This window comes from Paraburkholderia phenazinium, assembly GCF_900141745.1.
Classification (GTDB): domain Bacteria; phylum Pseudomonadota; class Gammaproteobacteria; order Burkholderiales; family Burkholderiaceae; genus Paraburkholderia; species Paraburkholderia phenazinium_B.
Window position 1 is genome coordinate 1,945,852 of record NZ_FSRM01000001.1, and the last position, 115,343, is coordinate 2,061,194.

Annotated in this window: 103 protein-coding genes, 2 tRNA genes and 1 pseudogene (1 of these 106 running past the window's edge); 65 read left to right on the top strand and 41 right to left on the bottom strand. The window is 61.9% G+C overall.

Annotated features, from left to right (window positions below; genetic code table 11):
• The 13 genes from BUS06_RS09055 to BUS06_RS09120 form a co-directional block, all read left to right on the top strand.
• Positions 1-1,072, top strand: partial view of a RelA/SpoT family protein gene (locus BUS06_RS09055; RefSeq protein WP_074263966.1) — the 3' portion only. 1,172 nt of this gene lie to the left of the window's left edge; the window shows 1,072 of its 2,244 coding nt (coding positions 1,173-2,244); the start codon falls outside the window, past its left edge; the stop codon is at positions 1,070-1,072.
• 131 nt (positions 1,073-1,203) lie between these two features.
• Positions 1,204-1,280: transfer RNA gene (locus tag BUS06_RS09060), tRNA-Val, on the top strand.
• A gap of 249 nt (positions 1,281-1,529) precedes the next feature.
• Entirely contained in the window at positions 1,530-3,437 is a 1,908-nt protein-coding gene (gene thrS / locus BUS06_RS09070; protein ID WP_074265986.1) for a threonine--tRNA ligase, read from the top strand.
• 49 nt (positions 3,438-3,486) lie between these two features.
• Positions 3,487-4,011, top strand: a complete 525-nt coding sequence (gene infC / locus BUS06_RS09075) for a translation initiation factor IF-3 (protein ID WP_074263967.1) — start codon at positions 3,487-3,489, stop codon at positions 4,009-4,011.
• A 266-nt stretch (positions 4,012-4,277) separates the two neighbouring features.
• Positions 4,278-4,475, top strand: a complete 198-nt coding sequence (gene rpmI, locus BUS06_RS09080) for a 50S ribosomal protein L35 (RefSeq protein WP_074263968.1) — start codon at positions 4,278-4,280, stop codon at positions 4,473-4,475.
• A gap of 29 nt (positions 4,476-4,504) precedes the next feature.
• Entirely contained in the window at positions 4,505-4,864 is a 360-nt protein-coding gene (gene rplT / locus BUS06_RS09085) for a 50S ribosomal protein L20 (protein WP_006052502.1), read from the top strand.
• 157 nt (positions 4,865-5,021) lie between these two features.
• The gene (gene pheS / locus BUS06_RS09090; protein WP_074263969.1) at positions 5,022-6,035 is read left to right on the top strand and encodes a phenylalanine--tRNA ligase subunit alpha; all 1,014 of its coding nucleotides are present in this window, start codon (positions 5,022-5,024) and stop codon (positions 6,033-6,035) included.
• A gap of 154 nt (positions 6,036-6,189) precedes the next feature.
• The gene (gene pheT / locus BUS06_RS09095; protein WP_074263970.1) at positions 6,190-8,625 is read left to right on the top strand and encodes a phenylalanine--tRNA ligase subunit beta; all 2,436 of its coding nucleotides are present in this window, start codon (positions 6,190-6,192) and stop codon (positions 8,623-8,625) included.
• Between the two features lie 69 nt (positions 8,626-8,694).
• Positions 8,695-9,105 carry an integration host factor subunit alpha gene (locus BUS06_RS09100; RefSeq protein ID WP_074263971.1) on the top strand — a complete coding sequence of 137 codons (411 nt, stop codon included), beginning with the start codon at positions 8,695-8,697 and terminating at the stop codon, positions 9,103-9,105.
• Positions 9,106-9,151: 46 nt separating this feature from the next.
• Positions 9,152-9,559, top strand: coding sequence for a MerR family transcriptional regulator (locus tag BUS06_RS09105; protein ID WP_074263972.1), 408 nt, complete (start codon positions 9,152-9,154; stop codon positions 9,557-9,559).
• A 94-nt stretch (positions 9,560-9,653) separates the two neighbouring features.
• Positions 9,654-9,730: transfer RNA gene (locus tag BUS06_RS09110), tRNA-Pro, on the top strand.
• Positions 9,731-10,226: 496 nt separating this feature from the next.
• Complete coding sequence (locus BUS06_RS09115; protein WP_074263973.1) at positions 10,227-10,610, top strand: nuclear transport factor 2 family protein; 384 nt, start codon at positions 10,227-10,229, stop codon at positions 10,608-10,610.
• A gap of 71 nt (positions 10,611-10,681) precedes the next feature.
• The gene (locus BUS06_RS09120; protein WP_074263974.1) at positions 10,682-11,782 is read left to right on the top strand and encodes an NAD(P)H-dependent flavin oxidoreductase; all 1,101 of its coding nucleotides are present in this window, start codon (positions 10,682-10,684) and stop codon (positions 11,780-11,782) included.
• A gap of 79 nt (positions 11,783-11,861) precedes the next feature.
• On the opposite strand, the gene BUS06_RS09125 is transcribed toward BUS06_RS09120, so the two are convergent.
• Both BUS06_RS09125 and BUS06_RS09130 read right to left on the bottom strand, forming a co-directional pair.
• Complete coding sequence (locus BUS06_RS09125) at positions 11,862-12,683, bottom strand: VOC family protein (RefSeq protein WP_074263975.1); 822 nt, start codon at positions 12,681-12,683, stop codon at positions 11,862-11,864.
• Positions 12,684-12,836: 153 nt separating this feature from the next.
• Positions 12,837-13,676: an SDR family oxidoreductase gene (locus tag BUS06_RS09130; RefSeq protein WP_074263976.1), complete on the bottom strand. Its 840-nt coding sequence runs from the start codon at positions 13,674-13,676 to the stop codon at positions 12,837-12,839.
• 138 nt (positions 13,677-13,814) lie between these two features.
• On the opposite strand from BUS06_RS09130, the gene BUS06_RS09135 reads away from it, so the two are divergent.
• Positions 13,815-14,753 (top strand): AraC family transcriptional regulator, encoded by a 939-nt coding sequence (locus BUS06_RS09135; protein ID WP_074265987.1) that lies wholly within the window; start codon positions 13,815-13,817, stop codon positions 14,751-14,753.
• A gap of 69 nt (positions 14,754-14,822) precedes the next feature.
• Here the strand turns inward: BUS06_RS09135 and BUS06_RS09140 are convergent, their stop codons facing one another.
• Entirely contained in the window at positions 14,823-15,752 is a 930-nt protein-coding gene (locus BUS06_RS09140) for a LysR family transcriptional regulator (protein ID WP_074263977.1), read from the bottom strand.
• Between the two features lie 180 nt (positions 15,753-15,932).
• Here BUS06_RS09140 and BUS06_RS09145 point away from each other — a divergent pair, with 180 nt between their 5' ends.
• The 7 genes from BUS06_RS09145 (at position 15,933) to BUS06_RS09175 (ending at position 21,859) form a co-directional block, all read left to right on the top strand.
• The gene (locus BUS06_RS09145; protein ID WP_074263978.1) at positions 15,933-16,535 is read left to right on the top strand and encodes an NADPH-dependent F420 reductase; all 603 of its coding nucleotides are present in this window, start codon (positions 15,933-15,935) and stop codon (positions 16,533-16,535) included.
• 196 nt (positions 16,536-16,731) lie between these two features.
• A complete protein-coding gene (locus BUS06_RS09150; RefSeq protein ID WP_074265988.1) occupies positions 16,732-17,577 on the top strand; it encodes an oxidoreductase in 846 nt (281 codons plus the stop codon).
• A gap of 267 nt (positions 17,578-17,844) precedes the next feature.
• Positions 17,845-18,177, top strand: a complete 333-nt coding sequence (locus tag BUS06_RS09155) for a hypothetical protein (RefSeq protein ID WP_074263979.1) — start codon at positions 17,845-17,847, stop codon at positions 18,175-18,177.
• 226 nt (positions 18,178-18,403) lie between these two features.
• Positions 18,404-18,679 carry a metal/formaldehyde-sensitive transcriptional repressor gene (locus BUS06_RS09160; RefSeq protein WP_074263980.1) on the top strand — a complete coding sequence of 92 codons (276 nt, stop codon included), beginning with the start codon at positions 18,404-18,406 and terminating at the stop codon, positions 18,677-18,679.
• A gap of 8 nt (positions 18,680-18,687) precedes the next feature.
• Complete coding sequence (gene dmeF / locus BUS06_RS09165) at positions 18,688-19,977, top strand: CDF family Co(II)/Ni(II) efflux transporter DmeF (protein ID WP_074263981.1); 1,290 nt, start codon at positions 18,688-18,690, stop codon at positions 19,975-19,977.
• Between the two features lie 182 nt (positions 19,978-20,159).
• Complete coding sequence (locus BUS06_RS09170; protein ID WP_074265989.1) at positions 20,160-20,717, top strand: sugar O-acetyltransferase; 558 nt, start codon at positions 20,160-20,162, stop codon at positions 20,715-20,717.
• Positions 20,718-21,139: 422 nt separating this feature from the next.
• Positions 21,140-21,859: a phosphatase PAP2 family protein gene (locus tag BUS06_RS09175; protein WP_367946952.1), complete on the top strand. Its 720-nt coding sequence runs from the start codon at positions 21,140-21,142 to the stop codon at positions 21,857-21,859.
• A gap of 58 nt (positions 21,860-21,917) precedes the next feature.
• Here the strand turns inward: BUS06_RS09175 and BUS06_RS09180 are convergent, their stop codons facing one another.
• Positions 21,918-23,099: an ABC transporter substrate-binding protein gene (locus BUS06_RS09180; RefSeq protein WP_074263982.1), complete on the bottom strand. Its 1,182-nt coding sequence runs from the start codon at positions 23,097-23,099 to the stop codon at positions 21,918-21,920.
• 229 nt (positions 23,100-23,328) lie between these two features.
• Between BUS06_RS09180 and BUS06_RS09185 the strand changes: the two genes are divergently transcribed.
• The 6 genes from BUS06_RS09185 (at position 23,329) to BUS06_RS09210 (ending at position 29,301) form a co-directional block, all read left to right on the top strand.
• Entirely contained in the window at positions 23,329-25,152 is a 1,824-nt protein-coding gene (locus BUS06_RS09185) for an ABC transporter permease (RefSeq protein ID WP_074263983.1), read from the top strand.
• A gap of 11 nt (positions 25,153-25,163) precedes the next feature.
• Entirely contained in the window at positions 25,164-26,030 is an 867-nt protein-coding gene (locus BUS06_RS09190; protein ID WP_074263984.1) for an ABC transporter ATP-binding protein, read from the top strand.
• A gap of 71 nt (positions 26,031-26,101) precedes the next feature.
• Positions 26,102-26,842, top strand: coding sequence for an ABC transporter ATP-binding protein (locus tag BUS06_RS09195; protein ID WP_074263985.1), 741 nt, complete (start codon positions 26,102-26,104; stop codon positions 26,840-26,842).
• A 62-nt stretch (positions 26,843-26,904) separates the two neighbouring features.
• The gene (locus BUS06_RS09200) at positions 26,905-27,804 is read left to right on the top strand and encodes a glutamate/aspartate ABC transporter substrate-binding protein (protein ID WP_074263986.1); all 900 of its coding nucleotides are present in this window, start codon (positions 26,905-26,907) and stop codon (positions 27,802-27,804) included.
• A gap of 55 nt (positions 27,805-27,859) precedes the next feature.
• A complete protein-coding gene (locus BUS06_RS09205; protein ID WP_074263987.1) occupies positions 27,860-28,600 on the top strand; it encodes an amino acid ABC transporter permease in 741 nt (246 codons plus the stop codon).
• Entirely contained in the window at positions 28,600-29,301 is a 702-nt protein-coding gene (locus BUS06_RS09210) for an ABC transporter permease subunit (protein WP_074263988.1), read from the top strand. Before BUS06_RS09205 ends, BUS06_RS09210 begins: the two co-directional genes overlap by 1 nt.
• 80 nt (positions 29,302-29,381) lie before the next feature.
• Here BUS06_RS09210 and BUS06_RS09215 read toward each other — a convergent pair whose 3' ends face one another.
• The 3 genes from BUS06_RS09215 to BUS06_RS09225 all read right to left on the bottom strand — a co-directional run bounded on the left by BUS06_RS09215 (position 29,382) and on the right by BUS06_RS09225 (position 34,317).
• Positions 29,382-31,124 carry a thiamine pyrophosphate-binding protein gene (locus BUS06_RS09215; RefSeq protein WP_074263989.1) on the bottom strand — a complete coding sequence of 581 codons (1,743 nt, stop codon included), beginning with the start codon at positions 31,122-31,124 and terminating at the stop codon, positions 29,382-29,384.
• Between the two features lie 305 nt (positions 31,125-31,429).
• Positions 31,430-33,175, bottom strand: coding sequence for a methyl-accepting chemotaxis protein (locus BUS06_RS09220; protein ID WP_074263990.1), 1,746 nt, complete (start codon positions 33,173-33,175; stop codon positions 31,430-31,432).
• Between the two features lie 254 nt (positions 33,176-33,429).
• Complete coding sequence (locus BUS06_RS09225; protein WP_074263991.1) at positions 33,430-34,317, bottom strand: LysR family transcriptional regulator; 888 nt, start codon at positions 34,315-34,317, stop codon at positions 33,430-33,432.
• Positions 34,318-34,420: 103 nt separating this feature from the next.
• Here BUS06_RS09225 and BUS06_RS09230 point away from each other — a divergent pair, with 103 nt between their 5' ends.
• From BUS06_RS09230 to catC, 3 genes are all read left to right on the top strand, one after another.
• On the top strand, positions 34,421-35,578 hold the full coding sequence (locus tag BUS06_RS09230) for a muconate/chloromuconate family cycloisomerase (RefSeq protein ID WP_074263992.1): 1,158 nt from the start codon (positions 34,421-34,423) through the stop codon (positions 35,576-35,578).
• Positions 35,579-35,629: 51 nt separating this feature from the next.
• Positions 35,630-36,538: a catechol 1,2-dioxygenase gene (catA, locus tag BUS06_RS09235; RefSeq protein ID WP_074263993.1), complete on the top strand. Its 909-nt coding sequence runs from the start codon at positions 35,630-35,632 to the stop codon at positions 36,536-36,538.
• A gap of 87 nt (positions 36,539-36,625) precedes the next feature.
• The gene (gene catC, locus BUS06_RS09240) at positions 36,626-36,916 is read left to right on the top strand and encodes a muconolactone Delta-isomerase (protein ID WP_074263994.1); all 291 of its coding nucleotides are present in this window, start codon (positions 36,626-36,628) and stop codon (positions 36,914-36,916) included.
• Positions 36,917-36,938: 22 nt separating this feature from the next.
• Here catC and BUS06_RS09245 read toward each other — a convergent pair whose 3' ends face one another.
• Positions 36,939-38,705, bottom strand: coding sequence for an ABC transporter substrate-binding protein (locus BUS06_RS09245; RefSeq protein ID WP_167379379.1), 1,767 nt, complete (start codon positions 38,703-38,705; stop codon positions 36,939-36,941).
• A 97-nt stretch (positions 38,706-38,802) separates the two neighbouring features.
• On the opposite strand from BUS06_RS09245, the gene BUS06_RS09250 reads away from it, so the two are divergent.
• The 3 genes from BUS06_RS09250 to BUS06_RS09260 all read left to right on the top strand — a co-directional run bounded on the left by BUS06_RS09250 (position 38,803) and on the right by BUS06_RS09260 (position 42,860).
• Positions 38,803-39,615: a hypothetical protein gene (locus tag BUS06_RS09250; protein WP_074263996.1), complete on the top strand. Its 813-nt coding sequence runs from the start codon at positions 38,803-38,805 to the stop codon at positions 39,613-39,615.
• A 113-nt stretch (positions 39,616-39,728) separates the two neighbouring features.
• Positions 39,729-40,421: an HAD family hydrolase gene (locus tag BUS06_RS09255; RefSeq protein WP_074263997.1), complete on the top strand. Its 693-nt coding sequence runs from the start codon at positions 39,729-39,731 to the stop codon at positions 40,419-40,421.
• Between the two features lie 246 nt (positions 40,422-40,667).
• A complete protein-coding gene (locus BUS06_RS09260; RefSeq protein WP_074263998.1) occupies positions 40,668-42,860 on the top strand; it encodes an FUSC family protein in 2,193 nt (730 codons plus the stop codon).
• Between the two features lie 110 nt (positions 42,861-42,970).
• Here BUS06_RS09260 and BUS06_RS09265 read toward each other — a convergent pair whose 3' ends face one another.
• On the bottom strand, positions 42,971-43,933 hold the full coding sequence (locus tag BUS06_RS09265; protein WP_074263999.1) for a substrate-binding domain-containing protein: 963 nt from the start codon (positions 43,931-43,933) through the stop codon (positions 42,971-42,973).
• 49 nt (positions 43,934-43,982) lie between these two features.
• Positions 43,983-44,936 carry a LysR substrate-binding domain-containing protein gene (locus BUS06_RS09270; RefSeq protein ID WP_074264000.1) on the bottom strand — a complete coding sequence of 318 codons (954 nt, stop codon included), beginning with the start codon at positions 44,934-44,936 and terminating at the stop codon, positions 43,983-43,985.
• A 377-nt stretch (positions 44,937-45,313) separates the two neighbouring features.
• Between BUS06_RS09270 and ansP the strand changes: the two genes are divergently transcribed.
• The 9 genes from ansP (at position 45,314) to BUS06_RS09315 (ending at position 55,809) form a co-directional block, all read left to right on the top strand.
• Positions 45,314-46,810, top strand: a complete 1,497-nt coding sequence (gene ansP / locus BUS06_RS09275) for an L-asparagine permease (protein ID WP_083611373.1) — start codon at positions 45,314-45,316, stop codon at positions 46,808-46,810.
• A gap of 92 nt (positions 46,811-46,902) precedes the next feature.
• Complete coding sequence (locus tag BUS06_RS09280) at positions 46,903-48,318, top strand: circularly permuted type 2 ATP-grasp protein (RefSeq protein WP_074264001.1); 1,416 nt, start codon at positions 46,903-46,905, stop codon at positions 48,316-48,318.
• 93 nt (positions 48,319-48,411) lie between these two features.
• Entirely contained in the window at positions 48,412-49,353 is a 942-nt protein-coding gene (locus BUS06_RS09285; protein WP_074264002.1) for an alpha-E domain-containing protein, read from the top strand.
• Positions 49,354-49,361: 8 nt separating this feature from the next.
• Positions 49,362-50,192 (top strand): transglutaminase family protein, encoded by an 831-nt coding sequence (locus tag BUS06_RS09290; RefSeq protein ID WP_074264003.1) that lies wholly within the window; start codon positions 49,362-49,364, stop codon positions 50,190-50,192.
• Positions 50,193-50,344: 152 nt separating this feature from the next.
• Positions 50,345-51,802 carry a mechanosensitive ion channel family protein gene (locus BUS06_RS09295; RefSeq protein WP_074264004.1) on the top strand — a complete coding sequence of 486 codons (1,458 nt, stop codon included), beginning with the start codon at positions 50,345-50,347 and terminating at the stop codon, positions 51,800-51,802.
• 158 nt (positions 51,803-51,960) lie between these two features.
• Complete coding sequence (gene poxB / locus BUS06_RS09300; RefSeq protein ID WP_074264005.1) at positions 51,961-53,682, top strand: ubiquinone-dependent pyruvate dehydrogenase; 1,722 nt, start codon at positions 51,961-51,963, stop codon at positions 53,680-53,682.
• Positions 53,683-53,916: 234 nt separating this feature from the next.
• Positions 53,917-54,738 carry an alpha/beta fold hydrolase gene (locus BUS06_RS09305; protein WP_074264006.1) on the top strand — a complete coding sequence of 274 codons (822 nt, stop codon included), beginning with the start codon at positions 53,917-53,919 and terminating at the stop codon, positions 54,736-54,738.
• Between the two features lie 126 nt (positions 54,739-54,864).
• Entirely contained in the window at positions 54,865-55,293 is a 429-nt protein-coding gene (locus BUS06_RS09310; RefSeq protein ID WP_074264007.1) for a DUF3331 domain-containing protein, read from the top strand.
• A 69-nt stretch (positions 55,294-55,362) separates the two neighbouring features.
• Positions 55,363-55,809: a PRC-barrel domain-containing protein gene (locus BUS06_RS09315; protein WP_438803530.1), complete on the top strand. Its 447-nt coding sequence runs from the start codon at positions 55,363-55,365 to the stop codon at positions 55,807-55,809.
• A gap of 61 nt (positions 55,810-55,870) precedes the next feature.
• Here the strand turns inward: BUS06_RS09315 and BUS06_RS09320 are convergent, their stop codons facing one another.
• From BUS06_RS09320 to BUS06_RS09335, 4 genes are read right to left on the bottom strand one after another with little or no spacing between them, the layout of a single operon-like run.
• Entirely contained in the window at positions 55,871-57,346 is a 1,476-nt protein-coding gene (locus tag BUS06_RS09320) for an efflux transporter outer membrane subunit (protein WP_074264008.1), read from the bottom strand.
• Positions 57,343-58,383 carry an efflux RND transporter periplasmic adaptor subunit gene (locus BUS06_RS09325; protein WP_074264009.1) on the bottom strand — a complete coding sequence of 347 codons (1,041 nt, stop codon included), beginning with the start codon at positions 58,381-58,383 and terminating at the stop codon, positions 57,343-57,345. The genes BUS06_RS09320 and BUS06_RS09325 overlap by 4 nt, the downstream gene beginning before the upstream one ends.
• Positions 58,380-58,589, bottom strand: a complete 210-nt coding sequence (locus BUS06_RS09330) for a DUF1656 domain-containing protein (RefSeq protein ID WP_074264010.1) — start codon at positions 58,587-58,589, stop codon at positions 58,380-58,382. The genes BUS06_RS09325 and BUS06_RS09330 overlap by 4 nt, the downstream gene beginning before the upstream one ends.
• Positions 58,590-58,623: 34 nt before the next feature.
• Positions 58,624-60,723 carry an FUSC family protein gene (locus BUS06_RS09335; protein WP_074264011.1) on the bottom strand — a complete coding sequence of 700 codons (2,100 nt, stop codon included), beginning with the start codon at positions 60,721-60,723 and terminating at the stop codon, positions 58,624-58,626.
• 308 nt (positions 60,724-61,031) lie between these two features.
• Here BUS06_RS09335 and BUS06_RS09345 point away from each other — a divergent pair, with 308 nt between their 5' ends.
• Both BUS06_RS09345 and BUS06_RS09350 read left to right on the top strand, forming a co-directional pair.
• On the top strand, positions 61,032-62,243 hold the full coding sequence (locus BUS06_RS09345; protein ID WP_167379380.1) for a dienelactone hydrolase family protein: 1,212 nt from the start codon (positions 61,032-61,034) through the stop codon (positions 62,241-62,243).
• Between the two features lie 80 nt (positions 62,244-62,323).
• The gene (locus BUS06_RS09350; protein ID WP_074264013.1) at positions 62,324-62,704 is read left to right on the top strand and encodes a DUF5594 family protein; all 381 of its coding nucleotides are present in this window, start codon (positions 62,324-62,326) and stop codon (positions 62,702-62,704) included.
• 80 nt (positions 62,705-62,784) lie between these two features.
• Here the strand turns inward: BUS06_RS09350 and BUS06_RS09355 are convergent, their stop codons facing one another.
• From BUS06_RS09355 to BUS06_RS09365, 3 genes are all read right to left on the bottom strand, one after another.
• Positions 62,785-64,500, bottom strand: a complete 1,716-nt coding sequence (locus tag BUS06_RS09355; RefSeq protein WP_254368800.1) for a hypothetical protein — start codon at positions 64,498-64,500, stop codon at positions 62,785-62,787.
• A 110-nt stretch (positions 64,501-64,610) separates the two neighbouring features.
• Positions 64,611-66,191: a methyl-accepting chemotaxis protein gene (locus BUS06_RS09360; RefSeq protein WP_074264014.1), complete on the bottom strand. Its 1,581-nt coding sequence runs from the start codon at positions 66,189-66,191 to the stop codon at positions 64,611-64,613.
• Positions 66,192-66,570: 379 nt separating this feature from the next.
• A complete protein-coding gene (locus tag BUS06_RS09365) occupies positions 66,571-67,962 on the bottom strand; it encodes an aminotransferase-like domain-containing protein (RefSeq protein ID WP_074264015.1) in 1,392 nt (463 codons plus the stop codon).
• 345 nt (positions 67,963-68,307) lie between these two features.
• Here BUS06_RS09365 and BUS06_RS09370 point away from each other — a divergent pair, with 345 nt between their 5' ends.
• The 8 genes from BUS06_RS09370 to BUS06_RS09405 are packed head-to-tail and all read left to right on the top strand — an operon-like array spanning position 68,308 to position 75,299.
• Positions 68,308-68,790 (top strand): MSMEG_0572/Sll0783 family nitrogen starvation response protein, encoded by a 483-nt coding sequence (locus BUS06_RS09370; RefSeq protein WP_074264016.1) that lies wholly within the window; start codon positions 68,308-68,310, stop codon positions 68,788-68,790.
• A gap of 18 nt (positions 68,791-68,808) precedes the next feature.
• Positions 68,809-69,864, top strand: a complete 1,056-nt coding sequence (locus BUS06_RS09375) for a Nit6803 family nitrilase (protein ID WP_074264017.1) — start codon at positions 68,809-68,811, stop codon at positions 69,862-69,864.
• Complete coding sequence (locus tag BUS06_RS09380) at positions 69,857-70,927, top strand: MSMEG_0568 family radical SAM protein (RefSeq protein WP_074264018.1); 1,071 nt, start codon at positions 69,857-69,859, stop codon at positions 70,925-70,927. The genes BUS06_RS09375 and BUS06_RS09380 overlap by 8 nt, the downstream gene beginning before the upstream one ends.
• A 2-nt stretch (positions 70,928-70,929) precedes the next feature.
• Positions 70,930-71,505 carry an MSMEG_0567/Sll0786 family nitrogen starvation N-acetyltransferase gene (locus BUS06_RS09385; RefSeq protein ID WP_074264019.1) on the top strand — a complete coding sequence of 192 codons (576 nt, stop codon included), beginning with the start codon at positions 70,930-70,932 and terminating at the stop codon, positions 71,503-71,505.
• On the top strand, positions 71,502-72,488 hold the full coding sequence (locus BUS06_RS09390) for a sll0787 family AIR synthase-like protein (RefSeq protein WP_074264020.1): 987 nt from the start codon (positions 71,502-71,504) through the stop codon (positions 72,486-72,488). Before BUS06_RS09385 ends, BUS06_RS09390 begins: the two co-directional genes overlap by 4 nt.
• The gene (locus tag BUS06_RS09395; RefSeq protein ID WP_074264021.1) at positions 72,485-73,663 is read left to right on the top strand and encodes an MSMEG_0565 family glycosyltransferase; all 1,179 of its coding nucleotides are present in this window, start codon (positions 72,485-72,487) and stop codon (positions 73,661-73,663) included. The genes BUS06_RS09390 and BUS06_RS09395 overlap by 4 nt, the downstream gene beginning before the upstream one ends.
• Before the next feature lie 24 nt (positions 73,664-73,687).
• Positions 73,688-73,972 (top strand): MSMEG_0570 family nitrogen starvation response protein, encoded by a 285-nt coding sequence (locus BUS06_RS09400; protein ID WP_074264022.1) that lies wholly within the window; start codon positions 73,688-73,690, stop codon positions 73,970-73,972.
• Positions 73,973-73,997: 25 nt separating this feature from the next.
• Positions 73,998-75,299, top strand: coding sequence for an MSMEG_0569 family flavin-dependent oxidoreductase (locus BUS06_RS09405; RefSeq protein WP_074264023.1), 1,302 nt, complete (start codon positions 73,998-74,000; stop codon positions 75,297-75,299).
• Between the two features lie 96 nt (positions 75,300-75,395).
• Here BUS06_RS09405 and BUS06_RS09410 read toward each other — a convergent pair whose 3' ends face one another.
• The 4 genes and pseudogenes from BUS06_RS09410 to BUS06_RS09425 form a co-directional block, all read right to left on the bottom strand.
• Positions 75,396-77,537 carry a phosphocholine-specific phospholipase C gene (locus tag BUS06_RS09410; protein ID WP_074264024.1) on the bottom strand — a complete coding sequence of 714 codons (2,142 nt, stop codon included), beginning with the start codon at positions 77,535-77,537 and terminating at the stop codon, positions 75,396-75,398.
• Positions 77,538-77,616: 79 nt separating this feature from the next.
• Positions 77,617-77,859: a hypothetical protein gene (locus BUS06_RS09415; RefSeq protein WP_143787484.1), complete on the bottom strand. Its 243-nt coding sequence runs from the start codon at positions 77,857-77,859 to the stop codon at positions 77,617-77,619.
• A 278-nt stretch (positions 77,860-78,137) separates the two neighbouring features.
• Positions 78,138-78,992, bottom strand: a complete 855-nt coding sequence (locus BUS06_RS09420; RefSeq protein WP_074264025.1) for an alpha/beta fold hydrolase — start codon at positions 78,990-78,992, stop codon at positions 78,138-78,140.
• A gap of 14 nt (positions 78,993-79,006) precedes the next feature.
• Positions 79,007-79,748, bottom strand: a pseudogene (locus BUS06_RS09425) (TetR family transcriptional regulator C-terminal domain-containing protein).
• A gap of 331 nt (positions 79,749-80,079) precedes the next feature.
• Here BUS06_RS09425 and BUS06_RS09430 point away from each other — a divergent pair.
• From BUS06_RS09430 to BUS06_RS09455, 6 genes are all read left to right on the top strand, one after another.
• On the top strand, positions 80,080-81,360 hold the full coding sequence (locus BUS06_RS09430; RefSeq protein WP_074264027.1) for a Zn-dependent hydrolase: 1,281 nt from the start codon (positions 80,080-80,082) through the stop codon (positions 81,358-81,360).
• Positions 81,361-81,519: 159 nt separating this feature from the next.
• On the top strand, positions 81,520-82,866 hold the full coding sequence (locus BUS06_RS09435) for an NAD(P)-dependent oxidoreductase (RefSeq protein WP_074264028.1): 1,347 nt from the start codon (positions 81,520-81,522) through the stop codon (positions 82,864-82,866).
• Positions 82,867-82,946: 80 nt separating this feature from the next.
• On the top strand, positions 82,947-84,266 hold the full coding sequence (gene preA, locus BUS06_RS09440) for an NAD-dependent dihydropyrimidine dehydrogenase subunit PreA (RefSeq protein ID WP_074264029.1): 1,320 nt from the start codon (positions 82,947-82,949) through the stop codon (positions 84,264-84,266).
• A gap of 135 nt (positions 84,267-84,401) precedes the next feature.
• On the top strand, positions 84,402-85,913 hold the full coding sequence (locus BUS06_RS09445; protein WP_074264030.1) for an NCS1 family nucleobase:cation symporter-1: 1,512 nt from the start codon (positions 84,402-84,404) through the stop codon (positions 85,911-85,913).
• Positions 85,914-86,012: 99 nt separating this feature from the next.
• Positions 86,013-87,464 carry a dihydropyrimidinase gene (gene hydA, locus BUS06_RS09450; protein WP_074264031.1) on the top strand — a complete coding sequence of 484 codons (1,452 nt, stop codon included), beginning with the start codon at positions 86,013-86,015 and terminating at the stop codon, positions 87,462-87,464.
• A 216-nt stretch (positions 87,465-87,680) separates the two neighbouring features.
• Positions 87,681-89,090, top strand: a complete 1,410-nt coding sequence (locus BUS06_RS09455) for a dienelactone hydrolase family protein (protein ID WP_074264032.1) — start codon at positions 87,681-87,683, stop codon at positions 89,088-89,090.
• Between the two features lie 45 nt (positions 89,091-89,135).
• On the opposite strand, the gene BUS06_RS09460 is transcribed toward BUS06_RS09455, so the two are convergent.
• The 16 genes from BUS06_RS09460 to urtA form a co-directional block, all read right to left on the bottom strand.
• Positions 89,136-90,332, bottom strand: a complete 1,197-nt coding sequence (locus BUS06_RS09460) for a mechanosensitive ion channel family protein (RefSeq protein WP_083611376.1) — start codon at positions 90,330-90,332, stop codon at positions 89,136-89,138.
• Positions 90,333-90,452: 120 nt separating this feature from the next.
• Positions 90,453-92,252, bottom strand: coding sequence for a nitric oxide reductase activation protein NorD (locus BUS06_RS09465; protein ID WP_074264033.1), 1,800 nt, complete (start codon positions 92,250-92,252; stop codon positions 90,453-90,455).
• Positions 92,249-93,079, bottom strand: a complete 831-nt coding sequence (locus BUS06_RS09470) for a CbbQ/NirQ/NorQ/GpvN family protein (RefSeq protein ID WP_074264034.1) — start codon at positions 93,077-93,079, stop codon at positions 92,249-92,251. The genes BUS06_RS09465 and BUS06_RS09470 overlap by 4 nt, the downstream gene beginning before the upstream one ends.
• Positions 93,076-93,216: a hypothetical protein gene (locus tag BUS06_RS37810; protein WP_167379381.1), complete on the bottom strand. Its 141-nt coding sequence runs from the start codon at positions 93,214-93,216 to the stop codon at positions 93,076-93,078. Before BUS06_RS37810 ends, BUS06_RS09470 begins: the two co-directional genes overlap by 4 nt.
• Positions 93,217-93,226: 10 nt before the next feature.
• On the bottom strand, positions 93,227-94,153 hold the full coding sequence (locus tag BUS06_RS09475; RefSeq protein WP_074264035.1) for an urease accessory protein UreD: 927 nt from the start codon (positions 94,151-94,153) through the stop codon (positions 93,227-93,229).
• On the bottom strand, positions 94,143-94,838 hold the full coding sequence (ureG, locus tag BUS06_RS09480; protein ID WP_074264036.1) for an urease accessory protein UreG: 696 nt from the start codon (positions 94,836-94,838) through the stop codon (positions 94,143-94,145). Before ureG ends, BUS06_RS09475 begins: the two co-directional genes overlap by 11 nt.
• Positions 94,839-94,868: 30 nt before the next feature.
• Positions 94,869-96,572 carry an urease subunit alpha gene (gene ureC / locus BUS06_RS09485; RefSeq protein ID WP_302050857.1) on the bottom strand — a complete coding sequence of 568 codons (1,704 nt, stop codon included), beginning with the start codon at positions 96,570-96,572 and terminating at the stop codon, positions 94,869-94,871.
• Positions 96,573-96,581: 9 nt separating this feature from the next.
• The gene (ureB, locus tag BUS06_RS09490) at positions 96,582-97,280 is read right to left on the bottom strand and encodes an urease subunit beta (protein WP_074264038.1); all 699 of its coding nucleotides are present in this window, start codon (positions 97,278-97,280) and stop codon (positions 96,582-96,584) included.
• A gap of 17 nt (positions 97,281-97,297) precedes the next feature.
• On the bottom strand, positions 97,298-98,017 hold the full coding sequence (locus tag BUS06_RS09495) for an urease accessory protein UreF (RefSeq protein WP_074264039.1): 720 nt from the start codon (positions 98,015-98,017) through the stop codon (positions 97,298-97,300).
• Positions 98,010-98,486, bottom strand: a complete 477-nt coding sequence (gene ureE, locus BUS06_RS09500) for an urease accessory protein UreE (RefSeq protein ID WP_074264040.1) — start codon at positions 98,484-98,486, stop codon at positions 98,010-98,012. Before ureE ends, BUS06_RS09495 begins: the two co-directional genes overlap by 8 nt.
• 24 nt (positions 98,487-98,510) lie before the next feature.
• Entirely contained in the window at positions 98,511-99,551 is a 1,041-nt protein-coding gene (locus BUS06_RS09505) for an aliphatic amidase (RefSeq protein ID WP_074264041.1), read from the bottom strand.
• A 50-nt stretch (positions 99,552-99,601) separates the two neighbouring features.
• Positions 99,602-100,291 carry an urea ABC transporter ATP-binding subunit UrtE gene (gene urtE, locus BUS06_RS09510; protein ID WP_074264042.1) on the bottom strand — a complete coding sequence of 230 codons (690 nt, stop codon included), beginning with the start codon at positions 100,289-100,291 and terminating at the stop codon, positions 99,602-99,604.
• Positions 100,292-100,293: 2 nt separating this feature from the next.
• A complete protein-coding gene (urtD, locus tag BUS06_RS09515; protein ID WP_074264043.1) occupies positions 100,294-101,031 on the bottom strand; it encodes an urea ABC transporter ATP-binding protein UrtD in 738 nt (245 codons plus the stop codon).
• Positions 101,028-102,167 (bottom strand): urea ABC transporter permease subunit UrtC, encoded by a 1,140-nt coding sequence (gene urtC, locus BUS06_RS09520; protein WP_074264044.1) that lies wholly within the window; start codon positions 102,165-102,167, stop codon positions 101,028-101,030. The genes urtD and urtC overlap by 4 nt, the downstream gene beginning before the upstream one ends.
• A 1-nt stretch (position 102,168) precedes the next feature.
• Positions 102,169-103,071, bottom strand: coding sequence for an urea ABC transporter permease subunit UrtB (gene urtB / locus BUS06_RS09525; protein ID WP_074264045.1), 903 nt, complete (start codon positions 103,069-103,071; stop codon positions 102,169-102,171).
• Positions 103,072-103,161: 90 nt separating this feature from the next.
• A complete protein-coding gene (gene urtA / locus BUS06_RS09530; protein WP_074264046.1) occupies positions 103,162-104,355 on the bottom strand; it encodes an urea ABC transporter substrate-binding protein in 1,194 nt (397 codons plus the stop codon).
• A gap of 429 nt (positions 104,356-104,784) precedes the next feature.
• Here urtA and BUS06_RS09535 point away from each other — a divergent pair, with 429 nt between their 5' ends.
• The 7 genes from BUS06_RS09535 (at position 104,785) to BUS06_RS09565 (ending at position 111,984) form a co-directional block, all read left to right on the top strand.
• Entirely contained in the window at positions 104,785-105,951 is a 1,167-nt protein-coding gene (locus tag BUS06_RS09535; protein WP_074264047.1) for a transporter substrate-binding domain-containing protein, read from the top strand.
• Entirely contained in the window at positions 105,948-106,556 is a 609-nt protein-coding gene (locus tag BUS06_RS09540) for an ANTAR domain-containing response regulator (RefSeq protein WP_074264048.1), read from the top strand. Before BUS06_RS09535 ends, BUS06_RS09540 begins: the two co-directional genes overlap by 4 nt.
• A gap of 175 nt (positions 106,557-106,731) precedes the next feature.
• Entirely contained in the window at positions 106,732-107,511 is a 780-nt protein-coding gene (locus BUS06_RS09545) for an amino acid ABC transporter substrate-binding protein (RefSeq protein ID WP_074264049.1), read from the top strand.
• A 20-nt stretch (positions 107,512-107,531) separates the two neighbouring features.
• The gene (locus tag BUS06_RS09550) at positions 107,532-108,212 is read left to right on the top strand and encodes an ABC transporter permease subunit (RefSeq protein WP_074264050.1); all 681 of its coding nucleotides are present in this window, start codon (positions 107,532-107,534) and stop codon (positions 108,210-108,212) included.
• Positions 108,209-108,976: an amino acid ABC transporter ATP-binding protein gene (locus BUS06_RS09555; protein ID WP_074264051.1), complete on the top strand. Its 768-nt coding sequence runs from the start codon at positions 108,209-108,211 to the stop codon at positions 108,974-108,976. Before BUS06_RS09550 ends, BUS06_RS09555 begins: the two co-directional genes overlap by 4 nt.
• 306 nt (positions 108,977-109,282) lie before the next feature.
• Positions 109,283-110,656: an MmgE/PrpD family protein gene (locus tag BUS06_RS09560; protein ID WP_074264052.1), complete on the top strand. Its 1,374-nt coding sequence runs from the start codon at positions 109,283-109,285 to the stop codon at positions 110,654-110,656.
• Positions 110,653-111,984 carry an LLM class flavin-dependent oxidoreductase gene (locus BUS06_RS09565; protein WP_074264053.1) on the top strand — a complete coding sequence of 444 codons (1,332 nt, stop codon included), beginning with the start codon at positions 110,653-110,655 and terminating at the stop codon, positions 111,982-111,984. The genes BUS06_RS09560 and BUS06_RS09565 overlap by 4 nt, the downstream gene beginning before the upstream one ends.
• A gap of 89 nt (positions 111,985-112,073) precedes the next feature.
• Here BUS06_RS09565 and BUS06_RS09570 read toward each other — a convergent pair whose 3' ends face one another.
• The 4 genes from BUS06_RS09570 to BUS06_RS09585 are packed head-to-tail and all read right to left on the bottom strand — an operon-like array spanning position 112,074 to position 115,320.
• A complete protein-coding gene (locus BUS06_RS09570) occupies positions 112,074-112,934 on the bottom strand; it encodes an amino acid ABC transporter ATP-binding protein (RefSeq protein WP_074264054.1) in 861 nt (286 codons plus the stop codon).
• On the bottom strand, positions 112,921-113,727 hold the full coding sequence (locus tag BUS06_RS09575) for an amino acid ABC transporter permease (RefSeq protein ID WP_074264055.1): 807 nt from the start codon (positions 113,725-113,727) through the stop codon (positions 112,921-112,923). Before BUS06_RS09575 ends, BUS06_RS09570 begins: the two co-directional genes overlap by 14 nt.
• Entirely contained in the window at positions 113,717-114,460 is a 744-nt protein-coding gene (locus BUS06_RS09580; RefSeq protein ID WP_074264056.1) for an amino acid ABC transporter permease, read from the bottom strand. The genes BUS06_RS09575 and BUS06_RS09580 overlap by 11 nt, the downstream gene beginning before the upstream one ends.
• Positions 114,457-115,320 (bottom strand): transporter substrate-binding domain-containing protein, encoded by an 864-nt coding sequence (locus BUS06_RS09585; RefSeq protein WP_074264057.1) that lies wholly within the window; start codon positions 115,318-115,320, stop codon positions 114,457-114,459. The genes BUS06_RS09580 and BUS06_RS09585 overlap by 4 nt, the downstream gene beginning before the upstream one ends.
• Positions 115,321-115,343: the final 23 nt, after the last annotated feature.

The window sequence follows — 115,343 nt, forward strand, 5'->3', positions numbered from 1 at the left end:
TGGCGAGAAGCGCGCGGCGCAGCCGTGGGAGCAACTACGTCAGGCCACGTTCGACGACGACCACATCTATGTTTTGACACCGCAGGCGCGCGTGATTCCGTTGCCGCAAGGCGCGACGCCGCTCGACTTTGCCTATCACCTGCATAGCGAGTTAGGACACCGTTGCCGCGGTGCGCGTGTCGATGGTGCGATGGTGCCGCTCAACACGCCGTTGCAGAACGGTCAGACGGTCGAGGTCGTCGCGGTGAAAGAGGGTGGTCCGTCGCGCGACTGGCTCAACCCGCAGCTTGGCTATCTGCATAGTCCACGTGCACGGCAGAAAGTGCGCGCGTGGTTCAACGCAGTCGAGTATCAGGAGACCATCGCGACGGGCCGGGCGATGGTCGAAAAGACTTTGCAGCGCGAAGGCAAGACCTCGGTCAATCTCGACCAGCTTGCGACGAAGCTCGGCTTCAAGTCCACGGAAGACCTGTTCTCGGTGGTCGGCAAGGAAGAGTTCAGCTTGCGTCAGGTCGAGCAGGCACTGCAGGATGCGCCGCCACCCGAACCGGAGGTCGAAGTACCCGAGCAGTTCGAAAAGCGCAGCAGCGGCTCGAGTGTCGCGCATGGCGCATCGACCGGTGTGCTGGTGGTGGGGGTCGACGCGTTGCTCACGCAGCTCGCGCGTTGCTGCCGTCCGGCACCGCCTGATGGTATCAGTGGTTTTGTTACGCGGGGCAAGGGCATGTCGATTCACCGCAGCGATTGCCCGACGTTCATGCGAATGGCCGAGCGTGCGCCCGAGCGCGTATTGGAAACCGCATGGTCCGCAGACGTGATGAATGGTCGCGGGCAGTCGGTGTACCCAGTGGACCTGACAATTGATGCAACGGATCGTCAAGGCTTGCTGCGCGATATCTCCGAAGTGTTTGCGCGCGAGAAGATGAACGTGATCGGTGTGAAGACACAAACGCGTCGTAATGCAGCCTTCATGCAGTTCACGGTCGAGGTGTCGAGCGCGGCGCAGATTCAGCGCGCCTGTTCGCTGCTTGGAGAAGTCACGGGCGTGTTGCGGGCGGGGCGTAAAAGTTAACGCAAGGTGTGATGCACGCGGGGCCGCGTGCCGTCTTTCACATGCGCGGAAACGGCAGCGCGGATTTTTCAGTGCCGGTGTACAAAAGTACTTGCCAAGCGATGTGGCGCTCCATATAATCTCGTTTCTTCAGGCTCGTAGCTCAGCTGGTTAGAGCACCACCTTGACATGGTGGGGGTCGTTGGTTCGAGTCCAATCGAGCCTACCAACGAAAGAGAAATTCCGGTTTGCCGGGGTTTCGCAAGCTGCAGTAAGCGCCTTGGCGCAAAAGGCGAATACGGTTATGACACCGCGAACGTTGACCGAAACCACTTCGGAGCGACGCTAGTCGAGGACCACTTTCGCCAATGTAGTTTGCAGGAAATGTGAATGCGGCCCCTCGAAAGCGGGGCCGCATTTTTTTTGTCTTATTTGATGGTTGTATATGCCGCCGCCGGTCGGCATTTCGGAGAACGCAATGGTTTCGATACGTCTGCCTGACGGTTCTGTTCGTCAATACGAGCACCCGGTGACGGTCGCGGAAGTGGCCGCGTCGATCGGCCCTGGCCTCGCGAAAGCCGCGCTCGGCGGCAAGATCGACGGTGAGCTGGTCGATACGTCCGCGTTGATCGATCACGATGTGTCGCTCGCAATCGTCACGGAAAAAGACGCCGACGGCCTCGACATCATTCGCCACTCCACGGCGCACTTGCTCGCGTACGCGGTGAAAGACCTGTACCCCGAAGCGCAGGTGACGATCGGCCCTGTGATCGACAACGGTTTCTACTACGATTTCGCGTACAACCGTCCCTTCACGCCGGAAGATCTCGAGAAGATTGAAAAGCGCATGCAGGATCTCGCGAAGAAGGACGAGCCGGTGTCGCGCCGCGTGGTGTCGCGCGACGAAGCGGTGGACTACTTCAAGAGCATCGGTGAAAAGTACAAGGCCGAGATTATCGAGTCGATTCCGTCAACCGACGAGATCAAGCTGTACTCGCACGGCGGCTTCACGGATCTGTGCCGCGGCCCGCACGTGCCGTCCACCGGCAAGCTGAAGGTTTTCAAACTGATGAAGGTCGCGGGCGCGTATTGGCGCGGCGATTCGAAGAACGAGCAGTTGCAGCGTATCTACGGCACGGCCTGGACGAAGAAGGAAGACCAGGAAGCGTATCTGCACATGCTCGAAGAGGCGGAGAAGCGCGATCACCGCAAGCTCGGCAAGCAGCTCGACCTGTTCCACATGCAGGACGAGTCGCCGGGCATGGTGTTCTGGCATCCGCGTGGCTGGACGTTGTGGCAGCAGGTCGAGCAATACATGCGCCGCCGCGTGAACGATGCGGGCTACCTCGAAATCAAGACGCCGATGATCATGGACCGTTCGCTCTGGGAAGCGTCGGGCCATTGGCAGAACTATCGTGAAAACATGTTCACGACCGAATCGGAAAAGCGCGACTACGCGATCAAGCCGATGAATTGCCCCGGTCACGTGCAGGTGTTCAACCATGGTCTGCGCTCGTACCGCGATCTGCCGCTGCGCTATGCGGAGTTCGGCTCGTGCCACCGCAATGAATCGTCGGGCTCGCTGCACGGTCTGATGCGCGTGCGAGGCTTCGTGCAGGACGACGCGCACATTTTCTGTACCGAAGACCAGTTCATCAGCGAATCGATCGCGTTCAACACGCTGGCGATGAGCGTGTACAAGGATTTTGGCTTCGACAACGTCGACATCAAACTGTCCTTGCGTCCGGACGCCCGTGCCGGCACTGACGAAACGTGGGATCGCGCCGAGCAGGGTCTGCGCGACGCGCTGACGGCCTGCGGTGTGACGTGGGAAGAGTTGCCGGGCGAGGGCGCTTTCTACGGTCCGAAGGTCGAATATCACATCAAGGACGCGCTGGGCCGCTCGTGGCAATGCGGTACGCTGCAGCTCGACATGGTGCTGCCGGAGCGTCTGGGCGCCGAATACGTCGCCGAGGACAATAGCCGTCGCCGCCCGATCATGTTGCACCGGGCAATCGTCGGATCAATGGAGCGCTTCATCGGTATTCTGATTGAGCACCATGCTGGTGCAATGCCGTCCTGGCTGGCGCCGATGCAGGTGGTTGTAATGAATATCGCGGAAAGTCAGACCGAATATGCGCAGTCTTTGACTCAATCGTTGCAAAAACAAGGGGTTAGAGTACAGGCCGATTTGCGCAACGAGAAGATTAGCTATAAAATACGGGAGCACACGCTAGAAAAGGTGCCGTACCTCCTTGTGGTCGGCGACAAAGAGCGTGATGCTCAAACGGTAGCCGTGCGTGCCCGTGGCGGTGTTGATCTGGGTGTCATGCCCGTCAGCGCCTTCATTGAACGTCTGCGTCAGGACGTGCAGTCGTTCAGGTAAACCACTTGGCAGCCCGGCTCGTTTTTTTAATTTTTAGAGGAAACGTAACATCGCTACTGATAAGTCTGCGCACCGCATCAACGGTGAAATCACTGCACCCGAGGTGCGTCTGGTCGGAGTCGAGAACGAACCCCTCGGCATTGTGAAACTTGCCGATGCTTTCCGCATGTCGGAACAGCAAGATGTAGATCTGGTTGAAATCGCCCCTCAGGCGGTGCCGCCGGTTTGCCGCTTGATGGACTACGGCAAGTTCAAGTACTCGGAAGCGAAGAAGCAGCACGAGGCCAAGCTCAAGCAGAAGATTGTCCAGGTGAAGGAAGTCAAATTCCGCCCGGGCACCGATGACGGCGATTACAACGTCAAACTGCGCAACCTCATTCGCTTCCTCGACGACGGTGACAAGACGAAAATCACGTTGCGTTTCCGCGGCCGCGAAATGGCCCACCAGGAAATCGGTATGCGCATGCTGGAACGCCTGCGCACTGACCTTGACGAAGTCGGTCAAGTCGAGCAAATGCCGAAAATGGAAGGGCGCCAGATGATCATGGTGCTCGCTCCGAAGAAAAAGAAGTAAGCAACGCGCGTGGTTGCAAGTGCGTTGCCGGGTTGTGCACCGTGAGGCGCGCAACTGTTACTGTGAAAAGATTGAGTTGTACTTCGCTGCATGTGTGGCGAAGACCAGCAGGTTTCGGAGCAGCGCCCAGATAAATGGGCGCAGTTCCTGAAAAGCAGCGGCCAGCAGTATCGGCCGGCTGCATACCAAGTGGACTGGGTTTCGAAGGGCGGGTAATGGCCATCAGGCCGACCGCACACCCATATCCATCTAATAATGGAGTTGTCATGCCGAAGATGAAGACCAAGAAGAGTGCTGCAAAGCGCTTCGTGGTGCGTCCGGGCGGTACCGTCAAGCGCGGTCAAGCCTTCAAGCGCCACATTCTTACCAAGAAGACCACCAAGAACAAACGCCATCTGCGCGGTTCCACAGCAGTTCATGAGTCAGATATGAACTCCGTGCGCGCAATGATGCCGTTCGCTTAACCCTTAACTAAAACTCACAGGAGCTAACTATGCCTAGAGTCAAACGTGGGGTTACCGCACGGGCCCGTCACAAGAAGATCATCAAGCTGGCCAAGGGTTACCGCGGCCGTCGCAATAACGTCTATCGCATCGCCAAGCAGGCGGTCATGCGCGCAGGCCAATACGCCTACCGCGATCGCCGCAACAAGAAGCGTGTGTTCCGTGCATTGTGGATCACGCGTATCAACGCGGCGGTGCGTCAGCACGACATGACGTACAGCGTGTTCATCAACGGCCTGAAGAAGGCTTCGATCGAACTCGACCGCAAGGTGCTGGCCGACATGGCTGTGTTCGACAAGGCTGCTTTTGCTGCGATCGTTCAGCAGGTGAAAGCCGCCGTTGCAGCCTGATTGCGCTTTGGGCAATTAAACTGCGTGGTTCGTTGTAGCGAACATCCGGTAGTCTCGGTGACGCTGCAACAAAAACGGGGCTCCTCACCGAGCCCCTTTTTTGTTGGTCGAACCAGTTTTGCATCGATTGAACACTGACGTTGAAATGATGGGATCAATGGATCTGGACCAGATTGTCGCTGACGCGCAAAAAGCCTTCGGGGAAGCCAACGACGTCACCACCCTCGAGAACGAGAAAGCCCGCTTTCTCGGCAAGTCGGGTGCGCTGACCGAACTGTTGAAGGGCCTTGGCAAACTCGATCCCGAGACGCGCAAGACCGAAGGCGCGCGGATCAACGTCGTCAAGCAGCAGGTGGAAGCCGCACTGACGGGCCGCCGTCAGGCACTTGCCGACGCGCTCTTGAACCAGCGCCTCGCCGCTGAAGCCATTGACGTCACGTTGCCCGGCCGCGGCCTTGGTGCAGGTAGCCTGCATCCGGTCATGCGCACGTGGGAACGCGTCGAACAGATTTTCCGTTCCATCGGATTCGATGTGGCCGACGGCCCCGAAATCGAAACCGACTGGTACAACTTCACCGCGTTGAACAGCCCGGAAAACCATCCGGCGCGTTCGATGCAAGACACCTTCTACGTAGACGACAAGGATGCCGACGGCCGCCAGTTGCTGTTGCGCACGCACACGAGCCCGATGCAGGTGCGCTACGCGCGCACCAACACGCCGCCGATCAAGGTGATCGTGCCCGGCCGCACGTACCGTGTGGACAGTGACGCGACGCACTCGCCGATGTTCAATCAGGTCGAAGGCCTGTGGATCGACGAGAACATCAGCTTCGCCGACCTGAAGGGCGTCTACACCGACTTCCTCAAGAAATTCTTTGAGCGTGACGACATCCTCGTACGCTTCCGTCCGTCGTACTTTCCGTTCACCGAACCGTCGGCTGAGATCGACATGTTGTTCGAAACGGGCAAGAACGCCGGCAAGTGGCTCGAGATCTCGGGTTCCGGCCAGGTTCACCCCACGGTGATCCGCAACATGGGCCTCGATCCGGAGCGTTACATCGGCTTTGCCTTCGGCAGTGGCCTCGAACGGCTGACGATGTTGCGCTACGGCGTGCAGGACTTGCGCCTGTTCTTCGAGAACGACCTGCGTTTCCTGCGGCAATTCGCTTAACGCTTCGAGCCGCGCACGTCGCCAGATGCATAGACGAAGGCAAGTGCGCGCCGCGAGCAGTGCCATCGGCAAGGGCGCCTGGTTACCGGAACACGGCAACCAACGAAGGCCCCGGCCGGATGTGGACTAACCTGATCAGAACGTACACAGAACCATGCAATTCCCGGAATCCTGGTTAAGAAGCTTTGTCGACCCGCAGATGACGACGGACGAGCTGTCGCACGCCCTGACGATGGCCGGCCTCGAAGTCGAAGGCCTGTCGCCCGCTGCGCCGGCGACCAAGAAGATCGTGGTTGGCCGGGTTCTCGAGGTGGTCAAGCACCCGGACGCGGACAAGCTCAACGTGTGTCAGGTCGACGCCGGCACAGGCGTGACGCTGAACATCGTCTGCGGCGCACCGAATGTGAAGCCGGGCATCAAGGTGCCGGTTGCGCTGGTGGGCGCAGAGCTGCCGCCGGCCGAAGAGGGCGGCGCGCCATTTGCGATCAAGCTCTCGAAGCTGCGTGGCGTGGAAAGCCAGGGCATGCTGTGCTCGGCACGCGAACTGAAGCTTTCGGAAGATCATAGCGGCCTCCTGATCCTGCCGGAAGATACGCCGATTGGCCAGGACATCCGCGAGACGCTGAACCTCGACGATACGATCTTCGAGATCAAGCTGACGCCGAACAAGGCAGACTGCCTGTCGGTGTTCGGCGTGGCGCGCGAAACGTCGGCCATCACCGGCGCGCCACTGCATGCGCTCGACATCAAGCCGGCCATCGTCAAGTTGAACGAAACATTGCCGGTGAAGATTTCGGCGCCGGACCTGTGCGGCCGTTTTTCGGGCCGCGTGATTCGCGGCGTGAATGCGCGCGCGAAGTCGCCGCAGTGGATGGTCGAGCGTCTGGAGCGCTCGGGCCAGCGCAGTATTTCTGCGCTGGTCGACATCTCGAACTACGTGATGCTCGAGCTGGGCCGTCCGTCGCACGTGTTCGATCTGGACAAGATCCACGGCAGCATGGATGTACGCTGGGGCCGAAAGGGCGAGACGCTCAAGCTGTTGAACGGCAACACCGTCGAGCTCGATGAGACGGTCGGCGTGATTGCAGACGATCAGCACATCGAAAGTCTCGCGGGCATCATGGGCGGCGACAGCACGGCCGTGACGCTCGACACCACCAACATCTATCTCGAAGCCGCGTTCTGGTGGCCCGATAGCATTCGCGGCCGCTCGCGCAAGTACAACTTCTCGACTGACGCAGGCCATCGCTTCGAGCGCGGCGTCGACTACGCGACAACCGTCGAGCATATCGAGCGCATCACGCAGCTGATCCTCGATATCTGCGGTGGCGAGGCCGGTCCCGTCGACGATCAGATCGTCAACGTGCCGCAGCGCGCGCCGGTGAAGATGCGCGTCGCGCGTGCGAACCGCATCATCGGCGTTGCGATCAGTGCAGATGAGATCGCGCAGATCTTCACGCGTCTTGGCCTCGCGTTCGAGCGCGAAGGCGACGTGTTCTCCGTGACGCCGCCGTCGTACCGCTTCGACATCGAGATCGAAGAAGACCTGATCGAAGAAGTCGCGCGCATCTACGGCTTCGAAAAGATTCCGGCGCGTCCGCCTGTGGCCACTAGCGAGATGCGCGCGACCAACGAAACGCAGCGCTCGCTCCACGATATCCGGCATGCGCTCGCCGCGCGCGACTACGCTGAAACTGTGAACTTCAGCTTCGTCGACGCGCAATGGGAGCTGGATTTCGCCGGTAACGACAAGCCCGTACGCCTGCTGAATCCGATCGCAATCCAGCTTTCGGTGATGCGCACGACGCTGATCGGCAGCCTGATCGACGTGCTGCGTACGAATCTGAGCCGCCGTGCCGCGGACCGCGTGCGCGTGTTCGAGGTGGGCCGCGTGTTCTTGCACGATCCCGCCATCAAGGCGGGTGAGTTGCAGGTCGAAGGCTTCTCGCAGCCGAAGATGTTCGGCGCGCTCGCCTATGGTCCGGTGCAGGACGAACAATGGGGCGCGGCGACGCGCACCGTCGACTACTTCGACGTCAAGGGCGATCTGGAAGCCTTGCTGTCGCCAGCTGTGGCACGCTTTGTGAAAGCGGAGCATCCGGCGCTGCATCCGGGACGCAGCGCGCGCGTTGAATTGAATGGCCGCGCAGTGGGCTGGATTGGCGAATTGCATCCGCGTTGGATGCAGCAATATGATTTGCCGCATGCGCCGATTCTGTTTGAAATCGAAGCAGATGCATTAATTCAGCGTGCATTGCCGGTACCGTCGGAAGTGTCGAAGTTTCCGCCGGTGCGTCGCGATATCGCCGTGGTCGTCGATCAAAAAATCGAAGTCCAGGCACTGCTTGACGAGATGCAAAAGGCGCTTTCGGAAGACGCCTGCAAGACTGTCAGAAGGGTTGCGCTTTTCGACGAATTCCGTCCAAAATCAACTACTTCCGGCGGGTTAGCAGCCCATGAGAAAAGCCTTGCGTTCCGTGTGACCTTGCAAGATACTGGCGGGACCCTTCAGGACGAGACGGTCGATCTGGCCATTCAAACCCTGGTGGATCGTCTGGCTCGAGTATATGGCGCACGGTTGCGCGGATAACCCGCGGAGACTCTCAAAGCGGCGATTTCCGCAATTCTTCGTTTCTGGTTGGCGCGCCATTTGATAGATATGAATGAAATGAACTCGAGTGATTTCGAAGCCCTTCTTACGGCGCAGCGTAGCGCCATGATTCGCGATATTCCGACATCACCCGCTAACACTTCGGCGGAAACGCCCACGCTCACCAAGGCCGAGCTTGCCGAGTTGCTGTTCGACAATGTCGGACTCAACAAGCGGGAAGCGAAGGACATGGTGGAGGCGTTCTTCGAGGTGATTCGCGATGCGCTGGAGAGCGGAGATAGCGTGAAGCTGTCGGGCTTCGGTAACTTTCAGTTACGCGACAAGCCCCAGCGTCCTGGCCGCAATCCGAAGACCGGCGAGGCGATTCCGATTGCTGCTCGCCGCGTTGTGACGTTCCATGCAAGTCAAAAGCTGAAGGCGCTGGTCGAGACCGGCGCCGAGGCGAGCTTCGCGCGCTGATCGACTGGCGCGTTCCTGCGCAACCCACCACGACGGCTAACTGACGATGACAGCGACGATCGAAAAAGTCGTCTTGCCTCCGATTCCGGCGAAGCGCTACTTCACCATTGGTGAAGTGAGCGAGCTGTGCGGTGTGAAGCCGCATGTGCTGCGGTATTGGGAGCAGGAGTTCACGCAGTTGAGGCCGGTGAAGCGGCGCGGTAACCGCCGTTATTACCAGCATCATGAGGTGCTGTTGATCAGGCGGATTCGCGAGCTGTTGTACGAGCAGGGCTTCACGATCAACGGTGCGCGAAACCGGCTCGATTCGCATGGTGCAGTGCATGGTGGGCCGGCGGATGATGTGGTGGAAGAGGGCGAGGTGGTCGAGGCGCCGCCCGCGAAAACAGCCACGGTGGATGTTGATCAGTTGCGCAAGGAATTGCTGCATGTGATCGATCTGCTGGGCCGGTAATCTTTTGAAGTACGAATAGCGACCGCGCTTCGCAGTTTTGTTGGTGGCTGCAGGTTCTAATCGATTGAAGTGTCTGTTATAATTTTTAGCTGTTCGGGGCGTAGCGCAGCCTGGTAGCGTACCTGCATGGGGTGCAGGTGGTCGGAGGTTCAAATCCTCTCGCCCCGACCAAAGATCAAAACCCGCACAGTCGCAAGGCTGTGCGGGTTTTTCTTTGGCGCCGACGTTTTACGCGCCGTTGGCCGGATATCAGATGTCGATTCGTGTCCCAATCGCAACGTAGTCAATGTTCAAAAAAATACTTGGCTATACTAAGCATCTGACATTCGATCCCCAGAGCCTCGAAACAGATCCAGAACAAGAGAATCGCGCATGCATCGTTTGCACGATGCCACGGGTCCACCAGCCTAATCCCCGTAGCAAGTTATATAACCGAAGCGCACATTGGCCTGCAGTTTCTTCAGTTCCTCACGTCACCGTCTTTCCGGGAAATCGACTTTACTATCCGCTTACCGTCAGCGTGGTCAATAACCAAAAAAGGCGCGAAGCGACTCGACTACAAGTTTTTTTGGACTAGTCTTAAGTCGCTAAGCCGTGCCGCGCACGGGCTATTTTCATTCCGCCGCGTCCGCACCAGATTGATGTGAACAGCATCCGGAGGCACTCCATGCATGAAGAGAAAATACGTGAAGCCCTGACTGCCCACTGGCAGGCGTCGGCGAGCGGCAATCTCGACGCAGAGCACGATATTTACGATGACGACGCCATCTGTGACTATCCTCAATCCGGCGAACGAATCGTCGGCCGGAAAAATCTGCAAGCACTGCGGGGTCATCATCCAGGAAAGCCAGCAGGTTTTAACGTGAGGCGTATTCAGGGAGAAGGCAATCTCTGGGTCACGGAATACACCATCATGTATGAAGGGCGAGCGGCCTACACAGTCAGCATCATGGAGTTCCGCGACGGCAAGGTCGTCCACGAGACCCAGTATTTTTCGGATCCGTTTGACGCGCCGGACTGGCGCAGCCAATGGGTTCAGCAGATGGCGTGAGAGCACATCGGAGCGAGAAATAACGCGACGAGCCTGCGCATTACCAACCCAGATTTCAACGAGGATGTGAGATGACTAATCAGACGGACAAGCAATCGTTGCTGCGCCTGCTGGGCATCGAAAAGCCCATCATTCAGGCGCCGATGGCCGGTGTGAGCACACCGGCGCTGGCAGCTGCCGTTTCGAATGCTGGCGGCCTTGGCTCGCTCGGCGTTGGCGCAATGAACGCAGCGGGTGCGCGCAAGGTGATCGCGGAAACCCGCGCACTGACCGCGAAACCGTTCAATATCAACGTGTTCTGCCACAGCCCTGCGACGTCAAACGCAGCGGTGGAGCAACAATGGTTGAGCTGGCTCGCGCCGCAGTTCGAGCAATACGGAGCGAAGCCGCCTGCGTCGCTGTCGGAGATCTACACGAGCTTTGTCGCAGACGAGGCCATGTTGGACGTGTTCCTCGAGGACAAACCGGCGGTCGTCAGTTTTCACTTTGGCCTGCCGTCCGCGGAAGTGATCGGCGCACTTAAAAACGCGGGGATCAGGCTGCTCGCTGCGGTGACGAATCTGCAGGAAGCTGCGCAGGTCGCAGCGGCGGGCGTGGACGCAATCGTCGCGCAAGGCATCGAAGCCGGCGGCCACCGCGGCGTCTTCGATCCGGATGCGCGCGACGACCGCTTGGGCACGTTTGCATTGACGCGTCTGTTGGTCAAGGAATTCCCTCTGCCGGTGATCGCCGCAGGCGGCATCATGGACGGTGCGGGTATTGCCGCTGCGCTTGCATTGGGCGCTCAGGCGGCTCAACTCGGAACGGCTTTTGTGGCCTGCCCGGAAACATCGATCGACGATGGTTACCGGCGTGCGATGCTTGGCGAGTCGGCGCGCCATACGACGTTCACGAAAGCCATCTCCGGACGTGTGGCGCGAAGCATGGTGAACCGCTTCACGGAACTGGAAGACCACGTAGGCGCCCCGCAGCCGCCGGCGTATCCGATTGCCTACGATGCAGGAAAAGCACTTCACGCGGCAGCCAAAGCGAAGGGAGAATTCGGCTATGGTGCGCAGTGGGCGGGGCAGGCGGCGGCGCTCGCCAGATCGTTACCCGCGGCAGAGTTGTTCGCCCAGTTGGAGAGCGAACTGCGAGAAAGCATCAGGCAATTGCAACAGGTTGGCGGATAAGGATTCGCCTCCGGCATCACGCGTGAAGCACGAAGGTGTTTTCTGACACCGCGTGCTTAAACGCCGCCCACGTCGAACCTTATGCCAAGGCGTCGCTCGCGGACAGCAGTTCGAGATCGACGCCGTGAGTCAGGTCGAGCGGCAGCAGACGCGGCGCCGCACTTCCCGCACCGTGCAGCACAATCCCGAACACGCCTTCGCCACGCAATGCCAGACGGTTCTCGACCTGAGCCGCCAGAGCCGCTCCGTTTGCGCCACCCGAGGGCGTCAGTAGCGTAAGCGTTGTCGCGCCGATCGAAAAGCTTGCGAACGAAACGCCGTGATCGGGAAATGCCGACCGCTGTATCTGAAGCGGTTCGCCCAGCAGTGCGCGGTACCGGCCGATGCTGGTGTCGAGATCGCGAACGGCGATCTTGAGCGCCGATATGCCGCGCGCGCCATTGGGATGGTTGCGCACTTCGCCTTCGGCTACGCGCAAATGGCGAGGCGTGATGTCTCCGCAAAGAAACGGCAGATCGGGCGTCGCCGGTTTTCCCAGTTGCCACACGAGGCGTTCGCCGTCTGGCCGCACCCGCCCACCGTCGATGGGTCCTTCATAGCTAAGCCCGCGCTGCCGCGCACCATCGACGACGGCCTGCACCGATTCTGGCAGCAGCGCAAAATCGACGAGTCCGTCGCCGGCCCGATTGCCCTCATCCCACCAGCGATGCTCGGGCGCGTTGCGCAGAAACGCAATCAACTCGAAGTAGCTGCCGTCCTCGAAACCGATCAGCGCGTTGTGCGTTTCTCCGTCGGCGTGTGTGCCGCCGCGCTGAACGGTAAAACCCAGTTCGCTGTAGTCGGCGATGGTCTGCTCGAGATCGCGCACACGAATTACAACGTGGTCAAGGGAAAGAGTCATCGCGTGAGGAGAGTGATGTGGGCCAACGTGGCGAAAAGTCTCGGCGAAAAGAGGCCGCCAGTCAATTCGTGTTAAGCGAAAAGTGCAATGCGGCCGAGGTGGTGCGAGAGGGCGTGATCGAGCGCTGTCGCGGATTCCCCCCTCGCGGCAATGCTACGAGCCTGCCGGATAATCGGTCGAAAACGCGAGGTCTTTCTGTGCTTCCAGCGCAGCGAGACGGTCGCTCAGTTGCTTGTGCATGACGTTATACGCATCACTCCCCAGCGCCAGACGTTTGGGAGCAGGGTTCTGATCGACGCTGGCAATCATGATTTCGACCATCTTCACCGGATCGCCGATCGGCTGGCTGGTTCCTTCCTCGATGGTCCGATGCGCCATGCGTGCCGGTGACACATCGTAGGCCTCGAGCTTTGGCGAGAGCCTGGCGCTGTGATAGCGAAAGTTCGTGCGCGCGCCGCCCGGTTCGACCAGCGTGCAACCAATGTTGAACACGGCCACCTCCAGCCCGACTGCGTCAATGAATCCCTCGATCCCCCATTTGCCCGCATGGTAGAGCGATCCACCGGGAAACACCGCCTGCCCGCCTATCGTGGACAGCTGGATAATCCGTCCACCGCCCTGGTGTCGCAGATGAGGAAGCGCGGCGCGAACGGTTTGAATCGAGCCAAGCAGGTTCGTGTCGATCTGGTGGGCGATCTGTTCGTCGGTCATTTCTTCGGCCGCGCCGAATAGCCCATATCCCGCGTTGCTCACCACGACATCGATGCGTCCAAGGTCGCGGAACGCAAGGTCGACGACCTCACGAATCGCGGGGGTGTCTGTCAAATCGAGCCTGGCAAGCCAGAGCGCATCGCCATGGCGTGCCTTGAGATCGGCCATCGAATCCAGGTTACGTACCGTACCGGCGACGCGGTCCCCTCGAGCAAGCAGTTGCTCTGTCATAAGACGGCCGAAACCGCTGTTCACTCCAGTGATAAACCAGCTGCGCTTCATGATGTTGAGATCCTCTCCGATCTGATCGGGTTACGGTTCCGTCTGACAATGGGCCAGGCAGTCAACGAAGCTTAAGACTCGCATCTCAGATTTTGAATACTTGAAAGTCGACATTTCTTGCGCCAAAATCTGACGATCATGATCGATCCCTTCTCCGATTTTCTGAGCCTCATGGGCGCGCGGTCCGTCATTTCGGGTGGACTGGTTGCCGGCGGCGCCTGGGCAATCAATTTCCCGCGAGCGAATACGGTCAAGTTCTGGGGCGTGGCACGGGGCAGTTGCTGGATGCTGTTTGAAGGCGACACGGCTCCCATTCGTATCGAAAGCGGCGACGTGTTTCTGCTCTGCGAGCCGCGCTCACATGTCCTCGGCAGCGACCTGGAAGCGGAGCGCGTCGATCTCGACGAAGTCCTCGAAGGCCGTGTCGGCAACATGGTTCATCACGGAGACGGCGACGAGTTTTTCATGATCGGCGGCAAGGTCGAACTGAACATCGCGTCCAGCCAGCTTCTGCTAGACGCGTTGCCGCCGCTGATTCACGTGCGCGGGACATCGAGCCAGGCGCAGGCTCTTCGCTGGCTGCTCGATCAACTCGTGCGGGAGCGGCAAGACGCGCTTCCCGGAGCGCACGTTGCGTCGAATGAACTTGCGCATCTGATGTTCATCCAGATACTGCGGGCGCACTTCGAGGCAGGCGGATTCCAGCCTGCCGGCTGGCTGCGCGTCCTGAGCGACAAGCGTCTCGTGCCGGTGCTCCAGCTGATGCATGGGGACCCTGGCCGCGTGTGGCAACTCCAGGAGCTGGCACAAGCCGCGTCGATGTCTCGCGCGACGTTTGCCGCTTACTTCAAGACGGTCGCGGGAATGTCACCGCTTTCGTATCTGACGAAATGGCGGATGCACCTTGCACAGCGCGCTCTTCTCGAGAGCCGCACGCACATCAATGTGCTGGCACGCTCGCTCGGCTATGGCTCCGAGAGCGCGTTCAGCAATGCCTTCAGGCGTGTCGTCGGACGCTCGCCGACGGACTTTCGGGTACAGGCGGTGAAGGAAGTTGCGACTGGGCATGGGGCTTAGCTGCACGGTGTGACCGACGACGTCCGCTACCAGGCCGTTCCCGTCAGCTAGCAACCTACCCGGCGCGACTCATTTGAGGCTGCCCGCAAACCTCTCGGCTAACCGCTCCCGCTCGAACGCCTCGACGATGAAGTCGACAAAAACCCGTGTCTTCGCCGGCAGCAGCGCTCGCGTCGCGTAGTAGATCGAGATTGCCCCGGCGTCCGCGTACCAGCGCGGTAGCAAGCGCACGAGTTCTCCCCGCTCAATCGAGGCCAGCACGTCTGACACGGCCAGCAGCGTTACACCCAGTCCGAGAATCGCCGCTTCGCGCATCGCCGCCGGGTCGTTGACCATAATGTTCTCGCCAAGCCGCGCGGGCATCTCATTGCCCGCCGCGTCACGCATGTTGCGATGGCGCACGCGGCCCGTGCGGCCCGAGCGCATCACGATGCCATCGAGGCCCTCGAGATCGCGGGGATCGCCCGGCTTTTTGCGGCCAGCCATGTAAGCCGGAGACGCAACCGCCACGAGATGCGCAGGCGCCAACGGGCGCGACACGACGCCCGGTGCGAGGTCGAAGCCGCCACCCAACGCTGCGTCATATCCCTCTTCAATCAGGTCAACCGGCCGGTTCTCGAACTGCCAATCCGGCCGAATCATTGGATAGCGTACGAGGAATGCCGGCAGCAGCGGCATGACGTACGTGATACCGAACGTTGGCGCCATGCTGACCCTCAGCACGCCGGCGGGCTCGCTGCGATCGTTCGAGACGGACGCGATGGCCGCCTGCAGCGCCTCCAGGTTGCCGCCGATTTCCATGAGAAAGCGCTCGCCCGCCTCGCTCAACGTGAGCTTGCGTGTCGAGCGCTGGAACAGGCGCACGCCCAGATTGCGTTCGAGCAATGCGACGTTCCGGCTGACCGCCGCGGGCGTCAGCGAAAGACGCCGGGCAGCCGCGGAGAAGCTTCCCGCTTCGGCGCTGCGGACAAACGACTCGAGGTTGGCGAGGGTTTCCATACGGGAATCTTAAAGCATTGATTGAAAATAATTCAAGCGATTCCCAGCTAATCATCAGGCAATAAAGGCGGCAAGATTCGTTCACATAGCGCTGGGAACGAGCCTCGCATCTCTTTCCCCTTGCCGGCACCGGCGGCGGCTTTACCACCTGATTCATCACTCTTCACCAGGAGCATCGTTATGAGCACCATCGGTATCATCGGAGCAGGCGCCATTGGGTCCGCGTTCGCGAAAGCGCTGGCGGGCAAAGGTCTGGAAGCCATCATCGCGAACAGCCGGGGCCCGGCTTCGCTCGCAGACCTCGCGCGCGAGCTCGGTCCCACGATCACGCCGGGAACGCGCGAACAGGCGGCCGCGCAGGACGTCGTCCTTGTCGCAGTCAACTGGTCGAAGCTGCCGGCCGCGCTGGCTGGCCTGCCGGATTTCGGCGGACGCATCGTGATCGACGCGAACAACCCGATCGAGGCGCCGTTGTTCAAGCCGGCCGAACTGAATGGCCGGACGTCGAGCGAAATCTTTTCGGAACACGTGCCGGGCGCGCGCGTCGTGAAGGCGTTCAGTCATCTGCCGGCGCACCTCATCTCCGACGATCCACAGGCCGAAGGCGGACGCCGGGTACTGTTCGTCGCGGGAGACGACGCACAGGCGAAAGCGGCGGTGAGCCGGCTGATCGAGCGGCTGGGTTTCTTCGGTATCGATCTGGGCTCGCTCGTGGCGGGAGGCCAGTTGGTTCAAATCCCGGGCGGCCCGTTGCCGGTGCACAATCTCGTCAAACTGGAGTAGTCGGTGCGGGGCGCGGCGTGCTGTCGCCGGATGGAATGACACGGTGCGACTGTATCGGCCGCGCGCGGAAATCCCCAGCGGAACGCGGACTTTCCCATGTTGCGATATTCTCCAAGCTCATTCTCCGCTGGCCGATGCGCGCCCCGAATCGCGGTGTGGCCCGTCGCGCCAGCCCTCACCGAGGACTACCATGGCGATCGACTCTTCCACTTCTCCCGTCTGGTTCATCACTGGCTGTTCGACCGGTTTCGGTCGGGAAATTGCACAGGCTGTACTCGCGCGTGGCTGGCGTGCTGTCGTCACTGCGCGCGCTCCTGATACGGTCGCCGATCTGGCGAGCGCACATCCCGAACACGCTCTGTCACTCAAACTTGATGTGACCTCGCCCGAGGGCGTGACCGCAGCCGTTGCGCAGGCGAAGGCTGCATTTGGCCGCATCGATGTGCTCGTGAACAATGCAGGCTATGGTTATCTGTCAGCGGTTGAAGAAGGTGAAGATGACGAAGTACGCGCCATGTTCGAGGTGAATTTTTTTGGCGCAGTCAGTACGATCAAAGCCGTATTGCCTTTGATGCGGGAGCAGCGAGCGGGACACATCGTCAATATCACCTCGGTTGGAGGACTGGTCGGTAATCCGGGCAGCGGTTATTACGCCGCTACCAAGTTCGCGCTGGAGGGGCTTGGAGAAGCCCTCGCGCGTGAGACTGCCGAGCTAGGCATCAAAGTGACAACGGTCGAGCCGGGGCCGTTCCGGACCGACTGGGCGGGGCGGTCGCTCAAGCAGACGCGCCGGTCGATCGACGCGTACGCATCCATCGCGGGGAAGCGCCGCGCGCAAGTGGCGGCGGATAGCGGGCGGCAACCGGGAGATCCCGCACGTGCCGCACAGGCGATCATCGCCGCCGTCGAAGCAAAGGTGCCGCCATCGAATCTTGTTTTGGGCAAACCCGGGTTGGAAGCAGTCCGAACGAAACTGGGCAGGCTGCAGAACGATTTGAATAACTGGGAAGCCACGACTATCGGCGCGGATTTTCCTGACTGATGTCGCGCACGGTATCGCGATGTGCTTTTCTCACGCCCGTGTCCTGCAGAGTGCGTAGTAGAAGTTTTACATCGTCCCTGGTATCTAGCGGTCATGTCGCCTTGGCCGCCAGTTATCACGGTCTCCTGACATTCAATTGCGCATGCTGGCCGCGTGAGCGCCTTCGCGTGGATTCCGGTCGCGCGGCACGGTGCTTGCTGCATTCATAGTCAAGCAGGCGGCGACCGTCTGCGTCTATATTCCAGCCCAATCAAGGAGGGACGGATCATGAATAAGGCAACCAGCACATTAATCGCGGCCGTGGCCGCACTCACGCTGTCGGGCGGCGCTTATGCACAGGCGGCCGGAGGCTCGAGCGGTGGCGGTACGTCGGGCAGCACCGCTAGCCCTGCGAATCAGGTGAACCAGATGAATAATTCAACCAGCGGCTACGGCACGCCGGGCGTCAACAATTCGGACAGCGGCATGGCCGCCGGTGCGCCGAACTCGGGCCTGCCGAATGGTACAAATGGCAACTCGACGTCTGGCATCAGCGCTCCCAAGACCAATAACACGCTGGCGACCCCGAGCGTAGTGTCGCCGGCTGCAGGGCAACAGTAAAAACTAAGGATGGCAAACTAACTGCACGAGATCTGTAGATCTGAAGTGCGGGTTCTTAATTTTCCACAGTAGTAAGAAAGGCCGCTGCCCTCAAGGACAGCGGCTTTTTGTTTTTCCATTGGCACTTCGTGGCGGCTTGCGGCGCGCCAATCGTACAGATACCCCTACCCCCTATGCTACACTTGCGGCTATTACATACCCCACTGGGGTATTCGGAGGGCGCACGGTGAGTCACACAATCCAGGAAAAACAGAAGCTTCTTAATAGGGTCCGCCGCATCAAGGGACAGGTTGAAGCCATCGAGCGGGCGCTCGAGGGAGAGCACGGTTGCTCCGACGTGCTGCAACGGATCACGAGTTGTCGAGGAGCGATGAACGGTCTGCTGGCGGTTGTACTGGAAGACCACATCAGGAACCACCTTGTCGACGCCGAAAACGGCGAGGAGGGTGGCGCCAGCGCAACGGAACAACTCATCGAAGTTGTTCATAGCTATTTCAAGTAGAGTTAAAGATGAGCGATTTCAAAGACGCTGCATTCGGCGCAGGACATGACCACATCTTTCTGGGCGCCGGTCACGAAAAGAACGAGCGCAAGACGTGGGCCGTGATTGCACTATGCAGCGCGATGATGCTGATTGAAATTGTCGGCGGCAGTATGTTTGGGTCGTTGGCGCTCGTCGCCGACGGTCTGCATATGTCGACGCATGCCGGCGCGATGTTGATTGCAGCGCTTGCGTACACCTACGCGCGTAAGCATGCCAGCGACACCCGCTTCGTGTTCGGCACCGGCAAACTTGGTGACCTCGCAGGGTTCACGAGTGCCATCGTGCTCGCGATGATCGCGGTGCTGATTGGCTACGAGGCGGTCTCGCGCTTTCTGTCACCGGTATCCATTCATTTCGGTGAAGCCATTCCCATCGCGGTGGTCGGCCTGCTTGTCAATCTGGCGAGCGTGTGGCTGCTGAGCGGCGGCGATCACGGACATAGCCACGGTCATAGCCATGGACACGGCCATGGGCATGGTCATGGTCATGATGACCACGCCCACGAAACGGAAGTGAAGACGATTTTCGCCTCATCCGGCGTGTTTGCCGTTTCCATCTTTGAGGACGGCGTGCCACCCGTTTTCCGCATTGCGCCAGCGACGGACGGTTCGCGGCTGCATGCCTCTGCCGTTTCAGTTACGACGGTGCGGCCCGATGGGACAGAGCAGGTATTCGCGATGGCGGACCGTGGCGGGTATCTGGAATCGATGGAAGATATTCCTGAGCCGCACGCCTTCAGGGTCATCGTGAGAATGCCGGACAGCGAGCACGAAGTCGAATTCGAAGAACATGAATCCCACGACGACGAGCATGAAGCAGCGACGCGCGACCATAACATCAGGTCCGCCTATATCCATGTGATGGCGGATGCGGCGGTCTCAGTGCTAGCTATCATCGGTCTCGTACTGGCACGCGCATTTGGCTGGCTCTGGATGGACCCACTCGCCGGTGTCATCGGCGCGCTGGTGATTGCAAACTGGTCGTACGGCCTGATGCGCGACACGGGTGCGATCCTGCTCGACATGAACCCCGACCGGCGCATGGCGGAGAACGTGCGTCACGCGATCGAGGACCGCGGCGACAAGGTGGTCGACCTGCATATATGGCGGGTCGGCCCCGGTCACATGAGCGCCGTGGTGTCAGTGGCAACGGATGAAACCCAGCGAGACTCGCGCTTCTATCATGCGGTGCTCAGACGCTTCAAGGGGCTGTCTCACGTCACTGTTGAGGTTCAACCGTTACAGGCGGCGGCCTGACAGCGGGCAGTCAAGTCACCAGCGCCGACTGAGGGTGACATCGAAGAATCGAAGAGCCTTTGACGGCGCTCGCGGAGCTTCAGGCGAAACGCTTGATTCGTAACATTGGGCTGAGCAATGTGACCGCACAGCAACCGTCCTCCGCCGACCGCCAGCTCGACAGCAAAGAAGGAAACTCACCAATGCCAAATGACGACCGCGCCAAACTGATTCCCAGAAGAACTCCAGAATCAGCGGCCATGTCAGCAAACGTCAAACGAGCGATGGCGATCACCGCGACGCTCAACCGTTTGACGTTCAACGATGCCGACGAAGTCCGGGCCTTGTTCAGCGATCTCATCGGCAAGAAGGTGGACGAAAGTTTCATATTGATCCCTCCGTTCTACACAACCGGCGGGGTCGATATCAATGTCGGGCGCAATGTCTTCATCAATCAGAATTGCACTTTCTATGACCTTGGCGGACTCGACATCGCCGACGATGTGATGATTGGGCCGAATGTGAGCATCATCACGTCTGGCCATCCCATTGAACCTTCCCGGCGGCGCGCCGGCGTAATCGCAAAGCCCATCGTGATTGAGAAAAACGTCTGGATCGCCGCCGGCGCGACCATCATCGGTGGCGTAACGGTAGGCGAGAACTCGGTGGTTGCTGCAGGGTCAGTCGTTACGAGGGACGTCCCCCCGAATACGCTCGTAGGTGGAAATCCGGCGAGGGTCATTCGTTCGATTGCTGACTGAGGAGCGTCTGCAAAAGGTCGATTCGGGTGTCAGGAAATCCTTCAGGGATCGGCGAGAAAACCTGGCAGTGCGCGATAGTGCAGACTGGCCGAACGAATCGACGTTCGCGCGACTGCTGCGTCTATTACATATTGCTTGCGTCATGTAATCAGCGCAAAGCGCCAATCGGCGCTGCCCAACCTGTTTCCAAACTATGTCGCAGAACCAAGTATTGTGCTGCCGGCCGCAGACTTCGCTGGTGCCCGTGATCATTTTGTGAACGTGTGTGCGCTCGCAAACGTAGTAACGGACTGCAAAGTGCATTAATTGCGGCAGGTTCCGGCGGGGTCCGGAAAAAGCGGCTCACCTCGGGGGCGGGTGCCTGCCGTGCGCTCGATTCCCGTACACCATAATTCCAACAAGCAGGCGATTCGTAAACCAATATGCTCCGTCAATTCATCAACGGCTTTGACTCGGCGATACTGACCTTCCTGACGCACGGTGCGATGCACTCAGCGACTTACGGTCATGCGGTCAGTCACGTTGCGGACTTCTATCTGTTCAAAGGCGTGCTGCCATTAGCCATGCTGTGTGCCGTCTGGTTCGACACAAGCGAGCGCCGGCAGTGGCAACGGGAAATGGTCATCGCCACCGTCCTGAGCGGTGTGCTGGCACTTTTCATTGGCAGGGTTCTGGCGCACTATTTGCCCTTCCGCCAGAGACCGCTCTACGACAGCAGCCTGCTCCTGACGTTTCCAATAGCCGCCACTCCGGAGGCAGTTCTTCGGACCTGGAGTTCGTTTCCGAGCGACCATGCGATGCTGTGGTCTGCCGTCGCGATCGGCATCTTTCTCGTCTCCAGATGGATGGGCGTGCTTGCGCTTCTGCAATGTGTCTTTCTTATCTGTCTTCCGCGCGTTTATCTGGGCCTGCATTATCCGAGCGATGTTCTGGCCGGAATTCTCCTTGGCGTTAGCGTTACGTGTGTTGTAACGCGAAAACCGATCATGGAGCGATTTGCGCCGGCCATCGTTCGACTCATCGATAGGTATCCAAACTTTTCGTATGCGGGCTTGTTTGTCATCTTGTTTGAGCTTGCGACCACGTTCGACGAGCCGCGGGAGCTTGCGCAATCCATCTTTCGACATGTGCTTCACGGATAACGCTGTATCACCCGCGTCCAGGATAGTTAGCGCTTCAACCGCAGCTTCCGGCGAATAATTACTTCGCCGCGACGGTCGAGTTACCGAGTTCAGCCCACTGCCCATTACGCACCACGAGGTCAATGCTCTTGACGCCGGCAATCCGACGCGTATTCGGATCGAAGTTCGCCTTGCCGAACACGACGCTCGGCACGTCGTGCAGTTTCGGCAGCGCATCCCTCACGCCTTTACGATCGAGGCCCCCCGTGCGCAGCGCGTAGGCCGCAATGATGGTGGCGTCATACGCGAACGCATTGAACGCATCCGGTTCGCGATGATATTTCGCCTCGAAGCCGTGCACAAAGCGCTGCACCTCAGGGCGCGGATCGCCGGGGAAAAAGTTGGTATTGGTCGCTACTCCGTTCACCGCGTCGCCGCCCAGTTCGAGGAATTTCGGCGAGTACACCGAACCCGCAGCCACCACCGGCAGGTGGATGCCGCTCTCGCGCGCCTGCCGCACGATCTGCGCGCCGTCGGCGTAATAGGAGATCAGCACGAGCCCGTCCGGATGCGCGCCGTTCACGCGCACGAGCGTGGCGCGGAAGTCCTTGTCGGTCGTCTGATAGCCTTCTGCCGCGACCACCTGAACGCCACGCGAGGCCGCAGCCTTGACGAACACATCCTTGCTTGCACGGCCCCAATCGGTGTTCTGGTACAGCACCGCGACGTGATGGAGGCCTTCTTTCGCGGCGAGATCCGCGATCAACGGCTGCGCGTCGGCCTGGCTGACCGATGGACTCCAGATGAAGTCTCCGCCCTTGGTAAAGTCCGGATGCGAATTCGTGAAACCGAGCTGGACGAGACCGGCGCGCTGATAAATCGGCGATGCCGCCATCGAAGCGGGGCTGGAGAAATCACCGAGTTCGATCAGGATCCGCGGATCGGAGACGAACTTTTGCGCGATCGTCACGGCTTGCCGTGGGTCGCTTTGGCTGTCTTCGAAGACGTATTGCAGCGGATGACCGTTGATGCCGCCATCCGCGTTGATTTCGTCCAGCGCGAGGTCGAAGCCGGCTTTCCATTGGGCGCCGTACTGGGCATTGGGCCCCGTCAGCGGTCCGCTCACGCCGAAGTACACCGGCGTACCGGTTGCGCTGCCCGCTGACGCGAGCGGCGCGTGCAAAACGCCAATGGCGAGGGTGGAAGCTGCAAGCCAGCGCAGCAGTTGACGGCGCGAGCCGCTCGTACGCAACAGGTTCATGAGAACATCTCTCCGCAAGTTCGAGGCAAAACAACGAGTCTGCGATGCGGGCGGCGTGGACTCAACGAATCGATTCAGATATCGATATTCGCGCCGCAGCGTAGGCGCATAAGTATTTCAGACCAAAAAGAATAAGCATTCGCGCGAATCTTGGTTGGCGGGTTTTTTTCCTCGTGTTTAGATGGACGGTTTGCGGCCCGCTGCGTCACGAAAGGGGAATGAAATCGCTATGGGCGCGTGGCTCGAATACACCATCAACGGACTGATCGTCGGCAACATCTATGCGTTGCTGGCGGTGGGGCTCGCGCTGATCTTCGGTGTCTCCCATCTGATCAACTTCGCCCACGGCTCGGTGTACATGATCGGGGCGTTCGTCGGCTGGTTCTGCCTGACGAGGCTGGCGTTGCCGTTACCGGTTGCGTTCGCGGCGACGATCGCGGCCTGCGCGCTGCTCGGCATTGCGATCGAGCGCATCGGCCTGCGGCCGCTGCAGGGCGCGGCGCGCATTGCGCCGCTGCTCGCTACGATCGGCATCAGTTTCGTGCTCGACCAGCTCGCGCAACTGGTGTTCGGCCCCGATCCCCGCCCTGTACCGGCTGCGTTGCCGAACTGGACGGTTGTGATAGGCGGCGCGACGATCGGCTCACTGGACGTGCTGATTGCGCTGATCGGCGGCGGCGCGGCATGCGTACTCTACGCGTTTCTGCGCTACACGCGGCTCGGCTGGGCGGTGCGCGCCACCGCGCAGGATCGCGACGCGGCGCAGCAGATGGGCGTCGACGTGAACGCCGTGAACCGCACGGTGTTTGCCATCGCCTGTGCGCTCGGCGGCCTGAGCGGCCTGCTCGTCGGTATGTACTACAACAGCATCGACCCTTCGATGGGTTTCCAGGCGACGCTCAAGGGTGTCGTCGCCCTGCTGATCGGCGGCCTCGGCAATGTGCCCGGCGCGATCGCGGGCAGCCTGCTGCTGGGCCTCGTCGAGAGTTACGGTGTCGCCATGTTCGGCACGAGCTACCGCGATCTGTTCGCCTTCGTACTGCTGCTCGCGTTTCTGGTCTGGCGCCCGAATGGTCTGTTCAGCTCGAACCGCCGGCTGCCGCCCGAGCCGCTTACGGGCACCTTCCTGTCGAACCGGCTGGCGCTGAAGCTGCCGCGATCAGTGCTCATCGTGCTGGTGCTGGCGGCGTTTGCGCTGCCGTTCGTGGCGCCGTCGGCCTATGTGCTGCAGACGCTTACCAACGGCTGGATCTACGGCCTGCTCGCGCTGAGCCTGACGCTGGTGGCGGGCACGGTCGGGCAGATCTCGCTCGGACACGCGGCGCTGCTACTGATCGGCGCCTATGCGTCGGGCTTGCTGTCGGTCGATCTCGGCTGGTCGCCGGCGGTGACGATTCCGCTCGCGGGCGCCTTGACCGCGGTGCTGGGTACATTGCTCGTGTACCCGTCGTTCCGCCTGCGCGGGCACTACGTATCGATCGCGACGCTCGGCATCGGCGAGATCGTCGGTCTCGTGGTGCTGAACTGGGACAGCCTGACGCGTGGTCCGATCGGCGTCTCCGGCATCCCGCCGCTGTCGCTATTCGGCTGGGCACTCGACGACGCACGCTCTGCCTACTGGTTCACGCTGACGATTCTGGTTGGCTTCGCACTGGTTCAGGTCCGTCTGCTGCATTCGCATCTGGGGCGCACGTGGCGGGCCATCCGCGAGGATGACGTCGCGGCGCGCGCCTACGGCATCCGGCCGAATCGCTACAAGGCGATGGCGTTCGCCTTTGGCGGTCTCGCTGCCGGTGTCGCGGGTGCGATCGCCGCGCATCAGTACAGCTACATCAACTATCAGACCTTCGATTCGCAGGTGTCGATCCTCGCGCTGACGATGGTGATTCTCGGCGGCCTGGGCAACGTGATCGGCGCGATTGCCGGTGCAGCGGCGCTCATCGGGCTACCCGAACTGTTCCGCTTTGCCGCCGAGTACCGGATGCTGGTCTACGGCATCGTTCTGCTGTTGCTAGTCCGCTTCAGGCCGCAGGGCCTGTTCGGCACCGTGTGATGGAGGCGGCGATGGATCATCCGGCCGGGACATCCCCCGACATTCTCTTCGACGTGCGGCGCGTGACGCGCCGTTTCGATGGCGTCACGGCTGTGGCGGATGTGAGTTTCTCTGTCGCGCGTGGCGAATGCGTTAGCGTGATCGGTCCGAATGGCGCCGGTAAATCGACGCTCTTCAATCTGCTGAGCGGCGCGGACGTCCCCGACGAAGGCGTGATCCGCTTCGACGGCGAAGATGTGACCGGCTTCGCGCCGGAGCGCTTCGCGGCGCGCGGCGTCGCCCGTACGTTTCAGCACGGCCGCGTTTTCGGCAACCTGAGCGTGCTCGACAACGTGCTGATCGGTGCACACGCGCGGCTCGAACTGGCGCGGCGCGGACTGCCAGGCGTGGGGGCGGTGGCGGAACTGCTGCGGGCGCTGTTTGCGCCGCCGGGCGTGCGCCGCGAACAGGAGCGGCTCGATGGCGAAGCGCGCGCCATCCTCGCGCGTTTCGGCAGCCGCCTGATGCCGCGTATCGATTCGCCGGCGCACAGCCTGTCGTACGCAAACCGGCGACGCGTGGAGATTGCCCGGGCGTTGATGCTGCAACCGCGCATTCTGCTGCTCGACGAGCCGACCGCCGGCATGAACGAGTCCGAAACCGCAGAAATGCTCGCGCTATTGCTGGAACTGAAGGGCGAGGGCACGACGATCCTGCTGATCGAACACAAGCTCGAACTCGTGATGACGTTGTCCGACCGTGTGATCGTGCTGGATGACGGCCGCAAGATTGCATCGGGTGCGCCGGATGCAGTGCGCAACGATCCAGCGGTGATCGAGGCTTATCTCGGGCACCGGCAGGTCGGCCGCGATGCATCGCAGCGCGCGGCGGTGGCGTGAATGTCGAGCGAGTGTCTCGCAGACCGAAGCATGCGAATCATCCAAACCACGCGAACCGTATAAACCGTACCATGGCAGAACCCTTACTGAAGCTTGACGGCATCGATACGTTCTACGGACAAAGCCAGGTGCACTTCGGTGTCACGCTGGAGGTGCCGCGGCACGAGATCGTCTGTCTGCTCGGTGGCAACGCGAGCGGCAAGTCGACCGCGATGAAGGTGATCCTCGGCTTGCACAAACCGCGCGCCGGTACGATACGATTCGAATCGCAGCCGCTCGACGGGCTATCGACCGCACAGATCGTGCGGCGCGGCATTGCTTCGGTGCCGGAGGCGCGGCGCCTGTTCGGCGACATGACAGTACGCGAGAACCTTTTGATGGGCGCGTTTACACGCCGCGACCGCAAGGCGATCGACGAAGATTACGAGCGCATGCTCGAGCTGTTTCCGCGCGTGAAAGAGCGTCTGTCACAACGCGCGGGTACGCTGTCCGGAGGCGAGCAGCAGATGCTGGCAATGGCGCGCGCGCTGATGAGCCGCCCCTCGCTCGTCTGCATGGACGAGCCGACGATGGGCTTGTCGCCGCTTTACGTCGACCGCGTGCTGGAGCTGATCCGTACCATCAACGCGCAAGGCGTGACGTTCTTCATGGTGGAGCAGAACGCGAGCCTCGCGTTACAGATCGCGCATCGCGGCTATGTGCTGCAGACAGGACGCGTGGTCCTGTCCGGCGACGCGCAGTCGTTGCTTGGCGACGAGCGGATTCGCGACGCTTATCTTGGCGGTCCGCTCGCGGCGAACACAGCATCGTGAATCAACATCAGTCAATACTACTCAAGGCCATCCAGCACCCAACCAGACCACTAGAGACCATCATGACGATTGGAAAGAAGACGCTTCGATTGCTGCTTGCCGCTTCGCTGCTAGCAGCCGGATCCGCCCACGCGCAAAGCACGGGCACGCTACAGAAAATCAAGGAGAGCGGGACGGTCGTCCTCGGCGTGCGCCCCGCCGTGGTGCCGTTCTCGTATTTCGACGATCAGCAGAAGCCCCTCGGCTATTCGCAGGACGTCGCGTTGGCGATCGTCGACGGCATCAGGAAGAAACTGAATCTGCCGAACCTCACCGTGCGCACGGTTGCGATCACGCCGCAGAACCGTATACCGCTGCTGCAGAACGGCACGATCGATATCGAATGCACGACCACGACGAACAACGTGGAGCGGGAAAAGCAGGTGGCTTTTTCCAATACGATTTTCGTCATCGGCACGCGCCTGTTGACGAAGAAAGACTCGGGCATCAAGGACTTCGCCGACCTCAAGGGGCGCACGGTCGTCACCAACGCCGGCTCGACCTCGGAGCCGATCCTGCATAAGCTCAACACCGAGCAGAACCTGGGCATGACGATCACGACCCAGAAGGATGTGGCGGAATCGTTCCTCTCGCTGTCGACGGGACGCGCCGACGCCTTCATGCTCGACGATGCGATGCTCGCGGGCGAACGGGCGAAGTCGCCCGATGCAAACGACTACGTGATCGTCGGCAAGCCGCAATCGAGAGAGGCCTACGGCTGCATGTTCCGCAAGGACGATCCGGACTTCAAGCAGGTGGTCGACGATGCCGTCACACGCCTGCAGACCTCGGGTCAGGCCGATGTGCTGTACAAAAAGTGGTTCGACGGGCCGATTCCGCCGAATGGGCTCAACCTGCATCTGCCGGAGAGCGACGATCTGAAGACGCTCTTCAAGGCTCCGAACGACAAGCCGCTGAGCTAACCAGAGTGCGTGCGCGATTCGCCGGTCGTCCCGGCCGTCATGACGTGGAGCGGGCATGAGCTATCGTTGGGATTGGGCGGTGTTCGTGCAGCCTGTCGCAACCGGCGAGCCGACCACGTACCTCGGCTGGATTGCCGCCGGGCTGGAGGCGACCGTCGGTATCGCGCTGGCGGGCTGGATCATCGCGTTGGCGATCGGCACGGCGATGGGCATCGTGCGGACGCTGCCCGGCAGGTGGCTGTACGGGTTCTCGGCCACCTATGTGGCGGTGTTCCGCAACATCCCGCTGATCGTGCAGTTCTTCATCTGGTTCTGGGCGGTTCCCGAACTGCTGCCGGGACACCTTGGCACCGCGATCAAGCATATGCCGCCCACGGAATCCGCCGCGCTGGCGTCGGTTGTCTGCCTCGGCCTGTTCACCTCGGCGCGCGTATGCGAGCAGGTGCGCGCGGGTCTGCAGGCGCTGCCGGCCGGGCAGTGGGCGGCAGGGCTGTCGCTCGGGCTCAGCCGGTTCCAGACCTACCGCTATGTGCTGTTGCCGGTGGCAGTGCGTAACCTCGTGCCGCCGCTGACGTCCGAATTTCTCAACATCGTCAAGAACTCCTCCGTTGCTTCCACGATCGGTGTGCTCGAACTGACCGCGCAGGCGCAGCGCATGGTCGATTACACGTCGCAGTCGTACGAGTCGTTCCTCGCCATCGTCGTGGGCTATGCGCTGCTGACCGGCATTATCATGTTCGCGGGGCGGCGCATCGAGCGGTCGGTCCGGCTCTCTTTTGGTTCGGATGGTCGATGATGGCTTATCGCTTCCACTGGTCAGTCATCCCGAAAGATTTGCCCGAACTGAGCCGCGGGTTGCATATCACGCTGGAAATCACGGTGGTCGCCCTGATCGCGGGGTTTTGTCTTGGGGTGCTGCTGACGTTGTGCCGTCTGTCGCGTTCGCGGCCGCTTGCGGCGTTTGCGCGGGCCTACGTGACGGCTTTTCGCGCGGTGCCGCTATTGGTCGTGCTGCTCGGCTTTTTTCTGGTTGCGCCGCAACTGCTGCAGGCGTTGCTGCATCTTCCCGCGAGCACCGACATTCGCCGCGTGTCCGCGCTGATCGCGTTCTCGCTGTTCGAGGCCGCCTACTACGCGGAGATTATTCGCGCGGGAATCAATAGCATCCCAGCGGGACAGAATCAGGCCGCACTGGCGCTCGGCATGACGCCGTTGCAGGGCATGTTGCTGATCGTGCTGCCGCAGGCGTTGCGGGCGGTGGTGCCGCTGCTGCTCACGCAAGCCATCATCCTCTTTCAGGACACCTCGCTGGTCTATGTGATCGGACTCGGTGACTTCTTCACGATCGCATCGAACGTCGGCGCACGGGATGGGACGACGGTCGAGTTGATCCTGTTCGCTGGTGCATGCTATTTCGTTGCATGCACGGTGATGTCGGCCGTGGTCCAGCGTTTGCATCGCCGCCTTGGCGTCGCTGCGGATAGCCTGACGTTGTGAGCCGGCATGCCGCCGCCGCGCGACCGTAGCCGCACTGCGGATTGCCGGCGCGCATGGTTATCCGGCAGACGTTTTCAGATTCAAGCCGCGCATTCCGCGTAGTACCGGTTGGGTGCTGGAAAGACACCGGTCACCACTTCGATCAGGAATGGACCGTCGGATTGCGCGGCCTCGTTCAGCGCATGCTCCAGGTCGTCGAGGTGCTCGACCGTACGCGCCGCAACCCCGAGTGAAGAGGCAAAAGCGGTCCAGTCATGACGCGGGAGCCGGGTGAATTGCTCCGAAATGGAGCCGTTGCTGATCGCGTCGATATGGATCGCGCCATGCGCGGAATTATTCAGCACGACGTAAAGTATCTTTACCCCGTAGCGGGCGGCGGTCTGGATCTCCATTCCGTGCATCAGCATGCATCCGTCTCCGGTCACGACCGCACACGGGCGCTCGGGGGCAGCGAGCTTGACTCCGATGCCGGCGGCGATTGCCCAACCCATCGGGGCGAGGGTGCTGGAGGAAAAATAGTTGCCCATACCCGACGAGAGCCAATAATGGGCCATGTATATCCGGTGGGCGCCGGAATCCACGACGACGTTGGTGTCCTTTGGCAGCAGTTGACACAAACGTTTGACTACGTCGCCAGGATAAAGCGATCGATCGCCGCTTGAACCCGCAACACCGATTCTCTCGAGCTGATGGTCGTACAACGGGGTTTGGTTGACCTCGGCGACCCACGCTTTTCTTCTTTCCAGCACGGTGTGAAAGTCGCTGCTCCGGTCCATGTCCATCTGGCCCAGCAAGCGGAATGTAGCGCGAATCCCGGAGAAGATTCTGCCGCGCGCGAGGTGCCCCGTCGCAGGCGCCTCGAAGCTGTCGTCGAAGATGATCAGCTCCTTGTGGGCAGCCAGCTTCTCAGTCCAGTTCATGCTGTCGCGCTGATTCAGGTCGCTGCCAAAGACGACCAGCGCATCGAGTTCGTCCGAGTTGATCACGCGAACGGCCCGCGAATGGCTTGAAAATCCGTAGATGCCGAGCGAAAGCACATGGTCCTCGGGAAACGCGCCTTTTCCCGCCAGGGTGGTTGCAACGGGGATGCAAAATTTCTCCGCCACCTCGAGGAGAACTTTGGCGGTTTCCGCGTCATTGCCGCGGCTACCGATCAGGAAAGCGACTCGCTTCGATTTGAGCAGATACTGGTTGCACAAGGCATCCAGCGCGGCGCGGTTCGCAGGCACCTCGCATGCATTGAAGTCACCGTGATCGTACGGTTGCCGTGTTACGTCCTGGCCCGGCAGAACTTCCTGCTGCTGAACATCGACAGGAATGCTGACGAAAGATCGCGCCCGACGCATCCAGTTCAATCCGTCAGTTGCACGGCGCATTTCGGCCTGCAGATTTTCCCTGTTCTTGAGTTCGACGACATCTCCCACCAGGCTTCTCACCACACCGCTTTCGAAAATGCCGCTCAACGTAGCGTCCTGGAACGCACCTTTGCCTTCTGCACGCGACGAGACACCTCCGGCGAGATAGAGCATGGGAATCCGGTCTGCCTGAGCTGCCGCCATACCGGGCACGAAATTCATGGTGCCGGGCCCGGAAATCGCCACGCACACGCCGAATTTTCGGCTGGCGCGCGCATAACCGTCGGCCATGAAGGCACTCCCAGTCTCATGAGCGCAAATGATTCCGCGAATGGACGGCGAGTTGCCAATGGCGTCCAGCAGCGGATAGATCATCTTTCCCGGGACGATGAAGACGTAGTCGATGTTTGCCGACTCCAACGACTTCACGACCGTTTTCGATACGTTTGATAGCGAGTGTGATTCCATATTTTTCGAGTACGATCCGAGCAGAAACCGTTAATCGGATCTCACTATCCCTCATCCGGTCGTCACGTCTGGTCATCGGACAGCAACGTGACGAAGCCGGTGGCAACCGGCATGTGGAGACGGCGAGACGGCCCTGAACGCGCTGCAGGTCGGCTGCAACCGCGTCTCGTGCTGCTTCCGGGCCCGTTTGCAGCGGACCCGTGTCTCCATCCGTGAGTACTCTTCGCTGGCTATGACGTCGCTCGCATTGACTGCCCCAATGGCTGGGGCGAGAACTGCGAGGTGTTATTCGGCGTTCAGACCGTTCAGAATGTCTGCCAGCCGGAAGACTCACCGGCGCTCGTCGTGATTCCGGCTTTGCTGCTGGCTGTCTGAACGGGGGGCGTGGTCGGCTTTGGCAACATCGCAGGGGCAGACGCGCGAATCCGCGGCTCCGCCCGACGCGGTTCTTTCCGCGGCACGCTCGCGCGCGGCAAAGCGATTTGACGGCCGTCGAGCTTGAAGAAGGCGACCGCGTTGCGCAGCCCTTGGGCCTGTTGGGCCATCGACTGGGCCGCCGCCGAAGCTTCTTCCACCAGCGCCGCATTCTGCTGGGTGACCTGATCCATCTGGTTGACGGCCTGGTTGACCTGCTCGATGCCGGTGCTCTGTTCTTGCGACGCCGATGAGATTTCACCCACGATGTCGGTGACACGCCTGACCGAGTCGACGATCTGCTTGATCGTATCGCCCGCCCGCTCGACAAGCGACGAGCCCGTTTCCACCCGGTTGACCGAGTCGGCAATCAGATCCTTGATCTCTTTTGCCGCGCTGGCACTGCGTTGCGCGAGCGCGCGGACTTCACCGGCCACTACGGCGAAGCCTCGTCCCTGTTCGCCGGCGCGAGCCGCCTCGACCGCTGCATTGAGCGCGAGGATGTTGGTCTGGAAGGCGATCCCCTCAATCACACTGATGATCTCGGTCATTTTGGTCGAGCTGATGGCGATCTCGCGCATCGTCTCGACCACCTGCCCGACGACCTCGCCGCCTTGTTGCGCGATGCCGGAGGCTGTACCGGCAAGCGTTGCTGCCTGCCTGGCGTTGTCCGTGTTGTGGCGGACCCCGGCAGTCAGTTCTTCGATGCTCGAGGCGGTTTCTTCCAGCGACGCCGCCTGCTCCTCAGTGCGGCTCGACAGATCCAGATTCCCTTGCGCGATCTGCGCACTCGCGGTGGCCACGCCCTCGGCGTTTTCGCGAACTTCTGCCACGACCTTCGAGAGGGCATCGCGCATCGCCTTCAGCGATGCCATGAGGCTGTCGGTGTCGCCAGGCCGCAGCTCGATGCTGACGCTGAGATCGCCGGCTGCCACGCTTCTGGCCAGATCGGCAGCCGTGGCCGGCTCGGATCCCAGTTGCCGGGTGAGACTGCGTGCCTCCCAGACACCGACTCCCACGCCGATCAACACAGACAGGGCCACCAGAACAAGCATCAGATTGCGGCCCTGGGCGTACACGGCGTCATTAGATCCAGCCGTTGCCTGTGCGTCGGCCTGCTTTACGTCAACCAGGTTGCCCATCAGCACCAGGGTCTTGAAACCCTTCTCGTGATATTCGCCCAACAAATATCCAGTCAGACCGGCCTGATCTTGCAGTCCCGCGGCGTTGATCCGGCCTTTCATTTCATCGAAGGCCTGAATGTAGTCGTGCCAGCTCTGATCGAGATCGGCGAAGGTCGCTTTCCCTTTCTCCGTGTAGACGAGGGGCTCGGCCTGATCGAGGTGCCCGCGCGCCGAAGCCAGAGCCTTTTCGGCCTGAGCCAGAGAGGCTGTCCGCTGGTCGGCCGTGGAGGCCAGAATGGCGTTGCGCAGATAGGTGCCGACCCGCAGCACATCGGCATTCGCCTGCTGGATCAGGTTAAGGCCAACGAGATCCAGCCGATAGGTCGTGTCTGCGTTAGCGCTGATTTGCCCCATATTGCGGACGCCGATCACGCTGACGATGGCGCTAAGGGCGGATACCAGAATAAAGGCGCTGATCAGTTTGGCGCCGAGTTTCATCTTGCCGAAATTCATAGTCGCTGTGTCGAGTGGAAAAAACGAACAAAGAAACAGATCCGACGGCGCTCGCGCGTCGCCGGATAGTCGGCAATGCCGTTGCCCCGCTCAATCCGGATCGGACTTGGTGGGGCGACGGGTGCTTCATACTAGGGTTAACGGCAACAGAAATGGATTCTTCAGAGGAATTGTTTCTGGCAAACGATTGCGTCTGACTTTTTGCTTTCAGGTTATTAATTTGTAAGCGATTGGATCGATGCCATTGCGACACCTCATCCTGCGCGAAACAACTCCCGCGCCAGCGAACAGAGCAACGTAGTCGCCGGCGATTCATCCTGCAGTCGCCGGCTCATGATGATCGGCGACACAGCATGCGCTGCCGGAATCGCCCGGTAGACCACCCCATGCGCGCGCAACCCTTCTACGCTCTCCGGTACGAGACACACCCCAACCTGGGCTGCGACCAAGCCCAGTGCGGTTTGCAATTCCCTCACTTCATGAACCGCTTTCGGCTCCAGCGCGTGATCATGCATTGCCGATAGTTGCTGATCCGCGTAACTCGGCCGCGGCGTGCTCGGATAGACAATCAAGGTCTCCTGCGCAAGCGCGGCGAGCGTCAAGGCTTTCTTCTGCCGCGCGAGCGGATGATCTTGCGGCAGCGCGGCGATCATCCGTTCTTCGACGAGGACTTCGCGCGCAAGCTGCGCGTCATCGAAACGCAGGCGGCCAAAGCCCACATCGATACGTCCGCCCTTGAGCGCACCGAGTTGCTCGATGGTGAACATTTCGATCAGAGACAGTTCGATCAGCGGCGCCGCTTCGCGAAACGCGCGAATCACCGCGGGCAACGCACCGTATAGCGTCGACGGCACGAAGCCGATCACAATCCGCTCGGCCAGTTGCGCGAGCCGCCGCGTCAGCGGTGCAAGCTCGTCAGCCTCGCCAATCAGCCGCTTTGCCTGCGTATAGAAAATGCGCCCGGCTTCGGTCAGCCGCAACGGCCGCGCGCCACGCTCGAACAGCGCGAGCCCCACGCTTTCCTCGATCTGCTGGATCTGCCGGCTCAACGGCGGCTGCGTCATATGGAGGCGATTCGCGGCCCGCGTAATGTTCATTTCTTCCGCGACCGCAACGAAGTAGCGGAGTTGGCGAATTTCCATGCATACCCCTAAGGTATGAAAGTAGTCGGAATCGGTGTTGGACTGCTACGTGGCTTTGTTCCTAAGATGGAGACCTCAGCAAAGCAGTGCAGGAGTGCAACGAATGATAGCAACACCCGTGATGATCGAGAGCGTCGAGACGATTCTCGTCGATGTACCGACGATTCGGCCCCACCGGCTCTCGGTTGCAACGATGAATCACCAGACATTGGTGCTGGTTCGGATTCGCTGCGCCGACGGCGTATCAGGGGTAGGCGAGGGCACCACCATTGGTGGCCTCGCGTATGGCGAAGAGAGCCCGGAAAGCATCAAGGTCAATATCGATACTTACTTCGCACCATTGCTAAAAGGTATGGATGCGACCCGGCCGGGCGTTGCCATGACGAAGCTGCGTACGCTGTATCAGGGCAACCGGTTCGCCAAATCCGCCGTTGAAACCGCGTTGTTCGACGCCCAGGCGCAGCGCCTCGGCGTGCCCCTGTCCGAACTGTTCGGCGGCCGTGTACGCGATGCGGTAGACGTCGCATGGACGCTCGCAAGCGGCGACACGCAGCGCGATATCGAAGAAGCCGAGCGTGTCTTCGAAGCGAAGCGTCATCGTGTATTCAAGCTGAAGATCGGCGCGCGTGCGCTCGCCGACGACGTGGCGCACGTCGTTGCGATAAGGAACGCGCTGGCAGGACGTGGTGAAGTGCGGGTCGACGTGAATCAGGCATGGACCGAAACCGAAACGATCTGGGCTGCCCGACGTTTCGCGGATGCCGGTGTGGCCCTGATCGAACAGCCGGTCGCCGCGGAGAATCGCGCCGGTCTCAAACGTCTGACCGATCTGGCTCATGTGCCGATCATGGCTGATGAAGCGCTGCACGGTCCCGCCGATGCGTTTGCTATCGCCAGCGAGCGGGGCGCCAATGTGTTCGCGGTGAAGATCGCCCAATCAGGCGGCCTCACCGGCGCGGCGCACGTAGCGGCGATCGCGGCCGCTGCGGACATCGACCTGTATGGCGGCACGATGCTCGAAGGCGCAGTGGGCACGATCGCATCCGCGCAACTCTTCAGTACGTTCGGTGAACTGAAGTGGGGCACCGAACTGTTCGGCCCTTTGCTGCTGACCGAAGAGATTCTCACCGAACCGTTGCGCTACGAGAATTTTTCGCTGCAACTTCCAGAAGGGCCAGGTCTCGGCATCGTGCTCGACTGGAGCAAGATCGAGCGACTGCGGCGCGATACGTCCAGGGGCGCCAGCGTCGCCATGAGCTAGCGTTTTTTGAAACACATTAGTCATCCATAACATTTAACCAGGAGATACCCCATGAACAGGCAAGCCATCGACGCGCTGCTGAACAAGATCAACGACAGCGCCACCAGCGAAGGAAATCCGCGCACCAAGGAGATCGTCAACCGTATCGTGCGCGATCTGTTTTACACGATCGAAGAGCTCGACGTGCAGCCCGACGAATTCTGGACCGCGCTGAACTATCTGGGCGATGCGGGCAAGAGCGGCGAGTTGGGTTTGCTGGCCGCGGGGCTTGGTTTCGAGCATTTTCTCGATCTGCGTCTCGATGAAGCAGAAGCGAAAGCCGGTATCGAAGGCGGCACGCCACGTACGATCGAAGGCCCGCTCTATGTGGCCGGCGCGCCGGTGTCCGATGGCCATGCACGGCTCGACGACGGCACCGATCCCGGTCAGACGCTGGTGATGCGCGGCCGGGTGCTGGGCGAAGACGGCAAGCCGCTCGCGAATGCGCTGGTTGAAGTGTGGCACGCGAACCATCTCGGCAACTACTCGTACTTCGATAAATCGCAACCGGCCTTCAATCTGCGCCGCTCGATCCGCACGGACGCGAGCGGCAACTACAGCTTCCGCAGCGTGGTGCCGGTCGGTTACAGCGTACCGCCGCAAGGCCAGACGCAACTGCTGCTCGATCAGCTTGGCCGTCACGGGCATCGTCCGGCGCATATCCACTTCTTTGTCTCCGCGCCGGGATTTCGCAAGCTGACCACGCAGATCAACATCGACGGCGATCCGTATCTGTGGGACGACTTTGCGTTCGCCACGCGCGATGGTCTGGTGCCGGCCGTCAAACAGGCCGAAGGTGTGCAAGGCAAACCGTATGGCGTGGACGGCAACTTTGCGCTGATCGATTTCGACTTCACGCTCTTCAAGGACCGCGATAACCTGCCGGGCGCCGAAGTCGAGCGCTTGCGCGCCGAGGCTTGAGGCGCACAACCACCGCGTTGATTTTTATCGGCCCCGCCGCATGCTTCGCCGCGCAATCGGGGCCGTCTGCACATCAAGGAGCTAACAATGCTGTTCCACGTAGAGATGACCGTCAATCTGCCGCATGACATGGACGCCGAGCGCGCGGCGCGGTTGAAGGCCGACGAGAAGGCGATGTCGCAAAAGCTGCAGGAAGAGGGGGTGTGGCGGCATCTGTGGCGGATCGCCGGCCACTACGCGAATATCAGCATCTTTGACGTGGAGAGTCCCGCGCATCTGAACGACGTGCTCAGCCAGTTGCCGCTCTTTCCGTATATGGATGTGGAAGTGCGGGCGCTATGCCGCCATCCGTCATCGGTTCGCGACGATGACCGTTGATCGGGCGTCCTGAGTATATTCCCTACCGCAACCAAAGATCGGCAAACGGCGCGAGCCCGAACGCCAGGTTCTTGACCCCGCCCACGTGCGCTGCGGCCTGAACACGCAGGATTTCATGTGAGATCGGTATCAGCAGTCCTTCCATCACCAACTGCTTACCGATCCCGGCATACGCTTGCATGCGCGCTTCGCCGTCGGCGGTTGCGCGGATCGCCCGCAACTGTTTATCCATGAGCAGACGGCGCGCTGGCGGGCTCCATTTCTGGAGAATAGGGTTCGACGAGAACCACCCATAGCAGTCCAGATCGGCGTAATTGTTGAGCGGTTCGATTTGCAATACCAGGTCGGCGGAGTCAAGCCATTCATACCGCAGATATTCCGGAACGCTCAACGCGACCACGTCCAGTTCAATCTTTGCTTCCTTAAGCCTTTCCTTTATTGACTCGGTCAACGCCGCCAGACGGCCGATAATTCCTATCGTCACCATGGTCAACCTGGTGTGTTCGGGGATGGGTGGCCGGCCGCGCGGAGCGGCTACCCGATGTTGCCAGTCTGGAAGCAGACCTGACGCAGGCTGTCGTGACTCGTCGTCGGTCGCGATCAGAACGCTCGGGGCGAGCCAGTCAGCCAGCGCCAATCGTTGCTCGGCTGATGCCAGAAGCGGGCGGCTGGAATTGCAACTCACACTGGTACACCCGGGCAGAACTTGTGCAACCTGGTGCTCTGTCTTCGAGCTGGAGCCGGTGTAGCCGAAATGGAGATCGAATGCCGATCTTTCTTCCGATGGCGCAATGACCCAAAGGTCGATCTCATCGAGTAGCGCACGCTCGCGATAGTAGTCTTCGAACACCGTTAGCGTTAGCCGGTACTCGCTACGGCGCGTCACTTTGAAGGGGCCACTGCCCACCGGCATGAGCGAGAAGTCGCTGCTCCGGTTTCTCGGGATGATCGATGCCGAGGGGGCAGCGAGGGAGTGGGGCCACAGATAGTCGGTGAATTTCAGATGGCACGTGACCCTTCGGCCGTCGCCAATCTCTATCGCGTCGAGATGCTCGTAGAGGTAGGCGGAATCTCCCGCTTTGTCGCGTACGCGCAATAGGGTCTGCCGTACGTCTTCCGCTTCCACTTCGCTGCCGTCGTGGAAGCTGAGGCCCGGTCTTAGCCAGAAGTGCCAGGTTTTCGCGTCGTCTTCGGGTTCCCAGTAATGGGCAAGCCCGGGCATCAGTTGCTGCGTAGTCCGATCGAATTCGGTGAGTCGCGAGAATATCTGGCCGACCAGATGACCTTCCGTGCTGGTGGTAATGCCGGTTGGATCAAGCGCCTCGATGGGGTGACCCAGGGGTATCCGAAGCCGGTTACGCGAGCCGCTGGCCTGCGGTGCATGCAGGAAGTCCGGAAGTCGTGCCATTAGCAGCTTGCGCTGTTCGCCATCGAGGCTTGCGAATGCCTCTTCCAGTTCACCATCGGCCAGCAAGCCCGATAAATGATCCAAAGCTACCTGTTGTGGCGAGGCGAGCATCGTCAGGCGCGAAAAATGGCCCCGGCCACGCGCCGCTTCCCAGTGCAACCAACCCTTCTCCTCCATCTTGCGCAGCAACAACCGCGCGTTGCGCTCACTGCAGTTCAAGGTGTCTGCGAGCGCGGGCAAGCCGGGCTGCTCCGGCGTTTTTGCCAGCAACGTGTGTAGTTTCTGGAACTGGTCGATAAGGCGCATAAAAGAGGAAATTAATTTCCTGAAGTCGTCCGTTTTTATTTTCCTCTTTGTCGACCATGATGTCGATACCGTCAACAGGCGGTGGGTTCGAAGGCGGCGAGCGTGCCGCAAAGCGACGCGTGGCCAACTGCGATGTGGTCTTCGCGCGGTGGAAAAAGGAAAGGACACGATCATGAATCGGCAAGAACTCTACATTGACGACAAGAGCGGCGTCGCCCGGAGCGCGCGAGGCCCCCTAGGTCACGGGATTCGCAGCGCGAGCGTTACCCGCATCGGAGTGTGGCTGACCTATGGTTTTAGCCTCGCCTGTGCGCAACCCTTGATGTGGCTTGCAACGATTCTCGCCAGCGCCGATCTCGCAACGGCGCTTGAACTTGCCGTGCCGTTTCAACGGCTAGCCGTGCTGCTGCCGGCGGTGCTTGGCGGAGCAATCCTGCTCACGCCCGCAGGCATCGGTGGTGTGCAACGGCAGCGCTTTGGCTCGACTCTGGCGGCGCTTATACGTCATCGCGATGCGCTGCTCACCGTGGTGCTGGCTGCCGCGGCGATTGTGGCAGTGGGATATGTGCTTTCCTTCGCACTGCTTCATGTGAAGCTGACGGCGTCGATGATGCCAGGCGGCGCGCACAGCCTGTCGATCATCTTTGGCCATGCTAACGATCGGACGGCTGCGCTCTGCCCGGTTCTGCACGCGGTCGCTTTTGCAGTCGCCATTGCGGCAGTGTGGTTTGCGCCGGCGCTGATCGTTCTGCGGCAACGTCCGCCGCTCGAGGCGATGCTGACGAGCTTGCGCGCCATGTTTCATAACGGGCCGGTCGCCCTGGTGTACGCCGCAGTACTGGCTGCCGACGCGATGCTCGTGCCGGTTGCGCCGATGCCGATCCGCGCGCTCGTGCTGACACCGCTAATCAGCGCGTTAATCCTGCTATCCATGCACGGCAGCTACCGCGACATTCTGTCGATCGACCGCTCGAAAGAGGACTAACGCGGTCGACGGTCTTCCGAAAGGCCGTCGACGCAACGACCCGCGCCACTCACGCCGAACCCCAACCTAAAGTATCCTCTATCGCTTCGAGACCTTTTCCAGCGATAGTCAGAATGCCTTCTTTCCCCTTCGACGCGGTACTTTTCGATTGCGACGGCGTGCTCGTCGACTCAGAACTCATCACTAACCGCGTGCTCTCGCAGATGCTCGGCGAGCTTGGCTGGCCCATCAGCGTCGCAGAAACGATGCGCGTGTTCATGGGCAAGGCGGTGCGCGACGAGGCGTCGCTTATCGAGGCCAACACGGGCGTCGCCATCTCGGAGGCGTGGCTGACGCAGTTCAGGGAGCGCCGCAACGCGGCGCTCGAACGTGAACTCGTGGCGATCAATGGCGCGGCTGCGGCGGTAAAGGCCCTCCACACAGCGTTGGACGGCCGCATCGCGGTTGCGTCGGGCGCCGACCGGCACAAGGTCGAGATGCAATTGCAGAAGACCGGCATGCTCGATTACTTCGAAGGCCGCGTCTTCAGCGGACACGAAATGCCGCACACCAAGCCTCATCCCGATGTGTATCTGGCGGCGGCACGCAGCCTGGGGGTGGACCCCAAACGCTGCGCGGTGGTGGAAGACACGGTGACGGGTGCAACGGCCGGCCTGGCAGCGGGCGCGACGGTGTTCGGCTACGCACCCTCCAACGTTGGCCACAGCACGCCGGACGCGTTGCGCGAAGTCGGCGTCGCGCTGGTGTTCGAGGACATGGAGCAGTTGCCGGCCTTGCTCGCGCAATGGCGGCTGGTGAACGCCTGACGGATAACAAGGAACAAAGGAATAGCCTCCATAAGAAAACCCGGCGTCTGAAAACTGGAATCGTGGACGACGGAATCGGGATTGCCGGGCGGATGGGCAAAAGGCATCCTTGGCATGCAGCGAACTCATAATTGTTTCTAGGGTTAACCCTTATTATGTTGCTTTCTGCAACGATCGCCCGTGGAATTGTGACCACGGCCGCGATTGATGTGCCGCTCCAACCCAGTTCTTCGATTCCAGGGCGCAATGTTTGGTCATTTTCAGCGCAGGGCAAAGCATGCGGCTAACCGCCGGTTGAATACCTTGCATGCGGTCGCTGACTACGCGTCGCGGCGGCGCCCGGTGTGGATGGTGTCGTTCGCGGTGGACGAGGCGAACCTGTCCGAGGGCCTGCGCGCCGCGTGCGCATCGACGGCGATGCTGGTGCTCGGCAATCTGCTGCATGACCCGTTGTTTGCATGGGCGGCCATTGGCGCCTTCTGGACCTGCCTCGCCGACGCGGCGGGGACCAACCGCATGCGCTTCGCTTCGATGATGAGCTTCGCGCTGCTCTCCACACTGTGCGGCGGCCTCACGGCATTCGCCTCCGGCGCCGGCACACTGGCCGCGACGGCGGCGATCCTGCTATTCGCGACGGCCGGCGCGCTCGCCCGGGTGTGGGGCGCAGCGGCCTCGCAAGTGGGCATTCTGGCGGCGACCGCCTGCGTGGTGATGGTCGACAGGCCGATGCACAACCTGCAGCACGGTCTGCTGTTTCTCTCTATCTATCTGTTCGGATGCCTGTTCGCGGTAGTGCTGAGCCTGACCGTGTGGCGCATCCATCCGTTTGGACCCAGCCGCATGGCGTTGCGCGCCGTCTACAGCAGGCTCGCCGATATCGCGCTCGATAGCGCGCGTCTGCTCCGACGCGACACCGCCGACTTCGGGCAATGGGCGCGCCATGCCGCCACCTATCGCGGCCAGGCACGCGCGGCGCTCGAAAGAGCCCGCAAGGTGCTGGCCAAGGTGCCGAACCTGCGCGTCGACAAGCGCGAAACCTACGAGCACCTGCTGCTCGCGCTCGCGGATACCGAGCGCGTGTTCGCCTACCTGATCGCCGTCACCGACGCGTGCGAGCGCGGCCACCACAATCTGCGCGAACCGCAGCGCGCCGCGCGCACGCTGTCGGCAGTGGCCGAGGTGCTGCTGCGCATTGGCCGCGCGGTGAGCGAAGACGCGAGCACCCAGGCGGCTCGAAGCAGCCGCGCGGACGATCAGGCCGGCAGTGACGCGAGGTCCACGCCGGCCGCACTGCAACGCCGTCTGCACAAGCTGGCCCGCGCGCTCGAAGTGGCGCTCGGCGAGCCGCTGGCGCTCAAGCTGCGCTCGGGCTCGCTGGAATTCGAACCGCCGCCGCGGCGCGAGACCGGCTGGTTCGAGGCTGCTGTCGGCAACCTGTCGCGCGCCTGGATGACGCTCAAGGCCAACGCATCGTTCGAATCGATCGGACTGCGGCACGGCGCGCGCGTCGGCGTGGCCGCCACGGCGGGCTTCGTGATCGTGCGGATCCTGCACGTGCCGTTCGGCTACTGGGCGACCATGGCGATCCTGCTGATCCTGCAGCCGTCGATTGCCGGCACCTGGCCGCGCAGCATCGAGCGGGCGGCTGGCAGCATCGCCGGTGGTCTGCTGGCAGCGGCGATCGGCCTCGCGATTCATGCGCCGATCGGCATTTCGCTGGTGGTGTTTCCGCTCGTCTGCGCGACCATGGCGCTGCGTACCGTCAGCTACAGCCTGTTCGTGCTGTTCCTCACACCGACCTTCGTGCTGGTGGCGGACTTTGCCGCGCCAGCGGGCCACGAGTGGATGTATGCGGTGACCCGGCTCGGCAATAACGTACTTGGCTGCCTGATCGCACTCGTCGCGACGTTCCTGTTATGGCCGAGCCGCGAGCCGGTGGATTTTCGCGTTCGCCTCGCCGACGCGGTCGGGGCAAACCTGAACTATCTGGTGAGCGCGCTCGAGCATGCGGGCGGCGAAGATACCGAAGTGGAGAAAATGCGTCGTGCAGCGGGCCTCGCGAGCAACAACGCGGAAGAGGCGTTCAACCGCCTGCGGCTCGAGAAGCTGGAAAGCTCGCTGGCCGACCGCGCTGCGATCACGGCGCTCGCGCTGTTGCGGCGCGTTGCAGGGACGGCGACGCGGATGCGGCTTGCCGCCAACAAGACCCAGGCGGACGGTGCGTTGATCGCGTGGATTTCGGCGGTAAGCAAGGAGCTCGACGCGTATTTGCTCGACCGGGCGCAGGTCGAGCCGCGCTCGGAGTTCGAAGCGTTTCCGCGCCGGCACCTGTCGCTGGTCGAAGCGGACGCGGTGAATCAGGTCTCGCATCTGCGCCGACTGCTGGTGGAGAACACGGGCGTCATGGAAGAGGTGGCAGGCAAACCGGTGCTGTCCTGAGCGTTTGCGCGGGACGCACGCCGATGCAAACGGTGCGCGAGGGATAGGCTGTGGCGGATTGGCCTCTGAGTCGCACGCGGTAGCCCAGCAGCCCGCGGCTGCCCACACGCTCAACGATCCCCGCTCTTCACCAGCTGCAAAGGCGTTTCAACAAGAGGCGTCAGGTCCTCCTGGCGGGTCATCTCGGTGAGCGCCTTGAGCGCCACGTCGATGCCGAACACCGCCTGGCGTGCCGCGAACTGATCCACCGTGGCGAGAATCTTGCCGCTATTGAGCAGCGGCCTGATGTCCGGGTTGTTGTTGTAGCCAGTGATGTACACGCTGCCGGTGCGATGCGCAAGGCGAACCGCGTCGACCGCGCCCGTGGCCATATTGTCGTTGGCGCACAGCAATGCGCGAAGTCGCGGATGCTGCGCCAGCATCGTCGCAGCGGCCGCTTTGCCTTTGGCATAGGTATAGTCGCCCGGCGCAACCGCCACGACTTTCATGCCGGCCGCGTCCATGGCAGCCTTGAAGCCCTCGGTGCGTTGCTGTGCGTTGCGGTCGGTCGTGACACCTTCGATGATTCCCACTTCGTCGCCGCGAGCGAGCTTGGTGGCCACGTAATCGCCTATCGTCTCCGCACCCTTGCGGTTGTCCGGACCGACGAACGGCACCGAGAGGTGGAGCGCATCGAGGGCCGCTTCGTCGAGCGGATTGTCGATAGCGATCACGATGATGCCCGCGTTGATGGCGCGCGCTACCACCGGCACCAGCGCCTTCGAATCGGTCGGAGCGAGCACGATGGCGCTGGTGTGCGCGCCGATCAGATCGTCGACCATGCGAATCTGGGTAGCGGTGTCGAGTTCCGTGGACGTGCCGAGCACGTTCAGGTCGAACTGCGAGGCAAAGTGCTTCTGGTAGTTCTGCGCGGCGCTCGCCATGGCGACCGTGAACGGGTCCGCGAGCGACTTCAGAACGAGGGCGATCGTCAACTTGCCAGTCGGTGTGGCCTCGGCAATTTTCGCAACTGTCAGGCCGGCGGCTGCGAGCGCGCCGGCTACGAGCACGCGCCGGCGTGTCTTCTGTACCATTGGCTTCCTTTTGTCGTGCGCGATGGTTAGCGCACAGGAATGATACAGCCTAGCCCGGCGTGAGCATCTCCGGCAAAACCTCGGTTCTCGGCTCGATCGACTGGTTGCTGATATAAGCCCACAACTGCTCGGCTGCCTGGCCGCGTTGCTTGACCGGCCGGTACAGGCGGATTTCAAGTTCGGTCGCCCAGGCGTTGGAGCCGGCTCGCACCAGCGTGCCTTCGTGCAACTCTTTGGTGATGCAGCTTTCGGGCAGCCAGCCGATGCCGTGACCCGCCACCACCATGCCTTTCAAGGCCTCGGACATGTGGGTTTCAAAGCAGCGGTACAGCGAATAGGGCTCGGTGGCATTCATCAACAGCATTTCCACGACGTTGCCGAGGAACGCGCCCGACGAATAGGCGAGCAGCGGCAGCGGCCGCCCGGTCTTGCCGGGCAGCTCGAACAGCGGTTTGCCGTCGGGACCGGCGGCCGACACCGGCACGATCCGTTCGACTCCGAGCGTCAGAAAGGGAAAGTGATTGGGGTCGAGCGCAATCGGCAATTGCGGGTGGTGATAGCCGATCAGCAGATCGCAGTCGCCCGCCACCAGATGCTGCACGCCCTCTGGCACATTGACCGCCTGGACCCGCGCCATGATGTTGCCAAACTCGTTGGTCAGGCGTTTGAGCCAGTCGGGGAAGAGCGTGAACACAAGCGTGTGGGCCACTGCGAAGTGCACCACATGATCGTTCTCCGCAAACTGCTCATAGCCGCCCACCAGATTGCGGGCCGCGTGCATGCTGCGCAGGATGTCCGCGGCCAGGCTGCGAAACATCCTGCCGGCGGGCGTGAGGGTGATCGGATTGACGCTGCGGTCGAACAGGCGCGTGCCCATCCACGTTTCGAGCGCCACGATTCGTCTACTGAATGCTGACTGGGTGAGATGGCGGCTGCGCGCCGAACGGGAAAAACTCTTCGTGTCAGAAAGAGAAAGAAAGTCTTCCAACCACTTTGCTTCCATATTTATCACTTTTATTGGATCAATCGACAACCGCCATCCGTCGGATACCGGCGACTCTCTAGCCTACCGCCTCGCGCTTCCAGCATACCGATGTTTTTTTTCGATGGGTGTTAGTCGAAATATGCATGAGCGTTGCCGCCATAAATTGGGCTACATACCGTTCGACTGCCTGCCCATGTATTACGCAGTGCTGACACAAGGCAGTGCCGACATGATAAATGCGCGCTGAATGGATTCTGTAACCGGCAATTGTTAATTCCGGTAAGAGACGCCGTGCCGGTTCGTTGGAATTCATCTGTGCGCCATTGCCTATCAACCCGACGGACTATCTCCGGGATTCCGAAACAGCGAACCCGCCTCAAAGGATGGAACTGATTATGTCCACACTGGAAAACCAACCGCATCCCCCCGGCAGCGGTGAATTGGATAAGAAAAGCTGGCTGGAATCGCACGAAGCGGGATATCACAAGACTTTGGGTAACCGTCAGGTGCAGATGATCGCGATTGGCGGCGCGATCGGCACGGGCCTGTTTCTCGGCGCCGGTGCGCGTTTGCAGATAGCGGGTCCGTCGCTGGCAATTGTTTATCTGGTGTGCGGCGTATTCTCGTTTCTGATTCTGCGCGCGCTCGGCGAACTGGTGATGCACCGTCCGAGCAGCGGCAGCTTCGTGTCGTATGCGCGCGAATTTCTCGGCGAAAAGGCTTCGTTCGTAGCCGGCTGGATGTATTTCCTGAACTGGGCGATGACCGGTATCGTCGACATTACGGCCGTCGCGCTATACATGCATTACTGGGGCGCCTTTACGTCGGTGCCGCAATGGGTGTTCGCGCTGATTGCGCTGTGCATCGTCGCGGCGATGAACCTGATCGGCGTGAAATGGTTCGCCGAGATGGAGTTCTGGTTTGCCCTCATCAAGGTGGCCGCCATCTCGCTGTTCCTCGTGATCGGCACGATCATTCTCGGCACAGGCGTGCACGTGGCCGGCAACAGCACCGGCGTGCATCTGATCAGCGAGAACGGCGGCTTCTTTCCGCACGGTCTGCTACCTGCGCTCGTGCTGGTGCAAGGGGTGGTGTTCGCCTTTGCCGGCGTCGAACTGGTGGGCACCGCCGCGGGCGAGTGCAAGGACGCGCGCAAGGTGCTGCCGCGCGCCATCAATAGCGTGATCTGGCGGATCGCCTTGTTCTACGTAGGCGCGGTGGTGCTGCTGGTGTGCCTGCTGCCGTGGAGCGCGTACAAGGCAGGGCAGAGCCCGTTCGTCACCTTCTTCGGTCAGCTCGGCGTGCCGGGCGTGGGTTCTGTGATGAACATCGTCGTGCTTTCCGCCGCGCTGTCGAGCCTGAACTCCGGCCTGTATTCGACTGGCCGCGTGCTGCGGGCGCTGTCGATGGGCGGCTCCGCGCCGAACTTCCTGTCGCGCATGAGTTCGCAGTCGGTGCCGTATGCCGGCATCCTCGTGACCGTGGCGATCTACATCGTGGGCGTGGTGCTCAACTACTTCGTGCCGTCGAGCGTGTTCGAGATCGTGCTCAATATCGCTTCGCTCGGCATTCTCAGCACCTGGGGCTTTATCGTGGTCTGCCAGATGAAATTCCGTCAGGCGGTAGCGCGCGGCGAAGCGGAGCCGGTGACCTTCCGGATGCCCGGTGCGCCGGTCACCTCGTGGCTTACCCTGGCGTTTCTGCTGGGCGTGCTGGTGCTGATGGCCTTCGATTATCCTAACGGCACGTGGACGGTCGCCTCGATCCCGGTTGTGGTGCTGCTGCTGGTGGCCGGCTGGTACGGCGTGCGCCGCCGCGCGGGAGCGATGATGAAGCCGACCATTCCGTCGGTCACCCTGACGCAGAGCGTTCTCGAGGACAACCCCCGCTAGTCATGACCACTATTTCGGCCAATTTCGCTATGCCGCCAGACCCGCTACACTGGCAATACACGCACGACCTGCAATAACGACGGAGAACCGAAGTGACGCCATTCGACGAGATGCTGATCTCAGCTGACGGAGTACGCGCGCCGTATGCACGGCTCAAGCAATGGCTCGATGCCCAGAATCCCGCGAACCTCGCACAAAAGGCGCAGGACGCCGAGAGCGTGTTCCGCAGGACCGGCATTACGTTCGCCGTGTACGGCGAGGAAGAGGCGGCCGAGCGCCTGATTCCTTTCGACATCATTCCACGCATCATCTCCGGGCAGGAGTGGACGCGCCTGTCACAAGGCATCGAGCAGCGCGTAATGGCGCTCAACGCATTCCTCGACGATATCTACCATCGTCAGGAGATCGTGCGAGCCGGCAAGATTCCCAAGGAGCTGATCTCGCAGAACGAGGCGTTCCTGCCGGAGATGATCGGCTTCCGTCCGCCGGGCAATGTTTATACGCACATCATCGGCGTCGATATCGTACGCACTGCCGAGAACCAGTTCTACGTGCTCGAGGACAATGCGCGCACCCCCTCTGGCGTGTCCTACATGCTGGAAAACCGCGAGACCATGATGCAGCTCTTCCCCGAGCTGTTTCAGCAGGTCAAGGTGCAACCGGTGGAGGCGTATCCGCAGTTGCTGCGCCAGTCGCTCGCGGCCGTCTGCCCGCCAGGCGGCAATCACGAGAATCCGACAATCGCGGTGCTCACGCCCGGCATTCACAACTCCGCCTACTACGAGCATGCGTTCCTCGCGGATCAGATGGGCGTGCATCTGGTTGAAGGCAGCGATCTGCAGGTGGTGGACGGTCACGTGGCGATGCGTACGACTGAAGGCTTCCGCGCAATCGACGTGCTGTACCGGCGCCTGGATGACGCCTATCTCGACCCGATGACGTTCCGCGGCGATTCGGTGCTCGGCGTGGCCGGCATCATGGATGTCTATCGCGCGGGCAACATCACGATTGCCAACGCGCCGGGTACCGGCATTGCGGACGACAAGGCGATCTATTCGTATATGCCCGAGATCGTCGAGTTCTATACGGGCCGCCAGTCGATTCTCGAAAACGTGCCGACGTGGCGCTGTTCCGAGCCGAGCAGCCTCAAATACGTGCTGGACCATCTCCACGAACTGGTGGTGAAGGAAGTGCATGGCTCGGGCGGCTACGGCATGCTGGTGGGACCGGCGGCATCGAAGAAGGAGTGCGAGGACTTCGCGGCCAAGCTGCGCGCGCGGCCCAACAACTACATCGCGCAGCCGACGCTCGCGCTCTCCACCACGCCGATCCTGACCGAGAAGGGACTCGCCCCGCGCCACGTGGATCTGCGGCCGTTCGTGCTGGTGTCGGACCGGATTCGCATCACACCGGGCGGCTTGACGCGCGTGGCGCTGAAAGAGGGTTCGCTGGTCGTGAATTCGAGCCAGGGCGGCGGCACCAAGGATACGTGGGTGCTGGCCGACTAAGGGCCGACCAGGGGCCGCGAGGCCGGCAGGAAGCACGCAAGGCATCAGGCAGGCAACAGGCAGCAACAAACAGAAACAGGATCGGGACAGCACATGCTTCTTGGACGCACAGCAAGCGGGCTCTACTGGATGCACCGCTATATCGAGCGCGCGGAAAACATCGCGCGGGTGGTCGATGCGGGACTGCGCATGTCGCTCACGCGTAGCACCGACGCGCCGGCCACGTGGTCGTCGGTGGTGGTCACCTCCGGCACGGAAGCGGGCTTTCGACAGAAGCACGACGTCTGCACGGCCGAGACGGTTTCCGATTACCTGCTGCGCGACATCGACAATCCGTCGAGCGTGCTGGCGAGTATCGAAGTGGCGCGTTCGAATGCGCGCATGGTGCGCACGGCGCTCACGCGCGAGACGTGGGAAAGCGTGAACGAAGCGTGGATGACGATCAGGCGCCTGCTGGCCGCGCCGGTTCCGTCCAGCGAATTGCCGGGCACGCTCGACCGCATCAAACGTCAGGCCGCGCTGATCCGTGGTTCTTTTCACGGCACCATGCTCAGAAACGAGATTTTCAATTTCGCGCGCATTGGTACTTTCATCGAGCGCGCCGACAACACTGCGCGCATCCTCGACGTCAAATATCATCTGCTGCTGCCCTCGGTGTCGTACGTCGGCTCGACGCTCGACAACTACCAGTGGGAGTCGATCCTGCGCTCGGTCGACGCGCACCGCTCGTACCGCTGGGTCTACGACGTGCAGTACAAGCCGGTCAACATCGCCGACTATCTGATTCTCAACGGCCGCATGCCGCGTTCGCTGAACTTCTGCTACCAGAACATCGTCGAGAACCTGCGATTCCTGGCGCAGGACTACGGTGCGACGCACAGTTGCCATTCGACCGCCGACAGGACTCTCGCCACGCTCAGGGACAACTCGGTCCAGCGGATTTTCTCGCGTGGCCTGCACGAGTTTCTCACCGGCTTTATCGCGCAGAACAACCGGCTCGGCTTTGAAATTGCCGAGACCTATAACTTCGATTGAGTACGGCCATGCGTATCGCCATTCGCCACACTTCTCACTACCAGTACGACCAACCGGTTCCTTATGCCTTGCAGCGGCTGCGGCTGCGTCCGCAGTCCGGCCCGGGGCAGAACGTGCTCGACTGGCGCGTGACGGTCGACGGCGTCGAACCGAACGTAAGCTGGACTGACGGTCTGGGCAATCGCGTCGATCTCGTGCGGCACGAGCGCAACAAGAGCGAGATCGTGATCGTCGCCGAAGGCACGGTCGAGACCCAGGACATGGCCGGCATCTACGGCTTCATCAACGAGATTGCGCCGCCCTGGATCTTCGAGCGCGAGACTCCGCTCACCCAGGCAGGCGAGCGCGTGCAGGCGCTCGCCGCTACCGTGCGCGCGGGCGACGGGCAACTGGACATGTTGCACAAGCTGACCAACGCCATCCACCAGCAGATTGCCTATGTGCCCGGCGCCACCGGGGTCGGCACCGATGCCGAGACGGCGTTGCGCGAAGGACACGGGGTTTGCCAGGACCATACGCATGTCTTTATCGCCGCGGCGCGCAGCCTCGGCGTGCCGGCCCGCTATATCTCGGGCTATCTGCTGATGGATGACCTGGAGCAGCACGGTGCCAGTCACGCGTGGGCCGAAGCGCATGTGGACGGTCTGGGATGGGTGGGGTTCGACGCGGCTAACGACAAATGCCCGGACGACCGCTACGTACGTATCGCGACCGGCCTCGATTACCGCGATGCGATGCCGGTGTCGGGCGTGCGGACGGGGCAGGGGGCGGAGTCGCTAACCGTCACGGTCACGGTATTGCCGGCGTCGGGCCAGAGTCAAAGTCAGAGTCAGGGCTAAGCGCATCAACGCGGGCCGCGTCTGGGCGGCCCCGTCAAGCCGACCTCATCAACACCGAACGAAGCAAAGATCGGCAATTCCCCGTACGCTTACGCCTGACGATTTCACACTGAGCCGTCATGCACCCGCCTACTGCATAGGGGAAGAGTGTCGTGAAAGATCCGCTCGTTATCGGTTTCGCGCTGCTGGCGGTGGACATTGCGCTCTGGCGCGCCGGCTTGCCGCGTCAGGGCACGCTGCGTCTCGTCTTACGCCTCGTGATCTTCGCCTTCTACAGTGCCGTGCTGTTCGGCTACGGCATGAATCCGCTATCGCCTGCACCGTGGCCGGAGTCGTGGCTGCGTCATCTGGGCGCGCAGATTCTGGAGGTGCTCTGGTGGCTCAATGGCGCGCGCCTGCTCACGCAGTCGCTCGACGCGGTGTTCGTCTCGCGTAGCTGGCACAAGGAGCGGCTCTTCCAGGACGTACTGGGCGCGCTGGTGTTTCTCGCCGCCGCGGTCGCTTCACTCGCCTTTGTGCTGAACATTCCCGTGCGCGGCCTCGCGGCCACCTCGGGCGCGCTCGCGATCGTGGTAGGTCTCGCCATTCAGAGCACCTTGAGCGACGTGTTCGCCGGCATCGTGCTCAATACGACCGAGCCCTACCACATCGGCAACTGGGTGAGCGTCGACGGCGTGGAAGGCCAGGTCATGGAAATGAACTGGCGCGCCACGCACCTGCTGACGTCGCAAGGCAACATCGTGATCGTGCCGAACAGCGTGGCCGCCAAAGCCAAGATCGTCAACAACAGCCGGCCTTCGACGCTGCATGGCGTATCGATTACGCTGGAAATCTCTCCACAGGAGCGCCCTGCGCGGGTGCTCGGCGCGCTGGAGCAGGCTCTCGTGGGCATCGGCACGGTGCTGAAAACGCCTGCGCCGTACGCGCTGGTCAAGTCGGCCTCGGTCGATTCGATTCGCTATGAAGTGACGGCATACGTCGACGACATGGCGAAAAAATCGGCTGTCACAAACGAACTCTACGATCTTTGCTACCGGCATCTCGATGCAGCCGGCATCGAACTGCGGCCATTGGGCGTTCCTGCACCGCCGCAATCGGGTGTCGACCGGTTGCAGCGTCTGCTTGGACGCGTCGAACTGTTTCGCACGCTGCAGGTCGATGAACTGGCGGGGCTGTCGAGCAAGATGTCGCGTCACGAGTACCAGGCCGGCGAGTTGGTGGTCGGATCGGACGCGGTGACCGATTATCTGATGATTGTCGAATCGGGCGTCGTGTCGGTGGAAGTGACCACGCCTTCGGGCGTCGTCGAGCCGGTCCGTCTCGGCCCGGGCGACGCCGTCGGAGAAGCCGGCGTGCTGGCAGGACTGCCGGTGCGCGCCAAACTCATCGCCTTGACGCACACTGTGATCTACCGTCTGAACAAAACGGATCTCACGCCCGTGTTGAAGCGCCGCCCTGATATCGGGCAACAGATGTGTCAAGTGCTGTCACAGCGGGAAGACAAACTGCTTCAACTCGGCAGCCCGCCCGAGGCTCAGGTGGTGACCGAGCGTTCGCTATTCGACTGGTTGCGCGACGGCATGCGCAAGTTGCATGATCTGACGGTCTAGGAACCCCGCAAGTACTCTGAAGGTAGCAAGGTGTGAAGTTCCCGGGGCGGGCGGCTTTGCTGTCGGCCCTTCCTTACCATCCACTAACAGGGCCGCCCACATCAGGCGCGCGGGTTGATTCGCACGGCTCGATCGACGCGGTCGTCAAGGAGTAGCTTATGGCCCGCCACACCATCGCCGACTATCTGGCGAAAACGCTCGCAGCCGCGGGCGTCGAGCGCATCTGGGGCGTGACTGGCGACAGTCTCAACGGACTGGCGTACAGCCTCGACCAGCTCGGCTCGATCCGCTGGATGCATACGCGTCACGAAGAAGTCGCTGCATTCGCAGCTGGCGCAGACGCCGCCTCGACCGGCAAGCTCGCCGTCTGTGCCGGTAGCTGCGGCCCCGGCAATCTGCATCTGATCAACGGGCTGTTCGATTGCCACCGCAATCATCAGCCGGTGCTGGCGATCGCCGCACATATTCCGTCGACGGAAATCGGCCTCGGCTACTTTCAGGAAACCCATCCGCAGGACCTGTTCAAGGAGTGCAGCCACTTCGTCGAACTGGTCTCCAACGCGTCGCAGTTTCCGCGCGTGCTGGAGCGCGCGATGCGCACCGCCATCGAGGAACGCGGCGTGGCCGTGATCGTGTTGCCCGGCGATATCGCGCTGAGCGAAGGGCCCGCCGAAACGCCGCGCTGGAGTACCAGCGAACCCTCCACCATCGTGCCCGCGCAAGCCGATCTCGAGCGGCTTGCGGGTATGCTCAACGGATGCGAAGCCGTGACGATCATGTGCGGCAGCGGCGTGGCGGGAGCGCATGACGAAGTGGTTGCGCTGGCCGACACGCTCGGCGCCCCGATTGTCCACGCGCTGCGCGGCAAGCCTTTTATCGAATACGACAATCCGTACGACGTCGGCATGACCGGCCTGATCGGCTTCAGCTCCGGCTATCACGCGATGATGTCGTGCGACACGCTGCTTCTGCTGGGCTGCGATTTCCCTTATCGGCCGTTCTATCCGCCCGAGGCCAAGGTCGTGCAGATCGACCACAAGGGTTCACAACTGGGCAAGCGTGCGCCGCTCGCGCTCGGACTCGTGGGTACGGTCAAGGAAACGGTGAGCGCGCTCTTGCCGAAGCTGCAGCGCAAGACGGACCGCAAGTTTATCGACAACGCCCGCAAGCACTATGTGTCAGCCCGCAAGGGGCTCGACGAACTGGCCACGCCGGCAGGTCCGGGCCGGCCGATTCATCCGCAGTATCTGGCCAGAATGATCGACCAGGTGGCGAGCGAGGATGCGATCTTCACCGCGGACGTCGGTACGCCGACGCTATGGGCAGCGCGCTATCTGACGATGAACGGCAAGCGGCAACTGCATGGCTCGTTCAATCATGGATCGATGGCCAACGCCATGCCGCAGGCGCTCGGTGCGCAGGCGGGCCATCCGCAGCGCCAGGTGGTGTCGCTGTCGGGCGATGGCGGTCTGTCGATGCTGCTCGGCGATCTGCTCACCGCTCGCCAGCTCGACCTGCCGATCAAGGTGGTGGTGTTCAACAACAGCCTGCTGGGCTTCGTTTCGATGGAGTTGAAGGCGGGCGGCTACCTCGATACCAATGTCGATCTCAGCAAGACCGACTTCGCTGCGATCGCTCAGGGCGCGGGCATTTTCAGCATTCGGGTGGAAGAGTCGGAAGGCGTCGAGGCGGCCTTGCAAAAGGCGTTTGCGCATCCGGGACCGGCACTCGTCGACGTCGTCACGTCCAAACATGAGCTTGCCATGCCGCCCACCATCGAGCTGTCGCAGGCGAAGGGCTTCAGTCTGTATATGCTGCGCGCGATTCTGAGCGGACGTGGTGACGAGATCGTCGAACTGGCAAAAACCAACTTGCGTTGATACGACGGGCGGGTGGTAGTACATCCGGGCATTAATCCAGACGAAAGCGGACACCGGGTTGTCATGCTGGGAGTACAGCCTATACTGAACTTGCTGGCGCCTGACAAACCGGCGCAAGAACCGTAGCCGTTATCACGCTTTCCCTGCTTTCCGCGTTTTCCACCGTTGCCAATGCCACCGGCGCCGCCTTGAACGGCGGCGCCGGCCATCACCTCGCACACAGGAGTACGTTCCATGAATTACGTTACTACCAAGGATGGCGCAAAGATTTTCTACAAGGACTGGGGCACGGGGCAACCTGTCGTGTTCTCGCACGGCTGGCCGCTCAACGCGGATGCGTGGGACGTGCAGATGCTGTTTCTGCAGCAAAAGGGCTACCGCGTGATTGCCCACGATCGCCGCGGCCACGGCCGTTCGAGCCAGACTGGCACCGGTAACGATATGGACACCTATGCGGACGATCTGGCCGCTGTGATCGACGAACTCGATCTGAAGGATGCCGTGCTTGTCGGCCACTCCACCGGTGGCGGAGAGATCTCGCACTATGTAGGCCGTCATGGCACGAAGCGTGTCAAGAAAATGGTCCTGATCAGCGCGGTCCCGCCGCTCATGCTCAAGACCGCAGCCAATCCGATCGGCCTGCCGAAGGAAGTCTTCGACGGTATCCGCGCGAGCACCGCCAGCAATCGCTCGCAGTTTTTCAAGGATCTGGCGATGCCTTTCTACGGCTATAACCGGCCGAATGCAAAGGTCTTGCAAGGCGTGATCGACGAATTCTGGCGCGAGGGGATGCTCGGTTCGGTGCTCGGCGAGTACGAGTGCATCAAGCAGTTCTCGGAAGTCGACTACACCGCCGATCTCCAGAAGATCGATGTGCCGACGCTGATCCTGCAAGGCGACGACGACCAGATCGTGCCGATCGATGCTTCGGGCCGCAAGTCCGTCGAGATCATCAGGAATGCCACGCTCAAGGTGTATCCGGGCGCATCGCATGGCATGTGCACGACCGAAGCCGACAAGGTGAACGCCGATCTGCTTGCGTTCCTCCAGTCGTAAACCGACATAAGCAAGTTCAACGCAGCATCGACCGTGCTGTGCCGTATTGTCCGCATTAGCGTCAAATGATCGGCGGCCGGAGGAGTCCGGCCCATTTCCCCTTGGTTAACTGAGAGGCATACCGACATGGAACAAGTTACCCCGTGGAGCCAGGTCGTCTCGCTTCTATCGCATGGCATCAATGATGAAATGTTCGCGGCGCAGCCCTGGCACGCAGGCAGCGGGTCACACCCGGCCAACGGTGTGGGCAAACCGCGCGGCGCGCAGCAGGGTGTACCGGCCGCCGACTGCGATAGCAAGATTACGTCGATCGAGCGTCAGGACGAGGGCCTCGCGCTGGTGTCCTGGTGCGATCCAACAATGTGCCATTACATCGATCAGGTCTGGAATCAGGTCGTGGCCCGCAGCTCCGGTTATTGCGCGTTGACAGGGCAACGGATCGAGCGGGGCGACACGGTCTTCAAGCCTCGCGCGCGCGGGCGCAACCGCCCGGCCAACTGCAACGAAATGGTGCTTGCCGCAGCACTCGCGCAGGACGACGACACGCCGGCCTGACAAGGTGTGCCCTTTGGTTGTGTCCTCCAGTTGTGATGCTGTGACGTCCTTTTTCTATCAGGAAGAACGATGATGAAAAAATCGAAACTCGCGATGGCTCTCCTGCTTACTTCCACGCTGAGCGTGGCATGCCTTCAGGCGCATGCCCAGGTGGCGGGCTCACAAACGGTCGGCATCAGCGTATCGGAGTCGGAGTTGATCGTACGCGGATGGAGCGTGAAGAAGGCGATTCTCGGCAAGCCGGTAGTCAACGACAACGGCGAGCAGATCGGTGTGGTGCACGACATCATCATTGCGCCGGACAAGTCGGCCTCGTTCGCGATTATCGCGGCGCATCAGTTTGCCGGCGTCTCTCAACACGATGTGGCGATTCCGATCGACCAGCTCGACTTCGTGGAGGGCAAGCTGACGCTGGCGGGCGGCACGCGTGAAGCGATCAAGGCGATGCCTGCGTTCCAGTACGCGCACGTCGCTTCGATGCCGGTGACACGTTCCGAGTATTCGGAGCATCACTGAGGCGGTGTATCGGTGAGGGGTGGACGGCCCGGATGCTTCAGGCAGCCCGCGTGATCCAAGCTTATTTCGCGGGCGTCTGCTCCGCCTCCGCCTCCGGCTCCCAGCCACCGCCCAGCGCGAGGAACAGGTTGGCCTGATCGACCGCCACCTGTCCCTCCGCTGCTGCGACCTGGGCGCGGGTCGAGGTCAGCGTGCGGGTTGCATCGAGGTCCGAAATAAACGACTCGCGGCCGCCGATATACAGGCGATGCGTTTCACCCGCCGACTGCGTAGCCGACTTGAGCGCCGCCCGTAAAGCTTCGGCGCGCGTGTAGTCAGCCACGTAGGTGGCGAGACTCGTCTCCGTTTCACGCAGTGCATTGAGTACCACGCCGTCGAAATGCGCGAGCGCCGCTGTGCTGGCGTCCTCCGCTTCACGCACGCGCCCACGCGCACCGTTGGTCGGGAAGGTCCAACTGATCAGGGGTCCAAATCTCCAGTAATCGGTTTGCGACGTCACGAGATCTTCAGCGAGGCCAACTGTTCCAGTCGAGGCGCCGAAACTCACGGTGGGATACAACGCGCCGGTAGCGACGCCGATGCGCGCTGTCGACGCCGCAAGCTGGCGCTCGGCTTCTCGCACATCGGGGCGGCGCTTGAGCAAAGCAGCGCCGTCGCCGACCGGCAGCGCCTGCTTGATCTGCGGAACCTTGTTGCACGCGAGGACAGCAGGCGGCAGATCGGAGGGGGCACGCGCGAGCAGCATCGCGAGCTGATATTGGGCGATTTTGCGCCGCGCGGTGTAGCGCGGAATATCCGCCGCCAGCGACTCGACCTGCGTCTGTCCGCTGGTCACGTCCGGCTGATTGCCGCGGCCGGCATCGCGCAGACGCCGCGAAACGTCCACGCGTTGCTTCTGCAGCGCCAGCGATTGCTGCGCGATAGCCAGCTCATCCGCCGCCGAGCAGTTCTCGATGTAGGCGCGCACCACTTCGGCCACCACGGTGATACGCGCGAGATCGCCGGCTGCCCGGGTCGCTTCGCTCTCGGCATTCGCTGCTTCCACGCCGCGGCGCAGTTTGCCGAACAGATCGAATTCATACGAGACACGAATGCCTAAGTCGCCTTCGTTCGAGACCGGGATCTTGCCGAAGATCAGGTATTGCTGTCCGGACTCCTGCGCCCGTGCGAATGCGGCCTCCGCGCCGCCGGAGAAACCGCCTTGCGCCTCGGCAACGCCGAGCGCTTCCTGCGAACGCGCGAGATTCGCGGCGGCGACGCGCAGGTCGGTGTTCGATTTCAGCGCGTCGCTTACGAGCTGTTCGAGAACCGGGTCGTCGTACAGATGCCACCAGTCGGACGGCACCGGTTGTTGCGAAACGTGCTGACCGTCGACGTCGGGCAACGCCGCGTCGGCGAACGGTGCGTTGATGACCGCAGCCTTCGGCAGCGAATAGTTTGGACCGACGGTGCATGCGCACAAGGCCAATGCGAACAACGGCGCAAGTGCCGCCAGCGGTGCCAGCGGCAGAGCGGGTAGGGTGCGCAACGGCTTCATCGCGCGGCGCTCGCGGCGGATTGCGCAGTCGCTGCCGGGGCGGGCGGAACTGCAGCGGGCTGCGCCGGAGACGGCGGTGTTGAAGCCAGCTGTGATGCGGCCGGCTGTGATGCGGCCGGCACACCCGAAGCAGTCCTATGGTCCACCGCGCCCTGCGAACCGATGGACGGCGCGAGTCCGCGCACGGACACGGTCGCCGTGCGTCCTGCGATCATGCGGAAGTCCTTCGGCACATCGTCGAGCGCGACGCGCACGGGGATGCGTTGCGCGAGGCGCACCCAGCTAAAGGCCGGGTTCACGTTCGGCAGCAGGTTTGCTCCTTCGCCGCGGTCGCGGTCCTCGATCGCGGACACGATGCTCGCCACGTGCCCACGCAGCACACCCGGCTCGCCCATGATCTTGATATCGACGGCCTGGCCGATATCGATGCCGCTCAGCTTGGTCTCCTCGAAGTAACCGTCCACGCGGAACGAATGCATGTCCACGACCGACAGCACCGCCCGGCCTGACGACGCGAATTCGCCGGTGCGCGGCGCGCGGTCGTTCAGATAGCCGTCCACCGGACTGACGATGTGAGTGCGTTGCAGATTCAGACGCGCGGTATCGACGGCGACCAGCGCATCGTTGAGGGCCGCCTCGTCCGTTTCGACGCGCGAGCGGCTTTCTTCCGCTACTTCGCGCGCGACGAGGTCACCCAGCTGACGGTTGCGCACGTCTTCGCGACGGGCCTGATCGAGCGTCGCGCGCCGCTGTTGCGCCGTGGCCAGCGCCTGCTGCAGCGCGAGCGTGTAACGCGCCTGATCGATCACGAACAGCGTTTGCCCCTGCCTGACCTGCTGGTTGTCGACGACGTCGACCTCGGTGATCAGACCGGACACGTCGGGCGCCACCTGGATGATGTCGGCACGGATGCGGCCGTCGCGTGTCCATGGCGAGAACATGTAGTAGTTGATCATCTTCCACAGCACGAGGCCCGCGATCACGACGACGATCAGGGTCAGCAGGATCTGACCGATGGAGAACCATGTTTTTTTCACGTTATGAACCGGTGCGAAACGAGGACGACAAGACCCAGCAGCAGCACATAGATGCCGAGATCGAAAATGGAACGGTGCCACACAAGACGATAAAAGCCGGTACGCTCGAGCACCGTGCGAATCGCGAGGCCGAGCACATAGGCGACGAACATCAGCACCAGCACGGCCGGCACGAACACGCCGAAGACATCGACTTCGCCGATCATGGTTCGTAATCCTGAAGTGAGGTCAGTGGTCGCATCATGTGGCAGCTTCCTGGTTGGGCGCGGCAGGTGGGCCAAGCGAAGCGATCGTGGCCGGAAACAGTGACAGGCGCAACCCGACCAGCGCATGCTGCGCATCGCGCAACTGCTTGGTATAGAGGGCCGTGCTGTTCGCTGTATTGAGGAGCCCAAGGGCGCCGACCCGAGCGAGCGCCGTGTCGATCGCGGACATCAGGCTCTCGGGCACGGGCTGGCGCTTGCGGCGCGCGACACAGGTTTCGAAGTGACCGCGGATGCCGTCGAGCACATGGTCGATCGAAGCAGACGTCTCGCTGCCGAGCTTCAGACGCAGGCGGCGCAGGTCGACCGCGTTAAAGGCAATGCGCAGATCGCGGAAGCTCTCGATGGAAGGATGGCGGTTGTCGTCAGTCGCGGCTAGACGCGGGATCAACTGCATCAGGCGGTCCAGCATGCGCGCCGCCAGATTGCGTTGATCTTCAATCGGCCTGGTCGAGGCGCTCAACACCACGTCGGCCCAGCTCGAACGCATCAGACGGGAGGCCGCAAGCTCGGCGCCGAACGGCCGCGTCACGCGGGTCCAAAGGTATGCGTACAACAGACCCGCGAGGCCCGCGAGATTGCTGTTCACGAAGATAAAAAAGTCGGCATCGTAGGCGTCCTGAATGCTGATGAAGGTCGCGGTATTGACGGCCACCAGCATGGTCGCGAGATTAAACTGCGGACGCGGGATCAGCGTACCGACGAGGATGAACGGCCCCGCGAACAGGATCACGAGCATCGGGAAATCGTGCACGTTCGGCAGCACAACGAACAGATAAAGTCCCGCCAGCACGACACTGGCCGAGGTCGCAGTGAAGAATTTGAACACTTGCGGCGCGGGCTCGTCGAGCGCCGCAAAAAAGCAGCATGCGATGGCGGCGAGCGTGACCGCGCCGGCGCCGTCGTTCCAGCCGGAACTGATCCACAGCACGCAGCCAAGAACGATCGCGCCGACCGCCGAACCGGTAGAGAACAGCATCATGCCGCGGTCGAAATAGCGCTCCGTTCCGCCCACCCGCCAGTGCCGGAAGCGCGGCTGCCAGGTGCCGTCCTCTTCCACGACGATGCGCCGCAGCGTCCGGCAGTCCTGCCAGACGTCGATGACCTGCTTGAGCCGCCACAAGGCATTCGAAAGGACCGCGCCTTCCCAGGTGGCGAACGCCGCAGGCGGCAGCTGCAACGCGGCGATACGCTCGCGCAGGAGGTCGGCTTCGAGGTCGGGCCGCTCATGCTCCTTCGGGGGACGCAGCGGCGTGTTGAACCACTTGACGACATCGGCGAGCAGCGGCTCGAGTCCGGCAGGAGGCGTGCGGTGGTCGCCAAGCAACGCTATCAGAGGATCGGCCAGCGACGACATGATGGGCAGCAGCAGTTGCATGCGGCCGCGCAGGTCTTGAGCACGGCTTAGCACGTCGGGCCGGGTGTGATCGTAAGCGAGCTGGCTCAGCAGCAGTTCGAGGCTATTGACGGTGGCGGCGAGGCGCTGGCGGCAGGCCGAGATCGAGGCGCCCGCAATGCGCCCCGACAGCGTCTCGGTGGCGTAGATGGCGGCGTCGCGGAACCAGCCTTCGGTGCGCTCGATGATGGTCGGCGCGAGGCGGTTCGGCAGAACGACGCCGCCTACGACGCTCGCGCACACGATGCCGAGCAGGATCTCCTCGGTGCGGGTGACGGCGAGGTCGAAGACGGCGGTGGGATTGAAGACCGCCGGCAAGGCGATCAGCGGCATGGTGTAGCCCGCCAGCATGAAGACGTAGCTACGCGCGGTGCGGTCCGAGATCGCGAGATACAGCAGCGTGCCGGTCCACAGGGCGACGACCACGCTGAACAGATACGGGGATTCGACGAACGGCGGCACGAACAGCACCGCCGCCGATGCTCCAAGGGCGGTGCCGAGCGCCCGGTACAGCGCCTTCGAACGGGTCGCGCCCACGAAGGGATTGGAGACGATGTAGACCGTCGCCATGGCCCAGTAGGGCCGCGGCAACTGGAAGGCGAGCCCGAGGTAGAGGGCGAGCATGGCTGCCGCAAAGGTCTTGACCGAAAACAGCCAGTCGCGCAGTGAGGGGTAGACCATGGCTTGTTATGCGGTGGCACGCCGGGTGGAGGTGCATGAAGCTTGCATGATAAATGAGTCTGTCGCGATCGTGCGACATTGCAGCTAATGGAGGGCAAGCTGGTCAAGTTCTCCAGCGGTAATGTATCCGGTAGCCGCCGGGGCCTCAAGGGTACTGAAGACCTGGGCGGCGGCCTGGCGGCAGGCGATTCGTCCGCCGCGCGGTGTAGACCACCTGAAGGGTCGCAGACTACACTCTCATGCGGCGAACAAGGCGGCACGCTATCCCTCCACGCTGTATGGCTCGAAACGCGCATAGGCATTTAACAATGAGCGACAGGACTGCCCAATCCATCTGGCAACGCTGTATCCAGCTTCCAGGCCTGAGCGTGCGCTTCATGCGCTGCTGTGGTCTTCTGCTCGTCATGGCGAGTGTGCCTCTGCAGGCATGGGCGCAGCAGGCGCCGGCGAATGCCTCGTCTGACGAAACCGCGCTATTGCCGGGTCTCGTGCGTGAACCCATCGCACTGCAGATCACCTTGCCGGATGGCACGAAGCCCAACCTCGAAGCCCTGGTGGTACGCCCGGACCGCCCCGGGCGCTGGCCGCTGGTGCTGATGACGCCCGGCACGCCGCGCGTCGCTGCGACGGGTGTTGGAGACCGTGCGCCGGAACTGCTGCTGACCGCCGCGGTGGCGTTTGCGCAACGAGGGTACGCCGCCGTGATCGTCTTGCGCCGCGGCTTCGGGCACTCGGACGGTCCGTATGCAGAGAGCGGAGGTCCGTGCCGCAGCCCCGACTATCTCTCGCCCGGTAAGGCGTCGGCCGACGACTTGCTGGGCGCGCTGGACTCGTTGCGTGCGCAACCTTGGGTAGACGCTCAGCGCGTGCTGTTGCTCGGCAAATCGACCGGCGGTCTTGCCGTGCTCGCGGCGTCGGCGCGCAATCCGCAAGGCGTGGTTGGAGTGCTCGATTTCGCCGGCGGCCGTGGCTCGAGCCGCCCTGACTTTGTGTGCCGGCCGGATCAACTGATCGAGGCGGTCGAGCAGTATGGCTCGACGGCGAAGATGCCGAGCCAGTGGGTGTGGTCGGAGAACGATCATTATTTCAACCCTGATCTCGCGCGGCAAATGCTTGCGGCCTATACCTCGCACGGCGCGTCGGCGCAGCTTGCGGTGTTGCCACCGTTTGGCGACGACGGTCATGAACTGCTCTACGATGCCCCCGCTGAAGTCTGGTGGCCGACGGTCGAACCGTTCCTGAAGACGTTGAATCTGCCGACCCAGATCGTCGTGCAGTTGCCTGCCCCCGCTGCGCTGCCGCAACCGCCTGGTCTGAATGAGGGCTGCCGGGACCGGTTTGCGCTGTATGGCGCCTCGCGCAACGAAGGCAAGGCATTTGTGATCGCCGCAGGCGGGCATTGCTCGAATACGCTGATCGAGCGCACACCGCAGGAAGCCGCCGAGCATGCATTGGCGTATTGCAGATCGAGGTGGTCGGAGTGCGAGGTTTATGCGCTGGGGCAGCGGGTGGTTCAGTAGGGACGCGTGGCGGTCTGGCCCGTACGCGGCCCGTCTCCCTCGTGCTACGATGGCTCGCCAAGCTCGACGGAGAGATCGATATGAATCCGGAGACCGTAGCCAGGTTCGACCACGAATTCGCCCCCCGCATTGCAACGACCATCGCCGCCTTGTTCGACACGGGTGTGCACGCGGAAGTGTTGCCGTATCACGGCCACGGCCATCCGACCAGCGTCAGGGTATGGGCCGAACCGATCGAAGTGGTGCGGCATTATCCGCACAAGCTCAATCTGCATCTGACCTGGGACAGCGACGAAATCGAGCGTCTGATGGGAGAGGGCGGCGAGGCGCGCTTCGCCAGTTATCTGAATGCGATTCCGCGTAAGCTCGATGCATGGCACAACGCGCGCGAGGTCGATTTTCGCTCGCATACTCAGGCCGAGCCCGAGATATTGATCGGCGGTCTGGATTTCGAGTCCTGACGCCGGTGCTGTGAAGCAACCGGCGCCGTACCCGCCGGGTCTGTCGGGTTCAGAGGACGAGTCCCGTCCTCCTGGGCCCGTTAGAACCGATTCCCGTTCGTGGCAATGCTACCCGGCGTGAACGACACGCCACGCAGCACTTCACCGAAGCCGGCACTACGCAGCGTCACGAACTTTTCCCTGGCGGCGCCAGCGGCGGTCGTGTTCTTCAGCACATCGCGCGTCACCACCAGGCGGTTCGGATCAGCGCCAATATCGCCATTGCCGCTGACCGTCGACGTAATCGCCCAGATCGTCACCGTGCCGTCGTTTTCGACGCGGCCGGTCAGATTGCGCAGGCCGTCGGTAGCAGGCGCCCACGGCAGGCCCGTGGCCGAATTCGAACCCGTCGGATAGCCCGGTACTGTGTACTCCGTACCAAGATTCAGACCGGCCTGAAGCGTATAGGCCAGCGTCCACTTTTTCGCCGAGGCGTTGTAGATCCATTTCTGCAGCCCTGCACCCGTTTGCGCGGCGGCATGCGTGAACAGATCGGTGCCGCCGGTGTAGCCGTCGCCTTCATCCGCAACGTACAGCGTCGTGGCGTTGGCGAACCACATGCCGAACGGGAAGGCGGGCGTCGTCAGCTGCTTGGTGAGCGTCGTGGGGAAGCCTGCCAGGATACACATATTGCTGGGCAGACCGCTCGTTTGCAGCGTCGCGGAATCAAAGGAAAGCGGCGTGGTGGGCAGCTTCGCATTGGCCGCCGGCACGCCTGTGCCGGACGGGCAGGCCTTGCCGGTGGTGTCGAGGAAGTACACCGTATTCACGCCGTTGCTGCCGCTGCCCTTCGTGTAGTACAACACATTGTTGTAGATCGTGATGCCGCGGAAGTTGTCGTCCTTGCCGATCTTGTCGGCTTTGGCGCCGAGTTCGGTGACGGAGAAGCTGCCGAGCGGTGTCGGTGCGCCCGGGTTTTGCTGCGCCTCGGACTGGTTCGACGCTTCCACGATCTGCGCGCCTGTGCCGATGATCACGCCGTCGGGTTGCGGGTTCGAACCGTTGCCGGCATTGCCGGTGGCGTAGAAAAAGTCGTGGCCGTTGCTGTCGTTCAGAATGGCGGCGCGTCCGTTATCGCCGCTGAAGGCATTCGTTTCGGTGAAGCGGAAATTGCCCAGACCATCGACACGTGCAATCCCGCGAAACACGTTCTGCCCATCCGGATTGGTCGGATCGACTTCGCCAGGCGTATTCGCGTTCGAAGCATCGATCGCGTTCACGGGCGCAACGTAGCCGACAAAGCTCAGATAGCGGCCGTCGGTAGACAGATGCAACGCCAGTTCGGATTTCGAACTAAAGCTCGTGACCAGCTGGCCGTTCGAATCGCGCTGAGGATGCAGACTGTTGGGGACTTCGAGTGAGCTGACCATTTCGCCCGAAGGCGTCAGCTGATCGAGATAGATGCGCGACGTGATACCGAAGTTCGAGTCGGACAGTACGTTGTTCCAGACGTACGGATAGGTGCCGTCGACGGTGGCGCCGGTGCTGCAGCCTCCGGTCGTGTTGGCACAGTCCGGCGGCAGGATCGTGCCCACCTGGACATTGCTCGACAGATTGTCGTACACACTGCGGCTAACCACCAGCAAGCCGGGAAAGAACGGGGTTTGGCCGCCAAAGGGAAATTGCTGCGCACATGCACCGGCGCTTGCAGCGATCAGCGTGAGCGCTACCAATGGGTTTCGCGCTTTGAGAACAGAACGGGAATTGAAGCGGGAAAGAGCGCCGGTGAGCAGGCGCGAGCGGGCAGCGGTTTGCATCTGTAGTCTCCGTACAGCATTGAGGGAATATTAGTGACGGACCTGCAGGACAACCGCGCTACCGTAGCAGCGCTTCGTGAACGATTATTGACGTAGCGCTTTCAGATTCGTCAGGCAGTCTCTCCCAATCGAAAGAAACTGACGCTTTCCACGAGGCCAGACGCCTTGTTCTGCACAGCATCGGCGGCCGCGGCGGCCTGCTCGACGAGTGCCGCGTTGCTTTGTGTGACCTGATCCATCTGGTTCACAGCGTCGTTCACCTCGGCAATGCCGGTGGCCTGATCGACCGTAGCGGTTGCAATCGCTTCGACAATGCGTGTGACGCTGCCCGCGCTTTCCACCACGCCATCCATCGTGTCGCTCGCGCGATGGATCAGTTGTGTGCCGACTTCGATGGTCGACACCGAGTCGCGAATCAGTTCCTTGATCTCGCGCGCGGCGTCCGCCGAGCGCTGCGCGAGACTGCGCACTTCGCTTGCGACCACGGCGAAGCCGCGTCCCTGGCTGCCCGCGCGAGCCGCTTCGACTGCGGCATTGAGCGCGAGAATGTTGGTCTGCGCTGCAATGGCTTCGACCACACCGGTGATGTCGACGATCCGCTTCGACGCCGCGTTGATCTGCGCCATCGTGCGCACTGCGTCGCTCATCACGACGCCGCCGTCACGCGCCGCTTGTGCCGCGGTTTGTGCAAGTGTGGTTGCGTTGCGTGCATGACTTGCGTTCTGTTGGACGGAGTCTGTGAAATGCTGCATCGATGCGGCGGTTTCTTCGAGCGACGCCGCCTGCTGCTCAGTGCGTGCGGACAGATCCAGATTGCCCGCGGCAATTTGCTGGGTGGCGGCAGAAATGGTCGTGGCGCCCTCGCGGATTTCGCTGACGATATGGCGCAGCCGTTGATTCATGTCGTTAAGTGCAATCAGCAACTGGCCTGTTTCGTCGCTGCTCTCGACGATCACGTCGGCACGCAGATCGCCTGCGGCCACCGCTTGCGCCACCCCCACGGCTTGCCTGACCGGCACGGTGATGCTGCGGCTCAGAAACCAGACCGCCGCGGCGCCGGCCACGAGTGCCGCCAGCACGACGACCAGCAGCAGGGTGCACGCGAGGTGGTAAGCGTTGAGGGAGGCCTGTTCGATGCGCTGGTTCGAAGCCTGCGCCTGTTGCATGACCGAAGCGACAATCGCATCGATCGCATTGGTCGGCGCACGGTCGATGCCTTTGACGAGTGCGTCGACGATATGCGGGCTGTTGGGGTTGGCGACGTCGAAATGCTGGAGTGCGCCAAGATAGCTCGTCTGCAGCGACTCATGCGTGGCAATCGCATTGTCGACGCCCTCGGGATTCACGCTCAACGCAACCAACTGGCTTCTGAGCTTTTGCAACGCGGCGGTGGTCTTGTCGCTCTGTGCGATGAACGCCTGCTGATGAGTGGCGAGTGCGGTCGCATCGGTGCTGCGCAATAGCAGATCTTTCCATTCCTGAACCTGCTTCTTGAACTCGACCTGGGCGACGCGGGCGGTGTCGGCCGCCTGGCTGTATTGCTCGAGGGTCAAGGCGGATTCGGTCTGCAGCGTGTGCGTCTTCGAGAGCGCATGCCATCCTTCCAGCCCGACCACCATCGTCGCCGCCAACAGTACGGCGCCTAGCAATGCCAGCTTGGCGGCAATTTTCAGATTTCTAAAAAACGACACAACTACTCCTGGATACGTTAAGCGGATTGCTGCTTGCCGCCCGCGCTTTTGGCATCGGCGCAGCAGCTGGGACCGGTAGGGGCGGTCGGACGTTACGGCACGGTGAAGTGCGCCGCGAGTCCGGAAGGGCCGTGATGAGTATTTGAACTGTTTATGGCGGGGCGGTAGCGTCACGCCCTGCAGCGAGTCAATCTTCAGACTATTGAGCGTGTCTTGCATCGTCATTGCTGATGCGAGGCACGAAGTCTCATGCGGGTATACGGCGGCGGCGCCGCAAACTTGAACTGTCGCGGACGTGGCTTACTTTCGGCGTGTTACGGACGTGGCCTTTTGATTGACTTTCGGCGCTGCGTTTAGCGCCTCTCTTTGCGCTCGCGGCTCACATGATTGCCGAATGCAGATGATGCGGATGCTCGAGCGTTTCGGCGATGACGCGCAGCGCCTCCTCGCACTCTTCGCGATTCTTCGAGCCACCAAGACACACGCGCACTGCATTGGGTGGATTGCCATCGGTCGAAAACGCGGCACTGGCAACGGCCGCGATGCCCTGGTTGCGCAACTGCAGCGCCAGCTCGGACGAACTCCAACCGTCGACGCCCGGAATCGGCAGCCACAGATGAAAGCCATCCGCATGCGCATCGTAAGACCAGCCATCGAGGACGCGCGCCGCGATCGTCTGACGGGCTCTGGACTCGCTGCGAATGGCGTTGAGCATCTCTTGCGCGGTGCCGTCGATCACCCATTGGGTCGCGAGCGACACCGTAAACGGACTTGCCATGACAGTGGTTGCGCGCAGTGCGCCGGCGAGGCGTTGCGTCTGACGTGGCGTAGGCGCCTGCAGATAGGCGACGCGCAAGCCTGCCCCAAGGCTTTTGGAGAGACCTGTGACGTAGTAGGTCAATTCAGGCGCGAAACTCGCCAGCGTGTCGGGCGCCTGCAGCGGCAACATGGCGTAGGCGTCATCTTCGATGATCGGCACGCTGTAGCGTAGCGCGACATCCGCGAGCGCTTCGCGGCGCTTGTTGGTGAGCGTGAGCGTACTGGGATTCTGCAGCGTCGGATTGCAATAGAACGCACTCGGCTTGTCGGTCTTGCAGAGCGCTTCGAACGCATGCGCAAGCGGCCCTTCGTCGTCGCGTGCAAGCGCCTGCAGGCGCACGCCCAGTTGCGCGGCGATCGCCTTGATGCCTGGATAGGCGAGCGTGTCGAGACAGATCATCGCCCCTGGCCGCGCGAGTTGCGAAACGAGCGCCACCAGCGCGCTATGAATGCCGGGGCACACCAGCACGTTTTCCGCCGGGCAGTTGGGCAGGCGGCGTTTGAGCCACTCGGCGCCGGCTGCCTTGTCGGCCGGCGAGCCGCCGAAGTCCTGATAGCGCAGCAACTGATAGGGATCGCTATCGGCCATCAGACGGGCGGCCGATTCGCGCAAACGCGCGGCGTATTCCGCCGGCTCGGGCGGCGTGTTCATCGTCATCTCGATGCTGCTGCCGCCGGAGAGTGGCAGCGTGGCGGTGCGGCCGCGCACGAAAGTGCCGCTGCCGGCGCGCGAATCGAGCAAGCCGCGCTTCTTCGCTTCGGCGTAGGCGCGTGCCACCGTGGTGTAGTTGAGCGACAGCTCGTCGGCCAGATCGCGCAGACCCGGCAGCCGGTCGCGTGGCCGCAGCCGCCCGGTGGCGAGATCTTCTTCGATCAGATCGGGAATCGCGAGGTAAGCGGGTTTGCGGATTTCGGCGAGGCGTTTGATCCAGTGATGTGTCGGGCTACTCATCGTTTTTGTACGGCTAAAAAGTGATCGCTTTCAATGATCGGATTGATCGTTTCTGGTGAATGACTGCACCGGCTGTGCGCATTGGCATCGTGCTATTGCCCCTGGCTGGTGCGGTCAACACGGTAAACGGCGCTTCTATTGGCTGCGCTCGCTATACGCAAGCTTCAGGCCAAAAATTTTTTCGGGGCGCTTAACGAATGATCGTCTGTTTGATTGGAAAGTGATCGCATCGGCCCACGCTTTCAATGGCACGGCCGTTGCGTTAGTAAGCGCGGCGCAGACGTCTTGTGGCGCCGTGCTACCACGCGACATTTACCGTTCACGCAAACCACATTGGAGAGTGCCATGCCTGCCGTCAACAAACCGCTGCATCAGAAGGGCGATTACCTCGTCGACTACGAAGAGAAGGTCTTCGAGGATGTGAAGGCCGAGCCGGGCGAAAAAGCGCTGGTCACGTTTCACACGGTGGCCTTTGAAGGCTCGATCGGTTTCGTCAACCTGCTGCAGGCCACCCGTTTGCAACGCAAAGGCTTCGAGACGTCAGTGCTGCTCTACGGGCCAGGCGTCACGCTTGGCTTGCAACGCGGCTTTCCTACGCTCGGCGACGAAGCCTTCCCTGGTCATCTGAACTTCAACAAGCAGTTGACCAAGTTCATGGAAGAGGGCGGCAAGGTGTATGCGTGCCGTTTCGCGCTGCAGGCGCTGTATGGACATGGTGAGGCTTCGCTGATCGAAGGCATCCGCCCAATCAGCCCGCTTGACGTGCTCGACATCCAGCTTCTGCATCGTAAGGACAACGCGCTGATTATCCACACCTGGACGGTCTGAGCACGGGCGGCCATCACCATGTCTGAAAAACGCATTGTCCGTGCCGCCGCGGTCCAGATTTCACCGGACTTCGAGCGCAGCGACGGCACACTCAACAAGGTCTGCGAAGCAATCGATCAGGCGGCGCGCGAAGGCGTGCAACTGATCGTGTTTCCTGAAACCTTCGTGCCGTATTACCCGTACTTTTCGTTCGTGCGGCCGCCGGTGGCCTCCGGTGCCGATCACATGAAGTTGTACGAAGAGGCGGTCGTGGTGCCGGGGCCTGTGACGCAGGCCGTCGCCGAGCGGGCGCGCCTGCATCGCATGGTGGTCGTGCTCGGTGTCAATGAGCGCGATCACGGCAGCCTCTACAACACGCAGCTGATCTTCGACGTAGACGGCCGGTTGCTGCTCAAGCGCCGCAAGATCACGCCGACGTTTCATGAACGGATGATCTGGGGGCAAGGCGATGCGGCAGGGCTGAAGGTGGTGCAGACTGCCTATGCGCGAGTCGGCGCGCTCGCGTGCTGGGAGCACTACAACCCGCTCGCGCGCTATGCGCTGATGACGCAGCACGAGGAGATTCATTGCAGTCAGTTTCCGGGCTCGCTGGTGGGGCCGATCTTTGCGGAGCAGATCGAAGTAACGATCCGGCATCACGCACTGGAGTCGGGCTGCTTCGTCGTCAACGCGACGGGATGGCTGACCGAAGCGCAGATCGCTTCGGTCACCAGCGACACGGGTCTGCAGAAGGCGCTGCGCGGTGGCTGCAATACGGCGATCGTCTCACCGGAAGGGCAGCATCTCGCGGCGCCGCTGCGCGAAGGTGAGGGCATGGTGATCGCAGATCTCGACATGGCACTGATCACCAAGCGCAAACGCATGATGGATTCGGTGGGCCACTACGCGCGGCCCGAACTGCTGAGCCTCGCGATCAATGAACGGCCGGCCACGACCGTCTCGCCGATGCCTTCATGGGGCGCTTCTGCCAACGCTTTTGCCCCTGAAACAGCCACTGATTTCAACTCAACCACGGGATGCCGCGATGAACGCCAACGAGACCCTGCCAGCCGCGAGCCGGCAATTGATGACTGAGTTGCAATCGGTGGGCCTGCGGCTCGCCGATCCGGGTACAGGCGTCGCCAGCCGGCGCGGTGGCGCGGGGCCGTCGGACCACAAGGCCGTGACGGTGGATGGCGTGACGATCATGGTGCCGGTGCATACCAACACCGCATGGCATTCTCCCTTCGTCGCGGCGCCCGCCGACGCGAGCGGTACCAGTTCCCTGCTGCGCGGCACGATTCCGATCGCCAATATCAGCTTCCCGAAGGCGCCGCGTTTCTATGGCATGCAGACGCTCGATGGCGTGCCGTATTCGCACATCGCCACGCTGCATAGTGCCGACGTGTTGGCTACCACGGTGCTGCAGACGTGCATCCGCTACGAGAGCCGTCGCAAGACCTGCAAGTTCTGCGCGATCGGCCAGTCGTTGGCGGCAGGCCGCACGATTGCCCGCAAGAGCCCGGAGCAGCTCGCCGAGGTGGCGCGCGCGGCCGTGCTGCTCGACGGCGTGAAGCATATGGTGCTGACCACCGGCACGCCGCCCACCAGCGACCGCGGCGCGCAGATCCTGTGCGAAAGCGCGTTTGCGATCCGCGCGGCAGTCGATCTGCCGATTCAGGCGCAATGCGAACCGCCGGACGACGACCGCTGGTTCGCCCGCATGAAAGCGAGCGGTATCGATACGCTTGGCATGCATCTCGAAGTGGTGACACCTTCATTGCGCGAACGCATCATGCCTGGCAAGTCGAGCGTGCCGCTGTCGCGTTACATGGAGTCGTTCAAGGCGGCTGTGTCCGTATTTGGACGCGGCCAGGTGAGCACCTATATCCTTGCCGGACTCGGCGATACGGCTGAAGCCATTCTGACCATGTCGCGCGAGCTGATCGAGCTCGGTGTCTATCCGTTCGTGGTGCCATTCGTGCCGATCAGCGGCACGCCGCTCGAGGATCACCCGGCGCCTACGCCTGAATTCATGAAGTCGGTTCTGCAGCCGCTCGGAGCGATGCTTTCGGAAGCGGGCCTTCGCTCGAGCGACATCAAGGCCGGCTGCGGCAAGTGCGGCGCCTGTTCGTCGCTCTCTTCGTACGAGGTGTGATCATGTTTGGCGAAGCGATTGCGGGCGCATCCGAAGAACTCGATCTCACACCGGTGCTGTACACGCCGACCGAATTTCGCATCAAATGGACCACGCTGCCGTGGGAAGCTGAGGAGGCCTACAAGCTGCGGCGTGCGGTGTTCTGCATCGAGCAGGGCATCTTTGTCGGCGACGATCGCGACGAGGTCGATGAACGTGCCCAGCAACTCGTGGCGGTGAGCTGTATTGCGGGGATGCCCGAGCAGGTAGTGGGCACGGTGCGCATCCATCAGGAGGCGCCAGGTGTGTGGTACGGCTCACGGCTAGCGGTGCACGCGGCGTTTCGACGTCACGGCAAGATTGGCGCGACGCTGATCCGGCTTGCCGTGACGAGCGCTCATGCGCTAGGTTGCGAGACGTTTCTCGCGCACGTGCAGAGCCAGAACGTGCCGATGTTTCAGGCGTTGCATTGGGATGCGCTGGCACAGGAGACGATGCTTGGGCGTCCGCATCATCTGATGCAGGCGCAACTCGAGCACTACCCGCCGTGCACCACTCCGCGCAGTGGCTTTGTTGCGAAATCGCGGAGCGCGTCATGAGCGTGGCGGATCTCGTCGCCAGCTTGCGCGAGAGCCGCGGCTTCCGGCACAAGACCGATATTGCCGGTGTGGTGTCGTCGCTTGCGCGTCAGCTGCCGGGCGGCGCTGGCGATCTCGGCCAGGCGGTGGCCGTGGGCGACGATTGCGCGGCCTTGCCGGATGGTGACGGTTATCTGTTGTTCGCCATCGAAGGGATGGTCAGCGACTTCGTGCAGGCGATGCCGTGGTTCGCGGGCTACAGCAGCGTGATGGTCAACGTCAGCGATATCTACGCGATGGGCGGCCGTCCGCTCGCGGTGGTGGACGCGCTCTGGAGCAATGGCATCGAGGCGGCGCATGAGGTGCTCGCGGGGATGGCGGCGGCTTCGGTGGCGTACGGGGTGCCGATTGTGGGTGGGCACACCAATGCACGCAGCGATCAGGCGCAACTGGCGGTGTCGATTCTCGGCCGCGCCAAGGCGCTGCTGTCGAGCTTCAACGCGCGCCCCGGCGATCGTCTGCTGATGGCGGTTGATCTGCGTGGCCGCTTCGAAGAACCGTATCCGTTCTGGAATGCTTCGGTGGGCGCGCCGGCTGCGCGTCTGCGAGACGATCTGGAGTTGCTGCCGCGGCTGGCGGAGAGCGGACTGTGCGACGCGGCGAAAGACATCAGCATGGCAGGTACGCTTGGTACGGCATTGATGTTGCTCGAATGCTCGCAGGTCGGCGCACGTATCGATCTCGATGCAATTCCTAGACCGGCTGACGTGCCGCTGGCACGCTGGGTTACCGCGTTTCCGAGCTACGGCTATCTGCTCGCGGTGCGCGAAGAACACGTCGAGCGCGTGCAGGCCCAGTTCGTGGCGCGTGCGCTTGATTGTGCCGTGATTGGAACGGTGGATGCAACGCGCGAGGTTGTTGCGCATCGCGGCGATGACGCCGCCGTGTTGTGGGACTTTAGCGGTGAACCGTTTATCGTCTCGACGGATCAGGTGCTGCAATGAACACGGGCACATTGCGCATCGGGCTGCTGACGCATTCGGTCAATCCGCGCGGTGGCGTTGTGCATACGCTCGAACTCGCGAGCGCACTCAGCGCGCAGGGCCACAATGTCACGGTGTTCGCGCCAGCTACGAACGGCGAGATGCTATTTCGTACGCCCCCTTGTCGTGTGGTGTATGCGCCCGTGATCGGGTCGCAAGCCGGTACGGTAGCGCTGGTCGATGCGCGCATTCGTGCCTTGAAACGCAGTGTGCTTGAGCACGGCACGAACGCGTTCGATGTCTTGCATGCCGAGGACAGCATCAGCGGCAACGCGTTGGCAGAACTCAGGGAAGAAGGCGCGATCCCCGGTTTCGTGCGCACTGTGCACCACCTGGATCACTTCGACGATCCGCGCCTCGCGGCATGGCAGGAACGTGCGTATCGCGACGCGGATCAGGTTTTGTGCGTGAGTGACACATGGACGCGTGAAATGCTCAGCCGTTATGGAATTACTGCGGTCACAGTACCGAATGGCGTCGATCCAACCCGTTTCACGTCATATACATCGTCTGCCGATGAGGTCATGCAGCAGCAACTCGGACTCGGAGCAGGCCCGCTGATTCTCGCGGTGGGTGGCGTCGAAGCGCGCAAGAACACGCTCGCGCTACTTCATGCATTTGCCGCAGTGCGCACAGTGTTTGCCGAGGCGCAACTGGTCGTCGCGGGCGGGGCCAGTCTGCTCGATCACGATGCGTACACGCGGCGCTTTATCCAGCGAGCAGCGGAACTAGGTTTATCTATCGGACCGCAGGAAAGCATCGTCGTCACCGGGCCTCTTGAAGATGCTGCGATGCCCGCGTTATTTCGCAGCGCCGACGTGCTGGCGATGGTATCGATACGCGAGGGCTTTGGACTCGTTGTCCTGGAGGCGCTCGCCTGCGGCACGCCGGTTGTTGCGTCGGCGATCGCACCGTTCACGGAATACCTCGATAGCGCCACTTGCTGCTGGGCTACGCCGACCGACACGAATTCAATTGGCGCAGCGCTGCTGCACGTGCTCAACGGCGAGCATGCCACCGATTTCACCCATGCGGTGCCCGCGCTGCTCGCCCGCTTTAGCTGGGCCGCGAGCGCGCGCCGTCATGTCGACGTCTACCGCGCATGGCTGGCACGCCAGCCGCTCGCGATGCACTAAAGTCATTTGCACAAAGGAATTTCCATGCCTGTCATGCACTTTCGCATTCAATGGCCCGATGGCGAGGAAGCGAACTGCTATTCGCCGTCACAGGTAGTCAGCGACTTTTTTACGCCGGGCCATATGTATCCGCTCGACGATTTCGTCAAGCGCTCGCGCGAGGCGCTCAATATTGCTTCGGAGCGGGTGCGGCAGAAGTATGGTTTCGCGTGCTCGGCAGCGATGGATCAACTCGCGCAGATCGAACACGACGCGCAGCGCTTTCGCGATCACGCGGACGCCACCGTGAAAGTCATCGAACTGGTCTGAACGTTATTACTTGCAAGGACGCATCATGTCGAACACAGCGCATTCCATGAGCGCGGGTCCACGCGGCAATGGCCATTACAGCGTGCTCGTCGTTGGCGGCGGGCAGGCGGGCCTGTCGGTCAGCTATTACCTGAAGCAGGCCGGCGTCGATCACCTCGTGCTCGAAAAGCAGACCGTCACGCACACCTGGCGCAAGCAACGCTGGGATGCGTTCTGCCTCGTCACGCCGAACTGGCAATGCGCGTTGCCAGGCTACCCGTACCCCGGCGACGATCCGCATGGCTTCATGAAAAAGGACGAAATCATCGCGTACCTCGATGGCTTCATTGCGATGGTGGATGCACCGCTGCTCGAGCATACCCAGGTCAGCCGCGTGAAGCGCCAGGAGGATGGCAGCTATGCGGTGGCCACCTCGCAGGGTGATTTCACGGCTGACCACGTCGTGGTGGCTTCAGGCGGCTACCACACGCCGATCGTGCCACGCATGGCGGAGCGTCTGCCAGCGCAGATCGTGCAGCTGCAGTCGTCTGAGTATCGCAATCCGCAGGCGCTACCAGAAGGTGCGGTGCTGGTGGTAGGCTCAGGGCAGTCCGGTGCGCAAATTGCGGAGGACCTGCATCTGGCCGGCCGCAAGGTGGTGCTTGCCGTAGGCGAGGCGCCGCGCTGCGCACGCTTTTATCGCGGGCGCGATGTGGTGGATTGGCTCGCGGATATGCAGTACTACGATATGCCGGTAGAAAAACATCCGTTGCGCGAAGGGGTGCGCGACAACACCAATCACTATGTGACCGGCCGCGACGGTGGACGCGATATCGACTTGCGCCGCTTTGCCGCCGAGGGCATGGAATTATACGGACGGCTAGAAGATCTGCGCGATGGACAGTTGCATTTTCAGCCGAATCTCGCGGCCAATCTCGACGATGCGGACGACACGTATAACCGCATCAATGCAAGCATCGACGCTTTCATCGAAAAGAATGGTATCAGTGCGCCGCCAGGCGTTCCCTACGAGCCTTTATGGCAGCCTCCGCACGAACGCGCGACGCTCGAACTTGCAGCGAGCGGTATTACATCGATCATCTGGTGTATCGGCTTTACGCCCGACTTTAGCTGGATCGATGCGCCGGTGTTCAACGGGCGCGGTTATCCGGCCCATCACCGCGGCGTGACGCCGGTCGAAGGATTGTATTTCGTCGGCTTGCCGTGGTTGCATACATGGGGCTCGGGCCGCTTCTCGGGAATTGCGCGCGATGCGGAATACGTCGTGCAGGCGCTTCTTGCAAAAGAGCGTGAGCGGGCCGCGACGTGTGCGTCGATGGCGGCTTGAGAGGCGTGACAAAATAAAACTGCCTGGACTGCGCAGAAGTCTCGCAGTTCAGGCAGTGTTTCGACGGTTAGCGATTTAAGCGTCGCTATCCGATGCTCAAGCGCCCAATGCCGGATCGCTAAAGCTGCTGTGTCCCGTTTCGACGTGGCCACCAAGGCGCCGCGTGAAGGTCGGGTCCGTATCGACGGTCACCGTCAGGTCGTACCAGCCATAAGCGGCGCGCAGGTCGAGATAGATCTCGTCCGTCTTGCCGCCGGCCACCTTTTGCCGGATCACCATGCTCGGATCGTACGCATTGGTGATAGTGAACTCGCAATGTGCCGTGCCCTGGTTCTCGAGACGCAACTGCAGATTGCCGTTGGCGACGTCGTAGCCTTCAGCCACTTCCGGATTGGCCACTTCCGATTTGCTCCACCAGTTCGACGCTGCCACGGGCTTGCCGGCGAAGCGGCGCAGATAGCCGTTCGGGCCGTACACGGTGTAGTCGTAGGTGCCGTTGGCGTTGAGCGGCAACTGGTCGTCAAGGCGCTTGCCCGCTTCGACGGTGTAGGTCAGCGGTGCCGTGCTGCTGTTGGTCGAATAGACGAGGAACGCTGCGCCGGCCTGTCCGCTGTTCACGAAGCCCAGCGCGATCTTGCCTTGCGATGCGCCGCTGCGCAGCCGCACGAAGAATTCGTAGGGCAGTGCGCGCGCCGGGCGCACGCCAGGTTCCTGCTTCGGCACGGCCTGCACGAGCGGCGGAACTGGCACATAGTCCGGATGACGCAACTGGTCCGGCGGAGCGTAGCCAGTCGTGCTCGGCAGCGTCGGCGTGGCGTCGTTCGGATTGACGAAGTTGAATGCCGACATCAGGTCACCGGACACCGCACGGCGCCACGGCGTGATATTCGATTCGCCGAGGTCGTGATTGTGGCCGAAGCGCTTTTCGATAAAGCGGATCACCGACGTGTGGTCGAACACTTGCGAGCACACATAACCGCCCTTCGACCACGGCGACACCACGATCATCGGCACGCGCGGACCCATGCCGTACGGGCCGTTTACATTTTCGCCGGCCGGATATTGGCCGTTGCCCAGATAGATCTCGTTGGTGTTGGCGACAGTCGACAGGCCGTTGGCGCTCGAAGCCGGTGCGAACGGGGGCGGCACGTGATCGAAGAAACCGTCGTTCTCGTCGTAGTTGATGAGCAGCACCGTTTTGCTCCACACCTCCGGGTTGGAGGTCAGAACCTGCAGCACCTGATCGACGTACCATGCGCCGTAGTTCGCGGGCCAGTTCGGATGCTCGGAATACGCTTCCGGAGCGACGATCCACGAGACTTGCGGCAGCGTATTGTTGGTCACATCCTGCTTGAGGATATCGAAGTAAGTGCCGCCGTTTGCCACGTTGGTGCCGGTGCGCGCCTTGTCGTACAGCGGATTGCCCGGCGTCGCGTTGCGATACTGGTTGAAGTAGAGCAGCGAGTTGTCGCCGTAGTTGCCGATATACGCATCGGAGCCCCAGCCCCACGAACCGGCCGCGTTCAGGCCGGTGCCGATGTCCTGATAGATCTTCCACGAAATACCGGCGTTTTGCAGCACTTCCGGATACGTCGACCAGCCGTAGCCGAGCTCGGAGTTGTCGATCACCGGGCCGCCGCCGCTGCCGTCGTTACCCACCCAGCCGGTCCACATGTAGTAGCGGTTCGGGTCGGTCGGTCCCAGCAGCGAGCAGTGATACGCGTCGCAAATCGTGAATGCGTCGGCCAGCGCGTAATGGAACGGAATGTCGTCGCGCGTCATGTACGCCATCGTCGTGGTGCCCTTCGCAGGCACCCACTGGTTGTACAGGCCACCGTTCCATGCCGTGTGCGTGGTGTCCCAGTCGTGCGCCAGATCCTGCAGGAACTGCAGGCCGAGATTCGGCGCGCTCGGACGGAACGGCAGCACGTAGCCCGCGTCAGCGGTAATGCCTTCGGTGAGCGGTTGGTACCACACCGGGTTGCCGGTGGGCAGCGTGATGGCGCGCGTGTCGCCAAAGCCGCGCACGCCGCGCAGCGTGCCGAAGTAGTGGTCGAATGCGCGGTTTTCCTGCATCAGGATGATGATGTGCTCGACGTCCTGGATATTGCCTTTGGCGTTGTTGGCGGGAATCGCGAGTGCGTTGCGAATGCCGAGGGGCAGCATGCTCAACGCGGTTGCAGAACCCGCAGCCGAGGCGGCTGCGCGCAGAAAATCACGGCGATTTTTTGATGTCATGTTGGGCTTCGATCTTCAGGGAAGGAATATGCGCGACGGTGAGCAAACGGGTAGAACCGGCGCGGGGAGTCGGACGACCTCAATCAACGGTGTGAATCACGGGTGTTACAAGACTGTCGGACGCCGCGGCTCCGACCTGGGCGGCGGTCGGCGGCGGTGTCTGGAAGGCGTTGGGCGGCAGCCCGGCTGCTGCCGCCGGCGCCGCCTGGGTGGCAACGTTTTGCGGCATCGCGTAGGGCGCGGGCGGCGCGGAGTTGACCTGATCTGAGGTCGTCGTTGCCGTTTCAGGTGCCTTGTCGTCGTCGTTGCTGCATGCGCTCAAAGTGACGCTTACGCAGGCACACAACGACGCCGCCAATGCCGCTCTTCCGAACGTGTGCAGCCGCGCGCGTGGTGCTGCCGCCAAACGTTTACCCGGGGGTTGGGATTCGAAAAGCTCGCTTCGCTCAGACCTGGAAGACATGGGAGGCCTTTGACGGTATTGGGGGGACATTGGCCAAGGTGACGCACCCCGGCTCAGCACCGTCGAAGGATAACTACTTACCTGTGTAAGATTTATGAACGTTGGGGAAGAAGTTGTAATTGTGTATGTTTGCGCAATTAACCACTTTGCGTGGTCGCGACAGACCTGACAAACGCGACGATCGCCGCGTTGAGCGCGTCAGGCGTGTCGCGATGCGGCGAGTGTCCGCAGGCATCGAGCTTGAGGAGATGTGCCTGAGGTACGCACGTGGCGATCGTATCGAGGTGCGCCATCGTGCCGTAGTGATCGTCGTGCCCCTGTGCTGCAAGCAACGGGCAGCGGATCGCGCGTAATTCCTCGGCAATGCTCCACGTTCTGTAAGCTGGACTCAACCAGATGTCGCTCCAGCCGTAGAACGCCGAATCGACATCGGCGTGAAAGCGACTGAGCTTCTCGCGCAGGCCGGCGTGCTCGTAGGCCGCTTTGGTCTCGGCGATTCCTTGCAGCGAAATATCTTCCGCGAACACATGCGGCGCGATAGAGATAGCGCCTGCCAGCAGGCGCGGAAACGAAGCGGCGTATAGCAGCGCGATCGAAGCGCCGTCGCTATGGCCGATCACCCACATGCGTGCGCGTTCTTCGGGCCCGATACGCAATGCTTCCAGCAACGCCGGCAAAACGTCGCGTGCCTGAATGCTCAGATAATCGACCGGCCAGACGGTATCGCGTGGTCGCGGCGTCGAGTGGCCATAGCCGGGACGCGAATAGACGAGACCACGCATGCCGAGCTGGTCGCAGAGCTGTTGCGGCCAGCCGCGCCACATGGCAATCGAGCCGAGTCCTTCATGTAGAAACAACGCGATCGGCGCCGCGCGCAATTCGGCATTGATCCACTGGTATTCGATTCGCAGCGCCTCGCGTGCGGAGGTGGCCGGCAAGATGGCGAATTCGCTTGCGGTTGCTGTGCCGTCCGTTGCGGCCTGGATTTGCATGCGTGACAACGTCGTTACAGTTGAGTCCGGTTCGCAACAGGCGATACCGCACCGCATGCACGAATCACCAGTTGCACCACTTCCTCGGTGGAGGCTTCGAACGCCTTCTGCGTCAGCGCACGTTTGCCGCCGAGTGCCAGAATCTGCGCGTCGAAGTCGGCGTAGTGCTGAGTGGTCGCCCAGATCATGTACATGAGGGTTTGCGCGCTCACGGGTGCGAGCAGACCGCGTGCGATCCAGTCGTCGATCACTTTCACGCGGCTCTCGAGCCAGGGCTTCACACGTTGCGTGAGAATATCCTGCATATGCTCCGCACCGTGGATGATTTCGTTGGCCCACACTTTCGAGCCCAGTGGCCGCCGCCGCGACAACTCCATCTTCACCCGCACGTAGCCGCTGATCGCTTCGACTGGATCGTCGCTGCCCTCGAACGTATCCGCGGCACGATGCCAGTCTTCGAACAGATCTTCGAGCACCCTGCGATACAACGCCAGCTTCGTAGGGAAGTAGTAATGCAGGTTAGCTTTCGGTAAGCCCGCACGTTCTGCAATCATCGCCGTGCTGGCGCCTTCCAGTCCCCGCTCGGCGAATACCGCTTCCGCACAGGCCAGCAGATGGGCCTCGTTCGATTCGCGGATGTGCGCCTTGCGCCGCCGCAAAGGTGTGGGGGTGTCGTCGTTTCCCGCGATGTCGGCTGCCACTTCGTCGTGTCTCATTGTTGGCCTCGCGCGGCTCGTATGCCGCGTCGCGCTTCATTCTAGTCGTTCGCAAGATTTTGGACACGCTCATTCGCTGCGCGCCAATGCAGCATGCTGCATCGCAATGGCACGCTTTTCGCTCTATATGCCCACGTACGAAAAGCATTGATTTGGCGGCGTTAATCGTCTACAACCTGTCCAATCGGACAGGATTGGATGAGCGGGCGATACCCCAGGGTTAGCCCTTTGCCGGGTGCGGGTGAGAAGGCGATCCACGTGCACCGCAGCCGTGCGAAAACGCCCTAAAATCAGCCGTAAATGCACCAGTTTTATTTGGCGCGATGTGTGATCGCAGCAGAAAGGTCGGTTCATCGAAAGGAGCGAGACGAATGAACGCGGTATCCGAGGCGTTAAAGCATGCTGAACCCGATACGTCGATCAAGGTCGACGGCAAGCGTCTGTGGGACAGCCTGATGACGATGGCGAAAATCGGCGGGACACCTAAAGGCGGCGTCTGCCGCCTGGCGCTAACCGATCTCGACAAGCAGGGGCGTGACCTGATCGTAAGCTGGGCCAAAGAGGCGGGCTGCACGGTCACGGTGGATCAGATGGGCAATGTCTTCATGCGGCGTGCCGGGCGCAACCCGAACGCGCTGCCGGTCATGACCGGCTCGCATGCGGATTCGCAACCCACCGGCGGGCGTTTCGACGGCATCTATGGTGTGCTGGGCGGACTTGAAGTGATTCGCAGTCTGAACGATCACAGCATTGAAACCGAACATCCGATCGAAGTGGTGATCTGGACCAATGAGGAAGGCTCGCGCTTCGCTCCGGCGATGGTCGCTTCTGGTGTGTTTGCCGGCGTGTTTACGCTCGAATACGGCTTGTCGCGCAAGGACGTGGATGGCAAGACGATCGGCGAGGAACTCAAGCGCATCGGCTATGCAGGCGATGTGCCGTGCGGCGGCCGGCCCTTGCATGCGGCGTTCGAACTCCATATCGAACAAGGGCCGATTCTCGAAGCGGAACATAAGACGATCGGCGTCGTGACCGATGCGCAAGGGCAGCGCTGGTACGAAATCACGCTGACCGGCCAGGAAGCGCACGCGGGCCCGACGCCAATGCCGCGCCGTCGCGACGCGTTGCTCGGCGCAGCACGGGTAGTCGATCTCGTCAATCGCATCGGGCTCGACAACGCGCCGTTCGGTTGTGCGACCGTCGGCATGATGCAGGTGCACCCGAACTCGCGCAATGTGATTCCGGGCCGCGTGTTTTTCACCGTGGACTTTCGTCATCCTGACGATGCCGTGCTGGCGAAGATGGATGCCGCGCTACGCGAAGGCGTCGAAAAGATCGCGAGTGGCATTGGCCTCGAAACCGAGCTCGAGCAGATTTTCTATTACAAGCCCGTCGCTTTCGACGCGGCCTGCGTGAAGTCGGTGCGCGCCGCCGCGCAGCGCTTCGGCTATCCGCATCGCGACATGGTGTCCGGTGCGGGACACGACGCCTGTTATCTGTCGCAGGTCGCGCCGACCTCCATGGTGTTTGTGCCATGCGTCGACGGTATCAGTCACAACGAGATCGAGGACGCCACGCTCGAATGGATCGAAGCAGGCGCCAATGTGCTGCTGCACGCCATGCTGGAGCGTGCCTGCGAACCGGCTTCATGAGCTTGGAAGGATGAAGGGGGCGCCGCGCTGCGTATTTCAACCGGGCGTTGGCGCCTTTAGAAAGGCCTGACCGCATCACCCATAAAACAAGCCGTCCCGACTGCGCTCGCGTGCAGCCGGCGGGTACGGCTACGTCCTCACATTCAAGAAGGAACGTGTATGGCCATCAAGCAAACCGGCGACATTGCCCCGCATCGGCTGTCGCCCGAGCAGCTTTCATGCGAATTCGCCGATATCTCGCCCTTGCTCGATCCGGCCGCCGCAGCGGTGGCGGCGAGCCGCTGCCATTACTGCTACGACGCTCCATGCATTCAGGCGTGTCCGACGCAGATCGATATTCCCAGTTTTATCCGCAAGATCGGCAACGGCAATCTGAAAGGCGCGGCCCTCGATATTCTCTCGGCGAATCCGTTGGGCGGCATGTGCGCGCGGGTCTGTCCGACCGAGATCCTGTGCGAAGGGGCATGCGTGCGCAATCATCAGGACGAGAAACCGGTGGCGATCGGCGCGCTGCAACGTCACGCGACCGATTGGGCGATGGCGCGCGGCGAGGTGCTATTCAGGCGCGCGGCCGACACCGAGCGTCATGTGGCCGTCGTCGGCGCGGGTCCGGCGGGGCTGGCCTGTGCGCATCGGCTGGCGGTGGCGGGGCATCGCGTGACGATTTACGACGCGCATGAAAAGCCTGGTGGTCTTAACGAATACGGCATCGCTGCTTACAAGACGGTCGACGATTTCGCCCAGCGCGAAGTGGCCTGGCTGTGCTCGGTAGGCGGCATCGAAATCAAAAACGGTGTGACGCTTGGGCGCGACCTGAGTCTCGATGCGCTGCGCAAGCAACATGACGCGGTGTTTCTGGCGATCGGCCTGACCGGCGTGCGCGAGTTGGCGTTGGAAGGCGAAGCGCTCGGCGGTGTGCTTGACGCAGTCGATTTCATTGAGCAGGTGCGTCAGGCGAGCGATCTTGCAACGGTGCCGGTGGGCCGCCGCGTCGTCGTGATCGGCGGTGGCAATACGGCGGTGGATGCCGCGGTGCAAAGCCGCAAGCTGGGTGCCACGACGGTGACGATGGTGTACCGGCGCGGCGTGGAGACGATGAGCGCGACGTGGGCCGAACGCGAGTTTGCGCAGAGCCAGGGGGTGACGCTTACCACGCATGCGAAGCCGGTTCGTCTGATCGGCGGTGACGGCAACGTGACGGGTGTGGAGTTCGAGCGTAACTCGGCGGAGGGCAGCGAGCGCTTCGTTGTGGAGGCGGACATGGTGTTAAAGGCAATCGGTCAGACGCTGGTGGCGGTGGGCGTGGAGCGTGACCTGCTGACACTCGATGGCAGCCGGATCGCCGTCGACGCGAACGGGCAGACCTCATTGCCCGATGTGTGGGCTGGTGGCGATTGCGCCGCGACGGGCGGCGTCGATCTGACTGTGCAGGCGGTGCAGGACGGCAAGCTTGCCGCCGCCGCCATCGATGCGCACTTCGCCCGCACGGCGGTCAAGGCCGCCTAGCGATCCGCAAGCGAGCGCACTGCGCCTGGCAAAGCCACTCACCCGACCTCACGATAAAACAAAGTCCCAAGGAGCCGAACATGGCCGATCTGCGTTGTACGATTGCCGGCATCACTTCGCCGAACCCCTTCTGGCTCGCCTCCGCGCCGCCGACCGACAAAGCCTATAACGTCAACCGCGCCTTCGAAGCAGGCTGGGGCGGCGTGGTCTGGAAAACGCTCGGCCTCGATCCGCATGTGGTCAACGTCAGCTCGCGCTATGGCGCAGTGCAATGGAACGGCCAACGTATCGCAGGCCTGAACAATATTGAACTGATCACGGACCGTCCGCTCGACGTCAATTTGCGCGAGATCGCCCAGGTCAAGCGCGACTGGCCGGACCGCGCGCTGATCGTCTCGCTGATGGTGCCGTGCAACGAAAGCGACTGGAAATGGATCCTGCCGCTGGTCGAAGACACCGGCGCCGATGCCGTCGAACTGAATTTCGGCTGCCCGCACGGCATGAGCGAGCGCGGCATGGGCTCGGCAGTGGGGCAGGTGCCCGAATACGTGGAGATGGTCACGCGCTGGGTCAAGGAAGGCACGAAGCTGCCGTGCCTCGTCAAGCTGACGCCGAACATCAGCGACATCCGCATGGGTTCGCGCGCGGCCTACAAGGGCGGCGCGGACGGCGTCTCGCTGATCAATACGATCAACTCGATCGTGGGCGTGGATCTCGACGTGATGGCGCCGATGCCGATTGTCGACGGCAAGGGCACGCACGGCGGCTATTGCGGCCCGGCGGTCAAACCGATTGCGCTGAACATGGTGGCCGAAATCGCGCGCGATGCCGAAACCCCTGATCTGCCGATCTCCGGTATCGGCGGCATTTCGACATGGCGCGACGCGGCGGAATTTATCGTGCTGGGCGCAGGCAGCGTGCAGGTTTGCACGGCGGCAATGCACTACGGCTTCCGAATTGTCTCCGACCTCGCCGACGGCCTGTCGAACTGGATGGACGAAAAAGGTTACGCCACGCTCGACGACATTCGCGGCCGCGCGGTGCCCAACGTGACCGACTGGAAGTACCTGAATCTCAAGTACGACATCAAGGCGCGCATCGATCAGGACAAGTGCATCCAGTGCGGGCTGTGCCATATCGCCTGCGAAGACACCGCGCATCAGGCCATCATGCGCGAAAAGGATGGCATACGGCATTTTGAAGTGGTGGACTCCGAGTGTGTTGGGTGTAACTTATGCATGCACGTCTGCCCGGTTGACGAGTGCATCACGATGGAACGCGTCGACGCCGGTGAGTACGCCAACTGGACCACACATCCGAACAACCCGGCGAGCGCGAATGCGCCGGCGCAGCAGGCAGCACCGCAGGTCGGGCAGCAGGCCGCCGTGAAGGCAGCCTGACGTAGTAACGCATAACAAGGAAGAACCCGTAACAAACGAGGCGCTCGTACTGAACCTGGTTCCCATCCGGCCTGACGTCTCCTGAAGCATCGCGAGAAGAGGCGCAGGCCACAACGACGAAGTGGAGATACTTCAATGAAGCAGACAGCGCAAACCGTCGATCCGCAGCTAGCGGCCGGCGCGCAAGCCAGCAGCCTTTACAACGACGACCTGGCTCCAACCGGCGTCGCGCAGCGCACATGGAAGTGGTATCACTTCGCCGCGCTGTGGGTGGGGATGGTGATGAATATCGCTTCGTACATGCTCGCCGCCGGCTTGACGGAGCAGGGCATGTCGCCGTGGCAGGCGGTTGTTACCGTGCTGCTCGGCAACCTGATCGTGCTCGTGCCGATGCTGCTGATCGGGCATGCCGGGGCGAAACACGGCATTCCGTATGCGGTGCTGGTGCGTTCGTCGTTCGGCACGCAAGGGGCGAAATTGCCGGCCATGCTGCGTGCGATTGTCGCTTGCGGCTGGTACGGGATTCAAACGTGGCTTGGCGGCAGCGCGATCTATACGCTGCTCAATATCCTGACCGGCAATGCACTGCATGGCGATGCGCTGCCGTTCCTCGATATTTCGCTTGGGCAGCTGGCGTGTTTCCTTGTGTTCTGGGCCCTGCAGATCTACTTCATTGTGCATGGCACCGACTCGATCCGCTGGCTGGAAAGCTGGTCGGCGCCGATCAAGGTGGTGATGTGTATTGCGCTCGTGTGGTGGGCGACCTCGAAAGCCGGCGGAATCGGTTCGATGCTCTCGGCGCCGTCGCAGTTCGTAGCTGGCGGGAAGAAGGAAGGCCTGTTCTGGGCGACGTTCTGGCCGGGGCTTACCGCGATGGTGGGCTTCTGGGCCACGCTTGCGCTGAACATTCCTGACTTCACGCGCTTTGCCCGCTCGCAGCGCGATCAGATCATCGGCCAGTCGATCGGCTTGCCCGCGCCGATGGCGTTGCTCTCGGTCATTTCCGTGGTGGTGACCTCGGCTACCGTGGTGATCTACGGCAAAGCGATCTGGGATCCTATCGATCTCACGAGCCGCATGACCGGCATTGGCGTAGGCGTTGCGCTCGTGATCCTGACGCTCGATACGATGTGCTGCAACCTCGCGGCCAACCTGGTCGGGCCCGCGTATGATTTTTCGAGCCTGTGGCCCAAAGGTATTTCGTATCGCGTGGGCGGCATGATTACCGCGACCATCGCGATCGTGATGATGCCGTGGAAGATTCTGGCGACGACGCAGGGCTATATTTTCACGTGGCTGGTGGGCTATTCGGCCTTGCTCGGACCGGTGGCCGGCATCCTCATGGTGGATTACTTTCTGATTCGCGGTACAGAGCTCGATCAGCGCGAACTGTTCGACGAGAACGGCGAGTACAGTTACACCGGTGGCTGGAATATCGGCGCCGTGGTGGCGCTACTGGTGGGGGTCTTGCCGAATCTGCCGGGTTTTCTGCATACCGCGTTTCCGGCGACGTTCCCTAACGTGCCGGCGTTCTTCAATACGCTCTACACGTATGCGTGGTTCGTGGGTCTTGCACTCGCGTCCATCGTCTACACCGCGTGGATGAAATTCAGCAAAGGGCCGAGTGCGCGGGTTGCCAGCGCATGAGGCAGGCATGGAAGAGGCGCGGATGTTGATACCACCCGTGCCTTTCCGATGCAGCAGCAAGGGCAATGAATACGTAGCAGTCAATGAGGAGGCAGCAAGATGACGATCCTGATTCGCGGGGGCACGGTAATCGACGCGGACCGTAGCTGGCGGGCAGACGTGTTGTGCGCGGACCCGCAGGACGGCGGCACGATCCTGCAGGTTGGCCCGGAACTGGAGGCGCCTGCGGGTGCGTCGATTGTGGACGCGCATGGACAGTATGTGATGCCGGGGGGCATCGACCCGCATACGCACATGGAATTGCCCTTCATGGGCACCACTGCAAGCGACGACTTCTATACGGGCACGGCAGCAGGTTTGTCGGGCGGCACCACGAGCATCATCGACTTCGTGATTCCGAGTCCGCGCCAGTCGCTGATGGAGGCGTTTCATGCGTGGCGCGGCTGGGCCGAGAAAGCCTCGGCCGATTACGGCTTTCACGTAGCGGTGACCTGGTGGGACGAATCCGTGCATCGCGACATGGGCACGCTCGTGCATGAGCATGGGGTGTCGAGTTTCAAGCACTTCATGGCCTACAAGAACGCCATCATGGCCGACGACGAAGTGCTGGTGAACAGCTTCGCGCGTTCGCTCGAACTTGGCGCACTGCCCACCGTCCATGCGGAAAACGGCGAACTGGTGTTCCAGTTGCAGCGTCAGTTGCTCGCGCGTGGTATCACCGGGCCGGAAGCGCATCCGCTTTCGCGGCCGCCTGAAGTGGAAGGCGAGGCCGCTAACCGGGCGATTCGTATTGCGCAGGTGCTGGGGGTGCCGGTGTATATCGTCCACGTGTCGTCGAAAGATGCGGCCGACGCAATTGCGCGGGCGCGCAGCGAAGGCCTGCGGGTATTCGGCGAAGTCTTGCCGGGGCATCTCGTGATCGACGAGGCCGTCTATCGCGATCCGGACTGGACGCGTGCCGCGGCGCACGTGATGAGCCCGCCGTTCCGTTCTGCCGAGCATCGCGAGGCGCTATGGAGCGGACTGCAAGCGGGGCAGTTGCACACTACCGCTACCGATCACTGCGTGTTCTGCGCCTCGCAAAAGGCCATGGGGCGCGAAGACTTCACGAAGATACCAAACGGCTGCGGCGGGGTGGAAGACCGCATGTCGGTGCTCTGGCATCACGGCGTGAATTCGGGGCGTCTCACGCCTAACGAGTTCGTGCGCATTACCTCGACCAATGCGGCGCAGATTTTCAACCTGTATCCGCGCAAGGGGGCGGTGCAAGTGGGCGCGGATGCAGATCTGGTGGTTTGGGATCCAACCGCCAGCAAGACGATTTCGGTCAAGACGCATCACCAGAAGGTCGATTTCAACGTGTTCGAAGGTATGACGGTGCAGGGCGTCGCGACACACACGCTGACGCGCGGCGCGTTGGCGTGGACCGATGGCGACCTGCGGGCCGTACGCGGCGCGGGCCAGTATCTGAAGCGTCCGCCTAATGCGGCTTACTTCGATGCGATCCGCGTGGCCAACAAGCTCAAGGAGCCTCACGCGGTGGAGCGGTAGTCGTCGGTGCGGGCGAGCGCGCAGGTTTTGTATGAATGTCGCTGCGCGCTCGCCGGGTTGAGGTTGTTAGCGTTAAGAGAGGGTCGGGCGCTCGCCCTGAGCGCTCGCGGCTATTCAGTTTTGCCGGGGCTTGCCGTTAAACGGGAGCAGGCAGGTACTGCCTTGGTCTCAACCTGATTCAAGCCTCCTCGCGCTAACAACTAAAACCAGCCGCGTATGTTGCGTTCGATTTCGTCATTCGTTTTGTTGCTATGTGTGCTGTTTGCGGCGTCGACGCGGCCAGGGTTCGCCGCGACGTCCGTCACGATCGAGCCCGATAGCGCGCCACGCGCGCCGCTCAATGAACAGTTGCTGAGCGTGCCGGTCGAATCGTCGCCGCCGCTGCATCTGCAGGTGACGCTGTTCATGCCGTCGCACGGCGGCCCGTTTCCGCTCGTGATCGTGAATCATGGCGCGTCGCACGATCTGCGCAACACGCCGCGCGTCGCCGATAACTTTATTCCCTACTATTTCCTTTCACGCGGCTATGCGGTTGCGCTGCCGATGATGCGTGGCTATGCCGGTTCCGAGGGCTATCCGAGGCCGCATGGCTGCGACGTCGCGGCGCTCGGACTCGATTCGGCGCGCGATATTCGCAACGTGCTCGACTATGTGAAGCAGCTACCCGGTATCGATACTTCGCATATCGTGGTGGCCGGCAAGAGCATGGGCGGATGGAATACGCTTGCGTTCGGCTCGCTCAATCCACCTGACGTCAAGGGACTTATCAGCTTCGCTGGAGGCGTGAAGGAGTCCGACTGCAAAAGCCCGGATGCGAGCCTGATTAGCGCTGCACAGCAGTTCGGCGCGCAGACGAAATTACCTTCGATCTGGTTCTTCGGCGAGAACGACCAGATCTTCGCCACGCCCACGTGGCAGGCAATGTTCAAACAGTACACCGCAGCGGGTGCCCATGCGGAACTGGTCGACTACGGTGTGTTCCAGAAGGACGCCCATGCGATGACCGCCTCCGGGGCCGGGCTGCCGTTGTGGGTGCAGAAGGCCGACTCGTTTCTTGCAAGCATCGGCATGCCGAGCCAGGAAGTCGACCCCGAGTACTTGCCGGATCGAGCGCGTGCAGCCAGCGCATATGCCGACATCAACGACCTTGACGCGGTGCCGTTTCTGACCGAAAAGCAACGCGACGATGTGTATCGCCACTTTCTCGCCGCACCACTCCCACGCGCCATCGCAATCGGTTCGACGAGTGCGGTTTACATATCGGGCGGTTTCGATCCCAGCCTGAGTGCAATGGACAGGTGCTGGAAGCTCACGCGCTATTGCCAGCTCTATGCGGTGGACAACATGGTGGTCTGGCCGCGGCTCGAGTCGGAACCGCCCAGCACGAAATTCGCCGCACTAGCGGACGTCTCCGCCGTGCCTTATCTGAGCGAACGCGGTCGCCGGATGTACACGAAGTTTCTGAGCCTGCGCACTCCGCGTGCTTTTGCGATCGCACCGGACGGCGCCTGGGGCTACGCATGGGGGATCGATCCGATCAACGACGCACTGGCTTACTGCGCAAACGGACACGCCGGGTGCCGGTTGTATGCGGTAAATCGCGATGTGGTGTGGACCGGCAAATAATGTGGCTGCGAAGCGGGACCGCAGCTAGCTGTTAGCTGTTAGCCGCTAGCGCTTCTGCCAGACGCGTAAGCCGAACAGCGGCACAATCCCGTAGACGTGGTCGAGCATATCCGACTGGATGCGTTCATAAGAATGCCAGTCGGTGTCGTTGACGAACAGGAACACCTCCAGCGGTACGCCGAATTCCGTCGCCTGCAGGAGCCTGACGATGAGCGGCATATCGGTTCGAACCGCGGGATGCTGGCGGAAATATCCGACCAGATAGTGGCGAAACAGGCCGAGATTGGTGAGGCGCGGGCCCTCGTTCGAGAGGCTCAGGGGCGCCATCAGGTCAGTACTTGCGCTCAGCTTTGCGAGCATTTCATCGTCGCAAAACCGGATGCTGTCGACGTCCATGTGAATCGGATGCTTGAGACGCCGTCCTCCCGATTCGACCATGCCGCGCCAGTTCTTGACGCCATTGGTTAGCAATACATAGCTTGGTATCGTCACGATGGAATTGTCGAAGTTCTGCACCTTGATCGTATTCAGGGCAATGTCGATAACCGTGCCGTCCGCGACGAAGCCTGGCACTTCGATCCAGTCGCCTACGCGCAACATGTCATAGGCAGCCAGCTGGATACTTGCCACGAAACCCAGCAGCGAATCGCGAAAGATGATGATCAGAAGGGCGGTCATCGCGCTCACACCGGTGAGGAAATAGGCTGGCGAGCGATGCAGCAGCAGGGAGATGAGCGCGATCAGTGCAGCGATGTACAGGGCAATCGTGGTGACCTGCAGGAAGCTCTTGATGGGCCGCTCGGCTGCGTGCGGGTAGTGGCTATAGCGGTCTTCAATACTGGCGAGGAATGCGAACGCGGCGCGCAGCGTCGTCAGAACCATGTAGCACGCGGAGAGCGTTTCGAGCGGTGCGCCCAGCAGGTAGACCACTGGAAACGACAGACCCGATAGCAGCGGGGCGGACAGATAGAGGAGGTACGCCGGCACGAGCGGCGCGAGGCGGTCGAATACCTTGTGTTTCTCGGCAGAACGCAGCCACATGCGGCGTTCGCCGCGCGCAAGCCGGGCGACGATCCGCAGCATGATGAAGCGTGTGAGGTAGTAGCCGAGCGTGCTGACGATGGCGATCAACAACAGCAGCGCTATGACGAGAAGCGTGGCGACGAAGGCGCTGTCGGTATAGACGTAGAAATGACGGTGTCCGTCCCGATCCGTCACGATGTGGAAGATGCCGTCGAACATAGATCCTCTCAGTCGTGAGCAGGCCGTTCTCCGCTGCGGTTCCGCATGCACTTAATACGCACGCTGCGAACTGTCTGCCGGCCTTGGCGTATCAAGCGGTATTGTAGTGTTGCCGGCTCATCAAGTGGCAGATATAAGCGCGCCCAGCGCCGACGGCAAATCATGTAGGTCGTTGAGAGGTGCAACCCGGCGTCGGCCGAATAACGCTTTCGCGTCATCGAGTGTCTGCGGATCGAGGGCAAGACATCCGCACCGGATGCCCCGCACCGCAAGCTCGTTTAATGCACGCCGCGTGTCCTCACGCAGATAGCGTGAATCGAAGACATCGATATCGAACGGCATGCCGTCGGACACCGTCAACAGGCTGGCTCTGGAGAAGCCCATGCGCGTGGCCTCCTGGCTAACCCTTGCACCGGCATGCCGCAGCGCCGCGCCGAAGCGCGTGGACAGGCCTGGACGAATCCGCGCGAGGTAGGCTTCGGTCGACGCGCTCCACATCTCGTCGAAGTCTTTGAACACGTGAAAGCGCACGCGATGCCGCCCATCGGAATGAAAGCCGTACATCGCATAAGGCCGGTCACCCGTGTTTAGCGCTTGTCCAAGTATGCGAGCGACGTCGAGCACGGTATCGATGCGCCCGTCGAACGCGTTCGACGCCGAGAGGTCCAGCAGGATCGCAAGCGGCGCACCGCGCGCTTGCAGTCGCGGCACGACGAAGCCCTTGAAACGATCCCGCTCGCCGCGCATCGCATCAATGCGCCCAGCGATGCATGCATCGAGATCGAGCAGATCACCTTCGAACTCGCGAGTCCTGCCGGTGACGGCGCGCTCCCGTGTCGAATTGAGCATCGCCCTGATGCGCTGTGCCGATGTTGTGCGATCGTCAAGGACCGGACGCTCTGGCATGGCGGCGTCGAGACGCAATGATTCGACGCTGCACCAGTTGCCGCGATAGCGCCGGATCACATAGTCCCACTCGGGGTAGCGATGCAAGGATACGACGCGCGTGGCCAGTTCCTCATCGTGTGTAGCAGCGGCTGTTGGTGTGTCGCCGGGGGTATTCGCAATCCGTTTGGGCGGCGTTGGCTCTTTGGGTGGAACTTCGCCGGTTCCTTCGCTTTCCTGTGGCGCGACATTGCGCTCGGGTGTTGCATCGCCGGATGCCGGCGCGATGGGTGTCGGCGGTAAGTCCCATAGCAGGCTGTTGTCATCGCGATAGACGGCTTCCGGGGCATACGTCTTCGCGTTGAACTGGATGCGCATCTGGCCGAGATCGTTGCCCAGCAGGTTGCCGAGATGGCGCGAGATGGTGGGGTCCGTTCCATCTGTTCTCCTGAACGCCTCTTCGAACAAGGCGCGGCCCTTCGTGACCCAGCCGTCTCGATCGACGTATCCCGGGTCCAGCAGAGCGCGCGCAAGTCTTGCGATCAGAGCAGCCGCGGTGCCCGCGCTCTCCGGACCCGTTCTATGAAATGGCAGCCACCAGCGCTGCAAGCCTGGATAGCGCGCCATTGCGAGCCGCTCGACCCGTGCGTCTTCGATCACGCCAACCAGCGTCAACTGCAACGGCCGCAGTTTGGCGGGATCGAAGCGCACGGTCGAATAGGTGAGATGGGCTGCTGCATGGGCGGCACATGCCAGGTAGAAATGGCGCGCGTCGTCCAGACTCTCGGCCTCATGTTCACGCGGCAACATCAGTGCGGTGTCGGTGACAATCGGGCAGGGTTGTGCAACTGCCTCTTCATTGCGCACGAGTGCCTGCACAGGAGCGTTCAGCTGCCATGCGGCGCGCAGATACAAACCGAGCGTCCGCTCGAAGCGGTTGAGCGAAATGGCCTCACGCGTAGTGATCGGGCTAGGTGTCTTGGCGATGCCCTGGCGCGTCGCCGTCGCCGTCGCCATTGCCGCGCCGGCGTTCATCCGAACACGCCACTGGCTGTGGCCATCAGCGCGGCACACAGATCGGCGTCGTCGCCAAGTGGCTGGATGATGCCGATCCGGCACGCGGCCAACGCATCCATGCCATGCGCGATCAACGTCGCCGCGTAGATCAGCATGCGTGTCGAAGCGCCTTCGGGCAACGCGGGATCGTCAAGCATGCGGGTGCGCGTTGCAATCGTCACGAGCTTTTCGGCCACTGCGTGGGGCACACCGCCCTCATGCGCAACGATCGCGGCTTCGGTCTGCGCATCCGGCCAGCTGAGGTCGAGCGCAACAAAGCGCTGACGCGTCGACGGCTTCAGGTTCTTCGACACATGCTGATAGTGCGGATTGAACGAGATCACCAGGGTGAAATCCGGATGCGCGGTGATCAGCTCGCCGCACTTGTCGATCGGCAGAATTCGACGCGAATCGGTCAGCGGATGAATGACCACAGTCGTGTCCTGCCGCGCTTCGACCACTTCATCGAGGTAACAGATCGCCCCATGCCTGACGGCTTGAGTAAGCGGTCCGTCTTGCCAGTAAGTGCCGTTGCCGTCGAGCAGGTAGCGGCCAACAAGATCGCCGGCATTCATGTCTTCGTGACAGGCAATCGTCACGAGCGGGCGCTTGAGCCGCCACGCCATGTGTTCGACCAGCCGCGTCTTGCCGCAGCCGGTCGGACCTTTGAGCATGATCGGCAATCGCGCATGGTAAGCGGCTTCGAACCATGCCAGTTCGTGATCGACCGGCTGATACCAGGGCTCCTGCGCGACACGCCACGCGTCCAACGGCGCGCCGGCCGGCGTAAGTGGCGCTCTCGTCATGCGCCTCCCTGCTCGTACGCGTGCGCGGCTCGCAGGACGGGTTCGGGATACCGGTCGAGTTCGACTTCGGTCAGAGACAGATGACGGGCCTGGCTGATATCGATCAGATCGGCCCTGGACGGACGGCGAAGTGTCACGGCATACCTCTCAGTAGCGGTTCTGGGACGCGTGGGACGCGCGCGGCGCCCCTTCGTGGAAACTGTCGAGCGTCAGATGGACGGCCTCGACAGCGGTGGAAAAGATCGCGCGCAAGGCGATGCTGTCGGCGGCCAGCATCCTGACGAACGTGCCGCATGCGCCTGGCAGCACACCCGCTGCGGCATAAGCGGTCGTGAGTGGCATGTCGAGCTTCTGGAGTGCTGCATTGATGGCGCGCGTCAGTGCTTCGTTGCCTGCATCGCCGTCGTCGAGTCTGAGCACGAGCAGGCCACCGTGCGCACCATACGTCTGCCGCACCCCGGTAAGCGAGCCGCGCGCAGCGCCAGGTTCGAGGCGAAAGCGGTCGCGCGCCAGCAGTTGCGAGTCGGCGTCGCGGACGTTGAGGGTTGCATCCAGGACACCGAAGCGCGCAGCCTGGTGCGTGGGGTCGTGCGTGAGCCACGTATCGGCGATGAGAACCGTTGCAGCCCGGTGCAACACGACGTCGATGGTGCTCAGAAGGCAGGCAGCGGGAAACAGGATGGTCGGTTGCGGCAGATAGTCGAAACGCGATTCCGGATGGGCTTCGATGGCGACCCGCGAATGTGCGATGCCGTGTGTCATCGTGTGGACGATGGTTGCCGCTGCTGTGCGAACGGTGGCCCGCGCGCGCGGCATTGCTACGAAGCGCTGGAACACGCGGTCGTTTTCGAACAGGCCTCCCGACGAGGATTGCACGATTACTTCCGCGTTGGCATGGGAGCGACATGAAGAAGAGGCGATTCGCCGGGTTAGCGGCAAGACACGCCCGACATGAAACGGATAACCGCCGCGCTGCCGTGATAGCCAGGTCTTGCCGGACGCCGCACGCTCGAAACACAGATCGAGTTGCGCTGGTTCCGCGTCGACGTACCCCGGTAGCGTCTCAGAGCGCATCGAAGAGCACGTTTTCGACGATGGCATCGGCGACCGCATCCACTCCAGCGCCTGTCGCACAGTTAGTCAACAGCACGGGCCGTCCGCTGCGCACCTCGCGCGCCTCGCCGACCATCCGTTCCAGATCCACGCCCACGTACGGCGCGAGGTCGAACTTGTTGATCACCAGCAGATCGCAGGACAGCACGCCGAGTCCGCGTTTGCGCGGGATATCGTCACCGGCTGCGACGTCGATGACGAAGATCCAGTAGTCCACCAGATCGAGCGAGAACGATGACGCGAGATTGTCGCCGCCCGATTCGATCAGAACCAGCCGCAAGCCGGCATAACGTGCGTCGAGTTCGTCCGCGGCCTGCAGGTTGAGGGTTGGGTCTTCGCGGATCGCAGTATGGGGGCACGCACCCGTTTCGACAGCGAGCACGCGTGCCGGATCGATCAGACCGCTACGGCGTACCCGGTCGGCGTCTTCGCGCGTGACGAGATCGTTGGTGATGATCGCGAGGTCGACACCGCGTGCCGCGAAGCGCGGAATCAACCGTTCGAGCAGGCGCGTTTTACCCGATCCCACAGGGCCGCCTATGCCGACGCGGGCCGCGCGTGCAGCATGGCCAGTGGACTGCGCGGCGTTATCAAACGGCGTTGTTGCAAACGGCTCGCCGCTGGAGAAATTAAACTCGGTGCTCATCGAAACACTCCTGTATGCCCTGCGATGCGTCTAACGCAACATGTACCGTCGGCTAAGCGGGACTTCGCGCGCCGGGTCGCAGCGGATCACCTGGCCGTCCACGGACACTTCGAACGTCTGCGCATTGACGGAGATGGAAGGGCACGCGTCGTTGTGCAGCATGTCGCGCTTGCTCAGGTTTCGTGTGCCGTGCGCACCGACCAGCTTGCGCGTGATGCCTAAGTGGCCGTGCAGATCCGCCTCGAGCGCCAGCCGGTTCACGAAGTTGACAGCAAGCGAGGCGGGTGCGCGTCCGAACGCTCCCCATTGCGGCCGCATGGCGAGCGGCTCGCAGGTCATCAGCGAAGCGGCGGAATCACCCATCGCTCCCCACGCAATAAAGCCGCCCTTGATGACGACCTCAGGCTTGATGCCAAAGAATGCGGGCCGCCACAGCACAATATCGGCGAGCTTGCCGTCCTCGAGCGAGCCGACCGTGTCGGCAATGCCGAAAGTGCGCGCCGCGTTGATCGTGTACTTGGCGATGTACCGTTTGATCCGCTCGTTGTCGCCGCGTGCAGTGCGTTCGCTGGAAAGACGTCCGCGCTGGTCCTTCATTTTCGAGGCCAGTTGCCACGTCCGGCAGATCACTTCGTTGATACGCCCCATTCCCTGGCTGTCCGAACCGAGCATCGAGATCGCGCCGAGATCGTGCAGGACGTCCTCGGCCGAAATCGTCTGCGCGCGGATGCGCGATTCGGCGAACGCGACATCTTCCGGTACCGCTGGGTTCAGGTGATGACACACCATGATCATGTCGAGGTGCTCATCGAAGGTGTTCACGGTGTATGGATTGGTCGGATTGGTCGACGAGGGCAGGCAGTTCAACCGTCCCGCCACCGCGATGATGTCGGGCGCGTGGCCGCCGCCCGCTCCTTCGGTGTGGTACATATGGATCGTGCGGTCCTTCATTGCAGCTACTGTGTCTTCGAGAAAGCCGGACTCGTTTAGTGTGTCGCTATGCAACTGCACCTGAAAGTCGTATTCGTCGGCGACCGTCAGACATGTGTTGATTACCGCGGGCATCGCGCCCCAGTCCTCGTGGATCTTCAGCCCGAGGCAGCCGCCACGTAGCTGACCGAGCAACGAACCCGGTTTGCTCGAGTTGCCGCGCCCGAGAAAGCCGAAGTTGAGCGGCCACTGCTCGGAGGCCTGCATCATGCGTCCCACGTTCCACTCGCCGCCGCAATCGATGCCCACCGTGATCGGCCCGAGCGAGCCGCCAATCAGCGTGGTGAGGCCGGAGGCAAGCGCGTGTTCGCAGAGTTGCGCCGAGTCGAAATGCACGTGGACGTCGATACCGCCTGGGGTGGCGATAAGTCCTTCGGCATCCTTGACAGTCGTCGAGACGCCGCATACGAGGCGCGGGTCGACACCATCCATCACTTGCGGATTGCCAGCCTTGCCGATCGCCACGATCCTGCCGTCCTTGATACCGATATCGCCTTTCACGATGCCAAGCACCGGATCGATGATCGTCGCGTTGCAGATCAGCATGTCGAGTGCACCGTCTGCGCTATCATGCCCGGCTTTCAGGCCCATGCCGTCGCGCAGTGTCTTGCCGCCGCCGTGCAGGCATTCGTCGCCCGGCACCGCATAGTCATGTTCGATCTCGGCGAAGAGCGACGTGTCTCCTAGGCGTACTGCGTCGCCCGTGGTCGGCCCGAACATCTCGGCGTAGGCCTGGCGTGTCATCGTAACCATTCAGGCTCCTTCGAAGCCGCGCTGGGCGGCGCGTGCGAGGGCGGCCTCGCGTAGGCCGGTGTCGGCGAGCGCGCCGTCCGTCAGACCGTTGAGGCCGAAAATTTCCTGCGTGCCGCCGAAGGCGACCAGCGTCACGTCCTTGGCGTCGCCGGGTTCGAACCGCACGGCCGTGCCTGCCGGGATGTCGAGCCGCATGCCGAACGCGGCGGCGCGGTCGAAGCGCAGTGCGCGATTGACTTCGAAGAAATGGAAATGGCTGCCCACCTGAATCGGCCGGTCGCCCGTGTTGACGGCACGCACGGTGGTGCGAACGCGGCCGGCGTTCAGTTCAATGTCCCCTTCCATTGCCAGAATTTCACCGGGTACTACGGTGTCGGCAGCGGGTGTCTGCGTGCCGGGCCGGATCGGCTGATGCACGGTCACGAGCTTGGTGCCATCGGGAAACGAGCCTTCGACCTGCAGCATCGGCACGAGGTCGGCGACGCCGGGCAGCACGTCGTCCTCGGATAGCAGCGTCGACCCGTAGGCGATCAGGTCCGCCACGCTGCGGCCTTCGCGCGCGCCCTCGAGAATTTCGTCCGCAATCAGTGCGACGGCTTCCGGATGATTGAGTTTTAGACCCTTGTCGCGATGACGGCGGGCCAGTTGTGCGGCGGTGAAAAGCGTCAGGCGCTCGTATTCGGTCGGGGTCAGCAGCATCGCGGTCTTCCTTCCTGTTAGTTGGCAAAGAGCCGCGCGTCGTGCGTCTGGCTGCGCAGCGCGGCAATGTCGGCTGCGAAGGTGGCGGCGTGCAGGTCGTCGAGCGGTGGCGCCGGCTGTGCGAGGACACGTGCGAGCGGCGCGCGCAGCAGCGTTAGAACGCGCTGCGCGTCGAGATGACCGACGATGCCCAGACGCACGGCCGAACTCACTGAGCCCGTGCAGGTCATGTGCGCGGAGATGGCACGCGCCTCTTCCTCCGCGATACCAAGGCTGCGCCACACCGCGCCTTGGACGGTGACGAGATGGCCCGGTGTGCGGCCAGCCGCGATGGCGTTGCGAATCCGGTTCGCCGTTTCCGAACCGAGCCGCGCATGCACATCGGCCAACGTGCGGCCGAGACGGCGCGAGCCGTTGCGCAGAGCCGGGGGCAAGCTCATGGCCTCGGCCAGCGCATCAACTTCATGCCACACGTCAAATGCGTCCCCGGCGCGCCACGCGCCACACATCAGCCCTTGATCCAGACTCGCCCAGCGTGATAAGGCCTGCGATTCGACGAACGCAAACAGCGTTGTCGCGTCAGTCACGAGCGCATCACGCATGAGGCCTTCGAGACCCCACGAGAACGCCATCGCGCCGCCGGGGAAAAAGCTGTCCGACTGCTGCAGGCTGGCAAGCAGGCTAATGGGCCCGTTTGCGATTGCCTCAGGTGGGCGAGTGGGGGACGTCTCAGGCATGGTGATGCTTTCCCCCCGCGAGTCCTTCGGTTGCGAGGCGAATGCGTTGATCCGCGAGCATCGGGGTGAGCCGTTGCAGATAATCGTCAAGCGCGCCCTTGACCGCGATTTCCAGTGCGTTCCGATCGAAGCGCACCTTCCAGTGCATGTTGCCGGCGAAGTAGCCTAGCTCGAGCGCCGCGGCCGCATCGCGTGGTTCGAGTCGCAGCCAACGGGTGTCTTCAGTACGCACGACCAGCGCCGCATCGCGGTCGAGCCGCAGCACCGCGCCGTCGAAGAGATGGGCATCGCGGTCGAGTGCGATGCCGCATTCGTCGCCGCGCTGAGTACGCGTGCGCAGGCGGTGCCGCCGGATATCGTCGGCGGCGAGCGTCACATAATCGACTAGCCCCTGATGCTCGAGCGAGTGCAGCAGATCGGCAATGCGCGGTTCGGACGCACTGCCTATGATCGACGTGTAGGTAATCATCGCGTGTCGCTCCCGCCGGGCCGTTTAGCGATGTGCCAGATCGGACGGATTCGGAATCCCTGGGATCGGGCATTCGTCGGTGCCTGGCGTGCTGCGCGTGAGCGCCTCGACCATCTTGCGGGTGCCTTCCGGATCGGTGATCCACTTCGAGTAGAAGTCGTACGGGCAGTCGGCCACGCCGTCGGCTTCCTCGCGGGAGTTGATCTTGCCGGTGTAGCCGCGATGCAGCAGCTTGTACAGGTGGTTTTCCGACTGCATGTTCTTGCGGGCATCGCGGATCAGGCTCTTGGATAGCGCGCCGTACTGGATGCCGAATTCTTCCTCGCCGCATTCGCCGAGCGTGCGCCCGTCGAAACCGATGATCGCCGAGTGGCCGAAGTACGAGTAGACGCCGTCGAAGCCGGCGGCATTGGCGACTGCTACGTAGACGTTGTTCGCCCACGCCATCGACTTGGCCATCAGCACCTGCTGCTCCTTGGCGGGGTACATGTAGCCCTGGCAGCGTACGATCAGCTCCGCGCCTTTCATCGCGCAGTCACGCCAGATTTCCGGATAGTTGCCGTCGTCGCAGATGATCAGGCTGATTTTCAGTCCCTTCGGGCCTTCCGACACATACGTGCAGTTCCCGGGATACCAGCCTTCGATCGGCACCCATGGCATGATCTTGCGGTACTTCTGCACGATCTCGCCCTTGTCGTTCATCAGGATCAGCGTGTTATACGGCGCCTTGTTCGGATGCTCCTCGTGACGCTCTCCGGTGAGCGAGAACACGCCCCACACCTTGGCGCTGCGGCACGCTTCAGCGAAGATTTCGGTCTCCTCGCCGGGCACCGCGGCTGCGGTGTCGTACATCTCCTGCTGGTCGTACATGATGCCGTGCGTGCTGTACTCCGGAAAAATCACGAGGTCCATGCCGGGCAGGCCGATTTTCATACCCTTGAGCATCTCGGCGATCTTGCGCGCGTTGGCGAGCACTTCGGCCTTGGTGTGAAGACGCGGCATCTTGTAGTTGACCACTGCCACACCAACCGTGTCGAGACTGCTTGAAATGTCACCGTGTAACATAAGGACTCCTTTTTGGTAAGGGTGCACTCCCGCAGGGGAGTGTCGTGAATTCAGATGGTCAGATAGCGCATGATCCGTTCTGCGTCGACGTTCTCACGCCGGTCGCTGTGCACGAAGCGACCCTTCTCGATGATGAGAAAGCGATCAGCAATCTCGAGCGTGAAGTTCAGCACCTGCTCGGAGACGATCAAGGCGAAATTGCGTTCCTTCTTCAGGCGATTGAGCGCGCGGGCGATGTCCTTGATGATCGACGGCTGGATGCCTTCTGTGGGCTCGTCGAGAATCAGCACTTTGGGCTCGGAAACGAGGGCGCGGGCGATCGCAAGCTGCTGTTGCTGGCCGCCGGAGAGATTGCCGCCGCGCCGGGCGCGCATTTCCCAAAGCACGGGGAACGACTCATAGATGTACTCTGGAATCTTCGGCTTACGGACCCGGTCCATGCCGGTGAGGATATTTTCTTCCACGCTTAGGTACGGAAAGATCATCCGGCCTTGCGGCACATACCCGAAGCCCGCGGCAACCCGCTCGTAACTTTTCGTTCCTGCCAGATTGCGTCCGCCCAGGTTGATTTCGCCGCTGCGCGAAGGGATCATACCGATCAGCGACTTCAGCAGGGTGGTCTTGCCCATGCCGTTGCGGCCCATCACAGCAATGGTTTCGCCGGACATCAGCTCGAAACTGAGGTCGTGAAGAATATGGCTTTCGCCGTAGAACACGTTGAGATTCTGGATCGCGAGCATATTCAATGTCCCAGATAGACTTCAATCACACGGGGGTCGTTTTGCACCTGGTCCATCGTGCCTTCGGCAAGCTTCTTGCCCTGGTGCAGAACCGTCACCTTGTGAGCGACCGATTTCACGAATTCCATGTCGTGTTCGATAACCACCACCGAGCGTCCCTTGGCAATCTCGCGCAGCAGCGCGCCCGTTTGCTCGCGCTCCTTCGCGCTCATGCCGGCAACGGGCTCGTCGAGCAGCAGCAGTTCTGGGTTCTGCATCAGCAGCATGCCGATTTCGAGCCATTGCTTCTGGCCGTGGGATAACTGCGCGGCCTTGCGGTCGAGCTGGTCGGCGAGGAAGATCATGTGCGCGATGCGGTCGATTTCATCGCGCACGGTCTCATCACGGTGAAAGAACAGACAGCCGATCACGTCGCGCTTCTTCGGGTAAGAGATTTCCAGATTCTCGGCCACGGTCAGATCTTCGTAGACGAGCGGATTCTGGAATTTGCGACCTACACCCGCACGGGTGATTTGATATTCGAGCATGCGCTCGAGGTTCAAACCTTTGAAGGCGATCGTTCCGTAGGTCGGTTTCGTCTTGCCGCAGATCATGTCGAGCAGCGTGGTCTTGCCGGCGCCGTTGGGGCCGATCACGACGTGCAGTTCGTTTTCTTCGACGTAGAAGTTGAGATCGTCGACCGCCTTGAAGCCGTCGAACGACACCGTCAGGTTCTCGACCGAAAGAATCATCTGGGTCATTGGGCGGCTCCCTGACGTTCGCGCAGCCATTCGATGACACCGGCGAGCCCCTTGGGCAGGAACATCGGCACGAAGATAAAGAGGCCGCCGATCAGGTACAGCCAGAAGCCAACAAAGTTTTCGGAGAGAAAGCTCTTGGCCGCGCCGACCAGGATCGCGCCATATACTGCGCCCACCAGCGACAATCGTCCGCCCACCGCCGCGTAGATCACCATCTCGATCGAAGGCACGATGCCGCACACCGACGGTGAGGCGAAGCCGACCTGCAGCGTGAACATCGCGCCGCCGATGGCCGAGAACAACGCTGCCACGGCGAAGATGAAGCCCTTGAATAGGGCGGGGTCGTAGCCCGAGAAACGGATGCGGTCCTCACGGTCGCGAATTGCGATCAGTACCTTGCCGAGACGGCTCTTCAGAATAAAGCGGCCGGCGAGGATCGCCGCCAGCAACAGGCATGCGCTCACGTAGTAGAGCAGGTAGACAGCAGTGTCGCTTTGCACGCTGTAACCCATGAAGGTGGGCAGATTCGTGATGCCGTTGATGCCGCCGGTGTAACCCTGTTGACCGATGATCACGATCGACATGATCGACGCCAGCGCGAGCGTCACGATCGAAAAGTACACGCCGCCCACTCGCTTGCGGAAGTTCGCGTATGCGAGGATAAAGGCGAGCAGCGTCGGCAGGATCACGATGGCGGGCAGGGCAAACCACGCGTGCTCAAAGGGCGCCCACCACCAGGGCAGCTTGTCGATGCTGTTCCACGTCATGAAGTCAGGCACGGGCGGTCCACCGTTGCCGAAGACTGCGGCGGCAGGATCGGCTGAGGTTGCCTCGAGCTTCATGTACATCGCCATCATGTAGCTGCCGAGACCGAAGAAAATGCCTTGTCCCAGACTCAGAATGCCGCCGTAACCCCAGGTGAGCACGAGCCCGGCTGCGCAGAACGCGAAGCTCAGATACTTCGCGAACAGGCCGAGGCGGAAGGAGCCGGACACCGCAGGAATGGCAACCAGCAGGAGCAGCGCGAGAATCACGACGGAATAGCGTTCGAGCAGCAGCGTCGCACGCAAACCGGGGCTGAGTGCCGCTGCCGGCGGATTCGATGTGCGCGGCGATGAAATCGGAAGGTCTTTCATGTTAGCGGCGAACCTTGAGTGCGAAGAGCCCGTTGGGCCGGAAATACAGTGCGACGATCACCAGCAGCAGAATGGCCGCTTTCGCCATCGAACCGCTCAGGACCAGTTCGAACATCGATTGCAACTGTCCGATCGAGAACGCCGAGAGGAAGGTGCCGACAAGGCTCTCGACGCCGCCGAACACCACCACGATGAAGGTGTCCACAATGTATTGCTGCCCGGTGACCGGACCGGTCGAGGCGAGCATCGTGAGGGCGCTGCCAGCAATGCCAGCGAGGCCGCAGCCCACCGCGAAGGTGACGGCGTCCACGCGTTCGGTGTTGATGCCGGCGGCGCCTGCCATCGCGCGGTTCTGCATCACGGAGCGGATCCGCAGGCCCCAGCGGCTGCGAAACAGAAACAGGTACACCGCGAGCGCCACCGCCAGCGTGAGACCGATGATAAAGATGCGCGAGAGCGGAATCGCCATACCGGGTGTCGGATTCCATGCGCCCTGCAGCCACGTCACGGTGGGCACGCTCACATCGATGGGGCCGAATACCTGCCGGTAGAGTTGCTGCAGTACCAGCGACAAGCCCCAGGTGGCCAGCATGGTGTCGAGCGGCCGGTGGTAGAGAAAGCGGATCATCGCGCGTTCCAGCACAAAGCCGACCGCGCCCGTCACCACGAACGCCACCACGATCCCGACCAGAAAATAAGCGCCCATCAGCGAAGGCAGATAGCGGGCGAACACGATCGAAGTCAGATAGGTCATGTACGCACCGAGCGCCATCAGCTCGCCGTGCGCCATGTTGATGACGCCCATCAGGCCGAACACGATCGCAAGACCGATTGCCATCAGTGCCAGCACGGTGAAGAGCGACAGGCCGTTGAAGACCTGGGTTAGAAAAGTATCGAGAGTCATCGCAGTTCTTTTGCCGGAAAGGATGCCTGGAAGACAAGGCGCGATGGGTTAGCATGCCCATCGTCGCCCGGGTAACGCACGAGCCTTTCCTTAGCCCAGTTTCGGGAATGGGTTCGGCTCGATCAGCGGCGACTCGTACAGAATGTCGACCTGTCCGTCGGGTTTGAAGGCGCCGATTCGTGCGTGCTTCCACAGGTGATGATTGCTGACGTGGAAATGGATCTGTCCTTCCGGTGCATCCCAGCCGAGATTCGACGACGCCGCGACCACCTTTTCCACGTCGAAGCTTTTGGCCTTTTCCGCCGCGAGCTTCCACAGGTACACGGAGGTATAGGCGGCTTCCATCGTGTCGCCGATCACGCGGTCCGCGCCGTACTTCGCCTTGAACGCCGGGACGAACTTCGCGTTCACCGGGTTCTGCACGCTCTGGAAGTAGCCCATGCACGAGAGCACGCCGGTCAGGTTGTCGCGGCCGATACCGATGGCTTCTTCTTCGGTCACGGCGAGCGCCATGATCGGCTGGTTCTGGCCGGTGATGCCGACCGAGTTCAGCTGCTTGTAGAACGCCACATTCGAGCCGCCGACGATCGTCGAGAGAATCACGTCGGGCTTGGCGGCCTTGATCTTGTTGATAACCGACGAGAACTCGACCGTGCCGAGGGGGAAGTAGTCTTCGCCCACGACGGTGCCGCCTGCCTTCGCAATGGTCGGATGCGCGATACGGTTGGTGGTGCGCGGCCAGATGTAGTCCGAACCGATCAGGTAAAACTTTTTGCCCTTGTTTTTGGCGAGCCAGTTGACGGCCGGTATCACCGATTGCGTGGCCTCCTGACCCGTGTACATGATGTTCTTCGACATCTCGAGTCCTTCGTAGTACGTCGGATAGTAGAGCAGACCGTTATAGCGTTCGAACACGGGCAACACGGCCTTGCGCGAGGCCGATGTGTAGCAGCCGAACACGGCGGCGACCTTGTCGCTTTCCACCAGCTTTTGAGCCTTCTCGGCGAAGGTCGGCCAATCGCTGGCGCCGTCTTCGACGATGGGCTGGATCGGGCGGCCTAGCACGCCGCCCGCGGCGTTGATTTCGTCGATCGCGAGTTTCTCGGCATCGACCACGTGTGCTTCGGCAATCGCGACTGTCCCCGTCAACGAATGCAGGATGCCGACCTTCACCGGGTCTGCCGCCGAGGCAGCACGCGAGGCCAGCATCAGCGAACCCGGGATGGCGCCGGCAGCGGCAGTGGCGATCGCGGTCTTCAAAAAGTCACGTCTATTGTTCTTCATGGCGCCCTTCACAAAAGTTGAAGACAAAAAAAAGCCCGAAACCAGCGGTTAGCTGGTTTTCGGGCTTTTTTGGCCGGTGTCATGCAAGACGCCTTTGTCTCGCACAACGAAACTCGTTAGGATCGAGGGTGCAGGTCTCGGCTCCACACTCGATCACGAGCAGCGATAACGCAAAAGCTGTGCCATCGGTGTTGTGTGCGCAAATTTGCAGGCGTCCTCAAGCACGCAATTCACGCGCAACGCCTTTTGGTTCGGTACATTACCGTCAGCTCGCAGGCAGCGATCGTCTTTCCGGCTTCATCGTTTTGCCGTGCCGCGTGTTCCCCAAGCTGGTGTGAACGCGCACAATGCCCGTGCATGGAACCGGAGTCGTGCACAACGCTGCGCGCTGGTGGGCCGCTCAACCTGCCGTCACTTTCTGGCTGAAATATGACCTCATCATCCAATGGGCCGATCAAGGTCGGCGTGCTGTTCTCCTCGTCCGGCGTGACCGCTCCGATCGAGTTGTCGCAGCAGCGCGCAACGATTCTGGCGGCCGAGGAAATCAACCTTGCCGGCGGCATCAATGGCCGTGAGTTGCAACTGGTGTTTCGCGATCCCGCTTCGACGCCGGCCCGTTATGCCGCGCTTATCCAGCAGTTGATCGTCGAGGAACAGATTCGCGTCGTGGTGGGTTGCTATATGTCGAGCACGCGCAAGGCGGTGATTCCAATCGTCGAGCGGCACAATGCCTTGCTGTTCTACCCGACACTCTATGAAGGATTCGAGTACAGCCGCAATGTGATTTACACCGGCGCCGCACCGAACCAGAACAGTCTGCCGCTCGCGGACTATATGCTCGGGCAATTCGGATCTCGTGTGTTCATGGTCGGCTCGGATTACATTTACCCTTACGAGTCGAATCGCATCATGAGCGATCTCGTGTTCGAGCGCGGCGGCGAGAAGCTCGAAGAAATCTATCTGCCTCTCGATGCCGGCTGGTCCAGCTATCTGAGCGTAGCGAAGAAGATCGCGGCGCAGGCGCCCGACTTCGTCTTTTCGACCGTGGTGGGCAGCGGGATCTCGCACATGTATCGCGCGTTTGCGGAGGCGGGTCTCGATCCTTACAAGACCCCGATTGCGAGCCTGACAACCAGTGAAACGGAAGTGGCGGCGATGGGCGCCGCGCTTGGCGAAGGGCACATCACTGCGGCGACCTACTTTCAATCGGTGAGCGATCCGGTCAATCAGCGTTGCCTCGCCAACTATCACCGGCGCTTCGGCGATGGCGTCGTCACCGACATGTGCTGGGAGGCCGCTTACTTTCAGATGCACGTGCTCGCCAACGCGATGCGCATTACCGGTGGCGACGACACCAACGCCTTGCTCAAGACGTTGCCGGGGCTCGAGCTGAATGCGCCGCAGGGGCGTATCCGGATCGACGAACACAATCACCACACCTATCTGCATCCTCGAATCGGGCGCCTGAACTGGCATGGCCAGTTCGATATCCTGAGCGATTCGCCGGGGTGGACGCGCGCGGACCCGTTTGTCATTTCGCACTCGCTGGTCGATGAGGCAGCCCCACATGGTGGCCCCGACGAGGTGCGGTCATGAAGCAGCGCTCGTCTTCCCGTACCCCTCAGGCGCTTCGCGATATCCGCTCGCTCAGCGTGCTGGCCATTCATCCTCAGGATCAGGACGGCGAAGAGCTGCTTGGACAACTGTGCCGCATCGGCTGCAAGGTTCAGATGATCTGGCCCGCGGTCGACACGTTGCCCGATGCTACCGACGTCGTGTTTCTCGCCGTCCGTCCGGAGACACTCTCGGTCAGCCTGCCGTGGATGAACGCGAAGAACGCGCCGCCGGTGATTCCCGTCGTCAGTTACGAGAATCCGATCATCATCGAGGCGGTCATGCAATTGGGCGCGTATTGCGTGGTGCCGTCGCCGGTGCGTTCGTTCGGCCTGCTGACGGCGATTGCCGTCACGCTGAACCAGCACCGCAATCGCCTGCAAATGGAGCGCTATATACAGCGCGTCGAGGACAAGCTTGCCGAGCAACGGCAGATCCAGCGCGCCAAGACCATCCTGATGGAAACCCGTAATCTCTCCGAGCAGGAGGCCTACGACCTGTTGCGCTCGCAAGCCATGGTCAAGCGCGAGCACATCGAAACGATCGCCGAAGCGATCATCAAGGCCGATGAGGTGCTGCGCTTCTGACATGCGCCAAACCCCCGCAGCGCGCGGCTGTGCGGCTTATCACCATGGCGCATATTCTTCGGAAACTTGATGCTTTGTAGAAATGGAGACGCTTTGCTACAGTCCGCCCACTCTGCCGGGGCGGCTAGCCGGGCAGCACTGAATCTCCATACCAATACCTACGGAGCACCTTCTCATGAAATCGATTCGTTCCATTCTGCTGATTGCACTGCTGCAGGCCGTGAGCGTCACGTCTGCGTTCGCTGCGGACGAACTCGCCCAGATCAAGTCGGCCGGTGTATTCAAGGTCGGCACGGAAGGCACCTACGCGCCCTTCACGTACCACGACGAATCGGGCAAGCTGACGGGCTTCGACGTGGATATCGCGACTGCAATCGCACAACGTCTCGGCGTCAAGCCGGAGTTTGTCGAAGGCAAGTGGGACGGTCTGATTGCCGGCCTCGACGTGAACCGCTACGACGCGGTGATCAACGAAGTCTCGGTGACGGATGCACGCAAGGCCAAATACGATTTCTCGACGCCGTACATTACGACCCGCGCGGTGCTGATCGTGCGCACGGACAATACGACGATCAAGACATTCGATGACCTGAAGGGTAAAAAATCGGCCAACACATTAACCAGTAATTTCGGCAAGATCGCCAAGGATCATGGCGCCGATGTGGTGCCCGTGCAGGGCTTTAACGAATCGATCGATCTGCTGACCTCCGGCCGCGTCGACGCGACCGTCAACGATTCGCTGTCGTTCCTCGACTTCAAGAAGCACAAGCCGGATGCGCAGGTGAAGGTCGTTGCCACGGACAACTCGAGCGACGCGGACCAGTCGGCCGTGCTGCTGCGCAAGGGCGACCCGGCACTGGTGGCCGCCATCGACAAGGCGCTGGCCGACATCAAGGCGGACGGCACGTACGCGAAGATCTCGGCGAAGTATTTCGGCAAGGGCGTCTCCCAGTAAGCGCCGGGACGGTCTGAATCATGCCAGCCTGGTTGCATCTGATGGCGCAGTCGCTGTGGCCCCTCGTCTACGCGGGGCTCGTGTTTACTGTGCCGCTCACGCTCGCTTCGTTCGCGCTCGGATTGCTGCTGGCGTTTGCCGCCGCCCTGATCCGCCTGTTCGGGCCACGCTGGGCAGTGTCGATCGTGCGTTTCTATGTCTGGCTGATTCGCGGCTCGCCGTTGCTGGTGCAACTGTTCGTGATCTTTTACGGACTGCCGAATGTCGGGATCGTGCTTGACCCGTTGACGGCGGCCATCATCGGTTTCTCGTTGAATGTGGGTGCGTATAACTCCGAAGTGATTCGCGGAGTGATCGAATCGATTCCGAAAGGGCAGTGGGAAGCCGCCTATTCGATGGGGATGACGCGCGGCGAAGCGCTGCGCCGCGCGATCCTGCCGCAGGCGGCGCGGGTTGCGCTGCCGCCGTTGTCCAATTCGTTTATCTCGCTCGTTAAGGACACTTCGCTTGCGGCCGTGCTGACCGTGCCCGAGGTGTTTCAGGCCGCGCAACGCATCGCGGCGGTTACCTATGAGCCGCTGATTCTGTACTCGGAGGCGGCACTCGTTTATCTGGTGATCAGTTCGGTGTTGTCGTCGGCGCAAGTGAAACTCGAGCAGCGGTTCGGCCGGCATGCATTGTTCCAGGCAGGTAACGGATGATCAAGCTCGAACAGATCGAGAAGTTCTTTGGCGAACACCGCGTGTTGAGCAAGGTCGATCTGACGCTTGCCTCCGGCAACGTCACCGCCTTGATCGGCCCGTCGGGCAGCGGCAAGAGCACGCTATTGCGCTGCGTGAACCTGCTGGAGATCCCCGAGGGTGGTGCACTCGAACTCGGTAACCAGCGGCTCGAATTTAGCCGCGAACAAAAGCCCGCGCGCGACGCCGTGCTGGCGATCCGGCGCCGCACGGGCATGGTGTTTCAGAACTTCCAGTTGTTCCCGCATTTGACGGTCATCCAGAACGTGATGGAAGGACTGCTGACGGTGCAGAAGTGGGACAAGGCACGGGCGCGCGAGCGGGCGCATGAACTATTGACGAAGGTCGGCATTGCGCATAAGGCGGATGCGTGGCCCGCCACGCTGTCGGGCGGGCAGCAGCAGCGTGTCGCGATTGCGCGGGCGCTGGCGCCGTCGCCGGAGGTGTTGTTGTGCGACGAGCCGACCTCCGCACTCGATCCGGGCCTGGCCGCCGAAGTGGTCGAGGTGCTGAGGCAGCTCGCCAGCGAAGGCATGACGATGCTGATGGCGACGCATGATCTGCGTCTGGCGGCATCCATAGCACGGGACGTGGTGTTTCTGAATAACGGCGTCGTGGTGGAGGCGGGCGCATCGCGGCAGATCTTTACGCAGCCTCGCGAGGCGGAGACGGCACGCTTTGTGTCGACGCTGACGCAGCATTTGCCGGATGCCTGGGTGGAGTGAAGCGCGCGTACTGCTCCACCTGGCCGGCGTGACCTGCCCCTCCGACAACGGCACAAGGATTGGCCGAACGGCGCTGCGGACGCCTCCGTTGCAGCATCGCTGTAAACGCGATATCGAAAGCGGGAAATCTTGTTTGTGACAGGCGGCGCCGTTCGCTAGCATCCGACTCATAGCCGTATGCTGGCGATGCGCGTTTGAACGCTCATGCCGCATGCTTCTCGTCGTGCTGCTTGAATCCGGTTGGTCTTCTGGCAACGGAAACTCCGCCGGGTCCGGCGTGCGCTCTGCAGGTCTCCACTGTCCGATATGTCCAGCCTATCCACATTGACCCCTCCTGAATCTGACGGCAACGTAACCCGCCGCCTCGCACTGGCCATTACCAGTACCTCACCCGCTGATTCCACCGAAGCAATCGCTGCCGCGCGGCTCGGTGTGCTCGACTTTCTTGCTGCCGCCTTCGCGGGCGCGGACGATGCCGGTTATCGCAAGCTGCTGGCGGTGATCGGTGCCGGCAGTCGCGGCGAGGCCGCTGTGATCGGCTACCCGGCAAGCGTCAGCACACTCGATGCAGCCTTGCTCAACGGCTATGCGGGCCACGCGCTCGACTACGACGACGTGCACAGCAGCGTGCGTGGCCATCCCAGCACGGTCCTGCTACCGGCGCTGTTTGCGCTGGCGCAGACGCAGCGCAGCAGCGCAAACGAGGTGCTGGCCGCCTACGTGGTAGGCGTCGAGACGATGGCGCGGCTCGGTCTGGCGCTCGGCAGCCGCCACTACGAGCAGGGCTTTCACAACACCGCGACGCTTGGCACGCTAGGCGCCGCGGCGGCTGCGTCGTTCCTGCTGCGGCTGGATGCCGAGGCGATCGAAAACGCATTGGGGCTTGCCGCGACGCAATCGGCTGGCCTGCGTCTGCAATTCGGCAGTGAAGCGAAACCCCTGCACGCGGGACAGGCCGCCCGCGCCGGGCTGCTGGCAGCGCAACTCGCCGCCGCCGGTTTGCACGGCTCGCCCGGTGCTCTGGATGGCCCAACCGGCTTCTTCTCCGTGTTCGGAGCCGGCGCAGCGCAGCCTGCGAGGGTGCTGGAAGGCTGGGGTCCGCCCTGGCAGATTGTCGCGCCGGGGCTCTACTTCAAGCCGTGGCCTTGCTGCACGGCCACGCACTATGCCGTGCATGCAGCCTTGACGCTGCGCGCCGCGCATCGACTGACACCGCGGGATATCGAGCGCGTGGTCGTGACCTTCCCGCCCGGCGGCGATACGCCACTATCAGGCGAGCTACCGTCGACCGGTCTCGAAGCGCGCTTCAGCGTCGAATACGCGGTGGCCGCTGTGTTGACGGATGGCGGGGCGGGTGTCGCCACCTTCGCTGACGTGCCGGTACGCGCCGAATTGACGGCGCTGGCAGCACGCGTGTCGCGTACCCACGACGAGACTGCGCCACGCGCCTCGACCGATCCGTCGACGCGTTTCTCGACCGTCGCGATCACATTGAAGAACGGCACCGTGCTCAGCCATAAAACCGACCGGCTCTATAGCGCCGCAGACCTCCCCGCCAAATTCGCGGATGCGGTCGACCAGCACGCCGGATTCGCCACGCTGCCAGCCGTGGTAGACACGATGCAGAGCGCGGACGAACTCGCCTTCATTTTCGAAACGTTTGCAAAGATCAAAGCATGAGTACCCTTCACACCACAGCCGCAAAGCGCCAGATGCGCCTTGGACTCTTCATCCAGGGCGCAGGTCACCACGTCGCGGGCTGGCGTCATCCCGACGCGCAGGCCGGTAGCGAAAACCTCGCGTTGATGCAGCGGATCACCCAGACCGCGGAACGCGCGAAGTTCGATATGGTGTTTCTCGCCGACGGCCTGACGAGCGGGCCGGATGCGCATCCGTCGATGGCGATGCGCATCGAGCCGCTGTGTCTGCTGTCGGCGCTTGCGATGGGCACGCGGCACATCGGCCTCGCCGCCACCGCGTCGACGACGTATAGCGAGCCATATCACGTGGCGCGTGCCTTTGCCTCGCTCGATCATCTGAGCCAGGGCCGTGCCGCATGGAATGTCGTGACCACCTCGTACGACCGGACCGCCGCGAACTTCACGCGCGGCAATCATCCGGATCACGCGTTGCGGTACGAGATGGCCGGTGAATTCGTCGACGTGGTCAAGGGTCTGTGGGATAGCTGGGACGACGATGCGCTCGTGCGCGACAAGGCAAGCGGCGTCTACTTCGATCCCACCAAGGTGCATACGCTCGCTCACGAGGGCCGCTTCTTCTCGGTGAAAGGCCCGTTGAACGCATCGCGTCCTCCGCAAGGTCACCCCGTGGTGATTCAGGCGGGCTCCTCGGGTCCAGGGCAGGATCTGGCCGCGCGCACCGCGGAGGTAGTGTTCACCGCGCAGCAGACCCTCGACGAAGCACGCATCTTCTATCGCGACCTCAAGGGCAGGCTGGCGAAGTTCGGCCGCGAAGGTGAGCAACTGCATGTGATGCCAGGCGTGTTCCCGGTGATCGGCAGAACCGAGCAGGAAGCGAAGGACAAGTATGCCCAGTTGCAGCAGTGGACCGATACGTCGGGTGCCTTGACGCTGCTGTCCGATCGTCTCGGTCACGATGTCTCGAAGTTTCCGCTCGACGGTCTATTGCCGGAGCTGCCGGAGTCGGAGCAACTGAAAAGCCGTGCGAAGTTGCTAACCGACCTCGCACGCCGCGAAAACCTGACGCTACGTGAGTTGTATCACCTGGTGGCGGGCGCGCGCGGACATCGTATCGTATGGGGCACGCCGACCCAGGTCGCGGATGCGCTGGAAGAATGGTTCGTCGGCGAAGGTGCGGATGGTTTCAACATCATGCCGCCGTATTTCCCGGGTGGCCTCGATGACTTTGTCGAACTGGTGGTGCCGGAGTTGCAGCGGCGTGGCCTGTTCCGCACGGAGTATTCAGGCACGACGCTGCGGGACCATCTGGGACTGACGCGGCCGGCGAGTCGTTACGCGGCGCGCTGATCGTTAGTTCGAGTAACGAGGAATGTGGCCACATGCGTGTGCGCATGAGTTGCCAGATACGCCGCGTCCCCTGCGCGGCCTTCATCACATCAGATAGCGAACTTACGCAGATCGAGCGGGATCGTCTCACGCGCCGCGTCGTAGCGCGCTGCGTTGCGCTGGTCGTTTGCGGCCGTCAGCGAACGCGTCAGGAACGCCCGGGTGCGCGGACTTGCCGGCTCACGGAACAGGCGCTGCGCGGGACCATGTTCGACGATTACGCCGGCCTCCGTGAAGTACACCGCATCGCTGACTTCCTCCGCAAAGCGCATTTCATGCGTCACCAGCACGCAGGTCATGCCGTCCCTCACCAGATCGCGGATCACGGTCAGCACTTCGCCTACCGTCTCGGGATCGAGCGCCGACGTGACTTCGTCGAACAGGATCAGATCCGGTTGCATGGCGAGTGCCCGCGCGATGGCCACCCGCTGTTGCTGGCCGCCCGACAGTTCGCCCGGATAGGCGTGGGCCTTGTCGGCTAGCCGCACCTTCTCGAGCAGATCGTAGGCCGTGCGGGTTGCGTTCGCCTTGTCGCGGCGCAGGATGCGCACGGGTGCCATCACCAGATTGTCCAGCACGCTCAGATGCGGAAACAGGTTGTACTGCTGAAACACAAAACCCACGCGCTTGCGCAGTTCGATTTCGTCGCGCTCCGAATTGAGTTGATCGACGCACGTACCGTCTACCTCGATGCTGCCGCTTTGCGGTTTGAGCAGGCCGGTAATACAGCGCAGGATAGTGGACTTGCCGGAGCCCGACGGGCCGATGATCGAAACGGCCTGGCCTCGGAATACGTCAAGATCGATACCGTTAAGCACCGGATTTGCGCCGAACGCGAGGTGTACGTTGCGCAGGCTGACGAGTGGGCGCGCCGCGGCGCTCGCTGTGGAGGAGGGATCAACGAAAGGCATAGCGTTTTTCGAGGCGTCGCGTGAAGCGCGCAATCGGGTAGCAGTAGACAAAGAAGAGTCCCAGTACGGTGAAGTAGACCAGCACCGTGAAGTCGGCGCGCGCAACCGTATTGCTCGCGACCTGAGCGGTATCGAGCAGATCGTGCACGCCGACCAGCGAGGCGAGGGCAGTGCCCATCGTGATGCTTGCGTACAGGTTCATCCACGGCGGCAGCATGCGTTTGACGCACTGCGGCAGAATGATCCAGCGGAACACCTGGGCGCGGCTGAAGGCGAGCGAACGCGCGGCGTCCCACTGAGCGTGCGGAATCGACTGGATCGCGCCGCGGAAAATCTCGGCCACGTTGGCGCTCGCCGGCAAGGCGAGGCCGAGCGTCACCTTGAACCAGTCGGGAAATGGCAGCGTGTGATGGCCGAGCGCAATCTCGAACGGAAACACATAGGTCGAGAAGTAGATCAGCACCAGCAGCGGCGCGTTGCGAAACACCTGCACGTAGATGCGGGCCGGCACGCGCACGATACGCAGCGGCGACAGCAGCAGTGGCCCGAGCGCAAGTCCCGTCAGGGTGCCGAGCGCGACAGCCAGCAGACTGATTTCGACGTTGACCCACAAGGACTTGATGAGTGCAGGGGCCCACGTGACGAGCGCAGCCAGCGTCACGTTGTGAGTGTGGCCGGCAAGCTCGCGTTCGAGCAGCGCGAGGAGCACGCCCACCACGATAACGGCGACCACCGCGCGCGGCCGGCGCCCGCGTTCACCTCCGGCATCGAGAGCGAACGGCTCAGTGGCCATAGCCGGGCATCCTCAGACGGGTTTCGAGCCAGCGTCCCGCACGGTTGACCACGTGCGTCAGCGCGCCGAAAAACAGCAGGATCAGGATCATGAGTTCAAGCACGTTGTCGCGCTGCGTCCAGATCATGATAGACGCATATGTCACGTCACCGACTGCGATGGCCGAGGCGATGGTGGTCATCTTCACCAGATCGACCATGTTGTTGACGAGAGCCGGCAATGCGAAGCGCACGGCGAGCGGCAACTGCACGTTCCATAGCCGTTGCCTGCGACTGTAGCCGAGCGATTGCGCGGCTTCGAGCGTTGCGCGCGGCACCGCTTCGATGCCGGCGCGTAGCGCTTCCGCGTGAAATGCACCTTTATGCAGTGCGATCACAATGACGCTCCAGATGAACGGCGTCAACGGATTGCCACCTAGTTCACGCAGCGCCTGACTCAGCAACATGTTTAGCACGAGAAACGCGCAAAAGAGTTGCACTAGCGTCGGCGTGTTGCGGGTGACCTCGACGAAGATGCGCGCGGGTCGCGCCAGCGCCGCGCGTGGCGAGATCAGCATGGCAGCCAGCAGCACGCCTGCTATCAGGCTGAAAAAGGCGGTCACCAAGGAAAGTTCGAGCGTTACCAGCATGCCGTGGAGGAACGACGCGCGTTCGTCGGCGGCGAGCAGGAAACTGTAGTCGAGCCCAAACTTGTTGAGTGCGGCTACGGCCTGTTCGGGCAGCCCCTGGCTCATGCCGGTTGTGCCTTGAATTTCGCGTGCAGGTCGAGTACTGCTTGCGACGGCTGCATGCCGTTTTTACGTTCGGTATCGATCAGCCATCCCGAACGATGCCAGTCCTCGACCACTTTCTCGAAGGCGTTCTGCGTATCGGTTTCACCCTTGCGGACCCAGATTACCGAGGGCGAGGGGATCAGATCGCTCGACACGGGGATCGTGTAGTCCTTCCAGTCCGGATTGCGTGCGACCAGCAGGCGCAGGGTCGGCGCGACATGCACTGCGGCTACGCAGTTGTTGCCGCGCAATGCGAGCAGCGATTCGGGCTGGCCGCGGAACGCCTTCACCTGTGCGCCGTACTGCTCGGCGAGCGGTTTCGTGTAGTTGCTGCCTTGCGAAACGCACACGGCCTTGCCGCGCAGGTCGTTCCATGACTTGATGCCGCTGTCTTTGCGAGTGATCAGCGCGCCGCCGATTTCCTCGAACGGTGTGGGCGGATACGCGAGAATCTGCGCGCGCTCCTCAGTCACTTCCATGTTGGCGATCAGCGCGTCGACCTTGCCCTGCTGCAGGAACTGCACACGATTGGATGGTTGGACAGGGATCATTTCGATGTCCACGCCAAGGCGTTTTGCGAGGTTCTCCGCGAGATCGACGTTAAAGCCGAGCGGCTTTTGCGTGGCTGGGTCGAGCGAGCCGAACGGCGGTCCGGACAGGATCACGCCGACCACGATTTTGTGGCGTTCGTGAATGCGGTCTAGCGTGCTGTCGGCGTGAGCGGCGCTCGCGCCGAGGGCGACGGCAAGCAGAAGGGTGGTGCGGATTACGGTGCCCCGTGCGAAGGTGCGAAGCCAGAGCCGATAGGAAGGTTGTTTCATTGCGTGGCAAGTCAGACGGTTAG

Excerpts from the sequence above, each read along its gene's own strand:
- thrS (WP_074265986.1), top strand. The coding sequence starts at position 1,530 with ATGGTTTCGATACGTCTGCCTGACGGTTCTGTTCGTCAATACGAGCAC.
- rpmI (WP_074263968.1), top strand. The coding sequence starts at position 4,278 with ATGCCGAAGATGAAGACCAAGAAGAGTGCTGCAAAGCGCTTCGTGGTG.
- rplT (WP_006052502.1), top strand. The coding sequence starts at position 4,505 with ATGCCTAGAGTCAAACGTGGGGTTACCGCACGGGCCCGTCACAAGAAG.
- pheS (WP_074263969.1), top strand. The coding sequence starts at position 5,022 with ATGGATCTGGACCAGATTGTCGCTGACGCGCAAAAAGCCTTCGGGGAA.
- pheT (WP_074263970.1), top strand. The coding sequence starts at position 6,190 with ATGCAATTCCCGGAATCCTGGTTAAGAAGCTTTGTCGACCCGCAGATG.
- BUS06_RS09100 (WP_074263971.1), top strand. The coding sequence starts at position 8,695 with ATGAATGAAATGAACTCGAGTGATTTCGAAGCCCTTCTTACGGCGCAG.
- BUS06_RS09105 (WP_074263972.1), top strand. The coding sequence starts at position 9,152 with ATGACAGCGACGATCGAAAAAGTCGTCTTGCCTCCGATTCCGGCGAAG.
- BUS06_RS09115 (WP_074263973.1), top strand. The coding sequence starts at position 10,227 with ATGCATGAAGAGAAAATACGTGAAGCCCTGACTGCCCACTGGCAGGCG.
- BUS06_RS09120 (WP_074263974.1), top strand. The coding sequence starts at position 10,682 with ATGACTAATCAGACGGACAAGCAATCGTTGCTGCGCCTGCTGGGCATC.
- BUS06_RS09125 (WP_074263975.1), bottom strand. The coding sequence starts at position 12,683 with ATGACTCTTTCCCTTGACCACGTTGTAATTCGTGTGCGCGATCTCGAG.
- BUS06_RS09130 (WP_074263976.1), bottom strand. The coding sequence starts at position 13,676 with ATGAAGCGCAGCTGGTTTATCACTGGAGTGAACAGCGGTTTCGGCCGT.
- BUS06_RS09135 (WP_074265987.1), top strand. The coding sequence starts at position 13,815 with ATGATCGATCCCTTCTCCGATTTTCTGAGCCTCATGGGCGCGCGGTCC.
- BUS06_RS09140 (WP_074263977.1), bottom strand. The coding sequence starts at position 15,752 with ATGGAAACCCTCGCCAACCTCGAGTCGTTTGTCCGCAGCGCCGAAGCG.
- BUS06_RS09145 (WP_074263978.1), top strand. The coding sequence starts at position 15,933 with ATGAGCACCATCGGTATCATCGGAGCAGGCGCCATTGGGTCCGCGTTC.
- BUS06_RS09155 (WP_074263979.1), top strand. The coding sequence starts at position 17,845 with ATGAATAAGGCAACCAGCACATTAATCGCGGCCGTGGCCGCACTCACG.
- dmeF (WP_074263981.1), top strand. The coding sequence starts at position 18,688 with ATGAGCGATTTCAAAGACGCTGCATTCGGCGCAGGACATGACCACATC.
- BUS06_RS09170 (WP_074265989.1), top strand. The coding sequence starts at position 20,160 with ATGCCAAATGACGACCGCGCCAAACTGATTCCCAGAAGAACTCCAGAA.
- BUS06_RS09175 (WP_367946952.1), top strand. The coding sequence starts at position 21,140 with ATGCTCCGTCAATTCATCAACGGCTTTGACTCGGCGATACTGACCTTC.
- BUS06_RS09180 (WP_074263982.1), bottom strand. The coding sequence starts at position 23,099 with ATGAACCTGTTGCGTACGAGCGGCTCGCGCCGTCAACTGCTGCGCTGG.
- BUS06_RS09185 (WP_074263983.1), top strand. The coding sequence starts at position 23,329 with ATGGGCGCGTGGCTCGAATACACCATCAACGGACTGATCGTCGGCAAC.
- BUS06_RS09190 (WP_074263984.1), top strand. The coding sequence starts at position 25,164 with ATGGATCATCCGGCCGGGACATCCCCCGACATTCTCTTCGACGTGCGG.
- BUS06_RS09195 (WP_074263985.1), top strand. The coding sequence starts at position 26,102 with ATGGCAGAACCCTTACTGAAGCTTGACGGCATCGATACGTTCTACGGA.
- BUS06_RS09200 (WP_074263986.1), top strand. The coding sequence starts at position 26,905 with ATGACGATTGGAAAGAAGACGCTTCGATTGCTGCTTGCCGCTTCGCTG.
- BUS06_RS09205 (WP_074263987.1), top strand. The coding sequence starts at position 27,860 with ATGAGCTATCGTTGGGATTGGGCGGTGTTCGTGCAGCCTGTCGCAACC.
- BUS06_RS09210 (WP_074263988.1), top strand. The coding sequence starts at position 28,600 with ATGGCTTATCGCTTCCACTGGTCAGTCATCCCGAAAGATTTGCCCGAA.
- BUS06_RS09215 (WP_074263989.1), bottom strand. The coding sequence starts at position 31,124 with ATGGAATCACACTCGCTATCAAACGTATCGAAAACGGTCGTGAAGTCG.
- BUS06_RS09220 (WP_074263990.1), bottom strand. The coding sequence starts at position 33,175 with ATGAATTTCGGCAAGATGAAACTCGGCGCCAAACTGATCAGCGCCTTT.
- BUS06_RS09225 (WP_074263991.1), bottom strand. The coding sequence starts at position 34,317 with ATGGAAATTCGCCAACTCCGCTACTTCGTTGCGGTCGCGGAAGAAATG.
- BUS06_RS09230 (WP_074263992.1), top strand. The coding sequence starts at position 34,421 with ATGATAGCAACACCCGTGATGATCGAGAGCGTCGAGACGATTCTCGTC.
- catA (WP_074263993.1), top strand. The coding sequence starts at position 35,630 with ATGAACAGGCAAGCCATCGACGCGCTGCTGAACAAGATCAACGACAGC.
- catC (WP_074263994.1), top strand. The coding sequence starts at position 36,626 with ATGCTGTTCCACGTAGAGATGACCGTCAATCTGCCGCATGACATGGAC.
- BUS06_RS09250 (WP_074263996.1), top strand. The coding sequence starts at position 38,803 with ATGAATCGGCAAGAACTCTACATTGACGACAAGAGCGGCGTCGCCCGG.
- BUS06_RS09255 (WP_074263997.1), top strand. The coding sequence starts at position 39,729 with ATGCCTTCTTTCCCCTTCGACGCGGTACTTTTCGATTGCGACGGCGTG.
- BUS06_RS09260 (WP_074263998.1), top strand. The coding sequence starts at position 40,668 with ATGTTTGGTCATTTTCAGCGCAGGGCAAAGCATGCGGCTAACCGCCGG.
- BUS06_RS09265 (WP_074263999.1), bottom strand. The coding sequence starts at position 43,933 with ATGGTACAGAAGACACGCCGGCGCGTGCTCGTAGCCGGCGCGCTCGCA.
- BUS06_RS09270 (WP_074264000.1), bottom strand. The coding sequence starts at position 44,936 with ATGGAAGCAAAGTGGTTGGAAGACTTTCTTTCTCTTTCTGACACGAAG.
- ansP (WP_083611373.1), top strand. The coding sequence starts at position 45,314 with ATGTCCACACTGGAAAACCAACCGCATCCCCCCGGCAGCGGTGAATTG.
- BUS06_RS09285 (WP_074264002.1), top strand. The coding sequence starts at position 48,412 with ATGCTTCTTGGACGCACAGCAAGCGGGCTCTACTGGATGCACCGCTAT.
- BUS06_RS09290 (WP_074264003.1), top strand. The coding sequence starts at position 49,362 with ATGCGTATCGCCATTCGCCACACTTCTCACTACCAGTACGACCAACCG.
- poxB (WP_074264005.1), top strand. The coding sequence starts at position 51,961 with ATGGCCCGCCACACCATCGCCGACTATCTGGCGAAAACGCTCGCAGCC.
- BUS06_RS09305 (WP_074264006.1), top strand. The coding sequence starts at position 53,917 with ATGAATTACGTTACTACCAAGGATGGCGCAAAGATTTTCTACAAGGAC.
- BUS06_RS09310 (WP_074264007.1), top strand. The coding sequence starts at position 54,865 with ATGGAACAAGTTACCCCGTGGAGCCAGGTCGTCTCGCTTCTATCGCAT.
- BUS06_RS09315 (WP_438803530.1), top strand. The coding sequence starts at position 55,363 with ATGATGAAAAAATCGAAACTCGCGATGGCTCTCCTGCTTACTTCCACG.
- BUS06_RS09320 (WP_074264008.1), bottom strand. The coding sequence starts at position 57,346 with ATGAAGCCGTTGCGCACCCTACCCGCTCTGCCGCTGGCACCGCTGGCG.
- BUS06_RS09330 (WP_074264010.1), bottom strand. The coding sequence starts at position 58,589 with ATGATCGGCGAAGTCGATGTCTTCGGCGTGTTCGTGCCGGCCGTGCTG.
- BUS06_RS09335 (WP_074264011.1), bottom strand. The coding sequence starts at position 60,723 with ATGGTCTACCCCTCACTGCGCGACTGGCTGTTTTCGGTCAAGACCTTT.
- BUS06_RS09345 (WP_167379380.1), top strand. The coding sequence starts at position 61,032 with ATGAGCGACAGGACTGCCCAATCCATCTGGCAACGCTGTATCCAGCTT.
- BUS06_RS09350 (WP_074264013.1), top strand. The coding sequence starts at position 62,324 with ATGAATCCGGAGACCGTAGCCAGGTTCGACCACGAATTCGCCCCCCGC.
- BUS06_RS09355 (WP_254368800.1), bottom strand. The coding sequence starts at position 64,500 with ATGCAAACCGCTGCCCGCTCGCGCCTGCTCACCGGCGCTCTTTCCCGC.
- BUS06_RS09365 (WP_074264015.1), bottom strand. The coding sequence starts at position 67,962 with ATGAGTAGCCCGACACATCACTGGATCAAACGCCTCGCCGAAATCCGC.
- BUS06_RS09370 (WP_074264016.1), top strand. The coding sequence starts at position 68,308 with ATGCCTGCCGTCAACAAACCGCTGCATCAGAAGGGCGATTACCTCGTC.
- BUS06_RS09375 (WP_074264017.1), top strand. The coding sequence starts at position 68,809 with ATGTCTGAAAAACGCATTGTCCGTGCCGCCGCGGTCCAGATTTCACCG.
- BUS06_RS09380 (WP_074264018.1), top strand. The coding sequence starts at position 69,857 with ATGACTGAGTTGCAATCGGTGGGCCTGCGGCTCGCCGATCCGGGTACA.
- BUS06_RS09385 (WP_074264019.1), top strand. The coding sequence starts at position 70,930 with ATGTTTGGCGAAGCGATTGCGGGCGCATCCGAAGAACTCGATCTCACA.
- BUS06_RS09390 (WP_074264020.1), top strand. The coding sequence starts at position 71,502 with ATGAGCGTGGCGGATCTCGTCGCCAGCTTGCGCGAGAGCCGCGGCTTC.
- BUS06_RS09395 (WP_074264021.1), top strand. The coding sequence starts at position 72,485 with ATGAACACGGGCACATTGCGCATCGGGCTGCTGACGCATTCGGTCAAT.
- BUS06_RS09400 (WP_074264022.1), top strand. The coding sequence starts at position 73,688 with ATGCCTGTCATGCACTTTCGCATTCAATGGCCCGATGGCGAGGAAGCG.
- BUS06_RS09405 (WP_074264023.1), top strand. The coding sequence starts at position 73,998 with ATGTCGAACACAGCGCATTCCATGAGCGCGGGTCCACGCGGCAATGGC.
- BUS06_RS09410 (WP_074264024.1), bottom strand. The coding sequence starts at position 77,537 with ATGACATCAAAAAATCGCCGTGATTTTCTGCGCGCAGCCGCCTCGGCT.
- BUS06_RS09420 (WP_074264025.1), bottom strand. The coding sequence starts at position 78,992 with ATGCAAATCCAGGCCGCAACGGACGGCACAGCAACCGCAAGCGAATTC.
- BUS06_RS09430 (WP_074264027.1), top strand. The coding sequence starts at position 80,080 with ATGAACGCGGTATCCGAGGCGTTAAAGCATGCTGAACCCGATACGTCG.
- BUS06_RS09435 (WP_074264028.1), top strand. The coding sequence starts at position 81,520 with ATGGCCATCAAGCAAACCGGCGACATTGCCCCGCATCGGCTGTCGCCC.
- preA (WP_074264029.1), top strand. The coding sequence starts at position 82,947 with ATGGCCGATCTGCGTTGTACGATTGCCGGCATCACTTCGCCGAACCCC.
- BUS06_RS09445 (WP_074264030.1), top strand. The coding sequence starts at position 84,402 with ATGAAGCAGACAGCGCAAACCGTCGATCCGCAGCTAGCGGCCGGCGCG.
- hydA (WP_074264031.1), top strand. The coding sequence starts at position 86,013 with ATGACGATCCTGATTCGCGGGGGCACGGTAATCGACGCGGACCGTAGC.
- BUS06_RS09455 (WP_074264032.1), top strand. The coding sequence starts at position 87,681 with ATGTTGCGTTCGATTTCGTCATTCGTTTTGTTGCTATGTGTGCTGTTT.
- BUS06_RS09460 (WP_083611376.1), bottom strand. The coding sequence starts at position 90,332 with ATGTTCGACGGCATCTTCCACATCGTGACGGATCGGGACGGACACCGT.
- BUS06_RS09465 (WP_074264033.1), bottom strand. The coding sequence starts at position 92,252 with ATGAACGCCGGCGCGGCAATGGCGACGGCGACGGCGACGCGCCAGGGC.
- BUS06_RS09470 (WP_074264034.1), bottom strand. The coding sequence starts at position 93,079 with ATGACGAGAGCGCCACTTACGCCGGCCGGCGCGCCGTTGGACGCGTGG.
- BUS06_RS09475 (WP_074264035.1), bottom strand. The coding sequence starts at position 94,153 with ATGCGCTCTGAGACGCTACCGGGGTACGTCGACGCGGAACCAGCGCAA.
- ureG (WP_074264036.1), bottom strand. The coding sequence starts at position 94,838 with ATGAGCACCGAGTTTAATTTCTCCAGCGGCGAGCCGTTTGCAACAACG.
- ureC (WP_302050857.1), bottom strand. The coding sequence starts at position 96,572 with ATGACACGCCAGGCCTACGCCGAGATGTTCGGGCCGACCACGGGCGAC.
- ureB (WP_074264038.1), bottom strand. The coding sequence starts at position 97,280 with ATGCTGCTGACCCCGACCGAATACGAGCGCCTGACGCTTTTCACCGCC.
- BUS06_RS09495 (WP_074264039.1), bottom strand. The coding sequence starts at position 98,017 with ATGCCTGAGACGTCCCCCACTCGCCCACCTGAGGCAATCGCAAACGGG.
- ureE (WP_074264040.1), bottom strand. The coding sequence starts at position 98,486 with ATGATTACCTACACGTCGATCATAGGCAGTGCGTCCGAACCGCGCATT.
- BUS06_RS09505 (WP_074264041.1), bottom strand. The coding sequence starts at position 99,551 with ATGTTACACGGTGACATTTCAAGCAGTCTCGACACGGTTGGTGTGGCA.
- urtE (WP_074264042.1), bottom strand. The coding sequence starts at position 100,291 with ATGCTCGCGATCCAGAATCTCAACGTGTTCTACGGCGAAAGCCATATT.
- urtD (WP_074264043.1), bottom strand. The coding sequence starts at position 101,031 with ATGACCCAGATGATTCTTTCGGTCGAGAACCTGACGGTGTCGTTCGAC.
- urtC (WP_074264044.1), bottom strand. The coding sequence starts at position 102,167 with ATGAAAGACCTTCCGATTTCATCGCCGCGCACATCGAATCCGCCGGCA.
- urtB (WP_074264045.1), bottom strand. The coding sequence starts at position 103,071 with ATGACTCTCGATACTTTTCTAACCCAGGTCTTCAACGGCCTGTCGCTC.
- urtA (WP_074264046.1), bottom strand. The coding sequence starts at position 104,355 with ATGAAGAACAATAGACGTGACTTTTTGAAGACCGCGATCGCCACTGCC.
- BUS06_RS09535 (WP_074264047.1), top strand. The coding sequence starts at position 104,785 with ATGACCTCATCATCCAATGGGCCGATCAAGGTCGGCGTGCTGTTCTCC.
- BUS06_RS09540 (WP_074264048.1), top strand. The coding sequence starts at position 105,948 with ATGAAGCAGCGCTCGTCTTCCCGTACCCCTCAGGCGCTTCGCGATATC.
- BUS06_RS09545 (WP_074264049.1), top strand. The coding sequence starts at position 106,732 with ATGAAATCGATTCGTTCCATTCTGCTGATTGCACTGCTGCAGGCCGTG.
- BUS06_RS09550 (WP_074264050.1), top strand. The coding sequence starts at position 107,532 with ATGCCAGCCTGGTTGCATCTGATGGCGCAGTCGCTGTGGCCCCTCGTC.
- BUS06_RS09555 (WP_074264051.1), top strand. The coding sequence starts at position 108,209 with ATGATCAAGCTCGAACAGATCGAGAAGTTCTTTGGCGAACACCGCGTG.
- BUS06_RS09560 (WP_074264052.1), top strand. The coding sequence starts at position 109,283 with ATGTCCAGCCTATCCACATTGACCCCTCCTGAATCTGACGGCAACGTA.
- BUS06_RS09565 (WP_074264053.1), top strand. The coding sequence starts at position 110,653 with ATGAGTACCCTTCACACCACAGCCGCAAAGCGCCAGATGCGCCTTGGA.
- BUS06_RS09570 (WP_074264054.1), bottom strand. The coding sequence starts at position 112,934 with ATGCCTTTCGTTGATCCCTCCTCCACAGCGAGCGCCGCGGCGCGCCCA.
- BUS06_RS09575 (WP_074264055.1), bottom strand. The coding sequence starts at position 113,727 with ATGGCCACTGAGCCGTTCGCTCTCGATGCCGGAGGTGAACGCGGGCGC.
- BUS06_RS09580 (WP_074264056.1), bottom strand. The coding sequence starts at position 114,460 with ATGAGCCAGGGGCTGCCCGAACAGGCCGTAGCCGCACTCAACAAGTTT.
- BUS06_RS09585 (WP_074264057.1), bottom strand. The coding sequence starts at position 115,320 with ATGAAACAACCTTCCTATCGGCTCTGGCTTCGCACCTTCGCACGGGGC.